A 110,721-nucleotide genomic window follows, 5' to 3' on the forward strand; every position below is an offset into this window, starting at 1 on the left:
GCGGCGAAGACGTCGCCGCCGACCGGCGCCTGCGCCGAGGTCTTTTCGATCGTTGCCGAGGCCTTCTTCGAGAAGGTGCTGTACTGCGCGTCCATCACCTTGGTGACTTCCTGCTGCAGCTGCGTGACGAGGTCGTAGACGCTGCGCGAATAGTCCATCAGCTTCTGCACGTTCGGTTGCGACAGCGTGGCGTTGATCTTCGCCAGCTCCTGCGCATCCTTGGCGGCGAGAATCTGCTGCGTGTTGGCGACGCTGGCGTTGAAGAATTCGCGGCTGGCGGCCATGTTCAGCGCGGCCAGCTTTTCCATGCCCTCGAAGGCGGTACGCATCAGCGCCATCATCACTTCGGCGTTGGCTTTCTGGGCGGTGGCGAGTTGGTCGAGATTGTTTGCAGTCATCACTTCCTCCGGTGGGTGGGGTTGCGTCTCAGAATAAACCAATAGATCACTATAGGTTATTTGCCCAGCATAGCCCAAGCGCAGAACTCAAAAAAGCCGGACAAAAAAAACCCCCGAACGCGTCGGGGGTCTTTGCTGGCGAAGCGGCCGATCAGGCGGCTTTCTTCTTGCCGGCGGCGGCGGTGGCGCCGACCGCCTTGACCGTGGCGTTGGTCGCGGCGGCGACGTTCGCTTCGGCGATCTCGGCGACCTGCTTGGCGGCCTTGTTCATGCTGTCGAAGGCCGAGTTGGCGGCGGCGATCGCCGACTTGACGGCGGCGACGGCGACGTCCGAACCGGCCGGGGCCGACTTGGCAGCCTTGTCCAGCAGGCCGGCGACGGTCTTCTGGAACTCGGTGAATTGCGATTCCAGAACCTTGGCGAATTCTTCCTGGGTCTGGGCCGAGATTTCGTAGACGCTGCGCGAGTAGGCAACGGCCTTCTCGACGTTCGGCTGGGCCAGCGTGGCCTGCACCGAGATCACTTCCTGCACGTCCTTGGCGCCGAGCAGGGCCTTGGTGTTGGACACGCCGTCTTCGAGCACCGAGCGGGCGGTGTTCAGGTTCAGGGCGGCGACGCGCTCGGCGGAAGCCAGGGCGGTGTTGGCCAGGGTCAGCAGGGATTCAACGGCGGCCTTGTTGGCGGCGGCAAACTGTTCCGGGGTGGCGAACATGGTAACTCTCCTATCGATCGGTTGATTGTGTGCTGCGCGTCGGCATGGCCTTGTTGCGCTGCAGCATGACTCGAATTATAGGGAGCGACGCCTGCTTGTCAAGCCTTTTTTGTGCGCCGCACCAAAAATATTTTTGTTTTATTAAACATGGTGTTACCGGTATCGTCCGGCGCCCTTCGCCGGGTCGGGATGTGGCGCCGCATGAGCGGCGGGCCGATCGGTGCGGCGGCCGGCGCGCGCGGGCGGGCGGCGGGGGCCGCCGCCAGGGCTCATTCCTTCGTCGGGAGGCTGCCCGAGGGGCGCAGCGTCAGCGGCTCCGCCTTGGCGGCTTCGCCTTCGTTCTTGCCCTTGGGCTGGATGATCGCGCGCACGCGGCCGCCTTCCACCTTCGCCGGCGTCTTGCCGTCGGCGGCGACGCCGGAGGTCACCAGATACTGCTCGGTGAGCGCGTTGTAGGAGATGTAGTTGCCCTTCACTTCGTCGCCGCCGCTCTTCACCCAGGCGCGGATGAAGAATTCGGTCTTCTCGTTGCGCGCGTCGTGTTCGATGCGCTCGCCTTCGCCCTCGACGTAGTCGTCGCGGCCTTCGCGCTTCTGGCGGAAGCGGGCGACGCCGCCGGGGCCGCCGCTGGCGACGCCCTTCTGGAAGCCGTCGGCGTCCTGGGTGACGACGATCCGGTCGGCGCGGATCGTCAGCGTGCCCTGGGTGAGCACGACGTTGCCCTCGAAGATCTGCACCTTCTTCACCTCGTCGACGCTGATGCGGTTGGCCTCCAGGTTGATCGGCTTCTCGCGGTCCGCCTTCTCGGCCAGCGCCGGCGTCGCCGCCGTCAGGGAAATCACGGCGAGGGAGATCAGGGTGTGCTTCATGGCTTCGCTTTCGCCTTTCTGCTTTCAAACTGGCCGGTAGCCTGCGATTCGAGGATGTAGGTCTGGGTCTTGTTGTCGAGATGCATGCCGACGCCCTTGAGCCACGAGGCGCCCTGCGTGAACGTCACCGGGCTCGCCGTGTACGCCGTTTCCTCCTCGGTCTGCACGGTCAGGTCCGGCATGGTGCCGAACAGCGCGGCGCGCGTCGGCGTCGGGTCGCGCTTGACGCGCACGTCGTCGTTGAGCTGCACCGTTTCGCCGTCGGCGCTGACGTGGGCGCGCTGCGCGCTGAGGTACATCGTCGGCTTCTTCGGGTTGAGGTAGGTCAGGTGCGGCAGCGCGATCTCGGTCGCGTCGTCGTCGGGGAAGTGCCGGGCCTCGGTCGCCTTCAGGATGTACTGGAGTTCGCCGTCGCGGGTCAGCTTGCGGATTTCCATGCCGCTGATGATGTAGTCCGGATCGTGACGGTCCTTGCCGTCGTTGCGCTCGTCCGGGAAGGCGGTGGCACGGACCAGCCAGAAGGTCAGTCCGGCGAGCACCGTGAGCACGGCGAGCGGGAAGGCGGCGCTGGACCAGGTCTTCATTGCGGCAGCCAGGGCGCGATCACGTCGTCCAGCCGGCCCTGCGCGGCGAGGATGAAGTCGCAGGCCTCGCGCACGGCGCCGCGGCCGCCTTCCTTGCGGGTGACCAGCGTCGCGCGCCGCTGCACCGCCTCGTGGGCATTGGCCGGCGCGACGGAGAAGCCGCACAGGCCCATCACCGCGAGGTCCATCACGTCGTCGCCCATGAAGCCGGCCTGGTCGGCGGTAAGGCCGAGCTCGGCAAGGATGCCGCGCAGGCAGTCGGCCTTGTCGTGCACGCCCTGGTGCAGCCGGTCGAGGCCGAGGTTGCGCGCGCGCACCTCGACGCAGGCGGCGCGGCGGCCGGTGATCACGGCGACCGCGATGCCGGCCTTCTCGAGCATCTTCAGGCCGGCCCCGTCGAGCGCGTTGAAGGCCTTCAGCTCGCTGCCGCTGTCGGTGTAGTAGATGCTGCCGTCGGTCATCACGCCGTCGACGTCGAAGGCCATCAGGCGCAGCTTGCGGGCGCGGGCGGTGGCGTCCATCAGATGACCTTGGCCCGGAACAGGTCGTGCATGTTCAGCGCGCCGAGCAGCCGGCCGTCGCCGTCGGTGACCGGCAGCTGGTTGATGCGGAACTGCTCCATCATCTCGACGGCCTCGACCGCCAGCTTGTCGGGGCCGATGCTGCGCGGATTCCTCGTCATCACGTCGGCGACCTTCAGTGCGCGCAGGTCGAGGTCCTTCTCGAAGGCGCGGCGCAGGTCGCCGTCGGTGAAAATGCCGACGACCCGCCGTTCCGCGTCGACGACCGCGGTCATGCCGATGCCGCCCTTCGAGATTTCGAGGATTGCCGCGGCGACGCCGGCGTCCGGCGTTACCGCCGGCGCCGACTCGCGCATGACGTCGCGGACGTGGGTGAGCAGCCGGCGGCCGAGCGCGCCGCCGGGATGCGAGCGGGCGAAGTCCTCGGCGCCGAAGCCGCGGGCGTCGAGCAGGGCGACGGCGAGCGCGTCGCCGAGCGCCAGCGCGGCCGTTGTGCTGGCGGTCGGCGCCAGGTTCAGCGGACAGGCCTCCTCGGCGACGGCGGCGTCGAGGTGGGCATCGGCCTCGCGGGCGAGCGAGGACTGGGAGTTGCCGGTCATCGCGATCAGTTTGCCGCCGAGGCGCTTGAAGATCGGCACGATGGCCATCAGTTCCTCGCTCTCGCCGGAATTGGAGAGGGCGATCAGCACGTCGTCGCGGGTGATCATGCCGAGGTCGCCGTGGCTGGCCTCGGCGGGGTGCACGAAGTAGGCCGGGGTGCCGGTGCTGGCAAAGGTCGCCGCGATCTTGCGCGCGATGTGGCCGGACTTGCCCATGCCGCTGACGATGACGCGGCCGTGGCAGTTGAGGATCAGCGCCAGCGCGGCGAGGAAGCCGCCGTCGATGCGGTCGCCGAGCGCGGCGACGGCCTCGGCCTCGATGCGCAGCACGCGACGGGCGAGGTCGAGCGCTTTCGGCGAGGGCTGGATTTGGTTCATGGATTCGATGCGGTTATGATTCGGGAAAGTATAGCAGATCGGCCGGAATCCCCCGGTTTCAGGCCGCTCGCACGAGATTCCCCACCCCTGAGAGAGCCGCCCGCGACCGATGAATACCCTGCAGCTGTCCCTCCTGTTGCTCGGTGCGTCCGTCCTCGCGGTGATCCTGTTCCGGCGTGCCAACCTGCCGCCGGTGCTCGGCTACCTGCTGGTCGGCACCGCCATCGGCCCGCACGCGCTGAACCTGATGGCCAATGCCAGTGGCGCTGCGCACCTCGCCGAGTTCGGCGTCGTCTTCCTGATGTTCTCGATCGGGCTGGAGTTCTCGCTGACCAAGCTGCATGCGATGCGGCGCATCGTCTTCGGCCTCGGTCTGCTGCAGGTGACGGTGACGCTGCTGCTGACGGCGCTGATCTGTCTTTTCTTCGGCATCGGCTGGCAGGGCGGCGTCGCGCTCGGCGGCGTGCTGGCGATGTCGTCGACGGCGGTGCTGACCAAGCTGCTCACCGACCGCATGGAGCTGGACGCCAAGCACGGCCGCGAGGTGATGGGCGTGCTGCTGTTCCAGGATCTCGCGGTGGTGCCGCTGCTGATCCTGATTCCCGCCTTCACCCGCCCGCCGGAACAGATGGCGATGATGCTCGGCGTCGCCGTGCTCAAGGCCGCCGCGGTGCTGGCGCTGGTGCTCTATTTCGGGCAGCGGCTGATGCGCAGGTGGTTCTTCATCGTCGCCCGCGGCAAGTCGGCCGAGCTGTTCATGCTCAACGTGCTGCTGATCACGCTCGGACTGGCCTACCTGACCGAGCTCGCCGGCCTGTCGCTGGCGCTCGGCGCCTTCGTCGCCGGCATGCTGATCTCGGAGACCGAGTACCGCTACCAGGTCGAGGAGGACATCAAGCCGTTCCGCGACGTGCTGATGGGACTGTTCTTCGTCACCATCGGCATGCTGCTCGACGCCCGCCTCGTCTTCGCCAACCTGCCGCTGGTGCTCGGCGTCCTCGTCGCCCTGCTCGTCTGCAAGTTCGCCATCGTCGGCGGGCTGTCGCGCCTGCTCGGCGCCGCGCCCGGGACGGCGATCCGCAGCGGCCTGTGGCTGTGCGCCGGCGGCGAGTTCGGCTTCGTCCTGCTCGCCGAGATCAAGGGCTTCAACCTGGTGCCGGCGCTTGCCGCGCAGGCGGTGCTGGCGGCGCTGGTACTGTCGATGCTGATCGCGCCGATCATCGTCCACTACGCCGACCGCATCGCGCTGCGCTTCGCCGCCAGCGAGTGGCTGCTGCGCTCGATGGAGCTGACCAACATCTTCGCGCAGAGCATGGGCACCGAGCAGCACGCCATCATCTGCGGCTTCGGGCGCAGCGGCCAGACGCTGGCCCGCTTCATGGCGCAGGAAGGCGTCGGCTACATGGCGCTGGACCTCGACCCGGAGCGCGTCCGCGAGGCGGCGGCGGCCGGCGAGAACGTCGTCTTCGGCGACGCCAGCCGGCGCGAAACCCTGCTCGCGGCGGGGGTCAAGCGCGCCAGCGTGCTGGTCATCAGCTTTGCCGATACCCGTGCCGCCGAGCGCATCCTGCATCTGGTGCACGAACTGAAGCCCGACCTGCCGGTGGTCGTGCGCACCTACGACGATGCCGAGATGGAGCGCCTGCGTGCCGCCGGTGCCGCCGAAGTGGTGCCGGAATCGCTGGAGGCCAGCATGATGCTCGCCTCGCATGCGCTGGTGCTGATCGGCGTGCCGATCAACCGCGTGCTGAAGCGCGTGCGCGAGATGCGCGCCGGCCAGTACCAGCTGCTGCGCGGCTTCTTCCACGGCCAGACCGACCGCGACGAGGACGTGCACGACAGCGACGCGGTGCGCCTGCATTCGGTGACGCTGGCGCCCGGCGCGCGCGCGGTCGGGTGCTCGCTCGCCGAGATGGCGCTGGCCGACCTCGACGTCGTCGTCAGCGCGGTCCGCCGGCGCAACATCCGGGCGGTCGAGCCGTCCGACGAACTGCGTTTCCAGGAGGGCGACGTGGTCGTCCTGTTCGGGCGGCCGGACGGCCTGGCAGTGGCCGAGGAGCGGCTGCTGAAAGGCTGACGGCCAGGGGGCTCGCCGCTACGCGACGTCCCGGGTCAGAAGGCGGCGCAGACGGTATAGGGGGCGTCGTCGACGACCGCGCCGCTGCCGGTCAGCGGTAGCGCGGCGAGCATCGTTCCCGCGTAGCCGTGGGCGCCGACGCGGACCGAGCCGGTGGCGGTGTTGCCGTCGTCCATCGTGGTGTCGATCTGCTTGGCGATGCGGCCCGGGATGCCGTCGGAGCAGACGAAGTAGGTGCCGGCCATGCCGGCGATCGGCACGGCGCTCTGCACGCCGATGCGTCCGCCGTCGGCATTGCGCGGCACCGACGCGGCGATCGCCGCGTCCGAGAAGTCGGTGGCGCCCGCCGCCAGGTTCGCCAGGCGGACCTGTTGCCAGAAGGCCAGCGATTCGTCGCTTTTCGCCTCCGAATTGAAGTTTCCGTCGATGCGGCCGTTGCCGAGCGTCGCAGCGGTGGGCACCAGCGTCGCGCCGGCGCCGACGTGCGTCGCCGCCGCCCGGTCGTCGCCGGGCAGGGCCTTGTATTTGTCCTGGTAGCCGTAGATGAACAGCGGGACGGCCTTGAAGTCGCCGACGTGGTTCTTCACCTTTGCGCTGTTCACCAGCTCCTGGCCTTTCAGTACGCCGCCGAGCAGCAGGCCGATGATGACCAGCACGATGGCGATTTCGACGAGCGTGAAGCCCGATGCATCGGTTTTCATTCCGTTCCCCCTTGGCGTGATCGAAACGTCCGGGCGCGCATGCGACCCGTTCCGCATTATGATGCATGGATTTTTTGCGCCTGACACGGGGGCGGGAACGGCGATGCCGGAAGGGCCGGGGGCGTTGCGGCCGACGGCGCCGCGACGGATGGTCGTTCCGGTGCCAGGCCAGGGGCATCGGCGCGCCGGGGCGGCGGCGCGGCCTTGCCGGGCAATCCCGCATGGTGCCTTGCTTGACGGGGGAGGGGGCGGCGCCTAAGATGCGCCGGTTTTTCCAATTTCTCCCGCCGCAGTGAATCTCGAACAACTCTACGCCCTGATCGGCCCGGACATGCAGGCGGTCGATGCCGTGATCCGGCAGCGCCTGCATTCCGACGTGGTGCTCGTGCGCCAGGTCGCGGAATACATCATCCAGAGCGGCGGCAAGCGGCTGCGGCCGGCGTTGGTGCTGCTGTCGGCGGGCGCGGTCGATTATCGCGGCACGCACCACCACGATCTGGCGGCGGTGGTCGAGTTCATCCATACCGCGACGCTGCTGCACGACGACGTCGTCGACGAATCGGCGCTGCGCCGCGGCCGAGACACGGCGAACGCGATGTTCGGCAACGCCGCCAGCGTGCTTGTCGGCGACTTCCTCTATTCGCGCGCCTTCCAGATGATGGTCGCGGTCGACGACATGCGCGTGATGCGCGTGCTCTCGGATGCGACCAACGTCATCGCCGAAGGCGAGGTGCTGCAGCTGATGAACTGCCACGACGCCGACGTCGACCAGGCGCGCTACCTGCAGGTGATCCGCTACAAGACGGCGAAGCTGTTCGAGGCGGCGGCGCAGCTCGGCGCGATCCTCGGCCGGGCCGCGCCGGAAATCGAAGCCGGGCTGGCCGCCTACGGCATGCACCTCGGCACCGCCTTCCAGATCATCGACGACGTGCTCGACTACTCGGGCGCCGAGGCGGAAACCGGCAAGCATCTCGGCGACGACCTCGCCGAAGGCAAGCCGACGCTGCCGCTGATCCACGTCATGCAGCACGGCACGCCGGAACAGGCGGCGCTGGTGCGCAACGCGATCGAGCAGGGCGGGCGCGACGACTTCGCCGCGGTGCTGGCGGCGGTGCGCGCGAGCGGTGCGCTGGAGCAGGCGCGCAAGGCGGCCGAAGGCGAGGCGGCGCTGGCGACGGCAGCAATTTCTTCGCTACCCCCTTCACAGTACAAAGAGTCGCTGCTACAATTATCAGCTTTCGCGGTATCCCGAAGTTTCTGACGCCGCGAAGCCCTCGGTCGGGGTGTAGCTCAGCCTGGTAGAGTACTGCGTTCGGGACGCAGGAGTCGGAGGTTCGAATCCTCTCACCCCGACCAATTCCTTTCTTCCCCCTCGTTCGTCCCGCTTCCTTCCCCGTCGGCAGGGCGCGCTTCTGCTATCCTTGGCGCCCATCTTTCGAGGGCGGGCATGGGCAAGCTGATTCTGTTGTTGATCCTGGCGGCGATCGTCTGGTGGCTGTGGCGCAAACTGCAGGCGCCGGCGCGTGATGCGCCGCCGCAGGCCTCCCGCCCCGCCGAGTCGATGGTCAGCTGCGCCCACTGCGGCGTCAACCAGCCGCGTAGCGAATGCGTCGAGAGCGGCGGCCGTCTCTATTGCTGCGAGGCGCACCGCCGCGCGGCGGAAGCCGGTCACGGAGAGCGCTAGCGCATGACGACGCGCTTCGCGGCCGAGGATTCGGCGCTCTGGGATACGCACTGGAAGTCGCTCCGCTACTTCAACCTGTACCGCTTCGTCCTTGCCGCGCTGCTGTTCGTCGCCGCCGCCGGCACGCCGCTGCAGGGGGCCGTCTTCGTCGCCGCCGTCTCCAAGTGGCACGTCGCGCTGACCGGCGGCTACCTGCTGCTGACCCTGCTGTCGGTGATGTCGCTGCACCGCGTCCGCCGCCACTTCAACATCCAGCTGACGGCGCAGGTGCTGCTCGACGTCTTCGTGCTGACCGCGCTGATGTACGCCGGCGGCGGCCTGCGCAGCGGCTTCGGCTGGCTGCTGCTGGTATCGCTGGCCGGTGCCGGCCTGGTCGGGCAGGGGCGGCTGGTGCTCTTCTTCGCCGCCGTCGCGACGCTCGCGGTTCTCGTCTCCGAATTCTTCCTGGCACTGCGCAACGAGTTCGATTCGGTCGGCTTCTTCCAGGCCGGCCTGCTTTCGCTCGGCTTTTTCGCGACGGCGATTTCCGGCCGGCTGCTGGCGCGGCGCGTGCTCGCCAACGAGGAACTGGCCAGGCAGCGCGGGGTGGCGCTGCGCAACCAGATGCTGGTCAGCCAGCGCGTGATCGAGGAGATGCAGGACGGCATCCTGGTCGTCAGCCAGGATGCGCTGGTGCGCCAGCACAACCCGCGCGCCGAGGCGCTGCTCGGCGTGAGCGATGGCTCGGCGAGCGCCCTGGCGATGTATTCGCCGGCGCTCGCCGACAGCTTCCGCGCCTGGCAGGCCGGCGCGACCGCGGAGCCGGAGCCGTTCCGCGTCGCGCCGAGCGGACTGACCTTGCGCGCCCGTTTCGTCCCCACCGAAAGCAGCGAGCACGACGTGCTCGTCTTCCTCGAGGACATGGGGCGCGTCCAGCAGCGCGCGCAGCAGCTCAAGCTCGCCGCCCTCGGCCGCCTGACGGCGAACATCGCGCACGAGATCCGCAATCCGCTGTCGGCGATCAGCCATGCCGGCGAGCTGCTGCTCGAGGAGCTGCGCGGCAGTGCGCAGGAGCGCCTGCTGACCATCGTGCGCGACAATACGCAGCGTCTCGACCGCATCGTGCGCGACGTGCTCGAGCTGGGGCGGCGCGACCGGGCGCATCCGGAGGCGATCGATCTCGCCCAGCTGCTGCCGCTGTTCCGCGAGGAGTTCGCGGTCAAGGAGCAGATCGACCCGGAGGTGGTCTCCCTCGATCTGGGGGCCGGCGGCGTGGTCTGCTTCGACCGCTCGCACCTGCACCAGGTGCTGTGGAACCTGATGGGCAACGCCCTGCGCCACTCGCGGCGACAGGCCGGCAGCCTGACGCTGCGTCTCCGCCGGGGGCGCGGCGTGGCCGGCGTCGAGCTGCACGTCGTCGACGACGGCGCGGGCGTTCCGGACGAGCTGCGCGAGCATGTGTTCGAGCCTTTCTTCACCACGCATTCGCGCGGAACCGGGCTCGGCTTGTATATTGCACGCGAACTGTGCGAAGCCAACGGTGCCCGGCTGGAGCTGCTGGACAATTCGCCGGGGGCGCATTTCCGGATCACGGGGGGAGGGTGCAGTGAGTGTCAATAGGAACGAACGGCGCGTGCGCGGGGATCTGTCGCGGGTACTGGTGGTCGACGACGAGGCCGACATCCGCGAACTGCTCGACCTGACGCTGTCGCGCATGGGGCTGGCGGCCGACTGCGCGGGCTCGGTCGCCGAGGCGCGCCAGTGCCTGGAACGCGAACGCTACCAGCTGTGCCTGACCGACATGCGCCTGCCGGACGGCGAGGGGCTGGAGGTCGTGCGGCTGGTCGCCGAGCGCTCGCCGGAGACGCCGGTGGCCGTGATCACCGCCTTCGGCAGCACCGAGAATGCCGTGGCCGCACTCAAGGCCGGCGCCTTCGACTATCTGGCGAAACCGGTCGCACTCGACCAGCTGCGCACGCTGGTGAAATCGGCGCTCAATCTGCCGGCGGCCGCCGCCGGCAAGGCGGAGCAGCAGCTGATCGGGGAGTCCGCGGCGATCGCGCAGGTGCGCGAGCTGATCGACAAGCTGGCGCGCAGCCAGGCGCCGGTCTACATCTCCGGCGAGTCGGGCAGCGGCAAGGAACTTGCCGCGCGCCTGATCCATTCCCGCAGCACGCGGGCGCAGGGCGCCTTCGTGCCGGTGAACTGCGGCGCAATTCCCGAGACCCTGGTCGAGAGCGAGTTCTTCGGCTACCGCAAGGGCGCCTTCACCGGCGCCGATGCCGACCGCGAGGGCTTCTTCCAGGCGGCCGACGGCGGTACGCTGTTCCTCGACGAGGTGGCCGACCTGCCGCTGGCGATGCAGGTGAAGCTGTTGCGCGCGATCCAGGAGAAGCGGGTGCGCAAGGTCGGCAGCACGGTCGAGGAGCCGGTCGACGTGCGCCTCATTTCCGCGACGCACCGCAACCTGCGCGAATGCGTCGAGGCCGGTGTCTTCCGCCAGGATCTCTACTACCGGCTCAACGTCATCGAGCTGCGCATGCCGCCGCTGCGCGAGCGCCAGGAAGACATTCCCGAGCTGGTGCAGGCGATCCTCGCGCGTATCGCCGGTGCCGGCGTCTCGGTCAGCGAGGGGGCGCTGCAGGCGCTGTGCGGCTACGTCTTCCCGGGCAACGTGCGCGAACTGGAGAACATCCTCGAGCGCGCGACCGCACTCTCGGCGGGGAGCGAGATCGACGTCGTCGACCTGCAGCTGGCACCGGAAGAGGGTGAGGGCGTGCCGGCGTCGCGCGTCGGCGAGACCCTCGACGACACGCTCAACCGGGTCGAGCGGGCGGCGATTCTCGACGCACTGGCGAAGACCGGCGGCAACCGCACCGCGGCGGCGCGGCTGCTCGGCGTCACCTTCCGCTCGCTGCGCTATCGCATCGAGCGCCTCGGCATCGACGAATGAGATGAGCCACGGACGGATCGATGGCGTGGGCTGGCTGACGTCCGCCCGGCGCGAACCGTCGCCGAACTTCGACGCGCGGCCGGCGGCGGAAAAGCCGACGCTGCTGGTGGTGCACGCGATCAGCCTGCCGCCGGGCGAGTTCGGCAGCGACGACATCCTCGATCTTTTCGCCAACCGCCTCGACGCGTCGCGTCATCCCTACTTCGCCGGTATCCGCGATCTGCGCGTCTCGGCACATTTCCTGATCCGCCGCGACGGCGAACTGATCCAGTTCGTTTCCTGCGACGACCGAGCCTGGCATGCGGGCGTCTCCTGCTGGCGCGGCCGCGAGCGTTGCAACGACTTCTCCATCGGCGTCGAACTGGAAGGCTGCGACGAGCTGCCGTTCGAGTCGGCGCAGTACGAGCGCCTGTGCGAGCTCGTCGCGATCCTCGGCCGCGCCTATCCGCTGCGGGACATCGCCGGGCACAGCGAGATCGCGCCCGGCCGCAAGACCGACCCGGGGCCGTGTTTCGATTGGTCCCGCCTGTCCGCGCTGCCGCTTTCCCGCGCACGCTGATTCATCGCGCACGCACTTCGTGTTTTCCTTTCCCGCTGTGATGCCGTATGCGAATGACGCGCGACTGCAACAGTTTTGCTCGGGGTTGACTTTCGATCAAAAAATTTCTTGCATAGAAAATAATCAACTACTAGAATTAGTTCAAATTTGCAAGGGCGGCACAATATCTAGTATGTCCCGCCGAAAAGGCCGCCAGAAGCGGGTTTCGAGGGTGTCGATAGCGAAAGTCGACGGCCTCACGGACATAGAAGGCGATGAGACTGAAGCGACAGCCAGCGCGTAAACGATCACCGGGTCTGCCGACGCAACGTCGGGCTGCTGCCTTCTCTTCCCCGCTTTTCCGCTCCTCTGCTCCCTCCGCTACTTCCCACTTTCTCCGCTTGTGTTCCGCCCGGTTCGCGCGCGCTTCGCGCTGCAGCGACGGCTTCGGCACGAGCGGCGCTTCCCGATATGCGGCCGTTGCCGCTGCAGGATTCGATCGCCCCGCGTCGCGGGCGACGGTCGGATGGTCCGGGCTATCGCAGACGGATCGCTTTTTGCGTTTTGATCAAAACGTAATCAACTTTCCCTCGAATCGATAGAAGGAGGTAACCATGGCAACAAGCGCGAAGAAGCCCGCCGCGAAACCGGCGGCGAAGAAGGCGGCCCCGAAGGCTGCCGCCAAGCCCGCTGTGAAGAAGGCTGCCGCCAAGCCGGCAGTGAAGAAGGCGGCTCCGAAGGCCGCCGCCAAGCCCGCTGCGAAGAAGGCTGCCGCCAAGCCGGCAGTGAAGAAGGCCGCTCCGAAGGCTGCCGCCAAGCCCGCTGCGAAGAAGGCTGCCGCCAAGCCGGTCGCGAAGAAGGCTGCTGCGAAGCCGGCTGCGAAGAAGGCCGCTGCGCCGAAGAAGGCTGCTGCGAAGCCGGTCGCGAAGAAGGCCGCTGCGCCGAAGAAGGCCGCCGCCAAGCCGGTCGCGAAGAAGGCTGCAGCGCCGAAGAAGGCCGCTGCCAAGCCGGCTGCAAAGAAGGCTGCAGCGCCGAAGAAGGCTGCTGCGAAGCCGGCTGCGAAGAAGGCCGCTGCGCCGAAGAAGGCTGCTGCCAAGCCGGCTGCGAAGAAGGCCGCTGCGCCGAAGAAGGCTGCTGCGAAGCCGGCTGCGAAGAAGGCCGCTGCGCCGAAGAAGGCTGCTGCCAAGCCGGCTGCGAAGAAGGCCGCTGCGCCGAAGAAGGCTGCCGCCAAGCCGGCTGCGAAGAAGGCTGCTGCGCCGAAGGCTGCCGCCAAGCCGGCCGCGAAGAAGGCCGCTGCGCCGAAGGCTGCCGCCAAGCCGGCTGCGAAGAAGGCTGCTGCACCGAAGGCTGCCGCCAAGCCGGCGGCGCCTGCCGCGCCGGCGCCGGCACCTGCCGCCGCTGCTGCACCGGCCCCCGCGCCGACTCCGTCGACGGCTGCAACCCCGGGTCTGAAAACCGCGCTCAACCCGACCGCGGCCTGGCCGTTCCCGACCGGTTCGCGTCCGAAGTAATCGTCGGTAGATGTGGTGCGGGGCGAGTGTCAGCTTGCCCCGCCCGCTCTTTTCAGTGGCGCAACGTCAGTTGCGCCGCCTTCCTTTCCGCGCCTCTTTTTTTTTTGCGTCGTGCGCCGGCTAGCCGCCGGTCAGCCGCTCGATGCGCCGTACCGCTTCCTCGAGCCGGGCGACCTCGGTCGTGTAGGCGAAACGCAGGTGGCGCGCCGGTGCGCTGCTGCCGAAATCCAGTCCTGGCGTCGCCGCGACGCCGGCCTCTTCGAGCAGCCGGTAGGCCAGGCGTTCGCTGTCGTCGCTGAGCGCGCTGCAGTCGGCGTAGATGTAGAAGGCGCCCTGCGGCCGCGCGGGCAGCCGGAAGCCGATGCGCTCCAGCGCCGGGGCGAGGAAGTCGCGGCGGCGCTTGAATTCGGCGCGGCGCGCTTCGAGGATGGCGATCGTCGGCGGCGAGAAGGCGGCCAGCGCGGCGTGTTGCGCTGGCGTTGACGGCGAGATGAAGAGGTTCTGCGCGAGCTTCTCGACGTCGCGGACGTAGGCCTCGGGGACGACCAGCCAGCCGAGGCGCCAGCCGGTCATCTGGAAATACTTGGAGAAGCTCTGCACGACGAAGATGTCGTCGCCGGCCGCCAGCGCCGTCGGGGCATCGCCCTCGTAGGTGAGGCCGTGGTAGATCTCGTCGATGATCAGTTGCCCGCCGCGGGCCCGTACCGCCGTTGCGAGTGCGGCGATCTCGGCGGCGTCGAGCATCGTTCCGGTGGGGTTGGCCGGCGACGCGAAGAGCGCGCCGCGCGTGGCGGCATTCCAGAAGCGGTCGAGGTGCGCGACCGTCGGCTGGAAGTTGCTGCCGGCATCGACCGGGATGCCGACCGGGACGCCTTCGAAGGCGCGCACGAAGTGGCGGTTGCACGGATAGCCGGGGTCGGTCAGCAGCCATTCGCTGCCGGGTTCGACCAGGCAGGCGAGCGCCAGCGTCAGCGCGCCGGAGGCGCCGGCGGTGACGGCGATGCGTGAGGCCGGCACGGCGACGCCGTAACGTTCCGCGTAGAAGCGCGAAATCGCCTCGCGCAGTTCGGGCAGTCCCAGCGCCGGCGTGTAGAACATGCGGCCGCCGGCGATCGCGCGCTGGGCGGCGTCGACGATCGGCTGCGGTGTCGGGAAGTCGGGCTCGCCGACCTCCATGTGGATGATGTCGCGTCCGGCGGCCTCCAGCGCCTTGGCGCGGGTGAGCAGTTCCATGACGTGGAAGGGGGCGATCTCGGCGACGCGTGAGGCTGCTTGCATGGTCGGTTCCGTCGGCTGTGGATGCAAAAGCAAAGGCCGCCCGCGGGCGGCCTTTGCAGTGTAGCGAAATCGCTTACGCGGCGTCGCGGAAGATGTTCATCTCGAACAGCTCGCGCTTCAGCGTCAGTTGCTTCGGCAGCTTCTCGCCGAGCTTGTCGAACCACTCCTTGTGGCCGGCCAGTTCCGACTTCCAGGCGTCGGCGTCGATCTTGGTCAGCGCCTCGAACTCGGCCTTGGTGATTTCCAGACCGGTCCAGTCGATGTCCTCGAAGCGCGGCATCCAGCCGAGCGCGGTTTCCTTGGCGGCGACGCGGCCGCGGACGCGGTCGACGATCCACTTCAGCACGCGCATGTTTTCGCCGAAGCCCGGCCACATGAATTCGCCCTTGTCGTTCAGGCGGAACCAGTTCACGCAGAAGATGCCCGGCGCCTGGTCGACGGTGTGGCCCATCTTCAGCCAGTGGTTGAAGTAGTCGCCCATGTGGTAGCCGCAGAACGGCAGCATGGCGAACGGGTCGCGGCGGACGACGCCCTGCGCGCCGAAGGCGGCAGCGGTCGTTTCCGAGCCGAGGGTAGCGGCCATGTAGACGCCGAAGTTCCAGTTGAACGCCTGGTAGGCCAGCGGCACGGTGGTGGCGCGGCGGCCGCCGAAGATGAAGGCCGAGATCGGCACGCCCTGCGGGTCTTCCCACTTGGCGTCGACCGACGGGCACTGCTCGGCCGGGGCGGTGAAGCGCGAGTTCGGGTGTGCCGCCTTGCGCCCGGTTTCCTTGGCGATCTCCGGCGTCCAGTCCTTGCCCTGCCAGTCGATGCAGTGTGCCGGCGCTTCCTTGGACATGCCTTCCCACCAGACGTCGCCGTCGTCGGTCAGGGCGACGTTGGTGAAGATGATGTTTTCCTTCAGCGTCGCCATCGCGTTGAAGTTGGTCTTCTCGCTGGTGCCCGGGGCGACGCCGAAGAAGCCGGCTTCCGGGTTGATGGCGTAGAACTTGGTCGAGCCGTCAGCCTGCTTCTGCGGCTTGATCCAGGCGATGTCGTCGCCGACCGTGGTGATCTTCCAGCCGTCGAAGGTCTTCGGCGGGATCAGCATGGCGAAGTTGGTCTTGCCGCAGGCCGACGGGAAGGCGGCGGCGACGTAGGTCTTCTCCCCCTGCGGCGATTCGACGCCGAGGATCAGCATGTGCTCGGCCAGCCAGCCTTCGTCGCGGGCCATGTTGGAGGCGATGCGCAGCGCGAAGCACTTCTTGCCGAGCAGCGCGTTGCCGCCGTAGCCCGAGCCGTAGGACCAGATCTCGCGCGTTTCCGGGTAGTGCACGATGTACTTGGTGTCCGGGTTGCACGGCCAGCGCGAGTCCTTCTCGTTGGGGCCGAGCGGAGCGCCGATCGAGTGCACGCACGGCACGTAGTCGCCGCTGGCGCCGAGCACGTCGAACACCTTGGCGCCCATGCGGGTCATCGTGCGCATGTTCACGACGACGTACGGGCTGTCGGTGATCTCGATGCCGATGTGGGCGATCGGCGAACCGAGCGGGCCCATCGAGAACGGCACGACGTACATCGTGCGGCCGTGCATGCAGCCCTTGAACAGGCCGTTCAGCGTGTCGCGCATCTTGGCCGGGTCTTCCCAGTTGTTGGTCGGGCCGGCGTCGTCCTTGTTCTTCGAGCAGATGTAGGTGCGGTCTTCGACGCGGGCCACGTCCGACGGGTCGGACCAGGCGAGGTAGGAGTTCGGGCGCTTTTCCTGGTTGAGCTTGATCAGCATGCCGGCCTCGACCATCTCGGCGCACAGGCGGTCGTATTCTTCCTGCGAGCCATCGGCCCAGTAGATACGGTCCGGCTGGGTCAGCGCGGCGATCTCGGCGACCCATTTCTTCAGGCCTTCGTGCTTGACGTAGGCGGGGGCGTTCAGCGGTACGGTTTGGCTCATGGCGGTGCTCTCAAAGGAAGAACTTGAAAACGGGAACTACCGTGGCGCGGCGCGCGCTAGGTTGGCCGGCATCCGGACGGATGTCGGTGCGGAGGGCGTCGGTCGCGGCAGGCAAGGGGGTTGCCCGGCGCTTGTCGGGTGAAACAATCATGCTCGGCGTTTTGGTCGGCGCGGCGAGTTCATCGAGCGACAGGAATCCATAATTATGCCACGCCAGATGCCTCCGGGCAAATTGCCGATCCGTCGGGAAGCCTTGATCCATCAGGGTTTGTGTGTTCCCGGCATTGGTTCGGTAATCAGACAAATTCTCATTTGTTGTGGAAATCCCCAATTGGAAACGGGCAAAAAATGTGCTCTATAATTATGAATTATTAAAGCAGTCCCCGCCCCCCACCCGCACAGAGAAGGAATTCCCGGCCATGACCAACGACCAGTCGAAAGATCAGCTGCGCACCGCCGCGCTCTACTACCACCGCCAGCCGAAGCCGGGGAAGATCGCGGTGACGCCGACCAAGCAGCTGACCAACCAGTACGACCTGTCGATGGCCTACTCGCCCGGCGTCGCCGCCGCCTGCGAGGAGATCGTCGCCGATCCGGCGGAAGCCAGCACGCTGACCTCGCGCGCCAACCTGGTCGGCGTCATCACCAACGGCACTGCGGTGCTGGGCCTCGGCCCGATCGGCCCGCTCGCCGCGAAGCCGGTGATGGAAGGCAAGGGCGTGCTGTTCAAGAAGTTCGCCAACATCGACGTCTTCGACCTGGAGATCGACGAGCGCAACCCGGACAAGCTGATCGACATGATCGCCGCGCTGGAGCCGACCTTCGGCGGCATCAACCTCGAGGACATCAAGGCGCCGGAATGCTTCTACATCGAAAAGAAGCTGCGCGAGCGGATGAAGATCCCGGTCTTCCACGACGACCAGCACGGCACCGCGATCGTCGTCGGCGCCGCGATCCTCAACGGCCTGACCTACCTCGGCAAGGACCTGAAGGAGGTGAAACTCGTCACCTCCGGCGCCGGCGCCGCCGCGCTGGCCTGCCTCGACCTGCTGGTGATGCTCGGCGTGCCGGTCGAGAACATCTGGGTCACCGACATCAAGGGCGTCGTCTATGAGGGGCGCGTCGAGGAGATGGACGAGATCAAGGCGCGCTACGCGAAGAAGACCGACGCGCGCACGCTCGGCGAGGTGATCGACGGCGCCGACGTCTTCCTCGGGCTCTCCGCCGGCGGCGTGCTGAAGAAGGAAATGGTCGCGAAGATGGCGAAGAAGCCGCTGATCCTCGCGCTCGCCAACCCGAACCCGGAGATCATGCCCGAGGACGTCAAGGCGGTGCGCGACGACGCGATCATCTGCACCGGCCGCTCGGACTACCCGAACCAGGTGAACAACGTGCTCTGCTTCCCGTTCATCTTCCGCGGCGCGCTCGATGTCGGTGCGACGACCATCACGGAAGAGATGAAGCTCGCCGCGGTCAAGGCGATCGCCGAACTCGCGCGCGCCGAGCAGTCGGAGATCGTCGCCTCGGCCTACGGCGAGCAGGTCACCGGCTTCGGCCCCGAATACCTGATCCCGAAACCCTTCGACCCGCGCCTGATCGTCAAGATCGCACCGGCGGTGGCCCAGGCCGGCATGGATTCCGGCGTCGCGACGCGGCCGATCAAGGACTTCGGCGCCTATCTGCAGAGCCTCAACGAGTTCGTCTACCACTCCGGCCTGATCATGAAGCCGGTGTTCTCGCAGGCCAAGCGCAACCCGAAGCGCGTCGTCTTCGCCGAGGGCGAGGACGAGCGCGTGCTGCGCGCGATCCAGGTGGCGACCGACGAAGGCATCTGCCGGCCGATCGTCATCGGCCGCGAGGCGGAGATCCAGCGCAAGATCGACGCTGCCGGCCTGCGCATCCGCCCGGGCGTCGATTTCGAAATCGTCTACCACGAGCACTGCGCGTTCTTCGAGACCCATTTCGACCTCTACTGGCAGGAATACCACCGCCTGATGGAGCGCCAGGGCGTGTCGGTCGACTACGCCAAGCGCGAGATCCGCCGCCGCGCGACCCTGTTCGGCGCGTTGATGGTCCGCCTCGGCCACGCCGACGGCCTGATCTGCGGCACCTTCGGCCGCCACGACCTGCACCGCGAGTACGTGCAGAGCGTCATCGGCACCGCCCCCGGCGTCAGGAACTACTCGACGATGAACCTGCTGATGCTGCCCGGCCGCACCGTCTTCGTCGCCGACACCTACGTGAACTACGACCCCTCGGCCGAGCAGCTTGCCGACATGACGCTGGAGGCGGCCGACGAAATTCGCCGCTTCGGCATCGTGCCCAAGGTCGCGCTGCTGTCGCACTCGTCGTTCGGCACCGAGAACACGCCGACCTCGCTGAAGATGCGCGCGGTGCTGCGCCTCCTCAACGAGCGCGCGCCGGAGCTCGAGGTCGAGGGCGAGATGCACGGCGACGCCGCGCTCGACGAGCAGATCCGCCTGCACACCTTCCCCAACTCGCGCCTCAAGGGGCAGGCCAACCTGCTGGTGATGCCGACGCTGGACGCCGCCAACATCTCGTTCAACCTGTTGAAGGTCGCCGCCGGCGACAACCTGACGGTCGGCCCGATCCTGCTCGGCACCGCCCGCCCGGTGCATATCCTGACGCCGACCGCGACCGTCCGCCGCATCGTCAACATGACGGCGCTGACCGTCGTCGACGCCGGCGAACAGTAAGCCGCGGACCGTGCCGCGCCGGCCGGCGCGGCGCGATTGCCGCGGCGCAGCGTGGCGCCGCGCCGCGGCCGGGCTATGATGCGCGACATCCGACCTTCGCCCGCCGCCGCATGACCGCCGACAACTCCCGCACTGCGCTCGTCCTGCCCGGCGGCGGCGCCCGCGCCGCCTACCAGGCCGGCGTGCTGGCGGCAATCCGCGACCTGCTGCCCGACGCCACGGTCAATCCCTTCCCGATCCTCTGCGGCACCTCGGCCGGCGCCATCAACGCCGCGACGCTGGCCTGCAATGCCGGCAATTTCCGCGCCGCGGTCGAGGTCCTCAACGACGTCTGGCGCAACATGCGCGCGAGCGACGTCTACCGTGCCGACGCCCTCGGGGTGGCCACCTCCGGCGCCCGCTGGCTGTCGTCGCTGGCGCTCGGCTGGTTCATCCGCAGGAGCCCGCGTTCGCTGCTCGACAACGAGCCGCTGCGGCAGATGCTGCTGCGCCGCCTCGACTTCGCCAACATCGACCGCAACCTCGCCGACGGCGCGCTACGCGCCGTCTCGGTCACCGCCTCCGGCTATACCAGCGGCCACAGCGTCACCTTTTTCCAGGCGCATGCCGAGGTCGACACGTGGACGCGGACGCACCGCTTCGGCTGTCGCGACCGGCTGGGCGTCGAGCATCTGATGGCCTCGTCGGCGATCCCTTTCGTCTTTCCGGCGGTCAAGCTCAACCGCGAATGGTTCGGCGACGGCTCGATGCGCCAGCTGGCGCCGATCTCGCCGGCGATCCACCTCGGTGCCGAGAAAGTGCTGGTGATCGGCGCCGGCCGTATCAACGAGCAGATCGAGCGCCGCCGCGGCGAGACCTATCCCAGTCTCGCCCAGGTCGCCGGCCACGCGCTGTCGTCGATCTTCCTCGACGGCCTCTCCGTCGACATCGAGCGCATGCAGCGCATCAACCGCACGCTGTCGGTGATCCCCGACGAGGTCAAGGCGCGCGCCGGGATCGCGCTGCGCCCGATCGAGACGTTGGTCATCGCCCCGTCGCAACGCCTTGATTTCCTCGCCGCGCGGCATGCCCGCGCCCTGCCGCGCGCGGTGCGCGTGCTGCTGCGCGGGATGGGGGCGATGAACCGCGCCGGCGGCGCGCTGACCAGCTACCTGCTGTTCGAGCAGCCCTACACGCGGGCGCTGATCGAGCTCGGCTACCGCGATACCGAGGCGCTCGCCGACGAGGTCCGGGCCTTCCTCGGAATTTCATGACATTTCGAGAATTTATGCGCTATACGCTTATTTCTATTGTGATATCGGGATTAGTGTCTAAACTGCTAAAATATTCAATCAACACCAACCAATACCAATATCGGAGGACCGTCGGATGCGTGCCCTGCTTCTTTCCACGCTGAGCTTGGGATTGTTGCTTGCCGTCGGGGCGCAGGCGGCCGAGGTCACCCAGGCGGGCGGGAAGAAGAAGGTCAAGGCATCCTACCGCAGCGCCGCTGCGGCACCGGCGAAGAAAGTGGCGACCCCGGCCGCCAAGGCGACGCGCAAGGTCGCCGCCAGTCCGGCCGAACAATGGCATGCCACCCGGCAGCTGGCGGTCGCCTCCGGCGCCGCGCTGGTCGTCGAGCAGGGGGGCGGCGAGCCGATCTACCAGAAGAATTCCGACGCGGTGGTGCCGATCGCCTCGATCACCAAGCTGATGACGGCGATGGTGGTGCTCGATGCGGTGCCCTCGCTACGCGAGACGATCCACGTTTCCGACGACGACGTCGATTACCTGAAGGGCAGCCGCTCGCGCCTCCACGTCGGCGCCGAGCTGACGCGCGAGGATGCGCTGCTGGTGTCGCTGATGTCGTCCGAGAACCGCGCCACGCACGCGCTCGCCCGCCACTATCCGGGCGGCATGCCGGCCTTCATCGCGGCGATGAACCGCAAGGCGGCCGACCTCGGCATGTACCACACCCGCTTCGAGGACCCGACCGGGCTTTCCAGCAGCAACGTGTCGACTGCGCAGGACCTCGCCCGCATGGTCGCTGCGGCGCACCGCTATCCGCTGATCCGCGAGCTGTCCACCACCGCCGACGCGAAGATCACGGTCAGCGGCCGCCTGATGGAGTACCGCAACACCAACCAGCTGGTGAAGAGCCCGTCCTGGGACATCGGCCTGTCCAAGACCGGCTTCATCCAGGAAGCCGGCAAGTGCCTGGTGATGCAGGCGCGGGTTGCCGACAAGCCGGTGGTGATCGTGCTGCTCGACTCGGCCGGCAAGCTCACCCGCATCGGCGACGCCAACCGCATCAAGCGCTGGATGGAATCGATCCAGGCCTCGGCAGCGAAGGGCGGCCGCGCCTGAGTAATGCGCTTCGCGCATTGCGAAGAAGTACCCTTGGGGTGCGCCTGAGCGACGCGCCCCGCGCGTCGCGAAGAAGTGCCCTCGGGGTTCGCTTGATCCGACGGTCTTGCCGGACGCAAAAAAAAGCCGCGACGAGTCGCGGCTTTTTCGTCGGCGTCGCCGTTCAGCGGGCGGCCGGCTTGACGTAGCCGATCGCCTGCGAGATCGCGTCGGCGGTTTCCTTGACCATCGCCACCCATTCCGCCTTGTGCCGGTCGACCGGCGCCGACACCGACAGGCCGGCGACCATCCGTCCCTCGTCGTCGTGGATCGGCGCGGCGACGCACTTGAGGCCGATCTCCGCCTCCTCGTTGTCGAAGGCCACGGCGTGCCGGCGAATCTTGTCGAGCTCCTTCTCCAGCGCCGGCAGCGAGGTCAGCGAGGCCGGCGTCTTGCCCGGCAGGCCGGTGCGCCTGGCGTAGGCCTTGACCTTTTCCGGCCCGTCCTCGGCGAGGAACAGTTTGCCGACCGAGGTCAGGTGCAGCGGGGCACGGCCGCCGACCAGATAGACCACGCGCACCAGCGAGCGGCCGCTCGAGGTGCGCTCGATATAGACGATCTCGTCCTCGTGCCGGATGCCGAGGTTGATCGCCTCGCCGATCCGCTCGTGCAGCGTCTGCATGAACGGGCCGGCGACGTCGCGGATGTTCAGCCGTGACTTGACCAAGTTGCCGAGTTCGAGCAGGCGGATGCCGAGGCGGTAAGTGCCCGCTTCGTGCCGTTCGACCAGGCGCGAACCAGTCATCGCGGCGAGGATGCGGTGGGCGGTCGAGGGATGCAGGCCGGTGGCCTGCGCCAGGTGCTTCAGCGCCACCGGATCCGGCGACTGGGCGAGGACGTCGAGCAGCGCCATCATGCGCTCGATGACCTGGATTGAGTTCTTGTTTTCCTGCACTTCTGCCATGAGATTCTCTGCGGTCTTCCTTGTGCCGTTCTGTTGTGCGCGGCGCCGATTCCGGCGCGGCGGGCGGCTATAATCCCGCCATCGTTCCGCCATGCGGTGCGTTTTTTTGCACCGCGGCATCTTACCATTTCACAATGCAAAACTGATGCGCGTCGCCCTCTTCGTCACCTGCCTCGTCGACCTGATGCGCCCGAGCGTCGGCTTTGCCGCGCTGCGCCTGCTCGAAGCCGCCGGCTGCGAGGTTGCCGTGCCGGAGACGCAGACCTGCTGCGGCCAGCCGGCGTTCAGCGCGGGTGAGCGCGGGGCGGCGGCCGCGCTGGCGAGGAAGACGATCGCCGAGTTCGAGGGCTTCGACTACGTCGTCGCGCCGTCCGGCTCCTGCGCCGACCACATCCGCCACCGCTATCCCGAGCTTCTCGCCGACGATCCGGCCTGGTGCGCGCGCGCAGAGACGCTGGCCGCGCGCACCTGGGAGCTGACCCAGTTCCTCGCCGACGTGCTCGCGGTCGACACCGTAGCCGGCAAATACGACGGCAGCGTGACCTATCACGATTCCTGCAGCGGCCTGCGCGGTCTCGGCATCAAGGCGCAGCCGCGCCGGCTGCTCGGCCGGGTGGCCGGGCTGACGCTGAAGGAGATGCCCGAGGCAGAAGCCTGCTGCGGTTTCGGTGGCGCCTTCTCCGTCAAGTTCGGCGACATCTCGGCGGCGATCGCCGCGAAGAAATGCGCCAACGTGCAGGCGGTGCAGGCCGGTGCCGTGGTCGGCGGCGACCTCGGCTGCCTGATGAACATCGAGGGCACGCTGCGCCGCCAGGGCGACGAGGCGACGCGCGTGCTGCATGTCGCCGAAGTGCTGGCCGGCAGCAACGGGAAAGTCGCCTGATGCGCTCGCAGGCGATGTTCTTCCAGCGCCGGGCCGGTGCGGCGCTGGCCGACCCGCAGCTGCAGAAGAAATTCGCCGGCCTGAAAGGCAAGTTCGTCGATTCGCGCGCGCGCGCCGTCGCCGCCTACGAGTCGGATTTCGACGAATTGCGCGACGCCGGCCGCGACATCCGCGACCGCGTCGTCGCCAACCTCGACGTCTGGCTCGAGCTGTTCGAGGAGAAGGCGACGCAGCGCGGCGCCAGCGTGCTGTGGGCGAAGGACGGCCGCGAGATCTGCGCGCACGTGCTCGCCATCGCGCAGCGGCACGGCGTGAACAAGGCGATCAAGTCGAAGTCGATGCTGTCCGAGGAAGCGCAGCTGAACGCCGCGCTGTCGGCGGCCGGCGTGCAGCCGGTGGAGACCGACCTCGGCGAGTACATCCTGCAGATCGCCGGCAACGAGCCGCCGTCGCACATCATCGCGCCGGCCGCGCACAAGGACCTTGCGGAAGTCGCCGACCTCTTCGCCGCCACCCACCATACGCCGCGGAAGACCGAGATCCCGGCGCTGACGCGCGAGGCGCGGGAAGTGCTGCGCGAACACTTCCTCTCGGCCGGGATGGGCATCTCCGGCGGCAACTTCCTGATCGCCGAGACCGGCTCGGTGGCGCTCGTCACCAACGAGGGCAACGGCCGCATGGTGACGACGCTGCCGAAGGTGCACGTCGTCGTCACCGGCATCGAGAAGATCGTGCCGACGCTCGAGGACTTCGCGACGCTGATGCGCCTGCTGCCGCGCTCGGCGACCGGCCAGGAAATCTCGAACTACGTCTCCCTGTGCACCGGCACCAAGGGACCGGCGGATGCCGACGGCCCCGAGCACACCTACTTCGTGCTCGTCGACAACGGCCGCGCCGGCCTGCTCGGCTCCGACTTCCAGGAGATGCTGCGCTGCATCCGCTGCGGCGCCTGCATGAACCACTGCCCGGTGTACCAGAGCGTCGGTGGCCACGCCTACGGCTGGGTCTATCCGGGGCCGATGGGCGCGGTGCTGACCTCGCTGTACACCGGGCTGGAAAACGCGCTCGACCTGCCGCAGGCGTCGACGCTGTGCAACCAGTGCGGCGTCGTCTGCCCGGTGCGCATTCCGCTCGCCGAGCTGCAGCGCAAGCTGCGCGAGCAGCAGAGCGAACGCGGCCTGCGCCCGTGGTCCGAGCGCGCGGCGCTCGCCGCCTGGGCCTGGGTCGCGCGGCGGCCGGCGCTCTACGCGCTGGCGGCGAAGCTCGGCGTACGCTATCTGAACTGGCTCGCCGGCGGCGAGGATCGCATCCGCGTCCTCGGCCTGGCGCCGGGCTGGTCCACCGGCCGCGACTTCCCGGCGCCGCAGGGAAGAACGTTCAGGGAACTCTATCAATCCAGACAGGAAAGCAAAGCATGAAATTCGACGACGGCATTCCCGCCATTCCGCTGTGGATCGACGGCCACGCCTGGTTCGGCGTGTTCGAGGACTTCATCGACATCCGCGAGGCCGACGGCCAGGTCCACTTCCGCGTGCCGAAATGCGGCACCGACGAAGTGGCGAACGCGCTGGCGTCCGCCTGCGACCTGCAGCCGACCTGGGGCGAGGCGCTCGAGCTGCGCGCGCAGCGCGTCGCCGAGCTGGCGGCGCTGCTCGACCAGTTCGGCGGCGATTTCGCCCGGCTGATCGCGCGCGAAACCGGCAAGACGCCGGAGGCGGCGCGCGACGAGGTCGCCGCCGCCGCCGCGCAGCTGCGCGGCGCGGCCTGCGTGGCGGGCGGCGGCAGCGTGCAGGCGGTGTTCGCCGATGCCGCCGCGCCGCTGGCCTCGGCCGCGGCCGGGCTGGCTGCCGCCTGGGCGGCCGGTGACGCGGCGGTGGTGCTGTCCGACGCGCGCGCGCCGTCGGTGCTGTTCGCGCTCGCCGAGCTGTCGGCGCGCGCCGAATTCCCCGGCGGCGCCTTCTGCCTGGTGCACGGCGACGCCGCGACGCGGCAGGCGTTGCAGCAGGCGCTGGGGGGCTGAGCCATGGAGCGCATCGTCTACCTCGAGCGCGAGTCGATCATTGCCGACGTGCGCCGGCCGGCCTGCGCGCACGACTGGGTCGAATACGCGAAGACGCCGCAGGCCGAGGTCGAGGCACGGCTGGCCGGGGCGACGATCGCGATCGTGAACAAGGTGCTGGTCGATGCCGGCATGATCGCCCGCCTGCCGGCGCTGAAGATGGTTGCGGTCGCCGCCACCGGCACCAACAACGTCGACCTCGACGCCTGCCGCGCGCGCGGCATCGTCGTCTCCAACATCCGCGGCTATGCCGTGCATACCGTTCCCGAGCACGCCATCGCGCTGATGCTGGCGCTGTCGCGCAACCTCGTCGCCTACCGCGAATCGGTGCAGGCCGGCCGCTGGCAGGCGAGCGACCAGTTCTGCTTCTTCGACCATCCGATCCGCGACCTCGCCGGCGCGACGCTCGCTCTCGTCGGCAGCGGCACCCTCGGCGACGGCGTCGCGCGGCTGGCCGAAGCCTTCGGCATGCGCGTGCTGCAGGCCGAGCGCAAGGGCGCCGCTGCCTGCCGTGCCGGCTACGTACCCTTCGCCGAGGCGCTGGCGGTGGCCGACGTGGTCTCGCTGCACTGCCCGCTGACGCCCGAGACGCAGGGGCTGATCGGCGAAGCCGAGCTGCGCGCGATGAAGCCGTCGGCGCTGCTGATCAACACCGCGCGCGGCGGCCTGGTCGACGAGGCGGCGCTGGCGCGTGCGCTCAGGGAGGGCTGGATCGCCGGCGCCGGCTTCGACGTGCTCTCCAAGGAGCCGCCGGCGGACGGCAACCCTCTGCTCACCCCCGACTTGCTGGCGCTGCCGAACTTCCTGCTCACCCCGCACGTCGCCTGGGCCAGCCGGCCGGCGATGCAGGCGCTGGCCGACCAGTTGATAGCCAACATCGAAGCCTTCGCCCGCGGCGAGCCGCAGAACCGGGTGGCTTGAGCCGGGCATGCCGAAGAAGCCGCGCCACACCGCTGCCTCCGGTCCGCGCCTGCGCGTGCTGCTCGGCGCGTCCATCGCCATCGGCCCGGGCAAGGCCGAGCTGCTCGAAGCGATCGGCCGCAGCGGCTCGATCTCGGCGGCGGCGCGCGAGATGGGCATGTCCTACCGGCGCGCGTGGCTGCTGGTCGAGGCGGTCAATGCCGCCTTCGCCGAGCCGGTGGTGGCGACGGCGACCGGCGGCAGCGGCGGCGGCGGCGCGCAACTGACCGCGTTCGGCGCCGAGGTCGTCGCGCGTTACCGGCGGATGGAAAATCTGGCCGAGCGGGCGGTGGCGGAGGAATTCGCCGAATTCCGCAAGCTGCTGGCGCCCTCAGTCGACTAGCGCGACGCTCTTCACCTGGGCAAAGACCGTTTGCCCGACCTGAATTCCCAGCTGATCCAGCGATTTTCGCGTCAGCCGCGCGAGCAGCGCGCTGCCGCCGGCGTCGAGTCGCGCCAGCGCGCGTCCCGGCGGCTGTGCGTCGAGGCCGACGACGGTGGCGGCGAGCGTGTTGAGGATGCTCGAATCGTGTTGCGCCGACAGCGCCAGGCTGACGTCGCGCGCCTGGATGCGCACGCGCACCGCGGCGCCGAGCGGACGCGGCGGGCTCGGCGCCCACAGCGACTGCCCGGCGCTGCCGGAAAAATCGAGGCGGGCCAGCGCGTAGTCGGCGTCGTAGGCGCCGACCGTCGCCGCGATCACGACGAAGGCTTCCTCGCCGTGCGACAGCGGCAGGTCGAGGCGTGGCAGCAGTTCGCCGAGCGCCCCGGCGGCGCGCACGCGGCCGCCTTCCAGCAGCACCAGATAGTCGGCCAGCCGCGCCACCTCCGGCAGCGAATGGCTGACGTAGAGCACCGGGATCTCCAGTTCGTCGTGCAGCTTCTCCAGCCAGGGCAGGAACTCCGCCTTGCGCCGCTCGTCGAGCGCGGCCAGCGGTTCGTCCATCAGCAGCAGGCGCGGTTGCGCGAGCAGCGCGCGGGCGATCGCGACGCGCTGCCGCTCGCCGCCGGACAGGCCGTCCGGGCGGCGGTCGAGCAGCGGTGCGAGGCCGAGCAGGCCGACCACCGGCGCAGCGTCCGGCGGCGTCGCGTCGCCGGTGCGGCGGCGGCCGAAGACGAGGTTGTCGCGCACCGTGAGGTGCGGGAACAGCGCCGCGTCCTGGAAGACGTAGCCGAGCGGGCGCCGGTGCGGCGGCACGAAGACGCCGCCGGCGCTGTCCTGCCAGACCTCGCCGGCGACTTGCAGGCGGCCCTGCGCGTGCCGCTCGAGGCCGGCGACGGCGCGCAGCAGCGTCGTCTTGCCCGAGCCGGAGGCGCCGAAGATCGCGCTGACGCCGCGCGCCGGCAGATGCAGGTCGACGTCGAGCGCGAAGTCCGGGCGGGCGAGCTGCAGGCGGAGGTCGATCACGCCTGCCTCCGCGTCGCCGGGTTCAGCGTGTACAGCGCGAGCAGCACGACGAACGAGAAGAGCAGCATGCCGCCGGCCAGCCAGTGCGCCTGCGCGTACTCCAGCGCCTCGACGTGGTCGTAGATCTGCACCGAGACGACGCGCGTCTTCTCCGGGATGTTGCCGCCGATCATCAGCACCACGCCGAACTCGCCGACGGTGTGCGCGAAGCCGAGCACGGCGGCGGTCAGGAAACCGGGCCGGGCGAGCGGCACGGCGACGTGGAAGAAGGCGTCGAGCGGCGCCGCGCGCAGCGTCGCCGCCGCTTCCAGCAGTCGCTCCGGGATCGCCGCGAAGGCGTTCTGCAGGGGCTGCACGACGAAGGGCAGCGAATAGAGGCAGGAGGCGACGACCAGGCCGGCGAAGGTGAACGGCAGCGTGCCCAGCCCGGCCGCCTGCGTCAGTTGGCCGAGCGGGCCGGCCGGGCCGAGGGCGACGAGCAGGTAGAAGCCGAGCACGGTCGGCGGCAGCACCAGCGGCAGCGCGACGACGGCGCCGACGGCGCCCTTCCAGCGCGAGCCGGTGCGTGCCAGCCACCACGCCAGCGGCGTGCCGGCGAGCAGCAGCACGACGGTGGTCAGCGTCGCCAGCTTCAGCGTCAGCCAGATCGCGGCGAGGTCGGCGCTCGATAGGGGCATCGCGATGCTCAGGGCCGGTCGTAGCCGAAGCCGCGGATCGTCGTCTGCGCGGCTTCGCCCTTCAGCCAGTCGAGGAAGGCCTTCGCCGCCGCGTTGTCGCGGCCGCGCGCGAGCAGCGCCGCGTCCTGGCGGATCGGCTGGTGCAGGTGCGCCGGCACGATCCAGCCCGAGCCGTCGGTGATGCGGCCGTCCTTTGCCACCTGCGCCAGCGCGACGAAGCCCAGCTCGGCGTTGCCGGAGGCGGCGAACTGGTGCGTCTGCGCGATGTTTTCGCCGAGCACGAAGCGCGGGCGCAGCGCGTCGGCGAGGCCGAGCGCGGCCAGCGTCTCCATCGCCGCCTGGCCGTAGGGGGCGAGCTTCGGGTTGGCGACGGCGAGATGGCGGAAGTCGCCGCACTTCAGCACCGCGCCGTCGCCGTCGACGACGCCGGGCTTCGCGCTCCACAGCACGAGGCGGCCGACGGCGTAGGTGAAGCGCGTTCCAGCCTGCACGTGGCCGGCCTGCTCCAGTCGCGCCGGCGTCTCGTCGTCGGCCGACAGCAGCACGTCGAAGGGCGCGCCGTTGACGATCTGCGCGTGGAACTTGCCGGTCGAGCCGGTGACCAGCGTCGCCCGGTGGCCGGTAGCGCGCGCGAAGGCCTCGGCGATCCGCTTCGCCGGCGCGGCGAAGTTGGCGGCGACGGCGACCTGGACCTCGCCGGCGGACGCGGCGAACGCGGCGGCCAGGCCGAGCAGGGCGGCGACGAGGGTGGAAAGCTGCGGGCGGCGCATGCGGTTTTCCCCTGAGGCGGGTGCGTTATGTCCGAACGGATATTTCGTTTGTCGGCATTGTGCCCGCATCGCCGGCGGCTGTCTATCCGGCCGGATATAGCGCCGGGCGCCGCCCCTGTCCCGGCGGCCGTGCCGCGCGCTATCATCGCGGCCTGCCCGAAGAGGACACCCCGAATGAGTTCCCGCGAAGACATCCTGGCGCGCGTGCGCGCCAAGCTCGGCGCGGCCGCCGGCGACGCCGCGCGCCGCGCCGCCGCCCGCGCCGTGCTCGCTGCGCCGGCGGCCGGCCCGCGGCCGGCGCTCGCCGGCGACCTCGTCGCGCGCTTCCGCGCCAAGTCGGAGGCGATGGCCTCGACCGTGGACGTGGTGGCGACGACGGCCGAGGTACCGGCGGCGGTCGCCCGCTACCTCGCCGGGCGCGGCCTGGCGCCGCGCGCCGTCTGCTGGCCGGAACTCGCCGCGCTCGACTGGGCCGCCGCCGGCCTCGCGGTCGAGGCGCGCGCGGCGGGCGGCGACGACGCCACCGGCATCACCGGCTGCTTCTGCGCGATCGCCGAGACCGGCACGCTGCTGCTCGTCTCCGGCCCGCAGACCGCGGCGACGACCAGCCTGCTGCCGGAGACGCACATCGCCGTGGTGCCGGTGTCGCGCATCGTGCCGGCGATGGAGGAGGGCTTCGCGCGACTGCGCGCCGAATACGGCGAGGATCTGCCGCGCGCCGTCAACTTCGTCTCCGGCCCGTCGCGCACCGGCGACATCGAGCAGACCATCGTCCTCGGCGCGCACGGGCCGTACCGCGTGCATCTGCTGCTGGTCGGGCGCGGCTGAGCGCCCCCGATCCGGCCCGCGACGATGGCGAAAAAGACACCGGTTCCGCGCACGGAGGCGCTCAACGGCGCGATGGAGGCGCTGTTCTTCGCTTTCCGCGCGCTGGTCGCGCGGCCGGACGCGCTGCTCGCCGAGCAGGGCCTGTCGCGCGTGCACCACCGCATTCTCTTCTTCGTGCGCAAGACGCCCAACGGCAGCATCGGCGACCTGCTGGCGACGCTCGGCGTCAGCAAGCAGGCGCTCAACCGGCCGCTGCGCGAGCTGGTCGAACTCGGCTACGTGCGCGCCGAGGCCGATCCCGGCAACCGCCGCATCCGCCGCCTCAACCTCACCGACGCCGGACTGGCCTTCGAAGAGCTGCTGTCCGGCGAGCAGCGCCGGCGCTTCGCCGAGGTCTTCCGCGTCGCCGGGCCGGCGGCCGAGGCCGGCTGGCGCGAGGTGATGGCGCGACTGGCCGATCCCCGCTTCGACTGATTCCCCGCCGCCGGCACCCCTTGCCGGTCGCCACAAAGGTCAATGCTGTTGACCTTTGTGGCGGAGCGCCGTAGTCTCGTTTCCGATCGGCCCGCGCCGCCCGCCACCTGTTCCGGAGACCGCACGATGACCCCGCCCCGCCGCCACGATGATTTCGCCGCGCCGCCCCCGCCCGCCGCCGAAACCCCGTGCTACCCGTTCGCCGCCCGTGCGCGCGACCTGAAGCGCAGCGAAATCCGCGAATTCCTGCGCCACGCCGGCCGGCCGGGGATGATCTCGCTGGCCGGCGGGCTGCCGGCGGCCGAACTGTTCGACCGTGACGGGCTGGCGGCGGCGACCGCGATGGTGCTGCGCGAGCGTCCGGCGGCGGCGCTGCAGTACGGCATGACCGAGGGCCAGCCGCGCCTGCGCGAGGCGCTGAGCGCACTGCTGCGCGAACGCGGCATCGCCGCCGCGGACGACGGGCTGCTGGTCACCACCGGCTCGCAGCAGGCGATCGACCTGCTGGCGCGCATCTTCATCGAACCGGGCGACACGGTGGTGGTCGAGCGGCCGTGCTACCTGGCCGCGGTGCAGGCCTTCGCGCTCGCCGGCGCACGCCTGCTGACGCTGCCGACGGACGCCGACGGCGCCTGCGTCGACCGGCTCGACGACTGCCTCGGCGGGCCGCCGCCGAAGTTTGTCTACCTGGTGTCGACCTTCGCCAACCCGACCGGCGCCACGCTTGCCCACGAGCGGCGGCTGGCGCTGCTGCGCTGGGCGGTGCGGCACCGCGTCTTCGTCGTCGAGGACGATCCCTACGGCGAGCTGCGCTTTGCCGGCAGCGCCGTGCCGCCGCTGCTGGCGCTCGCCGCCGAGGTTCCCGGTGCCGCCGACTGGTGCGGCTACCTGTCGTCGCTGTCGAAGACCGTCGCCCCCGGCCTGCGCGTCGGCTGGATGCAGCTGCCGCCGGCGGTCGCCGAGCAGGCCGGGCGCGTCAAGCAGACGCTCGACCTGCACACCTCCAGCCTGGCGCAGGAGGTCGCTGCCGCCTACCTGGCGAGCGGGCGCCTGCCGGCGGCGCTGGTGCGCGCCCGCGCCCGCTACCGCGACCAGGCCGAGGCGCTCGCCGCCGCGTTGCGCTGCCGCTTCGGCGAGCGCCTGCAGTTCGCGATGCCGGAAGGCGGCATGTTCCTCTGGGCCCGCTTCGCCGATGGCACCGACACCTCGGCGCTGCTGCCGGCGGCGCTGGCGCAGTCGGTGCTGTACGTCCCCGGCGCCGCCTTCTACGCCGACGCGCCGGAACGGGCGACGCTGCGCCTGAGCTATGCCGGCACGCCGCCGGAACTGGCCGACGAGGCGGCGGCACGGCTGGCGCGGGCGCTCGCCGCCGGCTGAGCCGCCGCCCTGCGCCTCCCCGGCGCGCGCCGAAGGTTTGACAGATCTGTGACATTCGTCATATGCATTTGGTGATAGTTTTGCGGGAGTGGAAATAGCAGCGGGACTTGCCGGGGGGCGGTTCATGGAGAAGGGGACGATGCCGCGGCAGGCCGCGGTGCAGACGATCGCGCCGGCCGGCGAGGCGAGCCTGTGCCAGGCGCTGATCCGCGACATGCCGGCGATGGTGCATTCGATCGACGCCGGCGGTGTCATCGTCGACGTCAGCCAGAAGTGGCTGGAGATCCTCGGCTATTCGCGCAGTGAGGTGATCGGCCGCAAGTCGGTCGAATTCCTGACCGAGGAATCGCGCGCCTACGCGGTCGAGAACGTGCTGCCCGAATTCTTCCGCAGCGGGCGCTGCGTCGACGTGCCCTACCAGGTGGTTGCCAAGGACGGGCGCATCCTCGACGTGCTGCTCTCGGCGACCTGCGTCCGCGGCGCCGACGGCCAGGTGTTGCGCAGCATCGCGATGATGCAGGACGTCACTGCGCGCAAGCGCGCCGAACGCCGGCTCGACGCCGCCAAGGCCTATGCCGAAAACCTGCTGCATACCGCCAACGTACTGGTCGTCGAGCTCGACCCGCAGGGCCGGGTCTGCCGGCTCAACCGCGCGCTCGAGCAGCTGCTCGACTGCGCCGCAGCCGACCTCGCCGGCGCCGACTGGTTCCGCACGGTATCTCCGCCCGAGCAGTATGCGGGCATCCGCGATCGCCTGGCGCGGATGCTGCGTACCGGCGACGGCGACCGCTTCGAGAGTCACCTCGTCACGCCGGCCGGCGGCGAGCGCCAGGTGGTCTGGCGCAGCAGCCCGGCGATCGAGGGCGAGCGCGTCGTCGGCACGCTCTGCGTCGGCGTCGACGTCACCGAGCAGCGCCGTGCCGAGGCCCGCCTGGCGGTCAGCGAACAGGCGCTGCGCGAGGCGCAGAGCGTCGCCCAGATCGGCAGCTGGGTGCGCGACTACCGCAGCGGCGAACTGCACTGGTCGGACGAGATGTTCCGCATCCTCGGTTTCGAGCCGACGCAGGCCCGGCCGTCGATGGGCGCCTTTCTCGCCGCGGTCCATCCGGACGACCGCGGCGAGGTCGAGCAGGCCCACCGCCAGGCGCTCGCCAACCACCGCCCGTGCGACCTCCGCCACCGCCTGCTGCTGCCCGACGGCACGCTGAAATACGTGCACCAGCGCGCCGAAGTCTGCTTCGCCGGCGGCGGTCGGCCGGAGCGCGTGGTCGGCGTCCTTCAGGACGTGACCATGACGGTCCTGCAGGAGCTGGCGCTGCAGCAGAGCGAAGAACTGTTCCGCACCGTCGCCGACTACACCTACGACTGGGAATACTGGCAGGGCCGGCAGCGCGAGATGCTCTACATCAGCCCCTCGTGCGAGCGCGTCACCGGCTATTCGCAGATCGAATTCGTCCGCGACCCGGACCTGATCCGCCGCATCGTCCATCCCGACGACCGGGCGCGCTTCGATGCGCACCTGTGCGAGTTCGAGTGCGCGCACGACCTGCAGATCGAATTCCGCATCGTCACCAAGCGCGGCGAGGAACGCTGGATCTCGCACGGCTGCCGGCCGGTCGTCGCCAAGGACGGCCGGCGCAACGGCCGGCGGGTCAACAACCGCGACATCACCGAGTTGAAGGCGGCCGAGCTGCGGGCGCACCAGCTCGCCTACTACGACGCGCTCACCGGGCTGCCCAACCGCCGCCTGCTGACCGACCGGCTGGGCCAGGCGATCCCCCTTGCCGTCCGCCAGCAGCGACCGCTGGCGCTGATGTTCATCGACCTCGACCGCTTCAAGCAGGTGAATGACGTCCATGGCCACGACGTCGGCGACGCGCTGCTGGTCGAGGTCGGTCGCCGCTTCGCCGACTGCCTGCGCACCAGCGACACCGTGGCGCGTACCGGCGGCGACGAGTTCATCGTCCTGCTGCCGGAAATCGCCGACCCCGAACACGCGGCGGCGGTCGCCGGCAAGCTGCTGGCGGCGCTGCGCTCGCCGGTGACCTGCGGCGACGCGAGCTTCGCGGTGTCGGCGTCGATCGGCGTCGCCCTGCTCGCCGCCGGCAGCCGCGACGACAGCTCGGGGCTGATGAAGAAGGCCGACAGCGCGATGTATGCCGCCAAGCAGGCGGGACGGGGCTGCTACCGGATAGACGGCGGATAGTGGTGCGCGCCGCCCCGGACGGCGCGCGGCGGCGGCATATAATCAGCGGCGAACCCTGACCGAGACGCCGCCATGCCGATGACAAGAGCCGCCCCGCCGACGCCGGACCGGACGGGCTTTCCCTCCTTCGCCGAGATCAGCCGCCACTTCGCGCCCGGCTGGTTCGCCGCGGTGATGGGCAGCGGCGTGCTGGCGCTGACCACCCATTCGCTGTCCGGCCGCTGGTCGTGGCTGTCGCCGCTGGCGCTCGGCCTGCACTGGTTCAACGTCGTCCTCTTCGCGCTGCTCGCGGTGCCCTGGCTGCACCGCTGGCTGCGCTTCCGCGACGCGGCGCTGGCGACGCTGAAGCATCCGGTGCAGGCCAGCTTCTACCCGACCTTCGCCATCGCCATGCTGGTCCTCGCCGCGCAGTGGCTGGCGATCGACGGCCGGCTGGCACCGGCGCTCGCCTTCTGGTGGGGCGGCACGGCGCTGGTCTTCCTGTTCAGCTTCGCCGTGCTCTTCCACATGTTCCGCGGCGAGCACGTCGGCCTCGAGCACGTGACGCCGGCGAAGTTCATCCCGGCGGTCGGCCTGGTCGTCATCCCGGTCGCCGGCGGGCCGCTGCTGGAGACGCAGACCGGTGCCGCGCGCGAGCTGGCGCTGCTGGTGAACGTGCTCGGGCTCGGCGCCGGCACGCTGATGTACGTCGGCCTGCTCGGGCTGACGCTGCAGCGCAAGATCCTGGCCAAGCCGGCGGTCGGCCTGCTGGCGCCGACGGCGTGGATCCACCTGGCCCCGCTCGGGGTGATTCCGGTCAGCCTGCTCAACGTGCTCGACCAGCTGCCGTTCGCCGTGCCGCACGAACCCTTCCTGTTCCTGTCGCTGCTGCTGTGGGGCTTCGGTGTCTGGTGGCTGGTGATGGCCGGGCTGCTGACGCTGGCCGCGCGCCGTGCCGGGCAGCTGCCGTTCGCGCTGTCGTGGTGGGGCTTCATCTTCCCGCTCGGCGCCTTCGTCGCCGCCTCGCTGCGGCTGGCGCCGCTGACCGGGATCGCCGGCATCGGCGCCGTCGGCCTCGGCTGCTGGCTGCTGCTGGTCGCGCTGTGGGCGCTGACGCTGGTGCGCACGCTCGCCGGCGTCGCCTCGGGCAGCATCTTCCAGCCGCATACCTAGGAGTTCGTCGATGCGCGTGGTGATACAACGGGTCAGCGAGGCCCGGGTGACGGTCGACGGCGCGGTCAGCGGCCGCATCGGGCCGGGCCTGCTGGTGCTCGCCGGCTTCTCGGAGAACGAAAGCGAGGCCGGCCTCGACTGGATGGCGAAGAAGATCGTCGCGCTGCGCGTCTTCGCCGACGCGGCCGGCGTGATGAACCTCGACGTCCGCCAGGCCGGCGGCCGCATCCTCGCCGTCTCGCAGTTCACGCTCTATGCTTCGACGAGGAAGGGCAACCGCCCGTCGTGGAGCCGCGCCGCGCGTGGCGAGATTTCGCAGCCGCTGTTCGAGCGCTTCGTGCAGAAACTGGCGACGGCGCTCGGGCAGCCGGTGCCGACCGGCGTCTTCGGCGCCGACATGCAGGTGGCGCTGGTGAACGACGGGCCGGTCACCGTCTGCATCGACTCGGAGGACCCCGAATGAGTCGCGACGACGCGCCGCTGCCGCCGCCGGCGCGCGACTGGCACGCGCTGTCCGCCGACGAGGCGGCGGCGCATCTCGACACGCATCCGGTGCGCGGGCTGGACGAGGCCGACGCCGCCGAACGCCTGGCGCGCCACGGCGAGAACCGGCTGCCGCTGCCGCCGGGCAAGAGCGCGCTGCTGCGCTTCGTCGCGCAGCTGACGCAACCGCTGGTGCTGGTGCTGATCGTCGCCGGCGCGGTGACGACCGCGCTCGGCGAGTACGTCGACGCCGGCGTCATCCTCGGCGTCGTGCTGGTCAACGCGGTCATCGGTTTCGTCCAGGAAGGCAAGGCGGAAGCCGCGCTGGCGGCGCTGGCGCGGGCGATGGCGGCGGAGGCCGTGGTCGTCCGCGGCGGCCGCAAGCAGCGTCTCGGCGCGCACGCGCTGGTCCCCGGCGACGTCGTTTTGCTCGCCGCCGGCGACCGCGTGCCGGCCGACCTGCGGCTGGTCGAGGCGCGCGGGCTGCAGGCGATGGAGGCGTCGCTGACCGGCGAATCGGCGGCGGTCAGGAAGCTGCCCGAGCCGCTGCCGGCCGACACGCTGCTTGCCGACCGCACGAACATGGCCTACGCCGGCACGATGGTGGTCAGCGGCCAGGGCGTCGGGCTGGTCGCCGCCACCGGCGGCGCCACCGAGACCGGCCGCATCTCGCGCCTGATCGCCGAGGCGCCCGACCTGCAGACGCCGCTGACGAAGAAGATGGCGGCCTTCTCCAACTGGCTGCTGCTCGCCATCGGCGGCCTCGCGCTGCTCACCTTCGGCGTCGGCTTGCTGCGCGGGGAGCGCGCCTTCGACATGTTCATGGCCGCGGTCGCCCTCTCCGTCGGCGCGATTCCCGAGGGGCTGCCGGCGGCGGTGACGATCACGCTGGCGATCGGCGTTTCGCGCATGGCACGGCGGCGCGCGATCATCCGCAAGCTGCCGGCGGTCGAGGCGCTCGGCAGCACGACGGTGATCTGCTCCGACAAGACCGGTACGCTGACCGAGAACCAGATGACGGTGCGCGAGGTCTGGGCCGGCGGAGACCGGCACGAGGTCAGCGGCAGCGGCTATGCGCCCGAGGGGAAGATCGGCGATGACGACTACCCGCCGGCGATCGACGGCGCGCTGCGCGAGCTGCTGGTCGCCGGCGTGCTGTGCAACGACGCCGGCCTGTTCAGGAAGGACGGGCGCTGGGAGATCGCCGGCGATCCCACCGAGGGCGCGCTGCTGGTGCTGGCGAAGAAGGGCGGGCTGGACGAGGCGACGCTGCAGGCGGTGTTCCCGCGCCTCGACGTGCTGCCTTTCGATTCGGTGCTGCAGTACATGGCCACCGCGCACGAGGTCGAGGGCGTGCGCCTCGCCTATGTCAAGGGCGCGATCGAGCGCCTGTTGCCGCGCTGCGGCGACATGCTCGATGCCGCCGGCGACCCGGCGCTGCTCGACGTCGCCGCGATCGAGCGGCACGCGCAGGCGATGGCCGGCCGCGGCTACCGCGTGCTGGCGCTGGCACGCGCCGCCTGCGGCGACGGGGCGCTGTGCGAGGACGCGCTGGCGGCGCAGCCGCTGACCTTCCTCGGCCTGGTCGGCATGATCGATCCGCCGCGGCCGCGCGCGATCGGCGCGGTCAAGGCCTGCCACGGCGCCGGCATCGCGGTGAAGATGATCACCGGCGACCACGCGCTGACGGCGCTGGCGATCGCCCGCCAGCTCGGCATCGACCCCGGCGCCGGCGGCGCGCTCACCGGCCGCGAGCTGGCGGTGCTGGACGACGCGGCGCTGGCGCGGGCGGCGGTCGCCTGCAACGTCTTCGCCCGCGTCGAACCCGAGCAGAAGCTGCGCCTGGTGCGCGCGCTGCAACAGCGCGGCGAGGTGGTGGCGATGACCGGCGACGGCGTGAACGACGCGCCGGCGCTGAAGTCCGCCGACATCGGCGTCGCCATGGGGCTGTCCGGCACCGACGTCGCGCGCGAGGCGGCGGCGATGGTGCTCACCGACGACAACTTCGCCAGCATCGAGGCGGCGGTCGAGGAGGGGCGCGGCGTCTACGACAACCTGGTGAAGTTCATCACGTGGACGCTGCCGACCAACTTCGGCGAGGGGCTGGTGATCGTCGCCGCGATCCTCGCCGGCGCGACGCTGCCGATCACGCCGCTGCAGATCCTGTGGATCAACATGACCACCGCCGTGCTGCTCGGCCTGATGCTGGCCTTCGAGCCGGTCGAGCGCGGCCTGATGCAGCGGCCGCCGCGGCCGCCGCAGGCGCCGGTGCTCGACCGCGCGCTGATCGCGCGCATCGTGCTCGTCAGCGTGCTGATGCTGGCCGGGGCCTACGGCCTGTTCCTGGTCGAGCTGGCGCAGGGCGCGACGCTGGCCGAGGCGCGCACCGTCGCGGTGAACGTCTTCGTGGTCGTCGAGACCTTCTACCTGTTCAACTGCCGCTCGCTGACGCGCTCCTTCGTCGCCGTCGGCCTGTTCTCGAACCCCTGGGTGTGGGTCGGCGCCGGCATCATGATCGGGCTGCAGCTGCTGCTCACCTACCTGCCGTTGATGAACCGGCTGTTCGGCACGGCGCCGATCGGCCTCGCCGAATGGGCCGTGATCGCCGCCGTCGGCTGGCTGGCCTCGCTGGTGGTCGGCGCCGAGAAGCGCTTCCGCCTGTTCGCGCCGGCCGGCAGGGCGGGCGGCCGATGATAAGATTGCCCTCCCTGCCATTCGTCGACCGTTCGAGGATTCCGATGCGTCCGCTGCTGCTCGCCCTGTCCGCCGCCCTTTCCCTCGTTGCCGTGCCTGCGCTCGCCGCCAACCCGGTGCAGGCGGTCACCGAGTCCGGCAGCGGCGTCGCGCAACGCCTGGTCGAGCTGTCGACGAAGGACGAGGTGGCGGCGACCGATCCGCGCGTCGCGCAGGCGCAGGCGCAGCTGAAGAAGGCGGCGAAGGCCACCGGCGAGAGCGAGCAGGCGGTCGCCGCCGCCTGCACCCGCGCCGCGCGCTTCATCTTCGACGCCACCAAGTCGCCGGCGACGCCGCTCGACGTGCTCGATGCGCTCGCCGCGAAGGGCGCCGGCCGGCCGATGAACGATTCGGTCGGTGCCTACGTCGCGGCACGGCGGAATGCTGCCGGCAAGACGCACGCCGAAGCGATGGCGGCGATGAAGTAGTCGCCCGCCGCAAGAGAACGCAAGAACAACCCGTGGCCGCCCGCCGGCGGTCGCCCCGAGGGGGTCCCATGCATCCGCTCCGCGCCGTCAGCCGCCCGGAAATCCTGCTGCTCGCCTGCCTCGTCAGCCTGCCCTCGGCCTTGGCCGCCGGTTCCGGCGTCGTCGGCGAGAACCTGCTGTGGCTGGCGATCATCCTGATGGCGGCGCGTCTGTTCGCGCCGCTGGCGCAGCGCATCGGTTTTCCCGCCGTGCTCGGCGAGCTGCTGCTCGGCGTCGTCCTCGGCAACCTCGGCCTGCTCGGCGTCCACTACTTCGACCGGGTCGCCGCCGATCCCATCGTCGCCTTCCTCGCCGAGTTGGGCGTCATCGTGCTGCTGCTGCAGATCGGGCTGGAGACGCGGCTCGACGACCTGATCAAGGTCGGCCTGCGCGCCTCGCTGGTCGGCGTCGTCGGCATCGCGCTGCCCTTCCTGCTCGGCGCCTACGTGGTCGGGCCGCTGCTGCTGCCGGGCCTGTCCGCCAACACCTACCTGTTCCTCGGCGCGACGCTGTCGGCGACCTCGGTCGGCATCACCGGCCGCGTCTTCCGCGACCTCGGCCGGCTGGCCATGCCGGAGGCGCGGATCGTGCTCGGCGCGGCGGTGATCGACGACGTGCTCGGCCTGGTCATCCTCGCCGTCGTCTCCAGCCTGGTGCAGGCCGGCAGCGTCAGCCTCGCCCAGGTCGGCGGCATCGTCGTCGAGGCGGTGGCCTTCCTCGCCGGCTCGATCGTCGTCGGCCGCCTGCTCGCCAGGCGCTTCGCCGCCCGCCTGGCGCGGCTGGACCCCGGCCATTCGATGCTCTTCGCGCTGGTGCTGGCCAGCGGCCTGTTCCTCGCCTGGCTGGCGCACGCCATCGGGCTGGCGCCGATCATCGGCGCCTTCGCCGCCGGCCTGCTGTTCGAGCCGCTCTGGCTGCAGGACTTCGCGACACCGAAGGTGGTCGGCGAGATCGAGTCGGTGCTGCCGGCGCAGGACAAGCCCGGCGTCGCCGAGCGCATCCGCGGCATCCTGCACAAGCACGCGCAGCACCAGCACGAGCACATGGTCGAGCCGCTCGGCTATTTCTTCGTACCGGTCTTCTTCGTGCTCACCGGCATGCAGGTCGATCTGCAGACGCTGGCCGACCCGCAGCTCCTGCTCGTCGCCCTCGGCGTCACCGCCGCCGCGGTCGCCGGCAAGCTGGTCGCCGGCTTCGCCGCCGGCCGCGGCCACAACCCGTGGGTGGTCGGCTGGGGCATGGTGCCGCGCGGCGAGGTCGGCCTGATCTTCGCCGCCGTCGGCCGGCAGCTCGGCGTCGTCGACGAGGCGATGTTCTCGGTGATCGTGATCATGGTCATCCTCACCACGCTGCTCACCCCGCCTCTCCTTACCGTGCTTCTGCGCCGCCAGGACAATCAAAAAAATGACCGATAAGTTTCGCCGCAGCGTGCTGATGCTGGCCGTCGTCGCCGGCGCCTACGTGCTCTCCTTCTTCCACCGCTTCGCGCCGGCCGGCATCGCGCAGGACCTCGCCGTCGCCTTCCAGACCACCGCCGCCTCGCTCGGCGTGCTGGCGGCGACCTACTTCTACGTCTACACGGTGATGCAGGTGCCGACCGGCATCCTCGTCGACACCCTCGGGCCGCGCCGCATCCTGCTCATCGGCGCCGTCGTCGCCTGCGCCGGCAGCCTGCTCTTCGGTATGGCGCCGTCGCTCGACGTCGCGCTGGTCGGGCGCACGCTGGTCGGGCTGGGCGTCTCGGTGACCTTCATCGCGATGCTGAAGATCATCGCCGTGTGGTTCGACGAGAAGCACTTCGCGACGCTGACCGGCATCTGCATGCTGGTCGGCAACCTCGGCTCGGTGCTCGCCGGCGTGCCGCTGTCGCTGACCGCGCAGGCGGTCGGCTGGCGCAGCGTGTTCGTCGCCGCCGGCGTGCTCTCGCTGGCGCTCGGCGTCGCCTGCTGGATCTGGGTGCGCGACCGCAAGGACGGCGCGAGCGAGGCGCACCGGCCGAAGTTCGACCGCACGGTGATCCTCGGCGGCCTCGCGCAGGTGCTGAAGAACCGCGCCACCTGGCCGGCGACGCTGACCAACACCGGCGTCGCCGGCGCCTTCTTCGCCTTCGCCGGGCTGTGGGCGACGCCCTATCTGGTGCAGGTGCACGGCTATTCGCGCGACGTCGCCGCCAGCCACCTGTCGCTGTGGTTCGGCGGCTTCGCCGTCGGCTGCCTGGCGCTCGGCACGCTCTCCGACCGCATCAAGCGCCGCAAGCCGGTGCTGGTGGCGACCACCAACGTCTTCGCGCTGCTCTGGCTGGTCTGGCTGTCCGGCGCGACGATGCCGGTCGGGCTGTCGATGGCGCTGTTCGCGCTGATGGGGCTGGCCACCGCCGGCTTCAGCCTGACCTGGGCCTGCGCCAAGGAGGTGAACCCCCCGCTGCTGTCCGGCATGTCGACCTCGGTCGCCAACATGGGCGGCTTCCTCGCCGGCGCGCTGCTGCAGCCGCTGTTCGGCTGGGTGATGGACCTCGGCTGGCAGGGCGGCATGCTCGGCGGCGCGCGCTTCTACGGCATCGAGGCCTGGCGCGGCGGCCTCGCGGTGATCGCCGCCAGCGCCTGCCTCGGCGCCGCGGCGGCGTGGTGGGTGCAGGAGACCCGCTGCCGCAACGTCTGGCGCGGGGACGGTCACGGCGGCTGACGGTGGCGGGGGGCGCCGCATCCGCGGTACCCTTGGCGCATTCATCGGCATGACAAGGACCTGAGGTGGAACGAGGGGCGGACGGGGATTCGGCGCGGTCCGCGCCGGCGACGGGACGGCCGCGGCGCGACTGGCTGCTGCCGGGGGTCGCCGCCGCCTTCCTGATCGCCGCGCTGTTCTCCACCGGCGTCGTCGTGGTCGTCCAGGAAGTCCGCCGCCACGAGGCCGAGGGCCGCGCCTGGCAGCTGGCAAGCGCGGTCGCGCACGACTTCGCCGAGCGCCTCGACCGTTCGCTGTCGGCCTCCTACGCGCTGGCGACGCTGGTCCGCCAGGGGCAGGGCCGGATCGAGAATTTCGATGCGCTGGCGACCGAGATGATCCGCGTCTACGGCGGCATCTCCGCGCTGCAGCTGGCGCCCGGCGGCACCATCACGCAGGTCTCGCCGCTCGCCGGCAACGAGGCGGCGCTCGGCTTCTCGCCGCTCAACGACCCGAAGCAGGGGCCGGAGACACGGCGCGTGATCGCCGAGCGCAGGCTCGGCCTGACCGGCCCGTTCGAGCTGCGCCAGGGCGGCGTCGGCGTCGTCGGCCGGCATCCGATCTTCCTCCCCGACGAGCAGGGGCGCGAGCAGTTCTGGGGGCTGACGCAGGTGCTGATCCGCATCCCCGACCTGCTCGCGGCGACGCGCGTCAACGCGCTGGTCGAAGGCGGCTACGCCTACGAGCTGTGGCGCTTCCGTCCCGACGACGGCAGCCGTCACGTCTTCGCCAGCAGCGGCGGCAACCTCGCCGGGCGGCCGGTCGAGGTGCAGATCCCGGTGCCGAACGGGCACTGGACGCTGAGCATCGCGCCGGTGCGCGGCTGGCTGGCGCCGCTCGACATCGCCGTCGGCGGCGTCTCGGTGATCGTCTTCAGCCTGCTCGTGGCCTTTGCCGTCTACCTGCTGCTGCGCCAGCCTCACCTGCTGCGCCGCGAGGTCGAGCGGCAGACCGAGGCGCTGCGCGCGAGCGAGGCGCAGTACCGCGCGCTGTTCGACAACAACCCGCTGCCGATGGTGGTCTACGAGCCGCGCCGGCAGTTCATCCTCGACGCCAACCGCGCCTTTCTCGCCGGCTACGGCTTCGCGGCCGAGACGCTGCGCGCGATGCGCCTGCCCGACCTCTATCCGGAGGAGGAGCGCAGCCGGCTCGCCGACTACTTCGCCGAGCTCTCGCCGGGGCTGCAGCGCTGCGGCGAGTGGCACCTGCGCGGCAAGGACGGGCGCGTCGTCGACGCCGAGGTGACCGTACTCGACGTCGTCTACGAGGGGCGGCGGGCGCGGCTGATGCTGGCCGAGGACATCACCGAACGGAAGCGTGCCGAGGCGGCGTTGCGCCTGCAGAACTCGTGGCTGAAATCGGTGCTGACGCATTTCCCCGGCGGCGTCTCGGTGGTCGACAAGAATCTGCGCCTGGTCGAATGGAACGAGGAATTCCGCCGTCTGCTCGACTTCCCGCGCGAGATGTTCACCGCCGAACCGTGCACCATCGAGGACTTCGTGCGCTACAACGCGCTGCGCGGCGAATACGGCGACGTCGACCCCGACGCCTACGTGGCGGCGGCGATGGAGCGCGTGCGCCAGAACGTGCCGCACCACTTCGAGCGCACGCGGCCGGACGGCACCGTGCTCGAGGTGCGCGGCACGCCGCTGCCGGACGGCGGCTTCGTCACCTCCTACACCGACATCACCGAAAGGAAGCGCGCCGAGGCGCGGCTGCTCGCCGCCAACCAGCGCTATGAGGAGCTCAACGCCGAACTCGAGGCGCGTGTCGCCGAACGCACGCAGCGCCTCGCCGCCGAGGTCGAGGAGCGGCGGCTGGCGGAGGCGGCGGTGCGGCAGTCGGCGGAATGGCTGCGCGAGATCATCGACACGATGGCCTCCGGCATCCTGCTGTGGGACCACGCGCAGCGGCTGGCGGCGTGGAACGAGGCGTTCAAGCGGCTCTACCCCCACTCGACCGACCTGCTGCGGGTCGGGGTTCACCGCGACGAGCTGCGCCGCGGCATGGAGGAACGCGGCGACGTGCTGCGCAGCGACGACGCCGGCAGCGACTGGGAGCGCATCGGCGAGTGGGAGCGTGTGCTGCCCGACGGCCGCATCGTCCGCATCGAGCGGCTGGCGACCTCCGAGGGCGGCCGCCTGGTGCTGCAGACCGACATCACCGACCTGCGCCGGACCAAGGAAGTCCTCGCCCGCAACGAGCGCATGGCCTCGCTCGGCAACCTCGTCGCCGGCATCGCGCACGAGATCAACACGCCGATCGGCAACGCGCTGATGGTCGCTTCGGCGATGGGGCACCGCATCGCCGAGTTCGACGCGGCGCTGGCCTCCGGGCCGCTGCGCCGCTCGGTGCTGGATGCCTTCGTCAACAGCGTGCGCGAATCGGACGACCTGCTCGAGCGCAACCTGCTGCGCGCCGCCAACCTGATCCAGAACTTCAAGCAGGTGGCGGTCGACCAGACCAGCGACCGGCGCCGCGAGTTCGACCTGGCGACGGTGCTCGAGGAGGTGCGGATGACGCTGCTGCCGCGCCTCAAGCACAGCCCCTACCGGCTCGACCTCGAGTCCGAGGTCGGCCTGCGCCTCGACAGCTATCCCGGCGCCCTCGGCCAGATCGTCACCAACCTGGTCGAGAACGCGCTGCTGCACGCCTTCGACGGGCGCGAAGCGGGCCTCATCCGCGTGCGTGCCCGGGCGCTGCCCGACGCGCGCGTCGAGATCGTCTTCGCCGACGACGGCAACGGCATCCCGGCCGAACTGCTGCCGCGCGTTTTCGATCCCTTCTTCACCACCCGCCTCGGCAAAGGGGGCAGCGGCCTCGGCCTGTCGATCGTCCTCAACCTGGTGCGCGATCTGCTCGGCGGCGACATCGTCGTCGCCAGCATGCTCGGCGAGGGTACCCGCTTTACCATCACGCTGCCGCAGAAGGCGCCGCTGCAGGCCGATGCCGCCGCCTGAGGCGGCGGTTGCGCATTCATCTCAACGTGATGTATTGTTGACCCGAATCCGGCGTCCGGGTCCTTCATCTCCGGGCGCCGGCATTTCCTCTCCACCGTCACCCAACCCCCCCGGGTGGTGGCTGGTTTATGCCCGCGGGCGCTTCGGCGTGCCGCGGGTTTTCTTTTTCGGCCGGCCCGGTGCCGGTGTTTGCCGGTAAAATCGCGGGTTGTCGCGCGCCTTCGCAGACAAAACAAGAGACGGAGTTTTTCCCGATGACCGACAAGCAGCTGCCGCCGCTCGAGAAGCAGGATTTCGAGCTTCTCGCCGATTTCCGCTACCAGATCCGCAAGTTCCTCCGCTTCTCCGAGAACGTCACGCGCAAGGCCGGCATCACGCCGCTGCAGTACCTGATGCTGCTCAACATCAAGGGCTACCCCGGCCGCGAGTGGGCGACCATCGGCGAACTCGCCGAGCGCCTGCAGGCGCAGCACCACGGCGTCGTTGCGCTGGTCTCGCGCTGCGAGAAGCAGGGCTTCGTCGAGCGCCGCCGCTCGACCGAGGACCGCCGCCGGATCGAGGTGCGCCTGCTGCCGAAAGGCGAGGAATACGTCGCCCGGCTGGCCGGCGAGCACCGCAAGCAGCTGATCGCGCTGAACGGCCGCTTCAGCGTGCCGACCGCGACCTCGTTCTCCCACCACTGAGCGGCGCCGCCGCCGGAGCGCAGCGATGAAGATCGGATTCCTCGGGCTCGGCATCATGGGCCGGCCGATGGCGTTGAACCTGCTGCAGGGCGGGCACGAGCTGGTCGTCTGGGCGCGCCGCGCCGAATCGATGGCGCCGCTGGCCGCGGCCGGCGCGCAGACCGGCAGCAGCCCGGCCGACGTCGCCGGCCGCGTCGAGGTCGTCATCTCGATGGTCGCCGACGCGCCCGACGTCGCTGCGGTGATGCTCGGCGAGCGCGGCGTCGCTGCCGGCGCCCGGCCCGGGCTGGTGGCGGTCGACATGAGCACGATCGCGCCGGCGGCGGCGAAGGACATCGCCGCGCGGCTGCGCGACCAGGGCATCGCCTTCGTCGACGCGCCGGTCTCCGGCGGCGAGGTCGGCGCCATCGCCGGCACCTTGTCGATCATGGCCGGCGGCCGTGCCGAGGCCTTCGCCAAGGCGAAGCCGGCCTTCGACTGCATGGGCCGGAACGTCGTGCACGTCGGCGACTGCGGCGCCGGGCAGGTGGCCAAGGCCTGCAACCAGATCGTCACCGGCATGGGCGTGATGGCGGTGGCCGAGGCGCTGTGCTTCGCGCAGAAGGCCGGTGCCGATCCGGCGAGGGTGCGCGAGGCGCTGCTGGGCGGCTTCGCCTACTCGAAGATCCTGGAAAACCACGGCCAGCGCATGCTCGATCGCAATTTCCTGCCGGGCTTCAAGAGCTGGATGCACCAGAAGGACCTGAACATCGTCATGCAGAGCGCGCACGAGCTCGGGCTGATGCTGCCCGGCGCCGCGGCGACCGCGCAGATGTTCAACGCGATGGTCGGCTCCGGCCTCGGCGAGGAGGATTCGATCGCCGTGCTGAAGCTGCTCGAGAAGCTCTCCGGCCAGTCATGAAGCTCGGCTTCGTCGGCCTCGGCACGATGGGCCGCCCGATGGCGACGCGCCTCTTGCGCGCCGGCCACGAGCTCGCGGTGTGGGCGCGCCGCCCGGAAGCGGCGGCGCCGCTGGTCGCCGCCGGCGCCACGCCGTGCGCGTCGGCGGCCGAGGTCGCCCGCCGCTCCGAGATCGTCTTCACCATCGTCACCTACGGCCGCGACGTCGAGGCCGTCGTCTTCGGCGACGACGGGCTGGCGGCGGGCTTCGCGCCGGATTCCATCCTCGTCGACATGAGCACGATCGCGCCGGGCCTCGCGCGCGATATCGCGTCGCGGCTCGCCGCGCAGGGCGTGCACATGCTCGACGCGCCGGTCTCCGGCGGCGGCGTCGGTGCCGCGGCCGGCACGCTGGCGATCATGGCCGGCGGCGAGGCGGCAGTGCTCGAGCGCGTGCGCCCGCTGTTCGCGGTGCTCGGCAAGACCCTCGTGCACGTCGGCGGCAACGGCGCCGGGCAGGTCGCCAAGGCCTGCAACCAGATGGTCATGGTCGCCGCGATCGAGGCCGCCGCCGAGGCGATGCGGCTCGCCGCCGCCGCCGGCGTCGACCCGGAGAAGGTGCGCCAGGCGCTCGCCGGCGGCTCCGCCGGCAGCCGCGTGCTGGAGGTGTTCGGCGCGCGGATGACGCAGCGCGACTTCGCCGCCGGCGTCGAGGCGCGGCTGCACCACAAGGATTTCGGCATCGTGCTGCAGGAGGCGCACGCCATGGGCGTGCCGCTGCCGGTGACGGCGGCCGTCGGCCAGCAGTTGAATGCGCTGATGGCGCAGGGCTGGGGCGGCTGCGACACCGCCTCGCTGCTGCGCGTGCTCGAACGCAGCGGCGACTGATCGCGCGTCGTGCCGGCAATGCCCACGGCATTTGCGGCGCTGGTATGATCTTCCGCGCGCGACTGTTGTCTGACTGACCAAGGCCCCCGCAGAGGGGCGTACCTTCCGAAGGAGGACGCGATGAACCGGATGCTGGCGGTCCCGGAGTTGTTGGCCATCTTCGACCACGCCCCGGTCGGCATCGTGCTCGTCCGCGACGGGCATCTCCAGCATTGCAACCGCCGCTTCTGCGACCTGCTCGGCTACGCCGCCGACGAAGTCTTCGGCCAGCCGGCCCGCGTGCTCTACGCCAGCGAGGAGGAGTACCTCCGCCTGCGCCGCTGGGCCCGCCGCGCGCTGCTCGCCGGCGACGCCTTCGACGTCGAGGTGCCGCTGCGCCGCTGCGACGGGCGCCTGATCTACTGCCGCCTCTACGCCGCGGCGATCCACCGCGAGGCGCCGCGCGAAGGCACCATCTGGATCGTCGAGGACCTCGAGGAGCAGACCCGGATCAAGGACGAGCTGTGGGACACCCAGCGCGACCTCGAGGCCACCTTCGCCGCCGCCCAGGTCGGCATCATGCTGCTGCGCGACCGGCGCATCGTGCGCAACAACCCGCGCATGGAGGAGATGTTCGGCTACCCGGCGGGCGAGATGGTCGGCTGCTCGTCGCGCATCCTCTACATCTCCGATGGCGAGTTCGAGGCGGCCGGCAACATCTACGCGATCATCGCCGCCGGCGGCACGCACCGCCGCGAGCAGTGGCTGCGGCGCAAGGATGGCAGCACCTTCTGGGCGCAGGTCAGCGGCCGCTTCGTCGACATGCACCAGCCGGACCTCGGCTCGGTGTGGATCGTCGAGGACATGACCGAAAGGAAGCGCCAGGACGAGCGCCTGCAGGCCGCGCTCGCCGAGCAGCGGATGATCTTCGACAACGCCGCCTTCGGCATCACCTACGTCAGCGGCGAGCAGATGCAACGCTGCAACCACCGCTTCGCCGGCATGCTCGGCTACACCCCGGAGGAACTGGCCGGTCGCCTGGTGCAGGAGATCTTTCCCGATGACGCGGCCTACCGCGACTACGCGGCGGGCGCCGAGAACGAACTGCGCCGGCACGGCGCCTTCGTCGGCGAGACGCAGGTGCGCAGGAAGGACGGCAGCCTGTTCTGGATGCGTGGCACGGCGCAGCGCGTGTCATGGGAGCAGGGCGGCGGCGCGATCTGGATCTGCGAGGACATCACCGAGCGCCGCCAGGCGCAGGAGGCGCTGCTGCGCGCGCACGAGGAGCTCGAGGTGCGCGTCGCCGAGCGTACCGCCGAGCTGGAGACCGCCAACGTCCAGCTGCAGTCGGAGATCTTCGAGCGCATGCAGGCCGAGGAGCGCGTCTGGCACATCGCCCACCACGACGCGCTGACCGGGCTGCCCAACCGCAGCCTGCTGCAGGACCGCCTCGGCCAGGCGCTGGCCGGCGCCGAGCGCGCCGGCAACCTGGTGGCGGTGCTCTTCCTCGACCTCGACCGCTTCAAGGCGGTGAACGATACCCTCGGCCACGACGTCGGCGACGCGCTGCTGAAGGTCGTCGCCGCGCGGCTCGCCGGCGCCGTGCGCGACGTCGACACCGTCTGCCGGCTCGGCGGCGACGAGTTCGTCGTCGTCCTCGGCGCGGTCGGCGGCACCGACGATGCGGTGATGGTCGCCGAGCGCATCGTCGACGAACTGGCGCAGCCGGCCGAGGTGATGGGGCACGCGCTGCGCGTGTCGACCTCGATCGGCATCAGCCTGTTCCCCGAGGATGGCCGCGACGCGCAGACGCTGATGAAGAACGCCGACACCGCGATGTACACCGCGAAGAACCGCGGCCGCAACAACTTCCAGTTCTTCTCGCCGGCGATGAACGACCTCGCCAGCCGCTTCTTCCGGCTCGAGCAGCGGCTGCGCCGCGCCGTCGAGCGCAACGAGTTCGTGCTCCACTTCCAGCCGCAGGTCGATGTCGCCCAGCGCCGCGTCTGCGGCGTCGAGGCGCTGGTGCGCTGGCAGGATCCGGAGGCCGGGCTGGTACCGCCGGCCGAATTCATCCCGGTCGCCGAGGAGACCGGCCTCATCCTCGAACTCGGCGAATGGGTGCTGCGCGGCGCCTGCCGGCAGATCCGCGCCTGGCACGACGCCGGCTGGCCGCAGGTGCCGGTGGCGGTGAACCTGTCGCCGCGCCAGTTCCAGCAGAGCGATCTGGTCGAGCGCGTGCGCGCGATCCTCGCCGAGACCGGCGTGCCGCCGGCGATGCTCGAGCTGGAGATCACCGAATCGAGCCTGATGCACAGCGTCGAGGAAGCGCTGGCGCAGGTGCAGGCGCTCGCCGACATGGGCGTGCGCCTGGCCATCGACGACTTCGGCACCGGCTACTCCAGTCTCGCCTACCTCAAGCGCTTCCCGGTCAGTCGGCTGAAGATAGACCGCTCCTTCGTGCGCGACCTGTGCGACGACCGCGACGACGCGGCGATCGTCGCCTCGATCATCGGGCTGGCCCGGAGCCTGGCGCTCGAGGTCGTTGCCGAAGGCGTCGAAACCGCGCCGCAGCTCGCCGCGCTGCGCGACGAAGGCTGCCGGCACTGTCAGGGCTACCTGTTCTCGAAGCCGAGGCCGGCGGAGGAGGTGGCGGCGATTTTTGCGGCGGGGGCGGTGTGAATCGGCTGGTTGGGTGGGGCTGCAAACGGCCAGAAGTGGCCGGTCTGACTCTCTGCGCAATTGCGGTCGTTGGGTTCTGCCTTCTGCGAAACAACTTCAGTCGCTGAAGCCGCGCAGGCCGCTCACTTCTACGTTGGCCCTTGATGAAAGAAATGGCCTCAACAATGACGGAAAAAGCGGCATATCCTGCGTTCGGCCGAGTCGTCGTGATCGTGGGCGTGGTTCTTGCGCTCTTAACTGGCTGTGTCGTGCCGCTCATGGAGCCCCAGGGGCGATACTACAAGGGGTCACCGCGGACCCCTGTGGGGGCATATATGTCTGCTGTAACCGTTGGCGGGTTAAGGCAGGATGCAGTCATTTATTCCGTGAGCTTTACACCGCTTGACCGCTCCCCGGAATTCGTTCTCGTTCTTCGCGGTGGCCGTAAGGTTCGCAGCACTGATATTTCTCCGGGACTGCTGCGACAACACGCCAAGTTCACTCGTACGATACAAAGCGGCCCATTTTCCGGTAGTGATGTTTATAGCGATGGATTGATAACGTTCACAGTTCTGCCGGAGGGAGCGATTTACCTGACGGTAGGAGCTAACCCGTACTGTGACCCGGTAGACCCCATGGTTTTTGAGACTGTCGATGGTCGCAAGACCTATGGTTTTCCGATGCTATACGGTGACTTTCTCGAGTTATTTGGGCCACCCGATGAAACTTCCTCTGTCTTTATGTTTACGCGAGCGCCGTGCGCATTGGAACACCGACGAAGCCGGTGATGTGGAAACAGTGGCAGGAAAATAGGGCTGGGTCCATGTGATCCGGCCCTGCTTACCGAGGCATTGGAGAAGCGCGGCTCATGAAGGCGTATAACTTCAGGTGGAATGGGCGGACAAAAGTGGTTCGCCGTTCACCACAACGTTGAACGACCGCATTCTCAGGTCGGCAACTTCTGCTTTGGGGCGGAAGTCGTTCCCTCCCGAAGCGAGTGGGTCGGCTTTTGCCGATCCACTCGCACTAATAGTTCATCCCAAGCTAGCTCAACGCTCCCGCCCATGCCGCCGTCCGCGGTCGTCGTCGTCCCACTGCCGGTGGCGATGGTCGCGGTCGTGGCGGTCGTAGTAGTGGTGGTGCCGCTCGCGGTACCTCGGCACATAGACGCGGTCGTACCAGTCGCCGCGCACGAAATAGACGCGCTCGCCGCAGGCGCCGTACTTGTGGCAGTGCTTGCCCCAGTTCCTGGCGTGTCCCGGCGGCACGTGCATGTAGATCGGCGGGCGGTAGTAGGGAACGTGCTCGATCACGATCGGTTGCGGGTACATCAGGTACGGCCGCGGGTAGCCGCCGATGTCGATCTGCCCGTAGAAGCCGGGCTGGCCGATGCCGATCGAGATGCCGACGTCGGAGGCGCGGGCGGGGGCGCTCAGCACGGTGGCGAGCGCGGCGAGGGTGATCAGGATGCGTTTCATGGTGCATGACTCCTTTCGCAGGTCATGCCCTGAAAACGCGGCAGCGGCGCCGGCTGCCGACAGGCAGTTGTTACAAAACGTAACGCGGGTTCAGGCGTCCTGCTGGCCGTAGCCGGCGAACTTCTCGAGCACGGTGCGCATCTCGTTGGCGCCGAGCAGCACCGGTTCGCCCATCTGGCAGGCGCGCCAGTACTGCTCGCAGAGCGCCTCCAGCTCGACGCCGAGGTCGAGCGCGTGCTTCAGGTCGCGGCCGAAGAGCAGCATGCCGTGGTTGGCGAGCAGGCAGGCCGAGCGGCCGTCGAGTGCAGCGAGTGCGGCGTCCGAGAGCTCCTGCGTGCCGAAGGTGGCGTAGCCGGCGCAGCGGATGGTGTCGCCGCCGAAGCGGACGATCATGTAGTGGAAGGGCGGGATCTCGCGCCTGAGGCAGGCGAGGCTGGTGGCGAACGGCGAGTGCGCGTGCAGCACGGCGCCGGCCTCCGGCCGTGCGGTGTAGAGGTCGCGGTGGAAGCGCCACTCGGAGGAGGGTTTGCGGCGGCCTTCGAAGCTGCCGTCGAGGCGCATGAAGACGATGTCGGACGGCGTCAGCGTCTCGTAGTCCATGCCGGTCGGCGTGATCAGGAAGCCGTGCTCGCCGTTCTTGTCGACGCGCACCGAGAGGTTGCCGGCGGTGCCCTTGTTCAGCCCGACCGCGGCCATGCGGCGGGCGGTGGCGATCAGTTCGGCGCGCAGCTCAGCCATGCCGCTCCTCCGGGTAGAGCGTGGCGAGCGCGTGCGCGGCGGCGCTGCCGCGCTCGGTGATGACGGCGGCAACGAAGCGCGCCGGCGTCACGTCGAAGGCCGGGTTGGCCACCGCTTCGTCCTTCGCCAGCTGGCGCACCGCCGCCGGCCGGCCGTCGCTGCCGGTGCCGTTCACGACGCGCAGTTCGTCGCCCTCGCGTTCCTCGATCGGGATCGCGTCGCCGGCGGCGCAGCCGAAGTCCAGCGTCGAGCGCGGCGCGGCGACGTAGAACGGCACGCCGGCTTCCTTCGCGGCGAGCGCCTTGAGATAGGTGCCGACCTTGTTGGCGACGTCGCCGTTGGCGGCGATGCGGTCGGCGCCGACGATCACCGCGTCGACCTCGCCGCGCGCCAGCAGCAGGCCGGCGGCGTTGTCGGCGATCAGCGTGTGTGGTACGCCGTGCTGCTGCAGCTCCCATGCGGTCAACAGGCCCTGGTTGCGCGGCCGCGTCTCGGAAACCCAGACGCGCACGTCGATGCCGGCGTCGAAGGCGGCGTAGACCGGGGACAGCGCGGTGCCGTGGTCGACGGTGGCCAGCCAGCCGGCGTTGCAGTGGGTCATCACGTCCAGCCGGCCGCGCTTTTCCGCGAGCGGTCGCAGCAGCGCCAGCCCGTGCTCGCCGATCGCGCGGTTCTGCGCGACGTCCTCGTCGGCGATCGCCTCGGCCTCGCGCCAGGCGGCCGCGCCGCGCTCGATCGCCGGCAGCGGCGCGAGGTGCGCCTGCATGCGCTGGAGCGCCCAGTGCAGGTTGACCGCGGTCGGCCGCGTGCCGCCGAGGGTGGCGACGGCGTTGGCCAGCGCCGCGTCGCTGGCGTCGCGCAACAGCGCCAGCGCGACACCGTAGGCGGCGGTGGCGCCGATCAGCGGCGCGCCGCGCACCTGCATGCTGCGGATCGCGTGCGCCGCGTCTTCCAGCGAGGCCAGCCGCAGCACGCGGTAGGCGTGCGGCAGCGCGGTCTGGTCGATGATGTCGACGGCGGCGTGGTCGGCGACGCGCCAGATGCTGCGGGTGGGGACGTTATTGACTTTCATGCCTGCCATTTTACAGTGGCGGCTTCACCTTTCCGCGCAGGTTTTCCATGCTCTCGCCCGTCGCCGTCGATTCCAAGCTGCCCTGGGTCGGCACCACGATCTTCACCGTGATGTCCAAGCTCGCCGCCGACTGCGGCGCGATCAACCTGTCGCAGGGCTTCCCCGACTTCCAGGCCGAGCCGGCGCTGTTCGACGCGGTGCACCGGGCGATGCTCTCCGGCCGCAACCAGTATGCGCCGATGGCCGGCATGCCCGAGCTGCGCCAGGGCATCGCCGACAAGGTGGCGGCGCTGTACGGCACGCGCTACGACGTCGATGCCGAGATCACCGTCACCGCCGGCGCGACGCAGGCGATCTACACGGCGATCGCCGCCTTCGTCCGCCCCGGCGACGAGGTGATCGTCTTCGAGCCGGTGTACGACAGCTACGTGCCGGCGATCGAGACCGTCGGCGGCCGCGCCGTCTATTCGCGGCTGACCTTCCCCGACTACCGGCCGGACTGGAACCACGTGAAATCGCTGATCGGCCCGCGCACGCGGATGATCATCGTGAACACGCCGAACAACCCGAGCTGCAGCCTGTTTGCCGCCGAGGACATGGCGGTGCTCGCCGAACTGACGCGCGACACCGACATCGTCGTCCTCGGCGACGAGGTGTACGAGCACATCTGCTACGAGGGTGCGCACCAGAGCCTGTGCCGGCACCCGGAGCTGGCCGCGCGCAGCCTCGTCGTTTCCTCGTTCGGCAAGACCTACCACATCACCGGCTGGAAGATCGGCTACGTGGTCGGCCCGCAGCCGCTGATGACGGAATTCCGCAAGGTGCACCAGTTCAACGTGTTCACCGTGAACACGCCGGGGCAGCTCGGCATCGCCGAGTACCTGCAGGATGCCTCGCGCCACCTCGGGCTGGTCGACTTCTACCGGCAGAAGCGCGACTTCTTCCGTGAGCAGCTGCAGGGCTCCCGCTTCGAGCTGCTGCCCTGCCGCGGCACCTACTTCCAGCTGGCGCGCTACGGCGCGATCTCGGACAAGCCCGACCGCGAATTCGCCGAATGGATGACGCGCGCAGTCGGCGTCGCGGTGATCCCGGTCTCGGCCTTCTACCACGACGGCCACGACGACCGCGTCGTGCGCTTCTGCTTTGCCAAGAAGGAGGAGACGCTGGCCGCGGCCGGCGAGCGGCTGCGGCGGGTGTAGCGCTTCGCCGGCGCGGCGGGCGGTGAGACAATGACGGCCGTCTATCCCGGAAGCCGTTCGCGATGTCGCCGAAATATCTTCTGTCCCTGCTGCTCGTCGCGCTGCTGGCCGCGCCGGCCGGCGCCGAGCCGATGCCCCTGTCGGTCAGCGTGCCCGGCCCCGGTGCCACCGCCTACCTGCCGGTCGAGCTGATCCCGAAGATCGGCGCCGACAAGGCGGAAGGCGCCGAGCTGCAGATCAGCTTCGCGCCCAGCGGCGGCGGCGCGCTCGCCGACCTCACCGGCAACAACGCCGACTTCGCGGTGGTTGGCATGCCGGCGGCGATGTCGCTGCACCTGAAGGACCCGCGCATCGTCGTGCTGGCCGCGGTGAACGACCTGCCGCTGTACGTGCTGATGGTGCGCGAGGGGCTGCGCGGGCAGGTGCGCGAGCCGGCCGACCTGAAGGGGCGCGTGATCGGCCTGCACAGCGACTCGGCGACGACCAAGAACACCTCGCAGCAGGTGCTCGAACTGATCTTCCGCCGCGCCGGCGTGCCGCCCGGCAGCTACCGCAAGATCAGTGTCGGCCGGCGCTGGGAGTCGGAGTCGATGATGCTGAAGAGCGGCGCCGCCGACGCGGTGATCGCCGACGAGCCGCACGCGACGCGGATGGTCGAGGAGAAAGTGGCCTTCCCGCTGCTGCATCTGGGCGATCCGCAGACGATGCGCCTCTACGCCGGCACCGGCTTCCTGCGCGGCGTGCTGGTCGCGCGCCAGGATCGCATCGCGCGCGACCCCGAGCGCCACGAGAAGATGGTGCGCATCCTGCAGCGCGCGCTGCAGTGGATCGCGACGCACTCGCCCGAGGAGGTCGCCGACCTGGCCGGCGTCACCGACGCCGACGAGCGCCGGCGGCTGGTCCGCGTGCTGCGCCAGTACCCGCGCCAGTACAGCACCGACGGCAAGTTCTCGGCGCGCCAGCTGGCGGCGACCGAGATCTTCTTCATCGACTCGCAGCGCGGCAACTCGGCCGCCGAGCATTTCCGCGTCGAGTCGATGGTGGTCGACCGCTGGGTAGGCAGGAAGGAATAGGCCGCCGATGCCGCAGCGCCGACTCGCCCGCCAGCTGATCCTCGTCCTCGTCCTGTGCGGCGTGCTGACCGCGCTGGTCAGCGTCTGGCTGCTGCATTCCGCCAACGCGAAATATTTCGCGACGCGCCGCGCCAGCACCGAGACGCACTTCGTCGGCGTCATCTCCGGGCTGGAGCAGCAGTGGGGGCGCGAGGCCTTCAGCGTGAAGACGCGCATCGAGTCGCTGCGCTATCTCGAAAGCCGTCCGCGCCAGCTGGAGGCGCTGGCGGTCCACCTGACCAGCCTCGGGCGCAGCCTGGAGTTCCCGCTGCTGCGCATCGAGGACGCGCACGGCGGCGTGCTGGCCAGGTTCGAGTACCTCCGCCGCGAGCCGCCGAAGGTGCATTTCCGCGCCGGCCAGGAGTCGGCCTGGGTGTTCGACGACAAGGGCGGGCACCTCTACCTCGCGCTGCGCGTGCCGATCTGGCTCGGCGCCGAGAGCGGCTACCTGGTGCTGTTCAAGCCGATCGACCACGCCCAGCTCAGCGGCTACGACTATCCCGAGACGCGCCTCAGCCTGTGGTGGCAGGGGCGGCCGGTGGCGTCGTCGGAGGGGCGCGACGGTCTTGCCGCGGCGCTCGCGGCAAGCCGGCGCGGCGACGATCCGGCGCTGATCCGGCTGCCCTGGGGCGGTGCCGATCCGATCGAATTCCCGGTGCTGATGGTCGAGTTGACCTCGCCGTCGCTGCTCGGCGCGGAGGCGCTGGTGCTGCCGCTGATCGTCGGCTTCGTGCCGCTCGCCGTCGCGCTCTTCCTCGTCTTCCGCGGACGCGGCGTCGCCGGCCGCAGCGGGGCGGGCTCCGGCGAGCGCTGACGCTGGCTAGAGGCCGGTGCTCAGTTCGGCCAGCTGCCGGCGGGCGGCGGCGAATTCCGCGCGCAGCGCTTCCAGCAGCGGGCCTGCGCCCTCGGTGGTGCCGTCGCGACCGAGCCGCTCCAGCGCCATGCAGACGTCGCGCATGCGCAGCGCACCGAGGTTCTCGATGCTGGAGAGGTAGCGGTGCGCGGCGTGGTCGAGCTGCATCGCGTCACCCTTGCGGATCGCCTCGGCGATCGTGTCCAGATGCTGCGGGGAATCGTGGCAGAACATCTCGATGATGCCGCCGACCAGGTGCGGGTTGCTGTCGTCCTGCAGCTCCATCAGGTGCGCGATGCGCTTGCGGTCGATCACCGGCGGCGCGGCCGCGGCGGGGGCTTCGTCGGCGACGGCGGGCGTCGCCGCCGGGTGCGCGGCGCGGCGCAGCACGGCGCGGATGTCGGCGAGCTCGACCGGTTTCGAGACGTAGTCGTCCATGCCGGCGGCGAGGCACTTCTCGCGGTCGCCGGGCATCGCGTTGGCGGTCATCGCGATCACCCGCGGTGCCGCCGCTTCGGCGAAGCGCATCTTCAGCCGCCGCGTCGCCTCGAGGCCGTCCATCTCCGGCATGTGCACGTCCATCAGCACGACGTCGTAGTTCTGCCGCTCGAGCGCGTCGAGCACTTCGAGGCCGCTGGCGACGAGGTCGGCGCGGTAGCCGAGGTGCGCCAGCATCTGCTGCACGACCTTCTGGTTCACGGTGTTGTCCTCGGCGACCAGGATCGTCAGCGGCAAGGTGTCGGCCAGCCGCGGCAGGCCGCGCGGCGCTGGCGGCTGGTCTGCCGGCGCCGCGATGCGCATCGCATGGAGGAGCGCATCGAGCAGCGCCGAGGGCTTGATCGGTTTGTTCAGGTAGGCGGCGAACATGGCCTCGTCGAGCGCCGTCTCGCGCGGCCGGCCGGCCACCGAGGTCAGCATCACCAGCGGCAGCGCCTGCGCGTCGCGGTGCTTGCGGATTTCCCGTGCCAGCGACAGGCCGTCCATCTCCGGCATGCTCATGTCGAGGATGCCGACGTCGAAGGCGTGGCCGTGGCGGACGAAGTCGAGCGCCTCGATGCCGGAGGCCGCCGCCGACGGCAGCATGCCCCAGACCAGCGCCTGCTTGACCAGGATGCGGCGGTTGGTGGCGTTGTCGTCGACGATCAGCACGCGGCGGCCGGCGAGCGACGACGAGTGCTCCTGCAGGAAGTGGTTGGCGAGCTGCGATCCGGCCGCCTCGGCGACGATCGTGAAGCTGAAGGTCGAGCCGGCGCCGACCTCGCTGTCGACCCACATGCGGCCGCCCATGATCTCGGCCAGGCGCTTGCTGATCGCCAGTCCGAGTCCGGTGCCGCCGTATTTGCGCGTCGTCGAGGCGTCGACCTGCGTAAACGACTGGAACAGCAGCGGCAGCTTCTCGTCGGCGATGCCGATGCCGGTGTCGCGTACCGCGAAGCAGATCTCGTGGCGCCCGTCGTCGAGTTCGCTGCCGGCGACGGTGACGACGACCTCGCCGCGGTGCGTGAACTTGATCGCGTTGGACAACAGGTTGACCAGGATCTGGCGCAGCCGCGTGGCGTCGCTGACCAGCGACGCGGGCACGCTGTCGTCGATGAAGTAGGCGAGGTTGATGTTCTTCTCGCCGGCCTCGGCGCTGATCAGGTCGAGCGATTCCTCGAGGCAGCGGCGCAGGTCGACCGGCTGCCGCTCGACGTCGAGCTTGCCGATCTCGATCTTCGAGTAGTCGAGGATGTCGTTGATGATCGTCAGCAGCGTCTCGCTGCTGGCGCGCACGGTCTCGGTGTAGTCGCGCTGCTCGTCGTTGATCGGCGTGTTGAGCAACAGGCTGGTCATGCCGATCACCGCATTGAGCGGGGTGCGGATCTCGTGGCTCATGTTGGCGAGGAACATGCTCTTCGCCTGCATCGCCGCCTCGGCCGCCTCCTTCGCCGCCTCCAGCTCGCGCTCGCGGGCGACGCGGGCGCTGATGTCGCGCAGGATCACCGTGTAGATCGAGTCCGCTTCCGTGCCCAGCTTGGAGATCGAGGCCTCCGCCGGGAATTCGCTGCCGTCCTTGCGCACGGCGAAAATCGGGCGCCGCTGCGACATCCTCCGGGCCACCTCGCCGGAGCGGTGGAAGCCCTCGACCAGCTGCGCGTGCTCGGCGCGGTAGCGCGGCGGCAGGAAGAGGTCGATCTCGCGGCCGAGCACTTCCCCTTCGCACCAGCCGAAGATGCGCTCGGCGCCGTGGTTGAAGAGAATGGTGCGGAAACCGCGGTCGAAGCAGATGATCGCGTCGTCGGCGATGCTGACGATGCCGCGCAGCTGCTCGGCGGTGAGCGGGACAGAGTCCGCGTTGGTAGGCACAGGTGTTTGCTCCCGATCGTTCTTGCGGCCCTGTCGGTTGCCGCCCCTTGAACGATAAGAAACATAACTTTCGTCATAGTTCCCGAAATGTCGGGAATGTCACGATCCTGTCACGAATTGCCGGTGCCCGCCGCGAAGCGGGCGGCACCCCCGGGGCTGCCGCGAGGTGCCGGCGATGCTCAGAAGCCGCCGCTCTTCGTCGCCCAGACGAGCAGGATCAGCGCGAGGACGAGCGCCGCGAGGTACAGCCTCCACGGCGTTTTCCGGTCGGCGTAGGGGTCGGCGAGCGCGCGCTCGGCGCCTTCCGGCAGCTTTGCCAGCTGCGTCAGCGAGGTGCCGAAGCTGAGGTTGATCTTCGCCCGCGCATTCACCGCCCAGCCGTTGGCGTCGAGCAGCGGGCCGAGGTTGCGGTTGCGGAGCTTGAACCAGGCCATCGCCATCGCCGGCCCGGAGACGACCAGCGTCAGGCCGCCGATCGCCAGCGGCATCTGCCACCAGCGCAGGCCGAGAAAGCCGGTGACGACGGCGGCGACGGCGGTGCCGATGGCGCCCAGCGCGAGGCCGATCGCGGCGAAGATGCCGGCGAACTTGGCGGCGTCGAACGGCGCCGGCGCCGCTGCCGGCGCGGCCTTCGCCGCTTCCGCCTGCTTCTGCGCGCTGGCGACGCTGCCGGCGACGAGGTCGTCGGCGGACTTGGCCTTGGCCGCGGTCAGTTTCTGCACCTGCTCGGCGAGCAGCCGGGCGAGCTTCTTGTACGGCGACCAGAAGGCTTGGCGGATGCTGATCGGGTGCTCGGCGATGCGCGTGATGGTGGCATCCCAGTCCTTGCCCTCGCGGTCGTAGAAGACGCCGTTGCGGCCGACCATCAGCTGGTCGGCGTCGCCGGCGGTGAAGGCGGCGGCGATCGACTTCTTCTCGGCGCCGCGCGTGCATTCGCAGTAGGCGAGGTAGATTCCGGAAAGGCCGGCGAGCGCGACGTGCCTGGCGGCGTCGAGCACCGGCACGACGAGGTCGCAGCTGCGGCCGTCGAGGTACAGCGTGCCGGCCTGGAACACCGCCTTGCCCTGGCGCGTGTAGAAGTCGCGGAAGGCGACGAAGTTGTTGCACAGGCGGCCGAGGTCGCGTGCATAGCAGACCAGGCGGTCGACGGCGGCGATCGCGTCGGCCTCGCCCTCGAGCGCGCGGTCGCGGGCGATCAGTTCCTCCAGCGCGGCGCGCGGGGCGAGCGCGGCGATGGCGCCGATGCGCTCCTCGCCGAGCGGCTCCAGGCGCGTCGCCGGGCGCGCCGCCTGCCATTCGGCGTAGGCCGCGAAGCGGCCGCACAGTGCGCACCAGTCGTCCTCGGCGAGCGCGTCGCGGGCGCCGATGAGCGGCGCCACCGCGGCATCGCGCAGCGCGGCGACCGCCTCGCGCCAGGCCGGGTTGAGACCGTCGGCGAGCGGCAGCGGGCGGCCGGCCTCGATGCGCGCCAGCGGCAGCGAGGCGAGGCCGGCGCTCTCCGGATTCAGCGTCTGCAGCGCGAGCGTGCGGAAGTCCTCGTCGCTGCCGTTCATCGCGCTGCCGGCGCGCGCATCGAATTCGGCCAGCCGGCAGCGCGCGAAGTAGTCGTCGACCTTCTCGCGCAGCGCGGCGATCGCCGTCCACGCGGCGCCGGAGGCGGCGCCCAGCGGCAGCACCTCGGGCCGGCTGGCGGGCACCGCCTGCCAGGCGGCGAAGGTGTCGAGGTCGGAAAAGAAGGCGTCGACCTCCTCCTGGCCGATGCCGGCCTGGCCGCTGCGGTCGGGGCGGCTGCCGCAGCAGGCGATGAGGTCGGCGATCACCGCCTGCAGCGCGGCGTGGTCGGTCGAGCCGGCGGTGATGATGCCGTCGCCGTTGAAGCGCGTCGCGGCGAAGATGCGCGCGCTGTCGGCGGTGTCCTCGGCGCTGATCGCGTCGCCGTCCTTGCCGAGGTTCTTCAGGATCTCGCGGGCGGAGGCGAGCAGCAGGCGCCCGTCCTCGCTGCCGTCGTCGATCGCGGCGAGCGGCAGCGGGTGGCTGCCGCTGGCGAGCAGGTCGGCGTCGCGCAGCAGCCCGCCGGCCCACTGGCAGGCGGCGATCAGGTCGCTGGCGCGGACGTGGCCGTCGCCGTCGGCGTCGAGCAGCGCCAGCGTGTGCGCGTCGAACTCGAGCCCGGCGACCGGGCAGGAGAGCGCGACCCACAGCTTCTGGTCGAGCTGGTCGAGGTGCAGCAGATCGGCGCCGCGGTCGAGGCGGACCTGGTCGAAGCCGCCGGCGCGGAAGAAGCGCCACTGATGGCCGGGGGTGGTCATGCGTTCTGTCTCCGGAAAAAAGGCCGCCTCGCGGCGGCCCGTTGGGGGTGTCGGGCGCGTTCGCCGCGCCCCTTATTGTGCCTTCTCGCAGCCGAGCGCCTTGGCGCCGAAGAAGTAGCTGGTGCCCTGCGGGCAGGCGAGCTCCTTCTCCGGCTTGGCGGCGCCCTTCTTCTTCGGCGTGCAGGTGAAGCTGCCGTCCTTCGCCGCCTTGCCCTTCAGCGTCCAGTCGGCCGGGCACGGCGACGCGGCGGCGCCGGCGGCGGCCTTGCCCGGGGCGGCCGCGGCGGCCTCGACGGTGAGCATGTACTTCACCTTGCCGAGGCAGCCGAGGTAGGTCTCGGCGCGCTTGCCGTCGGCCTTGATCTCGTAGGTGCCGGGCTTCTGGTAGGTGTGCTGCAGCGTGATCGGGAAGTTCTTGTGGTTGCCGCCGACCTTCTGCGGCGGGTTGCGGTTGCCGTCGCCCCAGTTCAGGTCGAGGCCGCACATGCCACCTTCGGCGTCGCTGGCCTCGACGGTGATCGTCACCGGTTCGCCGGCTTTCGCCGGCGACGGCGTGGCGGTGATCCTGTCGATGGTCGGGTTGGCGGCGAAGGCGGGCAGGGCGGCGGCGAACAGCGAAGCGGCGACGAAGCGTTTCATGGCGAGTCTCCTTGGAAGGGATGCTGCTGTGCTGGCGGGGGCGGCGGGATTCCCATTCCGTCCGAGTATAGCCGCCTCAACCCTCGGCGAAAACCGCCTGCCACAGCGCGCGCACCGCCTCGATCCGGCGCTGCACCGCGGCGCGCTCGATGCGCGCCTTGCCGCTGCCGTTGAGGCGCGCCGCATGCTGCATGCGGCGGTACTCGCGGTAGGCGTTGCGTACCGGTTCGGCGAGTTCGGCCGGGATCAGCCCGAGGCCGGCGGCGATGCCGAGCAGCGCGATGTTGCCGAGGTTCTGCGTCAGCTCGGGGTGGGCGTGCGCGTGCGCGAGGATCAGGTACTGGACGATGAACTCGACGTCGATGATGCCGCCCGGGTCCTGCTTCAGGTCGAAGAAATCCTCGCTGTTCGAGGCGTGTGCGTCGAGCATGCGCCGGCGCATCGCCAGCACCTCCTCGCGCAGCTTGGCCGGGTCGCGTTGCAGCGTCAGGATCTCCTCGCGGATCGCCTCGAAGCGGGCGCCGACCGCGGCGTCGCCGGCGACGAAGCGGGCGCGGGTGAGCGCCTGATGCTCCCAGACCCAGGCCTGCTTCAGCTGGTAGTCGCGGAAGGCGTCGACGCTGATGGCGATCAGCCCGGCGTCGCCGTTCGGGCGCAGCCGCAGGTCGGTCTCGAACAGCATGCCGGCCGAGGTCTGCGACGACAGCCAGGTGTTCACGCGCTGCGCCAGCCGCGCGTAGTTCTCCTGTGCGTCGGGATGGTCGTCGTCGTAGAGGAAGACCATGTCGAGGTCGGAGGCGTAGCCGAGCTCCTTGCCGCCGAGCTTGCCGTAGCCGATCACCGCGAACTTCGGCGTTTCGCAGTGGCGCTGGCGGATCTTCGGCCAGGTCAGCTGCAGCGTCTTCTGCACGATGATGTCGGCGAGCTCGGAGAGGTGGTCGGAGATGCGCTCCAGCGTCTGCAGGCCGGCGAGGTCCTGCGCCAGCACGCGGAAGACCTGCGCGTGGTGCGCCTCGCGCAGGATGTCCATCTCGCGCTCGGCGTCGCCGGCGTGCTCGGCGAGCTGGTTGTCGAGGATCTCGCGGAAGGCCGGCCAGTCGGTGGCGACGTCGTAGAGGCGCGGGTCGAGCACCTCGTCGAGCAGCACCGGGTGCTTGTTCAGGTATTCGGCGGCCCAGCTGGCGCTGCCGACCAACTCGGCGACCTTGGCCAGCGCCTGCGGGTACTGCTGCAGCAGCGCGAGGTAGGCGCCGCGGCGGCTGATCGTCTCGAGGAAGGCGAGCGCGCGGGCGAAGGTCAGGTCGGGCTTCGGCGTCGCCGCCGCGGCCTGGATCAGGCGCGGGCCGACGGCGTCGATGCGCTCGCGGTTCGACGCCGGCAGCTGCTGGTAGCGCGCGGTGCCGCGGAAGCGCTCGAGCGCGTCGAGGATCGCCTGCGGGTCGGCGAAGCCGAGTTCGCCGAGCTGTTCGCCGCAGTCCTCGGCGCCGCACTGGCCGAGCCACAGGCCGGCGAGCGGATGGGTGCCGGCCTCGGGGTCGGAGAAGACCTGCTCGAAGTGGCGGGCGACGTGTGCGCGGTGGCCGTCGAGCGTGGCCAGCAGCGCCGGCCAGTCGGCGAAGCCCAGGCTCGCCGCGATCTGCGCGCGCGCGTCGGCGGCCGTGGGCAGCATGTGCGTCTGCGCGTCGTCGACGTACTGCAGGCGGTGCTCCAGCCGGCGCAGGAAGTCGTAGGCGGCAGCGAGCTCGGCGCGCGCCTCCTCCGGCAGCAAGCGGCGCTCGGCGAGCAGCTTCAGCACCTGCAGCGTCGGCCGCAGTTGCAGCGCCGAGTCGCGGCCGCCGCGGATCAGCTGGAAGACCTGGGCGATGAACTCGATCTCGCGGATGCCGCCGGGGCCGAGCTTGATGTGGTCGGCCATGTCCTTCCTGGCTACCTCGCGGCGGATCTGCGCGTGCAGGTCGCGCATCGCGTTGATGGCGCCGAAGTCGAGGTACTTGCGGAAGACGAAGGGCCGCGCGACCTTCTCCAGCGCGGTCTTCCAGCCGGGCTGCAGGTTGTCGCCGTCGTTCATCACGCGCGCCTTGATCCACGCGTAGCGCTCCCATTCGCGGCCCTGCGTGATGAAGTAGTTCTCCAGCGAGTCGAGCGAGCAGACCAGCGGGCCGGAGTCGCCGTTCGGGCGCAGGCGCATGTCGACGCGGAACACCTGGCCGTCGGCGGTGATCTCGCCGAGCGCGGCGATCAGCCGCTTGCCGAGCCGCGTGAAGAAGTCGTAGTTGTCGATCCGGCCACGGCCGCCGGCGTCGCCGGCGGTCTGCCCCTCCTCCGGGTAGACGAAGATGTAGTCGACGTCGGAGGAAACGTTCAGCTCGCGGCCGCCGAGCTTGCCCATGCCGACCACCAGCAGCCGCTGCGGCCGGCCGTCGGCGTCGAGCGGTTCGCCGTACTGCGCGGCGAACTGGCGGTGCAGGTGGTCGAGCGCGAAGTTGGTGGTGACGTCGGCGAGCGCGGTCATCGTCTCGACGACTTCGGCGAGCGGCGCCTCGCCGGCGAGGTCGCGCACGATCAACGCCGCCATCGTGCGCTGGCGCAGGCCGCGCAGCAGGGCCTTCAGCGCCGTCTCGTCGGCGGCGTCGCCGGCGGCGAGGAAAGCCTGCATCGCCGCGGCGGAGAGCGGCGCGCCGGCGTTCGCCGCCAGCCAGTCGGCGACCGCCGGCCGGGCGGCGAGCAGCTGGCGCAGGAAGCGGCTGTGGGTCAGGGCGGGCTGCCAGGCGGCGGGGAGCGGGACGGAGTCGGGTTCGGGGGCGCTGGCGCTCATCGCGGGTCTCTTTTCCGGTCGGCGGCGCTGCCGGGAGGACGGCGGCATGCGCCGGGGCGTCATCTAGCCGGCGGCGCAAAGCCGGTACAATTGGGGCTGGACAAAATACAGCGCCATTCTAGTGACCCTTTTCAGCATTTGGCAAAGCCGCGGCGGACGATGAGCGCGCACGAGCACGATCACGTCGATCCGCGCGCGCTGGTGCGCGAGCTGCGTCCGACGCTCTACCACCGCCTGCATGCGCTGCTGCCCTTCGTCGCCCACCCGCTGGCCCGCCGCTGCTGGCGCGCGCTCGGCTGGACGCTGCTCGCCGCCTACTTCGCCTTTGCCGGACTGGTGCTGACGCTGCGCTACTCGGTGCTGCCGAACATCGAGCATTACCGCGGCGACCTCGAGCAGCTGGCGAGCCGGGCGCTCGACCTGCCGGTGCGCATCGACGGCATCGAGGCCGGCTGGGCCGGGCTGAAGCCCGACCTGACGCTGTCCGGGGTGACCGTGTCCGACGCCGCCGGCCGCCCGGCGCTGACCTTCTCGCGCGTCGAGGCGATCCTCGACTGGTCGTCGCTGTGGCGCCTGCAGCTGCGGCTGGCGCTGCTGGCGATCGACGAGCCGGTGCTGCACATCCGCCGCGACGCGACCGGCGCGCTGTCGGTCGCCGGCCTGCCGGTGAGCGAGGGCGAGTCCGAATTCCCGGCCTGGGTGCTGGCGCAGAAGCGTATCCGCATCAACGGCGCGACGCTGGTCTGGGAGGACGCGCTGCGCGGCGCGCCGCCGCTGATCCTGGAGGACGTGAACCTGGCCCTCGACAACCGCGGCCGCCACCACCGCTTCGGGCTGACCGCGCTGCCGCCGCCGGAGCTGGCGGCGCGCATCGACCTGCGCGGCAACCTCGACGGCGACGACCTGGGCGCGCTCGACGAATGGGCCGGCCAGCTCTATACCGAGCTCGCCTACGTCGACCTCGCCGGCTGGCGGCGCTGGGTGGACTACCCGGTGGCATTGCCGCAGGGGCGCGGCGGGCTGCGCGCCTGGCTGTCGATCGGCGAGGGCCGGCTGCTCGACCTGACCGCCGACCTCGCGCTGCGCGACGTGCGCCTGCGCCTGGCGCGGCCGCTGCCGGAGATGCACCTCGACGCGCTCTCCGGCCGTCTCGGTGGCCGCCTGCGCCAGGGCGGCTTCGCCGCCTTCGGCAAGGGGCTGACGCTGGCGCTCGAGGACGGCACGCAGCTGCCGCCGACCGACTTCAGCGCCGACTGGCAGGCGGCGGCGGAGGGCGGCGGCCAGGGCAGCGCGACCGCCAGCCGCCTCGACCTGCCGCTGCTGGTGCGCCTGTCCGCCTATCTGCCGCTCGACGCCGGCAGCCGCAAGCTGCTCGCCGACTATGCGCCGAGCGGTTCCATTTCCGACCTGCGCCTGTCCTTCGCCGGCGGCGCCGAGCGCCTGCAGCGCTACGCGCTGCGCGCCAACTTCGCCGACCTCGGCCTGCGCGCGCAGGGCTACTTCCCGGGCTTCTTCGGCATTTCCGGCAGCCTCGACGCGAGCGAGCGCGGTGGCAGCGTCAGCATCCGCGCGCAGAAGTCGGGCCTCGACCTGCCGAGCGTCTTTCCCGAACCGCGGCTGGCCTTCGATACGCTCAGCGCCGGCGTGCGCTGGAAGGTCGACGGCGAGACGATCGACGTCGACCTCGACCAGGTCGAGTTCGCCGGCGACCATGCCGCCGGCTCGGCCGGCGGCCGCTACCGCTACCATGGCACCGGCGCCGGCGAGATCGACCTCGTCGCGACGCTGTCGCGGGCGCGCGGCGACGCGGTCTGGCGCTACATGCCGCACGTCGTCGACGTCGAGGCGCGCGACTGGCTGCGCCGCGGCATCACCGCCGGCAGCGCCAGCGACGCGAAGCTGACGCTGAAGGGCGACCTCGACCGCTTCCCCTTCGTCGACGGTTCCGGCACCTTCCTCGTCACCGCCAAGGCGCACGACGTGACGATCGACTACGCGCCGGGCTGGCCGAAGCTCGAGCACGTCGACGGCGACCTGCGCTTCGCCGGCGCCGGCATGCGCGTCGACGCGAAGCGCGGCGCGCTGTTCGGCACCCGCATCGCCGCCACCGTCGCCGAGATTCCCGACTTCGACGCCGCGCATCCGCAGCTGCGCGTGCGCGGCCGCGTCGAGGGGCCGACCGCCGACTTCCTGCGCTTCATCGAGGCGAGTCCGGTCGGCGAGACGCTCGACCACGCCACCTCGGACATGCGCGCGCAGGGCCAGGGCCGGCTCGACCTGGCGCTCGACATCCCCTTGTCGAACGCCGAGGAGACGCGGGTGAAGGGCGACTTCCGCTTCATCGACAACCAGGTCACGGTCGAGCCGCTCTTGCCGCCGCTGACCAACGTGAACGGCAACCTGCAGTTCACCGACGGCTCGATCAGCGTGCGCAACATCGACGGCCTGTTCCTCGGCGGCCCGGTCAAGGTGCGCGCCGAGACCACCCGCGACGGCCGCGTCGACGTCGTCGCCAGCGGCAGCCTGTCGGCGATGCAGGCCCGTCGCCAGTACGACCTGCCGCTGTTCGACAGCCTTTCCGGCGGCGCCGACTGGCGCGCCGACATCCGGGTCAAGAAGAGCAGCGCCGAGATCGTCGTCGAGTCGACCCTGGAGGGGCTGTCGTCGGCGTTGCCGGCGCCGTTCAACAAGACCGCCGGCGACGCGCTGCCGCTGCGCTTCGAGAAGGGCCTCGTCGTCGGCGTCCGGCGCGACGAGCCGCTCGACCGCATCCAGCTGAGCCTCGGCCGGGTGGCGCGCGGCGAGCTGCTGCGCCGGCGCGGCAACGACGGTAGCTGGCTGCCGCTGCGCGGCGCGCTGGCGGTCGGGGCGCCGCTGGTCCTGCCGGACAAGGGGCTCGCCGTCGTCGTCGCCGTGCCGCAGGTCGATGCCGATTTCTGGCGCGCCGCGCTCAGCCCGGCCGGCAACGGCAACGGTAACGGGAAGAACGGCACCGGCCAGGGGCCGGCGGCCTACCTGCCGGATCGCGTCGAGTTGCGCAGCGAACAGCTCGACGCCTTCGGCCGCCAGTTCCATGACGTCCGCCTGGTCGCCACCAGCGCCGCCGGGCGCATCTGGCAGGCCAGCGTCGCGTCGCGCGAGGCCAGCGGCGAGGTGCAGTTCGACACCTTCGGGCGCGGCGCGCTGCGCGCGCGGCTGAAGACCTTCGCCGCCGAGGCGCCGCCGCCGGGCGAGCTGCCCGAACGGCCGGCGACGACGCTGGAGGACCTGCCGGCGCTCGACGTGATCGCCGACAGCTTCTCGGTCGGCGGCAAGAAGCTCGGCCGGCTCGAACTGCAGGCGCGCAACGAGGCAACGAACTGGCGCATCGAAAAGCTGTCCATCAGTAACCCCGACGGCCGCCTTGACGGCAACGCGGTGTGGCGGATGCAGTCGCCGCAGCGTTTCGATCTCGATTTCAAGCTGGTGTCGGAAGACGCCGGCGGGCTGCTCGAACGCCTCGGCTACGCCGATACGCTCAAGCGCGGCTCGGCGACGCTGGCCGGCAAGCTGAGCTGGGCCGGGGTGCCGATCCGCATCGACTATCCGACGCTGGCCGGCGAGATGCGCGTCGAGGCCGCGCGCGGGCAGTTCGCGAAGATCGATCCCGGCGCCGCCGGCAAGCTGCTCGGGCTGATCAGCCTGCAGTCGCTGCCGCGGCGGATCTCGCTCGATTTCCGCGACGTCTTCTCGGAAGGCTTTGCCTTCGACTCGATCGCCGGCCGGATGGAGGTGAAGGGCGGCGTGATGCGTACCGACCGCCTGCAGATCGACGGCCCGGCGGCGCGCGTGCTGATGCGCGGCGAGGTCGATCTGCAGCACGAGACGCAGAAGCTGGTGGTGAACGTGCAGCCGGAGCTGGGCGGCACCGCGGCGCTCGGCGTCGCGCTGGTCAACCCGGTCGCCGGCGCGGCGGCCTTGCTGGCGCACAAGGTATTGCAGAACCCGTTGAACCAGATTTTCTCGTTCGATTATTCGGTGACCGGGAAATGGGACGACCCGAAGGTGGAGAAGCTGTCGACGCAGCGGCTGGAGCCGCAGACCGCGGGCGACGGGCAATGAGGCGAGGATGGGCAAGGTGACAGGAAACGCAGGAGAGAAAACGGTGCGCGTGGCGGCGGTGCAGATGGTGTCGACGCCGCGCGTCGCCGACAACCTGGCGGCAGCGGGCCGGCTGGTCGCCGATGCCGTTGCGCAGGGCGCGACGCTGGTGGCGCTGCCCGAGTACTTCCCGATCATGGGCATGGGCGACGGCGACAAGGTCGCCGCGCGCGAGGACGACGGCCGCGGCCCGATCCAGGACTGGCTGGCGACGACCGCCGAGCGCCACGGCATCTGGCTGGTCGGCGGCTCGATCCCGCTCGTCGCGAGCGATCCGGCGAAGGTGATGAACGCCTGCGTCGCCTACGGCCCGGACGGCCGGCGCGTCGCGCGCTACGACAAGATCCACCTGTTCGGCTTCGAGCAGGGGGCCGAGCGCTACAACGAGAGCGCGACGATCGAGGCCGGCCGCACACCGGTCGCCTTCGACACCCCGTTCGGCCGCGTCGGCCTGTCGATCTGCTACGACCTGCGCTTCCCCGAGCTCTACCGCCAGCTCGGCGAGCCGGACCTGATCGTCGTGCCGGCCGCCTTCACCGAGACCACCGGCCGCGCGCACTGGGAAATCCTGCTGCGCGCGCGCGCCATCGAGAACCAGTGCTACGTGCTGGCGATCGGCCAGGGCGGGCGCCACGAGAACGGCCGCGAGACGCACGGCAACAGCATGCTGGTCGACCCGTGGGGGACCATCGTCGACCGCAAGCTGAAAGGGCCGGGCGTCGTCATCGGCGAGCTCGACCGCGGCCTCATCGCCGAAACGCGCGCCAGCCTGCCGGCGCTGCGCCATCGCATCTTCAAGTAACCGGACCGATCATGACCGCCACGCTCCTCTCCGCTGCCGAATCCCCGCTCCGCCACGCCGAACAGCTGCTGCTCGCGCCGTACGGATTGGGCAACCGCGACCTTTCCGCCGTCTTCGGCACGATCTTCCGCCATGGCGTCGACTACGCCGACCTCTACTTCCAGTACAGCCGCTCCGAGGCGTGGAGCCTGGAGGAGGGCATCGTCAAGTCGGGCAGCTTCTCGATCGACGAGGGCGTCGGCGTGCGCGCCTGCGCCGGCGAGAAGACCGCCTTCGCCTACTCCGACGACATCAGCGCGACCGCGCTCGACGATGCGGCGAAGGCGGTGCGCGCGATCGCCAACGCCGGCCAGTCGCGGCTGGTGCCGGTACTGCTGCGCCGCGGCGGCCACGTCCTCTACCGCGGCGACGACCCGCTCGCGTCGCTGCCGGCGGAAGCCAAGGTGGCGCTGCTGGAGCGCCTGGAAACCTTCGCCCGCGCGCTCGACCCGCGCGTGCAGCAGGTCATGGCGCACCTCGCCGGCGAGTATGAGGTGATCCTCGTCGCCGGCAGCGACGGCCGGCTGGCCGCCGACACGCGGCCGCTGGTGCGCGTGTCGATCACCGTCATCGTCGAGCAGAACGGCAAGCGCGAGCAGGGCTCGGCCGGCGGCGGCGGCCGCTTCGACTACGGCTACTTCGACGACGAGGTGCTGCAGCGCTACGCCAAGGAGGCGGTGCACCAGGCGGTGACCAACCTCGACGCGCGGCCGGCACCGGCCGGCACGATGACCGTCGTGCTCGGTTCCGGCTGGCCCGGCATCCTGTTGCACGAGGCGGTCGGCCACGGGCTCGAGGGCGACTTCAACCGCAAGGGCAGCTCGGCCTTCTCCGGCCGCATCGGCACGCGCGTCGCGGCGAAGGGCGTCACCGTCGTCGACGACGGCACCATCCCCGACCGCCGCGGCTCGCTGAACATCGACGACGAGGGCAACCCGACGCAACGCACGGTGCTGATCGAGGACGGCATCCTCAAGGGCTACATGCAGGACAGCCTGAATGCCCGGCTGATGGGCGTTCAGCCGACCGGCAACGGCCGCCGCGAATCCTTCGCGCACCTGCCGCTGCCGCGCATGACCAACACCACGATGCTCGCCGGCCAGCACGCGCCGGAAGAGATCATCCGCTCGGTGAAGAAGGGCATCTACGCCGCCAACTTCGGCGGCGGCCAGGTCGACATCACCAGCGGCAAGTTCGTCTTCTCGATGAGCGAGGCCTACCTGATCGAGGACGGCAAGCTCGGCCCGGCGGTGAAAGGGGCGACGCTGATCGGCAACGGCCCGGATGCGCTGACGCGGGTGAAGATGATCGGCAACGACATGCGCCTCGACCCCGGCGTCGGCACCTGCGGCAAGGAAGGGCAGAGCGTGCCGGTCGGCGTCGGCCAGCCGACGTTGCGCATCGACGGGCTGACCGTCGGCGGCACGCACTAGGCGGCGAATACACCCTTGTGGCATGGGGGTATTTGACCTAGGTCATGGTTGGAAATAGTCGTGCCCCATAGACTCGATGACTTAAAATCCCAAGCAATTGGAATAACAAGCCTGTCGAGGAGGAGTCCATGAAGTTTTCCATCGGTCGCATCGTCCGTGCCGCTGCCGTCGGCAGCCTGCTGCTGGCAGGCCTCGCCCAGGCGCAGATCACGGACATCAACGCCGCGATCAACAAGGCCGGCCGCGAGCGGATGCTCTCGCAGCGCATGGCCAAGGCCTACTTCCAGCTCGGCCAGGGCGTCGACGTCGACCGCTCGAAGAAGGTCCTCGACGGCTCGATTTCCTACTTCGACCGCCAGCTGGTCGAGCTCAAGAATTTCGCGCCGACCCCGGAAATCAAGGACACCTACCAGAAGCTGGAAACCGCCTGGATCGCCTACAAGGATTCGCTGGTCGGCGCGCCGCCGAGCCCGTCCGGCGGCAGGAAGGTGCTCGAACTGTCCGAGCAGGTGCTGGCGCTGGCGCACCAGGGCACGGTGCAGCTGGAGAAGCATGCGGGCTCGAACGCCGGCCGGCTGGTGAACGTGTCCGGTCGCCAGCGCATGCTGTCGCAGCGCATGGCCAAGTTCTACCAGGCGATCGCCTGGGGCGTCGGCGACGCCAATAGCACCGCCGAGCTGGACAAGGCGCGCAAGGATTTCACCGCCGCGCACAAGGAGCTGGCCGCCGCGCCGGCGAATACCGCGCAGATCAAGGACGGCCTCGACCTGGTCAACCAGCAGTGGTTCTTCTTCGAGAACGCGCTCAACCAGCGGGCCGGCGGCGACAAGAAGCTGCTCACCGCGGTCGCCACCACCAGCGAACGCATCCTCGAGGAAATGGAGGTCGTCGTTGGCCTCTACGAGCGCCTGCCGTCGCGCTGACCTTCGCCTTGCCGCAGGGTGCCGCCACGGCGCCCTGCGCTGCTCCATATTCCTGTCGCTCGCGTTGTGCCTGGCGGCCTGCGCTTCGCCCGCCCTCGTTCCTCCCCGTATCGACCGTCTTCCCGCCGAAGCCCCGGCGGTTTCGCCATCGCCTTCCTCGCCGGCGGATGCGCCGCTGACGACCGGGGAGATCGTTCGGATGGCACGCGCCGGCGCCACGCCGGCCGAGGTCGTCACCCGCTGGCGTGCCGACGGCGCCCGCCTGAAGCTCGATGCCGCCGACCTGCTCGACTTGCATCGGCGCGGCGTGTCCGTGGCTGTCCTCGACGCCCTGCTCGCCGCCCGCGAGGCGGCGTTGCGCACCGACGCCGATTCCCGCCTGGCCGGACTGCAGGCGCGTCACGAGGCGGAGATCGCCGCCGAGCGGGCGCGTCTGCCGACTTGTCCGGCGCCGGGCTGGGCGCCGTACCGGATCCATCCCTACGGCGGCTGGGGGCGCCCCGGCGGCTGGGGCGGCGGCGTCTATTGGGGCTGGTAGCAGCCCGTTCAGAACAGGCCGAGCTGCCGCTCGTCGGTCTTGCGCGCCGGCGCCGCGAAGCGGCTGCAGTCGAGCTCCGGCAGGCCGGGGAAACCGAGGCGGCGCCGGTGCAGCGCGAAGCGCTGCGCGAGCAGGTCGGCGAAGTGGCCGAGGCCGTGCATGCGGTGCGTGAAGCGCGGGTCGTTGGCCTGGCCGCCGCGCATGTCGTAGAGGATGGCCATCACGCGCGCCGCCTTTTCCGGCGCATGCCAGGCCAGCCAGCGCTCGAACAGGTCGTGCAGCTCGTGCGGCAGGCGCAGCAGGCTGTAGCTGGCGCCGACGGCGCCCGCTTCGCGCGCGGCGGCGAGGATGCGTTCGAGCTCGTGGTCGGTGAGGCCGGGAATCACCGGCGACACCATCACCGTCACCGGCACGCCGGCCTCGGCCAGCGTCCGGATCGCCGCCAGCCGCGCCTGCGGTGCTGCGGCGCGCGGCTCGAGCCGGCGGGCGAGTTCGCCGTCGAGCGTGGTCAGCGAGATCGCCGCGTGCACCAGCTGCTCCTTCGCCATCGCGGCGAGCAGGTCGAGGTCGCGTTCGACCAGTGCCGACTTGGTGATCAGCAGCGCCGGGTGCTTCAGCTCGAGCAGCACCTGCAGCACCGCGCGCGTGATGCGCAGCCGGCGCTCGACCGGCTGCCAGGCGTCGGTGTTGGTGCCGATGGCGAGCGGCCGGCAGGCGTAGCCGGGCTTTGCCAGCTCGCGGCGCAGGAGCTTCGCCGCCTCCGGCTTGTGGTAGAGCTTCGTTTCGAAGTCGAGCCCGGGCGAGTGGCCGAGGAAGGCGTGGCTCGGCCGCGCGTAGCAGTAGACGCAGCCGTGCTCGCAGCCGCGGTAGGGGTTGAGCGAGCGGTCGAAGGGCAGGTCCGGCGAGTCGTTGCGGCTGAGGATGGTCTTCGCGCTGTCGACGAAGACTTCGGTCGCCGGCGCCGCGTCCGGCGCGCGCTGCCAGCCGTCGTCCACCGCGTCGCGCGTCCACGCGGCGAAGCGCGGGTCGGGGTTGGCCGGGGCGCCGCGCCCCTTGGGCGGCGCGGGGGCGGCGGACTCGGCCGGCGGGAACAGTCCCGGGGCGGAATTGATCGGGGAACGCATCGCGAATTTCGCGCACAAATGCCGGAAGCGCTCATTCTACGCCTCTCCGCAAGCCGCCGCGGTTCCGTCGGGGGCGGGGTTTCGAGTAGAATCGAGGGCTTTCCGGGCGGTCGGGCCTGTCATTTCCGGCGCCCCCATTCTTTCAGGGTTTTCTGTCATGACGCCGCAAACGAAGCCGAATACGGACGATGTCCGCATCAAGGAAATCAAGGAACTGGTGCCGCCGGCGCACGTGTTCCGCGAGTACCCGGTGTCGAACCGCGCCGCGCAGACGACCTACAACGCCCGCCAGGCGATCCACCGCGTGCTGCACGGCGCCGACGACCGGCTGCTGGTGGTGGTCGGCCCGTGCTCGATCCACGACTTCGACGCGGCGATGGAGTATGCCGGCCGCCTGCAGAAGGAGATGGAACGCCTCGCCGACGACCTGATCGTCGTCATGCGCGTCTACTTCGAGAAGCCGCGTACCACCGTCGGCTGGAAGGGGCTGATCAACGACCCGCGGCTGGACGGCTCGTTCCGCATCAACGAGGGCGTGCGCCTGGCGCGCAAGCTGCTGCTGGAGATCAACGAGCTCGGCCTGCCCTGCGCCACCGAGTTCCTCGACACGATCACGCCGCAATACACCGCCGACCTGATCGCCTGGGGCGCGATCGGCGCGCGCACCACCGAGTCGCAGGTGCACCGCGAGCTGGCCTCCGGCCTGTCGTGCCCGGTCGGCTTCAAGAATGGCACCGACGGCAACGTGCGCATCGCGGTCGACGCGATCCGCGCCGCCAGCGCGCCGCACCATTTCCTGTCGGTGACCAAGGGCGGCCATTCGGCGATCGTGTCCACCACCGGCAACGAGGACTGCCACGTCATCCTGCGCGGCGGCAAGGCGCCGAACTACGACGCGGCGAGCGTCGACCAGTGCTGCGCCGACATCGCCGCCGCCGGCCTCGCGGCGCGGGTGATGATCGACTTCTCGCACGCCAACAGCAGCAAGAAGTTCGAGCGCCAGATCGACGTCGCCCGGGACGTCGCCGGCCAGATCGGCGGCGGCGACGAGCGCATCATCGGCGTCATGGTCGAGTCGCACCTGGTCGAGGGGCGCCAGGACCTGTCGCCGGACAAGCCGCTGGAATACGGCAAGAGCATCACCGACGCCTGCATCGGCTGGGACGACACCGTCGGCGTGCTGGAAACGCTGGCGCAGGGCGTGCGCCAGCGCCGCCTGGTCGAGGCCACCTCCTGATCCGATGAGGCTGCCGGCCTCGCGCACCGGCCGCTGGCTGGCGGGCACGCTCGCCGCGCTTTTCCTTTTCCGCCTGTGGTTCGCCGCGGCGCTGCCGCTGACCGGCGACGAAGCCTACTTCGTCGCCTGGGGCGGCCGGCCGGCCGGCGGCTACTACGACCACCCGCCGATGATCGGCTGGTGGCTGGCCGGCCTGCTGCCCTTCGGCCGCGCCGAATGGTGGCTGCGCCTGCCGGCGCTGCTGCTGCCCTTCGTGCTGGCCTGGGGCGCCTGGTCGCTGCTGCGGGCGCAGGGCGAGGAGCGCGCCCGGCTGGCGGCGCTGCTCGTGCTGCTGCAGCCGGCCGACGTGTGGAACGTGCTGGTCACCACCGATACGCCGGTGGTCCTCTTCTCGCTGCTGTCTGTCCTCGCCTACCTGCGCGGCATGCGCCGCGCGTCGCTCGCCTGGCACGCGGCGGCCGGCCTGCTGCTCGGGCTGGCCTTCCTCGGCAAATATTTCGCGGCGCTGCTCGGCGTCGCCTTCGCCGCGCACCTGCTGTTCGCCCGCCGCGATCCCGGTCGCTTCGCGCTGCTCGCTGCGCTGACCGCCTGCGCGCTGCTCGGGCCGGCCTGGAATCTGTGGTGGAACAGCGAGCACTGCTGGTCGAACCTCGTCTTCAACTTCTTCAACCGCAACGGCAAGGCCGGTTTCGCCTGGGAGAACCCGCTCGCCTTCGTTGCCTCGCTCGCCTATCTGGCGACGCCGTGGCTGCTGTGGGCGCTGTGGCGCGGCCGGCGCGAGCTCGCCGCGGCGATCGCCGGCGACGCGACGGCGCGCGCGCTGGCGTGGCTGGCGGCGGTGCCGCTGCTGTGCTTCTTCGCGCTGTCGTTCACCAAGGCGGTCGGCCTGCACTGGCTGCTCGCCTTCATGCCGCTGCTCGCCGCGCTCGCCGCGGCAGCGCTGCCGGTCGAGCGCCTGTGGTCGCTGTGCCGCTGGTCGGCGGCCTTCGCCGCGCTGCATATGCTGGCGGCCGTCGTCTTCCTGGCGCTGCCGCTGTCGGTTTGGAAAGGCAGCAGCCTGCACGCCGGCGCCGTGCTCACCTGGAACGGCCCGGAACTCGCGCGGCAGCTGCGCGAGCCGCTGGCGCGCTGCGGCGAGGGCTGCACTGCAGCGATGGAGAGCTATTCGTCGGCGGCGACGCTGGCCTACGCGCTGAACCGGCCGGTGGTGGTGTTCGGTGACGGCTCCTTCCACGGCCGCCAGGACGATTTCGATACCGACTTCCGTGCGCTCGACGGCCGCGGCTTCCTGATCCTGCGCAAGGAGACGGTGCGCGCGGAAAGCTATGCGCCGTACTTCGCGCACATCGACGTATCCTCGTTCGCGATCGACGGCGTCGACTTCCACCTCGTGCACGGGCAGGGCTTCCGCTACGCCGTGTATCATGACCGCGTGCTGAACCGCGTGCGCGAGCGCTTCTACCGGATTCCGGACTGGCTGCCGCTGCGCGGCTGCGCGTTTACCGACCGCTACTTTCCCGGAGACGGCAAGTGAAGGCCTGGATCAAGCTGTTGCGTCCGCACCAGTGGCTGAAGAGCGCCTTCGTCTTCGTCGGCCTGCTCTTCGGCCATGCCTGGAACGACGCGCAACTGGTCGGGCAGGTGCTGCTCGCCGCCGCCGCCTTTTCGCTGGCGGCCTCGGCGGTCTACGTCGGCAACGACCTGGTCGACCGCGAGCGCGACCGCCAGCACCCGAAGAAGCGCCAGCGGCCGCTCGCCGCCGGCACGATCACCGCCGGCGCCGCCTTCGCCGTCGGCATGGCCTGCCTCGCCGCCGCCGGCCTCCTCGCCTGGCTGGCGTCGCCCGCCGTGTTGGCGATCGTCGTCGCCTACCTGCTGCTCAACGTCGGCTACACGCTGGGCCTGAAGCATGTCGTGCTGCTCGACGTCTTCCTCATCGCCGCCGGCTTCATGCTGCGCATCCTCGCCGGCACGCTCGGCGTCGGCATCGCGCCGTCGCACTGGCTGCTGCTGTGCGGCCTGATGCTGACGCTGTTCCTCGGCTTCGCCAAGCGGCATGCCGAGCTGAAGGCGCTCGACGGGCACGCCGCCGGCCACCGGCAGGTGCTCGACGAATACGACCCGGCGCTGCTCGACAAGCTGATCGGCATCTGCGCGACGGCGACCATCGTCAGCTACAGCCTGTACACCGTCAGTCCGGAAACGCTGGCGCTGCACGGTACCGTCGGCCTGATGGCGACGGTGCCGTTCGTCGTCTACGGGATGTTCCGCTACCTCTACCGGCTGCACCGCCACGCCGGCGGCGGCGACGCCGCCGTCGACCTGATGACCGACCGCCACCTGCTGGCGGCGGCGCTCGGCTGGCTGGCGGCGGTGATCGTCATTCTCGGCTGAGACTCAGGCGCCCTCCAGAAGGACTTGTTCGCGAAGGCTTTTGCCTTCGCTCAGGCGTTCTTGCGCTGCACCCAGAGGACGTCGCCGCGGCCGGCGGCGACGTTGAGGTAGCGGCCGAGGATGAACAGCAGGTCGGAGAGGCGGTTCAGGTAGCGGCGGATGTTGTCGGCGACCGGCTCGTTCGCGGCCAGCGCGACGACGCTGCGCTCGGCGCGGCGGGCGACGGTGCGCGCGAGGTGCGCCAGCGCCGCCGGGCGGGTGCCGCCGGGGAGGATGAATTCCTTCAGTCGCGGCAGGTTCTCGTTGAAGTCCTCGACCTGCTGCTCGAGGCGCAGCACCTGCGCCTCGCTGACCAGCGTCATGCCCGGGCAGCACAGTTCGCCGCCGAGGTCGAAGAGGTCGTTCTGGATGCCGAGCAGCGCCTCGCGCACGTCGTCCGGCAGCGCCTCGGCGAGCAGCACGCCGAGCGTCGAGTTCAGCTCGTCGACCTCGCCGAGCGCGTCGATGCGCGGGCTGTCCTTGCCGATGCGGCTGCCGTCGCCGAGGCCGGTGGTGCCGGCGTCGCCGGTGCGGGTGACGATTTTGGAGAGACGGTTGCCCATTTTTCGTTTCCTGTCAGAATGCGGGTGGGCTGCCGGAACAAGATCAGGAGCAGGCCGGCAGAGTCGAAGCAGCGAATTATATCGGAGGGATTCGCGATGCCCCGTTTTTGCGCCAACCTCGGCTTCCTGTTCACGGAAGTCCCTTTCCTCGACCGTTTCGAGCGTGCCGCCCGCGCCGGCTTCACCGGCGTCGAGTACATGTCGCCGTACGACTACCCGGCCGCCGAACTGGCCCGGCGACTGCGCGACAACGGGCTGCAGCAGGTGCTCTTCAATCTGCCGTCCGGCGACTGGGCGACGGGCGAGCGCGGGTTGGCGGCCTTGCCCGGTCGTGAGGCCGAGTTCCGCGACGGCGTCGAGCGGGCCATCGACTATGCCTGCGAACTCGGCTGCACGCAGGTGAACGCGCTCGCCGGCGTTCCGCGGCCGGGGCTGCGCCCGCAGGAAATCCGCCTGACCCTGCTCGGCAACCTGCGCCACGCCGCGTCGCGCCTGGCGGAGGCCGGCATCCGCCTGCTCGTCGAGCCGATCAACAGCCGCATCGACATGCCGGGTTTCTGCATCGACACGCCGAAGAAGGCGCTGTCGCTGATCGAGTCGGTCGCCGAACCGAACCTGTGGCTGCAGTACGACGTCTATCACGCGCAGATCATGGAGGGGAATCTGGCGCGGACGCTCGAGGCCAACCTCGAGCGCATCGCGCACATCCAGGTCGCCGACGTGCCGGGGCGGCACGAGCCGGGCAGCGGCGAGATCAACTACCCCTACCTGTTCGCGCTGCTCGACCGCCTCGGCTACGCCGGCTGGGTCGGCTGCGAGTACCGGCCGCAGGCCGGCAGCGAGGCCGGCCTGGGCTGGCTGAAGGGCGTGGCGCCGGCGCCGGCGATGCCGCGCGCGGAGGCGCTGGCTGCCGGCTGAGCGGCTACCAGAACTTCCACCACCATTTCTTCTTCTTCATCGTCGCATCCACTTCCTGGCTCCAGCTCGCGTACTGCTGCAGTCCGGCCTTCTGGAAGTGGCTGCCGAAGCGCTTGTCGCTGTCGTTGATGTGCTGCGTCAGCCAGGTCTTCAGGAAGTGCAGCAGCTCGAAGGTGATCGTCGCGTTCTCCTTGTCGAGCTTGTCCTGCAGCGTGACCACCTGGGCGATCAGTTCCTCGTGCTGCGCCTTGTGGATCTCGAAGCCGGGGTAGTGGGTCAGGCGCATCAGGCTTTCCTCGAGCAGGAAATGCGTGCGCGTATACTCGGCGAGGCGGTCGAGGATCTCGCGCGAGGTCGCCTTGCCGCGGTGCCCGCGGATCGCTTCGTGCAGCTGGTTGAGCAGGTCGACGAGGACGCGGTGCTGCTCGTCGATCTCCTGGATGTTGATGCTGAACTCGTCCGACCAGTGGAAAAGGTCTGTCGTGGCCATGCTGGAACGCTCCCTGTCTGCTATTGCTGTTATGCTCGGCAGGTTACGATCTTGCGCAAAGTCGATTTTGATGTGGATCAAGAGTTGCTGACCACCGGCTGCCGCTGCCGTGCACCTTGCTGTTTGCAGTAAATGCTGCAGTAAATGCACTTGATACTTCACCGCAGCTTCACATCGGGGAATCGTCGGCGTATGATTTCCATATATTGTCTGACAACCTGATGTATATGCCACTCGAGACCCTCAGCCGCATTCACCGACCGCCGCGCCTCAGCGAGGAAGTGTCGGCGGAACTCGAAGCCCGCATCCAGCGCGGCGACTATGCCCCCGGTGCGCAGTTGCCGACCGAGAAGGTGCTCGCGGAAACCTTCGGCGTCAGCCGTGCGGTGGTCCGCGAGGCGATCGCGCGGCTCAAGGCCGACGGCCTGATCGAGACCCGCCAGGGCTCGGGCGCCTTCGTCGCGGCGAACCCGAAGAGTCTCAATTTCCGCCTCGCCCCGGGCGGCGAGGAAGGCCTGCTGCACATCTTCGAGCTGCGCACGCTGATCGAAGCCACCGTCGCCGAGCTGGCTGCCCGCCGGCGCAACGACGACGACCTCGCCGCGATGCGCGATGCGCTGCGCCGCATGGACGAGGCGCTCACCAGCGAAATCGACGGCTCCGAGGCCGACGACGATTTCCACCTGGCGATCGCCGCCGCCACGCACAATCAGTACGTGTTGCGCCTGGCCGAGTTCCTCGGCCGCCAGTTCTCCGAATCGCGGCGCGTGGCCTGGGTCGACCATCCGCGCGGCATGGAGTCGCCGCGCGAGGCGCAGCGCGAGCACTACGTGCTGCTCGACGCGATCGCCGCCGGCAACCCCGTCGCCGCGCGCAACGCGGCGCACGTCCATCTGCGCGGGGCCGCCGAGCGCGTCGGCATCGCGCTGCCGGCCGACCTCGGCGGCAACGCCGCCGGCAAGTAACCCGCAAGCCCCCGCAACCCTACCCGGGAGTCCGCTCATGGCCTTTGCCAACGACGTCCGCTTTACCGTGGACAAGCGCGCCATCGTCGCCCGCCTGCAGGCGGTGCTGCCTGCAGACGCGCTGCTCGTCGACGAGGAGGATCTGCGCCCCTACGAGTGCGACGGCCTCACCGCCTACCGCGCGCTGCCGCTGGTGGTGGTGCTGCCGCAGACCGAGGCACAGGTGCAGGCAGTGCTGCGCGCCTGCCACGAGCTGAAGGTGCCGGTGGTGCCGCGCGGCGCCGCGACCGGCCTCTCCGGCGGCGCGATGCCGCACGAGGACGGCGTCGTGCTGTCGCTGGCGCGCTTCAAGAAGATCCTGCGCATCGACCCGCTCTCGCGCACGGCGCTGGTGCAGCCGGGCGTGCGCAACCTCGCGGTGTCGGAGGCGGCGGCGCCGTACGGCCTCTACTACGCGCCCGACCCGTCGTCGCAGATCGCGTGCACGATCGGCGGCAACGTCGCCGAAAACTCGGGCGGCGTGCACTGCCTGAAGTACGGGCTGACCGTGCACAACGTGCTCAAGGTGCGCGGCTTCACGATCGAGGGCGAGGCCGTCGAGTTCGGCGCCGACGCGCTCGACGCGCCCGGCCTCGACCTGCTGGCGCTGATCAACGGTTCCGAGGGCCTGCTCGCGGTGACCACCGAAGTGACCGTCAAGCTGACGCCGAAGCCGGAGCTGGCGCAGGTCGTGCTGGCCTACTTCGACGACGTGCAGAAGGCCGGCAACGCGGTCGCCGACGTGATCGCCGCCGGCATCATCCCGGGCGGGCTGGAGATGATGGACAAGGCGGCGACGCATGCCGTCGAGCCCTACGTCAAGGCCGGCTACGACCTCGACGCCGAGGCCGTGCTGCTGTGCGAATCGGACGGCACGCCGGCCGAGGTCGCCGAGGAGATCGAACGCATGAAGGCGGTGCTCGAAAAGAGCGGCGCCACCTCGCTCGTCGTCTCGCAGAGCGAGGCCGAGCGGCTGCGCTTCTGGGCCGGCCGCAAGGCGGCCTTCCCGGCGGTCGGCCGCATCACGCCCGACTACCTGTGCATGGACGGCACCATTCCGCGGAAGCGCCTGGCCGAGATGCTGGAGGCGATCGGCGACCTGTCGGTGAAGTACGGGCTGCGCTGCGCCAACGTCTTCCACGCCGGCGACGGCAACCTGCACCCGCTGATCATGTACGACGCCAACCAGCCGGGCGAGATCGAGCGCGCCACCGCCTTCGGCGCCGAGATTCTCGAGCTGTCGGTCGCCCTCGGCGGCACCATCACCGGCGAGCACGGCGTCGGCGTCGAGAAGATCGACGTCATGGCGGCGCAGTTCACGCCGGCCGAGATCTCCGCCTTCCACCGGCTGAAGGCCGCCTTCGACGAGAGGGGCCTGCTCAACCCGGGCAAGGGCATCCCGACGCTGGCCCGCTGCCGCGAATACACCCTGACGCGCGCCCAGACGCATGCTGCGGCCGCAACGACCCCGCCGAGGTTCTGATGGATACCGTGCTCAAGGAATGGATCGGACGCGTGCACGACGCCGTCGAGACGCAGCAGCCGCTGCGCATCCGCGGCGGCGGCAGCAAGGATTTCTACGGCGGCACGCCGGCCGGCGAGGTGCTCGACACCGCCGCCTACCGCGGCATCGTCGTCTACGAACCGACCGAGCTGGTAGTCGTCGCCCGCGCCGGCACGCCGCTCGCCGAGCTGGAAGCGGCGCTCGCCGAGAAGGGGCAGTGCCTGCCCTTCGAGCCGCCGCACTTCGGCGCCGCGACCGTCGGCGGCATGGTCGCCGCCGGTCTTTCCGGCCCGCGCCGCGCGGCGGTCGGTGCCGTGCGCGACTACGTACTCGGCGTCAAGCTGATCGACGGCAAGGGCGAACTGCTCTCCTTCGGCGGCCAGGTGATGAAGAACGTCGCCGGCTACGACGTGCCGCGCCTGATCGCCGGCAGCCTCGGCACCCTCGGCCTGATCGCCGAGGTGGCGCTGAAGGTGCTGCCGCTGCCGGTCGCCGAGCGCAGCCTGCGCTTTGCGCTGGACGAGGCCGAGGCGCTCCGCAAGCTCAACGAATGGGGCGGCCAGCCGCTGCCGATCGCCGCCTCGGCCTGGCACGACGGCGTGTTGACGCTGCGCCTCGCCGGCGCGCATGCCGCCGTCGACGCCGCGCAGGCGATGCTCGGCGGCGAGGTCGTCGCCGACGCGGCGGCGTTCTGGGCGAGCCTGCGCGAGCAGACGCACGCCTTCTTCGCCGGCGGCGAGCCGCTGTGGCGCCTGTCGGTGGCCTCGGTGGCGCAGCCGCTCGGCATCCCCGGCCCGACGCTGATCGAATGGGGCGGCGCGCAACGCTGGCTGCGCGGCGACCAGGGCGCCGAACAGCTGCGCTCGGCGGCCGCCAGCGCCGGCGGCCATGCCGCGCTGTTCCGCGGCGGCGATGCGATCAAGGCCTCCGCCGGCGTCTTCCAGCCGCTGTCGCCGGCGCTCTTGAAGATCCACCGCAACCTGAAGCAGGCCTTCGATCCGCACGGCGTCTTCAACCGCGGCCGCCTGTACCCCGATTTCTAAGAAGCCCACGACCATGCAAACGAATCTGATCGATTCCTTCAAGGACACGCCGGAAGGCCGCGAGGCCGATGCCATCCTGCGCACCTGCGTGCATTGCGGCTTCTGCACCGCCACCTGCCCGACCTACCAGCTGCTCGGCGACGAACTGGACGGGCCGCGCGGCCGCATCTACCTGATCAAGCAGATGCTCGAGGGCCAGCCGGTCACCGAAAAGACGCAGCTGCACCTCGACCGCTGCCTGACCTGCCGTTCGTGCGAGACGACCTGCCCGTCCGGGGTCAAGTACCACCGCCTGCTCGACATCGGGCGCGCCTTCCTCAACCGCCGCGTCGACCGGTCGCTCGGCCAGAAGCTGGTGCGCGGCGTGCTCAAGGAGGCGCTGCCGCGGCCGTGGATCTTCCGCCCAGCGGTCGCCGCCGGCCAGCTGCTGCGCCCGCTGCTGCCGCAGGCGCTGGCCGACAAGGTGCCGGCCGCCGCCGCCGGCCAGTCGCGCGGCTGGCCCGCTTCGAACCATCCGCGCCGCATGCTGGCGCTTGCCGGCTGCGTGCAGCCGGGGCTGGCGCCGAACACCAACGCCGCCACCGCGCGCCTGCTCGACAGGCTCGGCATCACGCTGTTCGAGGCCCCGGAGGCGGGCTGCTGCGGTGCGCTGCGCTTCCACCTCGATGCGCAGGAGGCGGCGCTCGCCGACATGCGCCGCAACATCGACGCCTGGTGGCCGCACGTCGAGCAGGGCGTCGAGGCGATCGTCATGACCGCCTCCGGCTGCGGTGCGCACGTCAAGGAATACGGGCTGCTGCTGGCGCAGGATCCGGCCTACGCCGAGAAGGCAGCGCGCATCTCGGCGCTGACCAGGGATGTCTCGGAGATCGTCGTCGCCGAGGCGGCGCGGCTGAAGCCGCTGCTCGCGGCGAAGGCGCAGGCGCCGTTGAAGCTCGCCTTCCATTCGCCATGCACGCTGCAGCACGGGCAGAAGATCAAGGGCGTGGTCGAGGAGCTGCTCGCCGCTGCCGGCTGCGAGCTGACGCCGGTGGCTGATTCCCACCTCTGCTGCGGCTCCGCCGGCACCTACTCGATCCTGCAGCCGGCGCTGTCGAAGCAGCTGCGCGACAACAAGCTGGCTGCGCTGTCGGCCGGCGCCCCGAAGCTGATCGTTACTGCTAACATTGGCTGCCAGACCCATCTGCAGAGCGGCAGCGCAACGCCCGTCCGGCACTGGGTGGAGATCATCGAAGAACGCATCTAGGGGATACGATGGCCATCGACCAGGCCTTGCTCGCGACGCTTTCCGATGACGAGAGCAAGAGCGTCAGGCGCCTCGTCGAAAAGGGCATCAAGCTGCCGCCGCAGCCGCACGTGCTGGAGGAGCTGCGGCACCTGCTGAGCCGCGGCGTCACCGACCTGCGCGTCATCGCGCGCAGCATCAGCCAGGATGCCGGCATCGTCGCCGCGCTGTTCCGCGTCGTGCAGAGCGCCGCCTACCGGCGCATGCAGCCGTTCGCGTCGGTCGAGGAGATCCTGCAGGCGATCGGCACCCGCCAGACCTTCAATATCGTGCAGGCGGTGACGCTCGCCACCGCCATCGGCGCCAGGCACAACGCCAAGGCCTTCGAGGCCTTCTGGGCGCGTTCGCGCGCGGTCGGCCAGATCGCGATGCTGATCGCCGAGGATCGCGTCTCGGTGTGCAATGTCTTTCCCGACCAGGCCTACCTCGCCGGCATCTTCCACGACTGCGGCGTGCCGGTGCTGATGCAGCGCTTCTCCACCTACTGCAAGGCGATGCACGCCGACGAGCAGGGCGCCTGGCTCGACCTCGCCGAGGAGGACCGGCGTTTCAACGCCGACCACTGCGTCGTCGGCTACCTGGTCGGCAAGCACTGGAAGCTGCCGGACTTCATCTGCGACGCGATCCGCTTCCATCATCACATGGGCAGCCTCGGCAACCATGCGGCGCGGACCATGGTCGCCATCCTGCAGCTGGCGATCCAGCTCTACTACCAGGACATGCACATCGACAACCCGGAGTGGGCAGGCGCGCGCGAGGCGGTCGCCGAGGAGCTGGGCCTGCATGCCGATGCGCTGCCCGAATTCATGGACGAGATACTCGACCGCTACCACAGCGAGGAGCACTGACCCCATGGTGATGCATCTCGACGCCGGCGCCGGCGGCTATGCCGGCATCCGCGACAGCTTCCGCTGGGAAGTTCCCGCCCGCTACAACATCGGCGTCGACATCTGCGGCCGCTGGGCCGCCGACCGCACGCGCTTCGCGCTCTATTACGAGGACGACGCCGGCCACACCTCGGCGTGGACCTTCTGGGACATCCAGCGCGCGGCGAACCGCCTCTCCAACGTGCTCGGCGCGCTCGGCACGCTGGCCGGCGACCGCGTCGCGATCATGATGCCGCAGCGCCCGCACACCGGCATCGCGCACGTCGCGACCTACCAGATGGGGGCGGTGGCGCTGCCGCTGTCGCATCTGTTCGGGCCGGATGCGCTCGAATACCGGCTGGCCGACGCTGGCGCGCACGTCGCCATCGTCGACGAGACGACGCTGCCGAAGCTGCTGGAGATCCGCGACCGGTTGCCCGAGCTGAAGCACCTGATCGGCGTCGACATCGACCCGGCGCTGGCCGCGGCGCACGGCGTCCGGGACTGGAACGCGGTGCTCGAACACGCCTCGCCGCGCTACGCGCCGGTCGACACCGCCGCCGACGACCCGGCGATGATCATCTACACCAGCGGCACCACCGGCAACCCGAAGGGCGCGCTGATGGCGCACCGCACGCTGATCGGCAACCTCTCCGGCTTCGTCTGTTCGCACGATTTCTTCCCGCAGCCGGGCGACCTGTTCTGGTCGCCGGCCGACTGGGCGTGGACCGGCGGCCTGTTCGACGTGCTGCTGCCGGTGTGGCGCTTCGGCCAGCCGCTCTTGGCCTACAAGGGGCGCTTCGACGCCGAGAAGGCGTTCTATCTGCTCGAGAAGTACGGCGTCAGGAACACCTTCCTCTTCCCCACCGCGCTGAAGATGATGATGAAGGCGGTGCCCGAGCCGAAGGCGCGCTACGACCTCGACCTGCGCACGATCATGAGCGCCGGCGAGCCGGTCGGCGAGGCGGTCTTCCACTGGGCGCGGGACAAGCTCGGCGTCACCATCAACGAGATGTTCGGCCAGACCGAGATGAACTACGTCGTCGGCAACTGCGCCGCCGCCTGGGCCGCGCGGCCGGGAGCGATGGGCCGCGCCTATCCCGGGCACCGCGTCGGCATCGTCGACGAACTCGGCAACGAGCTGCCGCCGGGCGAGACCGGCGAGGTCGCCGTGCACCGCGTCTGCAACGGCCAGCCCGACCCGGTGATCCTGCTCGAATACTGGAAGAAGCCGGAAGCGACCGCCGACAAGTCCATCGGCGACGGCTGGGGGCGCACCGGCGATCTGGCGCGCCTCGACGAGGACGGCTACTTCTGGTACCAGGGCCGCGCCGACGACGTGTTCAAGAGCGGCGGCTACCGCATCGGTCCGTCCGAGATCGAGAACTGCCTGCTGAAGCACGCGGCGGTCGCCAACGCGGCGGTGATCGGCGTACCGGACGAGACGCGCGGCACCGTCGTCAAGGCCTTCGTCGTGCTGCAGCCGGGCGTCGCCGGCGGCGCGGCGCTGGTCGAGGAACTGCAGGCGCACGTGCGGAAGACGCTGGCGCCGTACGAGACGCCGAAGCTGGTCGAGTTCGTCGAGGCGCTGCCGATGACGACGACCGGCAAGATCCAGCGGCGCGTGCTGCGCCAGCGCGAAAACGAGAAAACGGGGGAACCATCATGAACATCAGCGATAACACCGACCGCCCGGGCGCCGACCGGCGGACGAACGCCAGGTTGCGCGGCCTGTTCGACACCGCGTACACGATGATCGAGCCGTTCTTCGATCCCGACCAGGGCTGGGCCGGGCATTCGCTCGAGCACCTCGCCTTCCGCGTGCTGCGCGAGAATTTCCCCGACCTCTCCGGCGAGGAAGTGCACACCATCGTCGTCGCCGCGCACCGCGTCTATATCGAGCACAACCCGGGGCGCAGCGCGCATCTGCGCCGCCCGGAAGAAATCCGGCCGCCCGCCCCTTGAACGGCGGTGGTATGCTTCCCGCCGTGGAGGAGGGGGAATGCCGCTAACTATAGACGCCTGCGTCGCCCAACACATCGGCGACCGCAAGGAACAACAGGACCGGGCCGGAATCTTTCCGCACCCGAAGAAGAAGGGCGTGGCGCTGGCCGTCGTCGCCGATGGCATGGGCGGGCACGCCGGCGGCGCGGTGGCCGCTGAGCAGGTGCTGTACACCGCGCGCAGCAACCTCGAACACTACGCGGTCGACGAGGAGTCGCCGCGCGCGATGCTGGAGGCGAGCTTCCTCGAGGCGCATACGCTGATCAAGACGATGCGCATGGTGAACGAGAAGGACCCGCACAGCACGGCGGTGATGCTGCTGCTGCAGCCGGGCAGGGTGAGCTGGGCGCACTGCGGCGACAGCCGCCTCTACCGCTTCCGCGGCGACCAGCCGGTCTTCCGCAGCACCGACCATTCCTACGTCGAGCATCTCGTCGCCCAGGGCAAGATCTCGCCGGAGCAGGCGCTGGGACATCCCAACCGCAACGTCCTGCTCACCTCGCTCGGCGGCAGCGAAGCGCCCAAGGTCGATTTCGGCGAAGCCAACGGCCTGCAGGGCGGCGACAGCTTCCTGCTGTGCTCGGACGGTCTCTGGGCCTACTTCAGCGATGCCGAGCTGGCCGGCGTCGTCGCCGCGCATACCGCGCGCGAGGCGGCCGGGCTGCTGCTCGAACGGGCGCGCAGCCGCGCCAACGGCGAGGGCGACAACATCTCGGTCGCCATCCTGAAGCTGATCGAGGCGCCGGCGAAGAAAACCTGAGCGCATATCTCTTCGGCAATAAGCGAGGCATAGATACTTCTCATCCTCGTTTGGATGTAAGAACGTATGATGAACGCCTATTGCCAGGCTCGGCACGGGGTAATTTATGACTGTTTGGGCAGAACCTAAATTCGACAAAGAGGCTATCAACTCTGCTGGCAAGATGCTCGTGCGGTCTGCCCGTGAAAACTGGGCGAACTGGGGGATAGACGATTGGGAAGAATATTCGAACGCCATTGATGTTATTAATAATTGGCGCGGTTCGCATGGATATCCACTCAATACGTTCCAGGTGAATCTTCGCAATACCTGTCGACGGTTTGAGCAGGACGCGCTCATCGCGCAGCGAATTAAGCGGCTTTCCTCTATTCGCCACAAGCTTGATCGATTCCCATCAATGAAGTTGTCCCAGATGCAAGACCTGGGTGGGTGCCGGGCGATCTTGAGTAACGTTACAAATGTCTTCAGGGTTTTCGACTACTACCAAAACGAAAGTTCTGCTAAACACATACAAGCGTCTGTTGACGACTACATTAGCGCCCCTAAGTCATCCGGGTATAGGGGAATCCATTTGGTATATCGCTACTTCTCAGATAAGAAGAAAGCGATGTACAACGGACTAAAAATTGAAATGCAATTACGGTCCAGGTACCAGCATGCTTGGGCAACCGCCGTTGAGACCGCCGGTATGTTTTCTGGCCAAGCGCTAAAGTCAAGCTTAGGAAGCGAGGACTGGAAGCGGTTTTTTTCGCTGATCGGCTCGGCAATCGCGCTGCGCGAGCGTGCACCGCTAGTACCTGACACACCGGCTAGGTCTTCCGAACTATTTTCAGAGCTGCGGCACTATGCTGACAAACTCAAGGTGCAGGACCGTCTTCGCGAATACGGTAAAGCACTTCGCTACCTTACGGATGCACAGGATGGTGCTCACTACTATCTGTTACAGCTTGACCCGAAGAATGGCACGCTGCTTGTAACCGGATTTAAACAGAATCAGGTTGAATTAGCAGAGAAGACATACGCCCAAGCGGAACAGCTTGCGAAGGACAAAGCGGAAACGGATGCAGTTCTGGTGTCTGTTGAATCTGTTACCGCATTGAGTCGTGCGTATCCCAACTACTTTGCGGATACGCGCCTGTTCTTAGTGCTGCTTGAACAAGCTCTGTCTGGTCGTTCGCGCTCGATTCGGTTGCCCAGCCTAAAGCTAGAGCAACTACCACTTCCACTAACGGAATAGGTTGCGCTTGTTTGGTTTTAATGACGTTTGGCTTGCAAGAGGCCCTGCAAGTCGTTTAGTCGGAATGTGCAAAATAGAGTGCTTCTACGACAAGAAAACGGCGCCCGCCCCGGGTGCCGTTTTGCTTGGCGTTGGAGTTCAGGCGCGCTTGCCGAGGCCGCCGAGCAGCGCGGCGACCGGCCGTTTCGGCTTGTGCGGGTCGGGCTTGGCGTGCGGCTTGTCGTCCTGCGGCACTTCGCCGCGCGGCTCCAGCTCCTTCTCCACGTAGGGCGCGCTGAAGTCGAAGCCGTCCGGCGCCACGTTGCGCTTCGCATGGCGCGGCGCGCGCGGTTCGCGGGCTTCGCGCGGTTCGCGGCGCGGTGCCGCCACCGGCGCCACGACCGGCGCACCCGCCTCCGGCCGGCGATGGTGCTTCTTCCTGCCGGTCGGCGGGTACTCGTAGTCGTACTCCGGCGCGAAGCCGGGGATCACCACCTGCTCGACCTGCAGCTTGATCAGCTTCTCGATGTCGACCAGGTACTGCACCTCGTCGGCCGAGACCAGCGACACCGCGGTGCCCTTCCTGCCGGCGCGGCCGGTGCGGCCGATGCGGTGCACGTAGTCCTCGGGCGTGTGCGGCAGCTCGAAGTTGATCACGTGCGGCAGTTCGTCGATGTCGAGGCCGCGCGCGGCGACGTCGGTGGCGACGAGCACCTTGACCGTGCCGTCCTTGAACGCTTCCAGCGCCTTCAGCCGCTCCGATTGCGACTTGTCGCCGTGGATCGCATCGGCGGCGATGCCCGACTTCGCCAGCTCGCGCGCGAGCTTGCCGGTCTCCTGCTTGGTGCGCGTGAACACCAGCACCTGGTCGTATTCGTCCGACTTCAGGAGCTTGGTCAGCAGCGCCCGCTTGGCCTCGGCCGACACCGGGTGCACGCGGTGGGTGATCGTCTCGGAGACGGTGTTGCGCTTCGCCACTTCGACCAGTTCCGGCGACTTCAGCATCGTGTCGGCGAGCTTCTTGATCTCGTTCGAGAAGGTCGCCGAGAAGAGCAGGCTCTGCCGCGTCTCCTTCGGCAGCAGGTTGATGATGCGCGTGACGTCGGGGATGAAGCCCATGTCGAGCATGCGGTCGGCTTCGTCGAGCACCAGCGCCTGCACGCTCTGGAAGTTCAGGCACTTCTGCTCGACCAGGTCGAGCAGCCGGCCCGGGGTGGCGACGAGGAACTCGACGCCCTTCCGGATCGCCTCGATCTGCGGCTTGATGTCGACGCCGCCATAGACGCACAGCGTGCGGAACGCGGTGTATTTGGCGTAGGACTGCAGGTTCTCGTGCACCTGGATCGCCAGTTCGCGCGTCGGCGCCAGGATCAGCGCGCGCACCGGGTGGCGCGCCGGCGACGGGCTCGGGCTGGCCAGCGGCAGCAGGCGCTGCAAGAGCGGCAGCGTGAACGCGGCGGTCTTGCCGGTACCGGTCTGGGCGCCGCCCATGATGTCCTTGCCGGCCATCACCAACGGAATGGCCTTCTGCTGGATCGGCGTCGGCTCGGTGTAACCCTGGTCGGCGATGGCGCGGAGGATTTCGGGCGCAAGGCCGAGCTCGTCAAAGCGCATCGGCGGCACCCTCAAACGAATTTGTAATCAATGGCATAGGGCGGCGATTATACACCCATCGGGAAAAGCCGCCGGTTTCAATCGTCGTCGTGGATGCGGATGCCGCTGCCGCCCGCCCGTTTCGCCGCGTGCATCGCCGCTTCCGCCTTGCGCAAGAGGCTCGGCGTGTCGCGGCCGTGGTCGGGGTAGAGGGCGAGGCCGAGCGTGGCGGCGAGCACGCAGCTGCGGCCGCCGGTTTCGAGCGGCTCGGCGATCAGCCGCTGCACGTCGCCGGCGATGCCGCGGGCGGCGTCGGTGCCATCGATTTCCTCGAGGACCAGCGCGAACGCGTCGTCGTCCAGGCGGCCGACGGTGTCGGTCGCCCGCAGGCGGATGCTGAGGCGCTGGCCGAGCGCGGCGAGCAGTGCGTCGCCGGCGTCGCGGCCGAGTTCGTCGTTGAACCGGCGGCGGCCGTCGAGCTCGACGACGCAGACGGCGACGCGGCTGCCGCGGCGGTCGGCGCGGTAGATCGCCTGCGACAGGCGGTCGCTGACCATCGCCCGGTTCGGCAGCCCGGTCAGCGGGTCGTGCTGGGCCATGTGCTCGAGGCGGGAGAGGGCGTCGTCGCGGGCGGCGACAGCTTCCTGCAGGCGGCGGTTCTGCCGCCACAGGGCGACGCCGAGGCCGGCCGCCAGCGCCGCGAGAAGGCCGCCGAGCAACAGCGGCGGCGAGCCCGCCGCGGTAGCGTCGCCGGCGCGCGCGGCGGCGGTGCCGGCGGCAAGCGTCAGTGCGGTCGGCCAGTGCGTTGCGAGTGGGCGCAGGGTAGGCATGCTGCCGGCTCCTCGATGCCGGAATGACGGGAAAATTGTAGCCGAGCCGCGCCGGGAGCGGTCGCCGAATTGCGTAGAATGGCCGCGACAGGAGGACAGCATGGACTATATCGATCTCGGCAATTCCGGCCTGCGGGTGTCCCGCATCTGCCTCGGCACGATGACCTTCGGCGTACAGAACAGCGAGGCCGAGGGCCACGCGCAGCTCGACCGGGCGCTCGCCGCCGGCATCAACTTCGTCGACACCGCCGAGATGTACGCGGTGCCGCCCTCTCCCGAGAGCTACGGCAAGACCGAGCTGATCGTCGGCAGCTGGCTGAAGCGGCAGCCGCGCGACCGGGTGGTGCTGGCGACCAAGGCGACCGGGCCGGGACGCGCGCTGTCATGGATCCGCGGCGGGCCGTCCGGCTTCGACGCGGCCAACCTGCGTGCGGCGCTGGAGGGCTCGCTGAAGCGACTGCAGACCGACTACGTCGACCTTTACCAGCTGCACTGGCCGGCGCGCAACCAGCCGATGTTCGGCCAGTGGCAGTTCGACCCGGCCAAGGAGCGTGAAGCGACGCCGATCGGCGAGACGCTGCAGGCGCTCGCGGCGCTGGTCAAGGAAGGCAAGATCCGCCGCGTCGGCGTCTCCAACGAGCACCCCTGGGGCGTCATGCAGCTTGTCCGCCTGGCCGAGGCGCACGGCCTGCCGCGCATCGTCTCGATCCAGAATGCCTACAACCTGCTCAACCGCGTCTACGACAGCGGCCTCGCCGAGGTCTGCCATCGCGAGAACGTCGGCCTGCTCGCCTATTCGCCGCTCGCCTTCGGCTTCCTCAGCGGCAAGTACCTCGACGACCCGCGGGCGAAGGGGCGGGTGAACGACTTCGCGGGCTTCGCGCAGCGCTATTCGAAGCCCAACGTGGCGCCGGCGGTCGCCGCCTACGCGGCGCTGGCGCGCGAACACGGCCTGTCGCCGGCGCAGCTGGCGCTGGCCTGGTGCTATCGCCGCTGGTGCGTGGCGAGCACGATCATCGGCGCGACGACGATGGCGCAGCTGGAGGAGAACCTCGGCGCCTGGGCGCTCGACCTGTCGCCGGAACTGCTGGCGGCGGTGGATGCGATCCACCTGCGCTACACCAACCCGGCACCGTGAACGCGGAAGAGGGCGGGCGCCCTCTTCGTTTCCTCTCCTACTTCTCGGCCTTCTTCTCCGCCGGCTTGGCGTTTGCCGCCGGCTCCTCCGCCGCCTTGCGTCGCGTTCCCGGCGGCGCCGGCGGCGGCAGCTGCGGCTCGACCGACTCGATCTTGTTGGTGCGCATGTAGGTGTCCATCTCCTGCCAGCCGGCGAAGATCGGCGCCTTCGGCAGCCAGTGGTAGATCGCGTAGCAGTCCTCGATGGCGCGGCCGGAGTGGCGGCAGGCGCCGCCGACCGCCTTGCCTTCGGCCTCGACCCGGGCGGCCTTGGCGTTGAGATCCTCGATCCCCATCTGCTGCTGGACGATGTCGCAGCCGGCGAAGGTCAGCAGGAACGGCAGGGTGAGGAGCAGGGGGCGCGTCATGGTCTTCTCAGTTGGCGAAGGCGGCGATGCCCGTCTGGGCGCGGCCGAGGATCAGGGCATGCACGTCGTGCGTGCCCTCGTAGGTGTTCACCACTTCCAGGTTGAGCATGTGGCGGACGACGCCGAACTCGTCGGAGATGCCGTTGCCGCCGTGCATGTCGCGCGCCAGGCGGGCGATGTCGAGCGCCTTGCCGCAGTTGTTGCGCTTCAGCAGCGAGGTCATCTCGGGGGCATCCTTGCCTTCGTCCTTCAGCCGGCCCAGGCGCAGCGCGCCCTGCAGGCCGAGCGCGATCTCCGTCTGCATGTCGGCAAGCTTCTTCTGGATCAGCTGGTTGGCGGCGAGCGGGCGGCCGAACTGCTTGCGGTCGAGCGTATATTGGCGCGCCGCGTGCCAGCAGAACTCGGCGGCGCCCATGGCGCCCCAGGCGATGCCGTAGCGCGCCGAGTTGAGGCACATGAACGGGCCCTTCAGGCCCGAATATTTACCCATGGTGCCGGGCAGCAGGTTGTCGTCGGGGACGAACACCTCGTCCATCACGATCTCGCCGGTGATCGACGCGCGCAGTCCCATCTTGCCGTGGATCGCCGGAGTGGACAGCCCCTGCATGCCCTTTTCGAGCAGGAAGCCGCGGATGTCGCCGGCCTCGTCCTTGGCCCAGACGACCATCACGTCGGCGATCGGCGAATTGGTGATCCACATCTTGCTGCCGGACAGCGACCAGCCGCCGGCGACCTGCTTCGCCCGCGACGCCATCGAGCCGGGGTCAGAGCCGTGGTCCGGCTCGGTCAGGCCGAAGCATCCGATCTTCTCGCCCTTCGCCATCGCCGGCAGCCAGCGCTGCTTCTGCGCTTCCGAGCCGAAGGCGGCGATCGGGTACATGGCGAGCGAGGACTGCACGCTCATCATCGAGCGGTAGCCCGAATCGACGCGCTCGATCTCGCGTGCGACGAGGCCGTAGACGACGTACGAGGCGCCGGGGCAGCCGTAGCCGGAAATGGTGCTGCCGAGCAGGCCGAGCTCGCCCATCTCGCGGAAGATCGAAGGGTCGGTCCGCTCGTGGCGGAAGGCCTCCAGCACGCGCGGCGCCAGCTTCGCCTGCGCCCAGGCACGCGCGGCGTCGCGCACCATGCGCTCCTCGTCGCTCAGTTGATCTTCCAGCAGCAGCGGGTCTTCCCAGTTGAATCGGCTCATCGTCGGTGCCTGCAGGCGAGAAAGGCGATGCCGCATTCTAACCGCAATCACGCCGGCATTCGCTGCCGGGGCCTGCTGCCGGGGTGGCCGATGGTGCATAATTGACCGTCCGCGAAAGTTTCCCCGCCGAGGTTTCCGATGCTGCAACGCCATCTCCCCGCCGCCCTTGCCGGTGCCTGCCTCGTTCTCGCCCAGGCCGCCTCGGCGCAGGCGCTGACCGAGGTCGATTTCTACCATCAGCTGGACAGCGGGCGCGCCGCGAAGCTGGCGCAGCTGGTCGAGCAGTTCAACGGCCAGAGCAAGGACTACCGCATCCGCCTGGTGCAGCAGTCGAGCGACGGCGCGCCGGCGGTACTCAACCTGGCGACGCCGGAGAACGTGCTCGACTTCGCCGCCAACAAGGCCAATTTCCGGCCGCTGCACAAGGTGATGGCCGAGGCCAGGGAGAAGTTCGACGGCAAGCAGTTCGCGCCCGAGCTGCGCGTGCGCGTCGCCGACGCCAAGGGCAACCTGGTCGCGCTGCCGCTGGCGATGTCGACGCCGGTGCTGTACTACAACAAGACCGCGTTCAGGAAGGCCGGCCTCGACCCGAACGTGCCGCCGAAGACCTGGTGGGAAGTGCAGAACGCCGCCGGCAAGCTGTTCGACGCCGGCCTGCGTTGCCCCTACACCAGTTCCTGGCCGGCCTGGGTGCATATCGACAACACGACGGCGCTGAACGGTGGCGACATCTCCGGGCCGAAGGGCACGCTGGCCTTCAACGGCCTGGTCCAGGTCAAGCACATCGCGTTGCTGGCGAGCTGGCACAAGAGCTTCTACTTCAAGTATTTCGGCCGCCGCGACGAAGCCGACCGCCATTTCGCCGCCGGCGAGTGCGGCATGCTGACCTCCAGTTCGTCGGTCGCCGCGACGCTGCGCGAATCGCCGGCGTTCGAGGTCGGCGTCGCGCCGCTGCCCTACTACGACGACGTCTACGGCGCGCCGCAGCACGCGCTCGCCGATGGCGCCTCGCTGTGGATCGGCGAGGGCAAGAAGCCGGCCGAGTACAAGGCGGCGGCGAAGTTCGTCGCCTACCTGGTGACGCCGGAGATGCAGGTCGAGGTGACGAAGATGGGCGGCTACCTGCCGATGACGCCGGTGGCGCGCGCGATCGCCAACAGCAAGCTGCTCGGCGACGACCTCGCCGGCCTCAAGGTGGCCTACGCCCAGCTGAAGCAGGAAGGGGCGACGCATCCGCTGCGCGTGTCGCAGATCGAGCCGGTGCGCATCATCGTCGAGGAGGAGCTGGAGGCGGTCTGGGCCGGCCGGAAGCCGGCCAAGGAAGCGCTCGACACCGCCGTGCTGCGCGGCAACGCGGTGCTGCCGACGGCGCTGAACATGACCAACGGCGGCGGCTGCTGCCTGCCGCCGGAGGCGAAGCCGCGCCGGCGCTGAGGCCGGACGGGCGCGTGCCGCAGGCGATGACTCCGGCCGCGCCGCCGCTGCCCCGCGTCTTCGCGCACCGCTGCGGCGGTGCGCTGGCGCCGGAAAACACGCTGGCCGGGCTGCGCGCTGCCGCGGCGCGCGGCTTCACGGCAGTCGAGTTCGACGTGATGCTGTCGGCCGACGGCACGCCGGTGCTGATCCACGACGAAACGCTGGAGCGCACCACCAACGGCCGCGGCCGCGTCTGCGAGACGCCCGACGCCGTGCTCTTCGCGCTCGACGCCGGCGGCGGCGAGCGCATCCCGACGCTGGCCGAGGCGGCCGCGCTGTGCGCCGAGCTCGGCCTCTTCGCCAACATCGAGATCAAGCCGGCGGCCGGGTACGAGCTCGCCACCGGCGAGACGGTGGCGAGCTTCGTCGCCGATCACTGGCGCGGCGTGCCGCCGCTGCTCTCCTCCTTCTCGCGGCAGGCGCTCGCCGCCGCCCGCCGCGTCGCGCCGCAGCTCCGCTACGGCCTGCTGTTCGAGGCGGTGCCGAGGAACTGGCGGCGGCAGATGGACGAGGTCGGCGCGACGACGCTGCATTGCGCCGCCGATTGCGTCCGTGACACGACGATCGCCGCGGCCGCCGTCGCCGGCGTGCCGGTGCTGTGCTACACGGTGAACGACCCGCAGGCGGCGCAGCGCCTGTTCGCGCGCGGCGTTTCCGGGCTCTTCACCGACCGCCTCGATCCCCGCGACCCCCTCGCCGCCGTCGCCTGAAACAACTGCTTACGAAGTGTTACCGCTGCGCGCTGGGATTCGGCGGGCGGCGACGATACGCTGGCACCAGCCTGACGACAGGCGAGACCAAACCACCAGGAGATCGACCATGAAGACCCTCAAGACCCTCGTCGCCGCCGTTGCCCTGACCGTGCCGCTGTTCGCCGCCGCGCAGACCGCCTCGACGCCGCGCATCGATGCCCGCCAGGACCGCCAGGAGGCGCGCATCGACCGCGGCGTGCAGTCCGGCGCGCTGACCGAGAAGGAGGCGGCGAAGCTCGACCGCGGCCAGACGCACGTGCAGAACCTGGAGAACAGGGCGGTGTCCGACGGCGCCGTGACGACCAGGGAGCGGGCGCGCATCGAGCATGCGCAGGACGTGCAGAGCCAGCGCATCTACCGCGAGAAGCACGACCGCCAGCACGACTTCAACCACGACGGCCGCCAGGACCGCCCGCGCCAGGCCTTGCGCCAGGAGCATCGCAACGCCGGCCAGCACCGCGGCCCGAACCGCTGAGCGCGCGGGCCGGCGTCCGCCGGCCGCCCGGCAAGGCCCGCCGGCCGCTGGCGACAGCGCGGCGGGCCTTGTTTTTCCGGTAAAATCGCCGCTTTGCTTCTTGCCGCCCGCATTGGGTTAATTTTTGGGCCTCCGCCGATGAAAAGCGCCGAAATCCGCCAGCAGTTCCTCAAGTTCTTCGAATCGAAGGGCCACCAGATCGTGGCCTCCAGCTCGCTCGTGCCGCACGACGACCCGACGCTGCTGTTCACCAACGCCGGCATGAACCAGTTCAAGGACGTCTTCCTCGGCTTCGACAAGCGCCCCTATACCCGCGCGACGACCTCGCAGAAGTGCGTGCGCGCCGGCGGCAAGCACAACGACCTCGAGAACGTCGGCTACACCGCGCGCCACCACACCTTCTTCGAGATGCTCGGCAACTTCTCGTTCGGCGACTACTTCAAGCGCGACGCGATCAAGTACGCCTGGGAGCTGTTGACCGAGGTCTACAAGCTGCCCAAGGAGCGGCTGATGGTCACCGTCTACGCCGAGGACGACGAGGCCTTCGACATCTGGACCAAGGAGATCGGCGTGCCGGTCGACAAGGTCGTGCGCATCGGCGACAACAAGGGCGCGCGCTACGCCTCCGACAACTTCTGGATGATGGGCGACACCGGTCCCTGCGGCCCGTGTACCGAGATTTTCTACGACCACGGCGAGCACATCCCGGGCGGCCCCCCGGGCTCGCCGGACGAGGACGGCGACCGCTTCATCGAGATCTGGAACAACGTGTTCATGCAGTTCAACCGCGACGAGGCCGGCGTCATGCACCCGCTGCCGAAGCCCTCGGTCGACACCGGCATGGGCCTCGAGCGCATCGCCGCCGTGCTGCAGCACGTGCATGCCAACTACGAGATCGACCTGTTCCAGAACCTGATCAAGGCAGCGGTGCGCGAAACGAATTCGAAGGACGCCGACGGCCCGTCGCTGCGCGTGCTCGCCGACCACATCCGCGCCTGCTCGTTCCTGATCGCCGACGGCGTCATCCCGGGCAACGAGGGCCGCGGCTTCGTGCTCCGCCGCATCATTCGCCGCGCCATCCGCCACGGCTGGAAGCTCGGCGTGCGCCAGCCCTTCTTCCACCGGATGGTGCCGGACCTGGTCGCCGAGATGGGCGAGGCCTATCCCGAGCTGAAGGCCGGCGAGGCGCGCATCATGGACATGCTGAAGCTCGAGGAGGAGCGCTTCTTCGCGACCATCGAGCACGGCATGGCCATTCTCGACGGCGAACTGGCCGCGATGGCGGCGTCCGGCAGCACCGTGTTCAACGGCGAGACCGCGTTCAAGCTGCACGACACCTACGGCTTCCCGCTCGACCTCACCGCCGACATCTGCCGCGAGAAGCAGTTCTCGGTCGATGCCGCCGCCTTCGACGCGGCGATGGCGCGGCAGAAGGAGCAGGCGCGCGCCGCCGGCAAGTTCAAGATGGCCGCACAGCTCGACTACGACGGCCCGGCGACGACCTTCCACGGCTACGACATGCTCGAGACCAAGGGCAACGTGCTGGCGCTGTACAAGGACGGCGCCGCGGTGAATGAACTCGTCGAAGGCGAGATGGGCGTCGTCGTCCTCGACGACACGCCGTTCTACGCCGAGTCCGGCGGCCAGGTCGGCGACCGCGGCGTGCTGCAGTCGGTGCACGGCATCTTCGCGGTCGAGGACACGCAGAAGCTGCAGGCCGCCGTCTTCGGCCACCACGGTGTGGTCAAGACCGGCAAGATCACCGTCGGCAACGGCGTCAGCGCCAAGGTCGACATCGCCGCCCGCGCGCGCACCGCGCGCCACCACTCGGCCACGCACCTGATGCACAAGGCGCTGCGCGAGGTGCTCGGCGGCCACGTGCAGCAGAAGGGCTCGCTGGTCGACCCGGACAAGACGCGCTTCGACTTCGCGCACCACCAGCCGATGACCGAGGCCGAGATCCGCAAGGTCGAGGCCATCGTCAATGCCGAGATCCTCGCCAACGCCGCCACCGAGGCGCGCGTGATGAAGATCGACGACGCGCAGAAGTCCGGCGCGATGATGCTCTTCGGCGAGAAGTACGGCGACGAGGTGCGCGTGCTCTCCATCGGCTCGTCGAAGGAACTGTGCGGCGGCACGCACGTCGAGCGCACCGGCGACATCGGCCTGCTGAAGATCGTCGGCGAGAGCGGTGTCGCCGCCGGCGTGCGCCGCGTCGAGGCGGTCTGTGGCGACGTCGCGCTGGCCTGGCTGGCCGCGCAGCAGGATACGCTCGCCGCCGTCACCGGCGCCCTGAAGGCGCAGCCGCAGGAAGTGGTGGCCAAGGTCAACCAGCTCGTCGACCAGGCGAGGGCGCTGGAGAAGGAACTGGCGCGGCTGAAGTCGAAGCTTGCTTCCAGCCAGGGCGACGACCTCGCCGCGCAGGCCGCCGACGTCAAGGGCGTCAAGGTGCTGGCGGCGACGCTGGAAGGCGCCGACGTGCCGACGCTGCGCGAGACGATGGACAAGCTGAAGGACAAGCTGAAGTCGGCGGCGATCGTGCTCGCCGCCGTCGACGGCGACAAGGTCAGCCTGATCGCCGGCGTCACGTCCGACCTGACGGGCAAGGTGAAGGCCGGCGAACTGGTCAATGCCGTCGCCCAGCAGGTCGGCGGCAAGGGCGGCGGCCGCCCGGACATGGCGCAGGCCGGCGGCACCAACCCGGCGGCGCTGCCGGCGGCGCTGGCCTCGGTCAAGGGCTGGGTCGAAGGCCGCGTCTGATGCGCGCCGTCGTCGTCGCCTTCGCGCTGGCGGCCGCTTCCGCCGCCGCCGGGGCCGAGCTCGACCGCACGCCGCTGGCGGCGACGACCGCACAGGGCGATGCGGTGCGCCTCCATCCCAACGGCCGCTGGGAGTTCGTCGACGCCGAGAAGGCGGCGCAGGCGCGCGAACTCGCCGCGCAGTACCCGGAGAACCGGGTTCGCCCGGTCGATGCGCAGGGCGGCGCCTTCGGCATCGGCCGCACGATCATGCCCGGCGACAAGGACTACAACCGGGGTTCGCTCTCCGGCAAGGGCCGCTGACCCTGACGGGCGCGGTCGCCATCACGAAACGGGCAAGGCAATGAACATGGCTGTCGCCGACTGCGCGTCGATCCTCGTTTCCGACGTGCCGCGCATCGATGCGCAGCATCGTCGGCTGTTCGAGCTGGCCGCGACCTTCGCCGACGGCGGCGACCAGATCCGCATGATGAAGTCGCTGGCGATCCTCTGCGACCACGTGAAGACGCATTTCCGCGAGGAAGAGGAGATGATGGCGGCCTGCGGCTTTCCCGGCCTCGACGAGCACCGGCGCCAGCACGGCGAATGCCGGAGGATGCTGGTCGAACTGCTGGCGCGGGCGATGACGATGAGCCTCGACCAGATCGCCGACGAGGTGCAGCGGCTGATCCACGGCTGGATCTACAACCACATCCTGACCGCCGACTGCGCGTATGCGGTCTACCTGAAGGCGATGCCGGATCGCGCGTCGACGGCGCCGGCCGGGTGAACGCCTGCGCCGCCGCGGCGACGACCGTGCACAGCCTTCCCTATTCCGCGCCGCCGGATACCGGCCTCGACGTCGTCCATGCCGACGCCGCGCTGCTCGTGCTGAACAAGCCGGGCGGCCTGCTCTCGGTGCCCGGGCGCGGCCCCGGCAAGGACGACTGCCTGGCCCGCCGCGCGCAGGCCGTCTATCCCGACGCGCTGATCGTGCACCGGCTGGACATGGAGACCTCCGGGCTGATCGTGCTTGCCCGTGGCGCCGAGATGCAGCGCCGGCTGAGCGCCGCCTTCCAGTCGCGGCAGGTGGACAAGGGCTACGTCGCGGTGGTCGACGGTCGGCTCGCCGAGGCCGCCGGCACGATCGACCTGCCGCTGGTCGCCGACTGGCCGAACCGGCCGCGGCAGAAGGTCGACCACGAACTCGGCAAGCCCTCGCTGACGCGCTGGCGCCGCCTCGCCTACGACCCGGCGCAGGACGCGACCCGCGTCGCGCTCGCGCCGGAGACCGGCCGCTCGCACCAGCTGCGCGTGCACCTGCTGGCGCTCGGCCACCCGATCCTCGGCGACGCGCTTTATGCGCCGCCGGCGGCGCAGGCGAAGGCGCCGCGCCTGCTGCTGCATGCCGATACCCTCGCCTTCGCGCATCCGCAGAACGGCGCGCCGCTGGCTTTCGCCTGCCCGGCGCCGTTCTGACCCCGCCGGCCGTTGCGCGCGGGCTTTCGCCTCAAGGCTTGGCCTGCGTCGTCGGCTTGCCTTCTTCGCCGACGAACAACACCAGCAGCTTCACCGGCTTGTCGGTTTTGTTGAACGCCTGGTGCCAGCGTCCGATGCTTTCGAGGAAGGCCTCTCCGGTCTTGTAGCGTCGCACGTCCTTGCCTTCGGTCTGGACTTCGAGTTCGCCCTCCATGACGTAGACGAAGACGGGAACCGGGTGCTGGTGCAGTGCAGTGCGGCCACCGGCCTCCAGCGTGCCGACCACCGATACGATCTCCGGCTTGTCCGACCGCGGATAGGCGATCGCGTCGCCGTCTGCCGTCTTGCCGCCCTTCAGCAGCGGCGCCGTCTTGAAGCCCTTGGGCAGCGCCGCGCTTTCCTCGGCCCAGGCCGCAGCCGGGGTGAGCAGCAGGATGGCGGTTCCGGCCAGTGCGGAAAGCGTTTGCGTACCGATTTGTCGATAGATTTTCTTCATGACTGACTCCTGTTGGGGGATGGATGGGATCGCGCCGTAGCCGCAGGGGCTTGCAATCCTCTCGACGAACTGGGGGGAAGTGCCGGCAGGCGGAGTCGCCGTTCGCCACGCGGCGATTGCGGCGTCCGCTGGCGGTGACGACGTTCTGGTTCTAGGTGCGGCGACCGGCAGAGTCAAGGCGAGGTCGTCGATACCGGAGCGGATCCCGCGCAATCGCCGGGGGGGACGTCGGTCGCCGCTTGCCGCCATGCGGGGTAGAATTTTTCCGTTGCCGACGATGGAAGGACGGAGCATGGCCAAGCGCAGCTTTCCCCTTGCCCGGGTCTATACCCTGCTCGAACCCGGCCCGGTGGTGCTGGTCACCACCGCCGGTCGCGACGGTCCGGACGTGATGGCGATGTCCTGGCACACGATGTTGGAATTCGAGCCGCCGCTGGTCGGCTGCGTGATCAGCAACCGCGACTACAGCTACGGCAGGATCAAGCGCTCGCGCGAATGCGTGCTCAACATCCCGACCGTCGAGCTCGCCGCGCAGGTGGTCGGCTGCGGCAACACGACCGGCGCCGAGGTCGACAAGTTCGCCCGCTTCGGCCTCACCGCGAAGCCGGCGAAGAAAGTCGCGGCGCCGCTGATCGCCGAGTGCTACGCCAGCCTCGAATGCCGCGTCGCCGACACGCGGGCGGTGAACCGCTACGGCTTCTTCGTGCTCGAGGTGGTGCAGGCCTGGGTCGATCCGGCGGTGAAGGCGCCGCAGACGATCCACCATCGCGGCAAGGGCCGCTTCATGGTCGCCGGTGACGAGATCCGGCTGCCGTCGAAGATGAAGTAGGCACCGCGCGTACAGGAGGCACGAGCATCGCCACGAAGGGAAACGGAAAGGCGGGAAGGCCGCCGGCGGACGTCGTACAGAGCTTCCCGCCGGTCGCCGACGCCGGCGCGCGGGTACTGATCCTCGGCAGCATGCCCGGCGTCGCCTCGCTCGTCGCCGGCCGCTACTACGCGCATGCGCGCAACGCCTTCTGGCCGCTGATGGGCGCGCTGCTCGGCTTTGCCGCCGATGCCCCGTACGCGGCGCGCACCGCGGCGCTGCGCGCGGCCGGCGTCGCGCTGTGGGACGTGCTGCATACCTGCGCGCGCGCGGGCAGCCTGGATGCGATGATCGACCGCGACAGCGCGGTGGCGAACGACCTGCCGGCCTTTTTCGCTGCCCACCCGCGGGTGCGCCACGTGTTCTTCAACGGTGCCGCCGCCGAGGACTGCTTCCGCCGCCACGTGCTGCCGCATCTGGCGGCCGGCGGCGCGCTGCGGCTCGCGCGCCTGCCCTCGACCAGCCCGGCCAACGCCGCATTTTCGTTCGAGCAGAAGCTGGCGGTCTGGCGCGCGGCGCTGTCGCCGCTGCTGGCCGACGATGAGAGAATGCCGGCTCGACAGGAGGAACCCCGATGCAACACTTCGCCAGCGACAACTACGCCGGAATCTGCCCGGAAGCGCTCGCCGCGCTGATCGCCGCCAACGCCGGGCACGCGCCGGCCTACGGCGACGACGACTGGACGCGGCGCGTCTCCGACCGCCTGCGCGCGCTGTTCGACACCGACTGCGACGTCTATTTCGCGTTCAACGGCACCGCCGCCAACTCGCTGGCGCTGGCCTCGCTGTGCCAGAGCTACCACAGCGTCGTCTGCCACGAGCTGGCGCACGTCGACACCGACGAATGCGGCGGCCCGGAATTCTTCTCCAACGGCTCCAAGCTGCTGCCGGCCAAGGGCGAGCACGGCAAGCTGACGCCGGAGGCGGTGCGCGAGGTGGTCGCGCGGCGCAGCGACATCCACTACCCGAAGCCGCGCGTGGTGACGCTGACGCAGGCGACCGAGGTCGGCACCGTCTATCGCGTCGACGAGATCGCCGCCATCGCCGACCTCGCGCACGCCAGCGGCCTGCGCGTGCACATGGACGGCGCGCGCTTCGCCAACGCAGTGGCCGCGCTCGGCGTTTCGCCGGCGGAGATCACCTGGCGCGCCGGCGTCGACGTGCTGTGCTTCGGCGGCACCAAGATGGGTCTGCCGGTCGGCGAGGCGGTGGTGTTCTTCGACCGCGCGCTGTCCGAGGACTTCGCCTGGCGCTGCAAGCAGGCCGGGCAGCTGGCGTCGAAGATGCGCTTCCTGTCGGCGCCCTGGCTGGGCATGCTGGAGGACGGCGCCTGGCTGCGCCACGCCGCGCACGCCAACGCGATGGCACGGCGGCTGGCCGACGGGCTGGCGGCGATCCCGGCGGCGCGGCTGCTGTTCCCGGTCGAGGCCAACGGCGTCTTCGCCGAACTGCCGCCGGCGCTGATCGACGGCCTGCGCGCGCGCGGCTGGCGCTTCTATACCTTCATCGGCGCCGGCGGCGCGCGCTTCATGTGCGCCTGGGACACGCAGCCGGACAGCGTCGACGCGCTGCTCGCCGACCTGCGGGAACTGGCGGGGTGAGCGGCGCACGCTTCTGCCGCGCCTGCGGCGCCGCGCTGGAGACGCTGCCGCTCGCCGGCCGCCTGCGCCTGGTGTGCGCCGCCGGCTGCGGCCACGTCGAATGGAACAATCCGCTGCCGGTGGTGGCGGCGCTGGTCGAACGCGACGGGCGTATCGTGCTGGCGCGCAACGCGGCCTGGGCGGAGGGGACGTTCGGCCTGATCAGCGGCTTCCTGGAGGCCGGCGAGTCGCCGGAAGACGCCGTGGCGCGCGAGGTGGCGGAGGAGCTGGGGCTGGTCGCGGAGGCGGTCGCGCTGATCGGCGTCTATCCGTTCGAGCGCCGGAACGAGGTGATCATCGCTTACCACGTCGTCGCCGCCGGCGAGATCGTGCTCAACGAGGAACTGGCCGAAGTCCGCCTGATCGATCCGGAGAAGCTGCGCGCGTGGGATTTCGGCACCGGCCTCGCGGTGCGCGACTGGCTGGCGCGGCAGGCGTCCGCGCGCGGCTGAGGCGATCGCCCGGCGGCCGGCGCTCAGTCGTCGCCGGACTCGCCGTGGATCCAGGCCAGCGCGTCGACCAGGCTGCGGTTCAGCGCGTCGTGCGACAGCGCCGGCAGCTCGCCGAGCAGCGCGTCGCAGCCGTCCCAGTCGGCGGCGTCGAGGCGCTCGACCAGCGCCAGCAGCCGGCCCAGTTCGCCCTCGTGCGCCGCCAGCGCGTGGCGAACGTCGTCGACCACCGGGATCTGCGCCAGGATCTCGTCCATCGGCAGGCCCAGCGCGGCCGGCATCAAGGACATGATGCCGGCGAGGAAGGCTTCGTCGCCGAGCGTGCGCTTGCCCGGCGACAGGCGCCCGGCGAGGATTTCGAGCAGCCGGCCGCGCCCGGCCGCGAGCTGCAGCAGCGGGTTGCGCTCGGGGGCCTCGCCGCCGCCCGACGAGGCCATCAGCAGCAGCTGCAGCCAGCGTAGCAGCTGCTTGCGGCCGAGCACGGCGATCGCGTGGCGCAGCGAATCGACCTTGCGCACGACGCCGATGCCGACGGCGTTGACCAGGCGCAGCAGGTTGACGGTGAGCCCCGGCTCGCGCTTGAAGTTCTCTTCGAGGTCGGTGCTGTCCGCCTCGCGCGCGACCAGGTTGAGCAGGCGGATGATGCCCAGCTGCGAGGCCGACAGCTGGCGGCCGCGGACGATCGTCGGGCGGGTGACGTAGTCGCCCTGGAAGAGCTGGCAGCCGGCCGCGCGGCAGCGCTCCATCTGCTCGCGCGTGCCCACGTTCCCGGCGAGGATCTGCAGCGGCAGCCCGGCCAGCCCACCGGCGAGCTCGGCGAGCCGTTCGGCGTTTTCCTGCGCGTCGATGGCGGCGATGTCGACCAGCGGCAGCAGCGCGTCGCTGCGTTCGTCGGGGCCGGCGTAGCGCGCCAGCGCCAGCGTGTAGCCGCGCTCGCGCAGCGTGCGGCAGCGCGCCAGCAGCGCGGCGTCGGCGGCGCCGGCGAAGTCGAGGGCAAGGACGATGCCGGCGGCCGGCTGCAGTTCGCTGAGGTCGTCGAGGACGAAGCGCTCGTCGGCGTCGATGCGGGCGCGCAGCGGCCCGAGCGCGGTGCCGAGGCCGAGCCCGGCCCAGGCGGCGCCGACGACGCCGGCGGAGGCCGCCGACTGCCCGGGGCCGCGGAAGCGCAGCGCGTAGCCGACCAGCTGCTGCGCGCGGTCGAGGATCGGCTGGCGGCCGATCAGCAGCGGGCGGGGCAGGGGCGGGGTGGCGGTGTCCATCGTCGCGCGGAGTCTCAGTCGTTGCCGGCGTCGCGGCCGATCTCGTTGGCCCAGGCCAGCGCCTGCGCGATCGCGGCATTGAGCCCCGCCGGCGTGATGCCATAGAGCCCCGGCAGCAGCGCCGCGACCGCCGCCGGGTCGCCGCCCTCGCTGGTCTCGGCCAGCGCGAGCAGGCGGCCGAGCGTGCCCGGGCGCTCCGCGCCGGGGGCGGCGGCGAGCGCCTGCGCCATCGCCGGCGGCACCGGCAGCTGGGCGAGGATGTCTTCGATCGCTTGGCCGAGCAGCGCCGGCATCAGCGACATGATGCCGGTCATAAAGGCCTGGTCGGGGAGGTCGGCAGCACGGCCGCGCAGCTTGTCGGCGAGCAGCTCCATCAGCCGCCCGCGCGTCGCGGCGAGCTGCAGCAGCGGCGTCACGCCGCCGCCCTGCGGGTTGGCGAAGAGCAGCAGCTGCAGCCAGCGCTGCAGCTGGCGGCGGCCGAGCATGGTGATCGCGTGGCGCAGCGAGGTGATGCGCGTGCGCACGCCGCAGGCGACCGAGTTGGTCAGCCGCAGCAGGTTCACGGTGAGGCCGGGCTGGCCCTTGAACACCTGCTCCAGTTCGGCGGTCTCGGCGTCTTCCAGCAGCAGCTGCGTCAGCCTGAGCAGCGCCAGCTGGGAGTGGTCGAGCTTGCGGCCGGCGATGATCGTCGGCCGCGCGAAGTAGTAGCCCTGGAATAGCTCGAAGCCCAGCTCGCGGCAGAATTCCATCTGCTCCTTCGAGTCCACCTTCTCGGCCAGCAGCCGGGCGCCGGTCGGTCGGACGCGGTCGACGATCGTGCGCACCTGGTCCGGTGACAGCGGCTGCAGGTCGACCTTGACCACGTCGACCAGCGTCAGCAGCTCGTCGTAGTCGTCGTCGAGCCCGACGACGTCGTCGAGCGCGAGCTGGAAGCCCTTGTCCTTCAACTCGCGGACGCGGGCGACGACGGCCTCGTCGGGGGTGATCGTCTCGAGCAGTTCGAGCATCACCGCGTCCTTCGGCAGCAGCTCGATCATGTCGCTGAACAGGAAGTCGCGGTCGACGTTGATGAAGCCGCGGTAGGGGCCGAGCGCATCGCCGACGGCGAGTTCGGAGAAGGCGTTGGTGACCACCGTCGCCGTCGCCTGCACCGGGTCCTCGACGTTGGCCGCGTTCTGCCGGCCGTTGCGGAACAGCAGCTCGTAGGCGAGCAGCTGCTGGCTGCGGTCGAGGATCGGCTGGCGGCCGAGGAAGAGCTCGCTGCTGCCGGCGTCGGCGGGGTCGGTCATGGTCGTCGTTCCGAGGGGGCGCTGCCCGATTCTAGAACGGAAGCGCCAGCGCCGGGCGGGCGGCCTGCAGCACGCGGCGGAAGTCGTCCTGGATGCGGGCCAGCGCCGCCGGGTTGTCGGCCTCGAAACGCAGCACCACCACCGGTGTCGTGTTCGACGGCCGGGCCAGGCCGAAGCCGTCGGCGTACTCGACGCGCAGGCCGTCGATGGTGATCACCTCCTGCGCATCGGTGAAGCGGGCGCTCGCCTTCAGCTCGTCGAGCAGCGCGAACGGCTCGCCCTCGGCCATCTTGATGTTCAGCTCGGGCGTGCTGGTCGCGTTCGGCAGCGCCTTCAGCACCGCGCTCGGGTCGGCGCTGCGCGCCAGGATCTCGAGCAGGCGGGCGCCGGTGTACAGGCCGTCGTCGAAGCCGAACCAGCGCTCCTTGAAGAAGACGTGGCCGCTCATCTCGCCGGCGAGCGGGGCACCGGTCTCCTTCAGCTTCTTCTTGATCAGAGCGTGGCCGGTCTGCCACATCGTCGGCCGGCCGCCGCGCTCGCGGATGAACGGCGCCAGGAGGCGCGTGCATTTGACGTCGTAGATGATCTCGCCGCCGGGCACGCGGGAGAGCACGTCGGCGGCGAAGAGCATCAGCTGGCGGTCGGGGAAGATGATCTCGCCATCCTTGGTGACGACGCCGAGGCGGTCGCCGTCGCCGTCGAAGGCGAGCCCGATCTCGGCGTCGGTCTCCTGCAGCGCGCGGATCACGTCCTGCAGGTTCTCCGGCTTCGACGGGTCGGGGTGGTGGTTCGGGAAGTTGCCGTCGACCTCGCAGAACAGCTCGACCAGCTCGCAGCCCAGCTGCCTGAACAGCGCCGGCGCGATGCCGCCGGCGACGCCGTTGCCGCAGTCGATGACGATCTTCAGCGGCCGCGCCAGCTTGACGTCGCCGACGATGCGGGCGACGTAGGCGTCGCGTACGTCGGCCGAGCGGATCGTGCCGCTGCCGGTCAGCAGCTCGCCGGCCTCGATGCGCGCCTTCAGCTGCTGGATCGCGTCGAGCGCCAGCGTCTCGCCGGCGATCACCATCTTCAGGCCGTTGTAGTCGGGCGGGTTGTGGCTGCCGGTGACCGAGACGCAGCTGTGGCAGCCCAGTTCGTAGGCGGCGAAGTAGGTCAGCGGCGTCGGCACGCAGCCGACGTCGATCGCGTCGACGCCGGCGCTGACGATGCCCTGCATCAGCGCGCCGGCGAGCTCCGGGCCGGACAGCCGTCCGTCGCGGCCGACGGCGATCGCGCTCTGGCCGCGCTCGCGGGCGAGCGAGCCGAGCGCCTGGCCGACGGCGCGGCAGATCTCGGGGGTGAGCGATTTGCCGACGATGCCGCGGATGTCGTAGGCCTTGAAGATTTCGGGCGGGAGCGTGATGTGGGTCTGGGTCATGTCAGTTTCCATGATCGAAGAAATGGAGGAGGCGTTGCGGCATCCAGTCGAGCCGGCCCGGCAGGCTGCCGGCGACGAAGCCGACGTGGCCGCCTTCGTGCGCGAGGTCGAGCGTCACCTGCGGCGACGCCTCGTCGGCGTGCGGCAGCGCATGCGCCGGCAGGAAGGGATCGTTCTTCGCGGCGAGCAGCAGCGTCGGCAGCCGGATGCTGCGCAGGAAGGGTTTCGCCGAGGCGCGCCGCCAGTAGTCGTCGGCGCCGGCGAAGCCGTGCAGCGGCGCGGTGACGGCGTCGTCGAACTCGTACAGGTTGCGCGCGTGCCGCATGCGCTGCTCGTCGAAGAGGCCGGGGTAGTGCCTGAGCTTCTCGGCGGCATTGTGCTTCAGCGTCTGCAGGAAATGGCGGGTGTACAGGCGGTTGAAGCCGCGGCCCAGCTGGTGGCCGCAGGCGGCGAGGTCGAGCGGGGCGCACACCGCCGCCGCCGCGCGCAGCAGGTCGCCGGCGCGGAATTCGCGCTCGCCCAGCCACTTCAGGAGCGCGTTGCCGCCGAGCGAGACGCCGACCGCGAACAGCGGCCGGTACGGATGCTGCTGGTGCAGGCGGTGCAGCACCCAGTCCACCTCGTCCGAATCGCCGGAGTGGTAGGCCCGCGGCAGCCGGTTGATTTCGCCCGAGCAGCCGCGGAAGTGCGAGACGACGCCGGTCCAGCCGCGCGCCTGCAGCGCCTGCATCAAGGCGGTGGCGTAATGGCTGCGCGAGCTGCCCTCGAGGCCGTGGAAGAGAACGACGACCGGCTGCCCGGCGGCGCCGTCGATCCAGTCGAGGTCGATGAAGTCGCCGTCCGGCGTCTCCCAGCGCTCGCGCCGGTAGGCCGGCGGCAGCGGCTTGATCAGCAGCGGGTAGAGCGTCTGCGCGTGGCCGCCGGGCAGCCATTTCGGCGCGCGGTACGCGGGAAAGGCGGGCGCGGCGGCTATGTCGCTCAATGCAGGATCCGCGGCGGCGCGTTGCCTTCCGACGGCGGCTCGCTGGCCGTCGAGGCGTGGTGGGCGAGCAGGCGCCAGCCCTTGGCGCCGCGAATGTAGACGTTGGTGGCGAGCATCGGCCCGTGCGGGGTCGGGTCGTCGCCGAGGTAGAGAGTTTCCAGCACGTTGTGCACGGCCATCAGCGCGCTCGTCCAGCGCACCGTGTGCGAGACGCGCACGTGCAGGCGCGAGCCGCTCTCGAACACCTGCCGCCACGATTCGCGCACCGCCGCGTGGCCAGAGAGGCGCTGGCCGGACGGGTGGATGCAGACGACTTCCTCGTCGTCGGCCCAGGTCGCCATCATCGCCTCCAGGTCGCCGCGTTCGATCGCGTCGTAGAAGGCGGCCTCTGCGTCGTCGGGCGAGGCGAACAGGGTCGGGTGCGGCGGATGCGTGTTGCTCATGGCAGAGACTCCTTCAGCACGCGTTGCGGGTCGAGCTTTTCCAGGCAGTCGAGGTGGCCGAGCGGGCACTCGCGCTGGAAGCAGGGGCTGCAGTCGAGCTGCAGGCTGACCACCTTCGCCGTCGGCGACAGCGGCGGCGTGAAGCCCGGCGACGACGAGCCGTAGAGCGCCGTCAGCGGCCGGCCGAGGGCGGCGGCGACGTGCATCAGCCCGGAATCGTTACAGACGACGAAGTCGGCGAGCGCGATCAGGTCGATCGCCTGGTCGAGCGAGGTCCTGCCGCACAGGTTGTCGGCCGGGCCCTGGGCGGCGATCTCGTCGCCGACCGGCGCGTCCTTCGGCGAGCCGAGCGACCACACGGTGTAGCCGCGCGCGGCGAGCTCGCGCGCCAGCGTCGCGAAGTGCCGCGTCGGCCAGCGCTTGGCCGGGCCGTATTCGGCGCCGGGGCAGAAGACGACCAGCTTCGGCGGGCGGGGAAGGCCGAGCGCGGCGAGCGTGGCGTCCTGCTGGACGGGCGTGGAGGCTAGCCTGGGCAGCGGCAGCGGGCGCGGCAGCGGCGCGCCGACGGCTTCCGCGAGCTGCGCGAAGCGTTCGGCCATCTGCGGCAGCGCGACCTTGTCCAGCGTGTGGCGGACGTTGATCAGGCCGACCCGCGATTCGCCGGTGAAGCCGATGCGCTGCGGGATGCCGGCCAGGAACGGGATCAGCGCCGACTTCAGCGAGTTGGGTAGCACGTAGACGCGGTCGAACTTCTGCGCCGCCAGTTCGCGCGCCAGCCGCCAGCGCGCCGGGAGCGACAGCTGGCCGTGGCCGAAGGGGCTGTCGACGACGCCGGCGATCTCCGGCATGCGCCGCAGTACCGGCGCCACCCAGCGCGGCGCCAGCGCGTGCAGTTCGAGGCCGGGATCGCGCTCGTGCAGGCGCACGAACAGCGGGTGCGCCATCACGGTG

The 110,721-nt window shown here is 70.0% G+C and carries 98 protein-coding genes and 1 tRNA gene (2 of these 99 running past the window's edge); 64 read left to right on the forward strand and 35 right to left on the reverse strand.

The genetic code is table 11. The features are described from left to right. From IWH25_RS07655 to IWH25_RS07680, 6 genes are all read right to left on the reverse strand, one after another. Positions 1–398: the 5' portion of a phasin family protein gene (locus IWH25_RS07655; RefSeq protein ID WP_203388722.1), read on the reverse strand. Its footprint begins 154 nt before the window's first position; 398 of the gene's 552 nt are visible here — the first part of the coding sequence; it begins with the start codon at positions 396–398; its stop codon lies off the left edge, out of view. A 151-nt stretch (positions 399–549) separates the two neighbouring features. Then, complete coding sequence (locus IWH25_RS07660; RefSeq protein WP_203388723.1) at positions 550–1,110, reverse strand: phasin family protein; 561 nt, start codon at positions 1,108–1,110, stop codon at positions 550–552. Between the two features lie 269 nt (positions 1,111–1,379). Continuing rightward, entirely contained in the window at positions 1,380–1,979 is a 600-nt protein-coding gene (gene lptA, locus IWH25_RS07665; RefSeq protein WP_203388724.1) for a lipopolysaccharide transport periplasmic protein LptA, read from the reverse strand. Continuing rightward, complete coding sequence (gene lptC / locus IWH25_RS07670; RefSeq protein WP_203388725.1) at positions 1,976–2,563, reverse strand: LPS export ABC transporter periplasmic protein LptC; 588 nt, start codon at positions 2,561–2,563, stop codon at positions 1,976–1,978. Before lptC ends, lptA begins: the two co-directional genes overlap by 4 nt. Further along, positions 2,560–3,084: a KdsC family phosphatase gene (locus tag IWH25_RS07675; RefSeq protein WP_203388726.1), complete on the reverse strand. Its 525-nt coding sequence runs from the start codon at positions 3,082–3,084 to the stop codon at positions 2,560–2,562. Before IWH25_RS07675 ends, lptC begins: the two co-directional genes overlap by 4 nt. Then, positions 3,084–4,061 carry a KpsF/GutQ family sugar-phosphate isomerase gene (locus IWH25_RS07680; RefSeq protein ID WP_203388727.1) on the reverse strand — a complete coding sequence of 326 codons (978 nt, stop codon included), beginning with the start codon at positions 4,059–4,061 and terminating at the stop codon, positions 3,084–3,086. The genes IWH25_RS07675 and IWH25_RS07680 overlap by 1 nt, the downstream gene beginning before the upstream one ends. A gap of 109 nt (positions 4,062–4,170) precedes the next feature. Between IWH25_RS07680 and IWH25_RS07685 the strand changes: the two genes are divergently transcribed. Then, complete coding sequence (locus tag IWH25_RS07685) at positions 4,171–6,138, forward strand: monovalent cation:proton antiporter family protein (protein ID WP_203388728.1); 1,968 nt, start codon at positions 4,171–4,173, stop codon at positions 6,136–6,138. A 35-nt stretch (positions 6,139–6,173) separates the two neighbouring features. On the opposite strand, the gene IWH25_RS07690 is transcribed toward IWH25_RS07685, so the two are convergent. Continuing rightward, the gene (locus tag IWH25_RS07690) at positions 6,174–6,839 is read right to left on the reverse strand and encodes a prepilin-type N-terminal cleavage/methylation domain-containing protein (protein WP_203388729.1); all 666 of its coding nucleotides are present in this window, start codon (positions 6,837–6,839) and stop codon (positions 6,174–6,176) included. A gap of 331 nt (positions 6,840–7,170) precedes the next feature. Here IWH25_RS07690 and ispB point away from each other — a divergent pair, with 331 nt between their 5' ends. From ispB to IWH25_RS07725, 7 genes are all read left to right on the forward strand, one after another. After that, the gene (ispB, locus tag IWH25_RS07695) at positions 7,171–8,100 is read left to right on the forward strand and encodes an octaprenyl diphosphate synthase (protein WP_338022740.1); all 930 of its coding nucleotides are present in this window, start codon (positions 7,171–7,173) and stop codon (positions 8,098–8,100) included. Between the two features lie 18 nt (positions 8,101–8,118). Continuing rightward, a tRNA-Pro gene (locus IWH25_RS07700) sits at positions 8,119–8,195 on the forward strand. A 91-nt stretch (positions 8,196–8,286) separates the two neighbouring features. Continuing rightward, positions 8,287–8,523 carry a PP0621 family protein gene (locus tag IWH25_RS07705; RefSeq protein ID WP_203388731.1) on the forward strand — a complete coding sequence of 79 codons (237 nt, stop codon included), beginning with the start codon at positions 8,287–8,289 and terminating at the stop codon, positions 8,521–8,523. 3 nt (positions 8,524–8,526) lie between these two features. After that, complete coding sequence (locus IWH25_RS07710) at positions 8,527–10,122, forward strand: two-component system sensor histidine kinase NtrB (RefSeq protein ID WP_203388732.1); 1,596 nt, start codon at positions 8,527–8,529, stop codon at positions 10,120–10,122. Further along, on the forward strand, positions 10,109–11,455 hold the full coding sequence (locus IWH25_RS07715; RefSeq protein WP_203388733.1) for a sigma-54-dependent transcriptional regulator: 1,347 nt from the start codon (positions 10,109–10,111) through the stop codon (positions 11,453–11,455). Before IWH25_RS07710 ends, IWH25_RS07715 begins: the two co-directional genes overlap by 14 nt. Before the next feature lies 1 nt (position 11,456). Continuing rightward, positions 11,457–12,014: a 1,6-anhydro-N-acetylmuramyl-L-alanine amidase AmpD gene (gene ampD / locus IWH25_RS07720; RefSeq protein WP_203388734.1), complete on the forward strand. Its 558-nt coding sequence runs from the start codon at positions 11,457–11,459 to the stop codon at positions 12,012–12,014. A gap of 593 nt (positions 12,015–12,607) precedes the next feature. Further along, on the forward strand, positions 12,608–13,504 hold the full coding sequence (locus IWH25_RS07725; protein ID WP_203388735.1) for a histone H1-like repetitive region-containing protein: 897 nt from the start codon (positions 12,608–12,610) through the stop codon (positions 13,502–13,504). A 120-nt stretch (positions 13,505–13,624) separates the two neighbouring features. Here the strand turns inward: IWH25_RS07725 and IWH25_RS07730 are convergent, their stop codons facing one another. The 3 genes from IWH25_RS07730 to IWH25_RS07740 all read right to left on the reverse strand — a co-directional run bounded on the left by IWH25_RS07730 (position 13,625) and on the right by IWH25_RS07740 (position 16,971). After that, a complete protein-coding gene (locus IWH25_RS07730; RefSeq protein ID WP_203388736.1) occupies positions 13,625–14,782 on the reverse strand; it encodes a pyridoxal phosphate-dependent aminotransferase in 1,158 nt (385 codons plus the stop codon). Between the two features lie 73 nt (positions 14,783–14,855). After that, the gene (locus IWH25_RS07735) at positions 14,856–16,709 is read right to left on the reverse strand and encodes a phosphoenolpyruvate carboxykinase (GTP) (protein WP_203388737.1); all 1,854 of its coding nucleotides are present in this window, start codon (positions 16,707–16,709) and stop codon (positions 14,856–14,858) included. A gap of 10 nt (positions 16,710–16,719) precedes the next feature. Beyond that, a complete protein-coding gene (locus IWH25_RS07740; protein ID WP_203388738.1) occupies positions 16,720–16,971 on the reverse strand; it encodes a hypothetical protein in 252 nt (83 codons plus the stop codon). A 157-nt stretch (positions 16,972–17,128) separates the two neighbouring features. Between IWH25_RS07740 and IWH25_RS07745 the strand changes: the two genes are divergently transcribed. The 3 genes from IWH25_RS07745 to pbpG all read left to right on the forward strand — a co-directional run bounded on the left by IWH25_RS07745 (position 17,129) and on the right by pbpG (position 21,772). Continuing rightward, on the forward strand, positions 17,129–19,426 hold the full coding sequence (locus IWH25_RS07745) for an NADP-dependent malic enzyme (RefSeq protein WP_203388739.1): 2,298 nt from the start codon (positions 17,129–17,131) through the stop codon (positions 19,424–19,426). Positions 19,427–19,536: 110 nt separating this feature from the next. Then, a complete protein-coding gene (locus IWH25_RS07750; RefSeq protein WP_203388740.1) occupies positions 19,537–20,679 on the forward strand; it encodes a patatin-like phospholipase family protein in 1,143 nt (380 codons plus the stop codon). A 115-nt stretch (positions 20,680–20,794) separates the two neighbouring features. Continuing rightward, positions 20,795–21,772 (forward strand): D-alanyl-D-alanine endopeptidase, encoded by a 978-nt coding sequence (gene pbpG / locus IWH25_RS07755; protein WP_203388741.1) that lies wholly within the window; start codon positions 20,795–20,797, stop codon positions 21,770–21,772. A 163-nt stretch (positions 21,773–21,935) separates the two neighbouring features. Here the strand turns inward: pbpG and IWH25_RS07760 are convergent, their stop codons facing one another. Continuing rightward, entirely contained in the window at positions 21,936–22,715 is a 780-nt protein-coding gene (locus tag IWH25_RS07760; protein WP_238999032.1) for an IclR family transcriptional regulator, read from the reverse strand. A 145-nt stretch (positions 22,716–22,860) separates the two neighbouring features. Between IWH25_RS07760 and IWH25_RS07765 the strand changes: the two genes are divergently transcribed. Genes IWH25_RS07765 through IWH25_RS07785 form a run of 5 tightly spaced genes read left to right on the forward strand, consistent with a single transcriptional unit; the run spans position 22,861 to position 26,960 of the window. Further along, on the forward strand, positions 22,861–23,598 hold the full coding sequence (locus IWH25_RS07765; protein ID WP_203388742.1) for a (Fe-S)-binding protein: 738 nt from the start codon (positions 22,861–22,863) through the stop codon (positions 23,596–23,598). Continuing rightward, positions 23,598–25,016, forward strand: a complete 1,419-nt coding sequence (locus IWH25_RS07770) for a LutB/LldF family L-lactate oxidation iron-sulfur protein (RefSeq protein ID WP_203388743.1) — start codon at positions 23,598–23,600, stop codon at positions 25,014–25,016. Before IWH25_RS07765 ends, IWH25_RS07770 begins: the two co-directional genes overlap by 1 nt. Continuing rightward, positions 25,013–25,618 carry an aldehyde dehydrogenase family protein gene (locus IWH25_RS07775; protein WP_203388744.1) on the forward strand — a complete coding sequence of 202 codons (606 nt, stop codon included), beginning with the start codon at positions 25,013–25,015 and terminating at the stop codon, positions 25,616–25,618. The genes IWH25_RS07770 and IWH25_RS07775 overlap by 4 nt, the downstream gene beginning before the upstream one ends. Positions 25,619–25,621: 3 nt before the next feature. After that, positions 25,622–26,578 carry a D-2-hydroxyacid dehydrogenase gene (locus IWH25_RS07780; protein ID WP_203388745.1) on the forward strand — a complete coding sequence of 319 codons (957 nt, stop codon included), beginning with the start codon at positions 25,622–25,624 and terminating at the stop codon, positions 26,576–26,578. A gap of 7 nt (positions 26,579–26,585) precedes the next feature. Continuing rightward, positions 26,586–26,960 carry a winged helix-turn-helix domain-containing protein gene (locus IWH25_RS07785; protein ID WP_203388746.1) on the forward strand — a complete coding sequence of 125 codons (375 nt, stop codon included), beginning with the start codon at positions 26,586–26,588 and terminating at the stop codon, positions 26,958–26,960. Here IWH25_RS07785 and modC read toward each other — a convergent pair. From modC to modA, 3 genes are read right to left on the reverse strand one after another with little or no spacing between them, the layout of a single operon-like run. Beyond that, complete coding sequence (modC, locus tag IWH25_RS07790; RefSeq protein ID WP_203388747.1) at positions 26,949–28,025, reverse strand: molybdenum ABC transporter ATP-binding protein; 1,077 nt, start codon at positions 28,023–28,025, stop codon at positions 26,949–26,951. The genes IWH25_RS07785 and modC overlap by 12 nt on opposite strands. Continuing rightward, a complete protein-coding gene (gene modB, locus IWH25_RS07795) occupies positions 28,022–28,702 on the reverse strand; it encodes a molybdate ABC transporter permease subunit (RefSeq protein WP_203388748.1) in 681 nt (226 codons plus the stop codon). The genes modC and modB overlap by 4 nt, the downstream gene beginning before the upstream one ends. 8 nt (positions 28,703–28,710) lie before the next feature. Then, positions 28,711–29,472, reverse strand: a complete 762-nt coding sequence (modA, locus tag IWH25_RS07800) for a molybdate ABC transporter substrate-binding protein (RefSeq protein WP_203388749.1) — start codon at positions 29,470–29,472, stop codon at positions 28,711–28,713. A gap of 174 nt (positions 29,473–29,646) precedes the next feature. Between modA and IWH25_RS07805 the strand changes: the two genes are divergently transcribed. The 15 genes from IWH25_RS07805 (at position 29,647) to IWH25_RS07875 (ending at position 49,984) form a co-directional block, all read left to right on the forward strand. After that, positions 29,647–30,300, forward strand: a complete 654-nt coding sequence (locus tag IWH25_RS07805; protein ID WP_203388750.1) for a LutC/YkgG family protein — start codon at positions 29,647–29,649, stop codon at positions 30,298–30,300. Positions 30,301–30,324: 24 nt separating this feature from the next. Beyond that, positions 30,325–30,774: a MarR family winged helix-turn-helix transcriptional regulator gene (locus IWH25_RS07810; RefSeq protein WP_203388751.1), complete on the forward strand. Its 450-nt coding sequence runs from the start codon at positions 30,325–30,327 to the stop codon at positions 30,772–30,774. A 126-nt stretch (positions 30,775–30,900) separates the two neighbouring features. After that, positions 30,901–32,151: an aminotransferase-like domain-containing protein gene (locus IWH25_RS07815; RefSeq protein ID WP_203388752.1), complete on the forward strand. Its 1,251-nt coding sequence runs from the start codon at positions 30,901–30,903 to the stop codon at positions 32,149–32,151. 139 nt (positions 32,152–32,290) lie between these two features. After that, positions 32,291–34,357 (forward strand): sensor domain-containing protein, encoded by a 2,067-nt coding sequence (locus IWH25_RS07820; RefSeq protein WP_203388753.1) that lies wholly within the window; start codon positions 32,291–32,293, stop codon positions 34,355–34,357. A 72-nt stretch (positions 34,358–34,429) separates the two neighbouring features. Further along, positions 34,430–35,509, forward strand: a complete 1,080-nt coding sequence (locus tag IWH25_RS07825) for a TDT family transporter (RefSeq protein ID WP_238999033.1) — start codon at positions 34,430–34,432, stop codon at positions 35,507–35,509. A gap of 10 nt (positions 35,510–35,519) precedes the next feature. Further along, positions 35,520–35,972 (forward strand): D-aminoacyl-tRNA deacylase, encoded by a 453-nt coding sequence (gene dtd, locus IWH25_RS07830; RefSeq protein WP_203388754.1) that lies wholly within the window; start codon positions 35,520–35,522, stop codon positions 35,970–35,972. Continuing rightward, positions 35,969–38,686, forward strand: coding sequence for a cation-translocating P-type ATPase (locus IWH25_RS07835; RefSeq protein WP_203388755.1), 2,718 nt, complete (start codon positions 35,969–35,971; stop codon positions 38,684–38,686). The genes dtd and IWH25_RS07835 overlap by 4 nt, the downstream gene beginning before the upstream one ends. Positions 38,687–38,730: 44 nt before the next feature. Next, the gene (locus IWH25_RS07840; protein WP_203388756.1) at positions 38,731–39,153 is read left to right on the forward strand and encodes a hypothetical protein; all 423 of its coding nucleotides are present in this window, start codon (positions 38,731–38,733) and stop codon (positions 39,151–39,153) included. A gap of 68 nt (positions 39,154–39,221) precedes the next feature. Then, positions 39,222–40,607, forward strand: a complete 1,386-nt coding sequence (locus tag IWH25_RS07845; protein WP_203388757.1) for a cation:proton antiporter — start codon at positions 39,222–39,224, stop codon at positions 40,605–40,607. Further along, positions 40,597–41,874 (forward strand): MFS transporter, encoded by a 1,278-nt coding sequence (locus tag IWH25_RS07850; RefSeq protein ID WP_203388758.1) that lies wholly within the window; start codon positions 40,597–40,599, stop codon positions 41,872–41,874. Before IWH25_RS07845 ends, IWH25_RS07850 begins: the two co-directional genes overlap by 11 nt. A 65-nt stretch (positions 41,875–41,939) precedes the next feature. After that, positions 41,940–44,873: a PAS-domain containing protein gene (locus IWH25_RS07855; RefSeq protein WP_203388759.1), complete on the forward strand. Its 2,934-nt coding sequence runs from the start codon at positions 41,940–41,942 to the stop codon at positions 44,871–44,873. 254 nt (positions 44,874–45,127) lie between these two features. Continuing rightward, the gene (locus tag IWH25_RS07860) at positions 45,128–45,556 is read left to right on the forward strand and encodes a MarR family winged helix-turn-helix transcriptional regulator (protein WP_203388760.1); all 429 of its coding nucleotides are present in this window, start codon (positions 45,128–45,130) and stop codon (positions 45,554–45,556) included. A gap of 25 nt (positions 45,557–45,581) precedes the next feature. Next, positions 45,582–46,457: an NAD(P)-dependent oxidoreductase gene (locus IWH25_RS07865; protein WP_203388761.1), complete on the forward strand. Its 876-nt coding sequence runs from the start codon at positions 45,582–45,584 to the stop codon at positions 46,455–46,457. Next, entirely contained in the window at positions 46,454–47,323 is an 870-nt protein-coding gene (locus tag IWH25_RS07870) for an NAD(P)-dependent oxidoreductase (RefSeq protein WP_203388762.1), read from the forward strand. Before IWH25_RS07865 ends, IWH25_RS07870 begins: the two co-directional genes overlap by 4 nt. A gap of 120 nt (positions 47,324–47,443) precedes the next feature. Further along, positions 47,444–49,984 carry a sensor domain-containing protein gene (locus tag IWH25_RS07875; RefSeq protein ID WP_203388763.1) on the forward strand — a complete coding sequence of 847 codons (2,541 nt, stop codon included), beginning with the start codon at positions 47,444–47,446 and terminating at the stop codon, positions 49,982–49,984. A 1,028-nt stretch (positions 49,985–51,012) separates the two neighbouring features. Here the strand turns inward: IWH25_RS07875 and IWH25_RS07880 are convergent. From IWH25_RS07880 to mtnA, 3 genes are all read right to left on the reverse strand, one after another. Next, positions 51,013–51,441, reverse strand: coding sequence for a hypothetical protein (locus IWH25_RS07880; protein WP_203388764.1), 429 nt, complete (start codon positions 51,439–51,441; stop codon positions 51,013–51,015). A 90-nt stretch (positions 51,442–51,531) separates the two neighbouring features. Then, on the reverse strand, positions 51,532–52,179 hold the full coding sequence (locus tag IWH25_RS07885) for a class II aldolase/adducin family protein (protein ID WP_203388765.1): 648 nt from the start codon (positions 52,177–52,179) through the stop codon (positions 51,532–51,534). Continuing rightward, complete coding sequence (gene mtnA / locus IWH25_RS07890) at positions 52,172–53,251, reverse strand: S-methyl-5-thioribose-1-phosphate isomerase (protein ID WP_203388766.1); 1,080 nt, start codon at positions 53,249–53,251, stop codon at positions 52,172–52,174. The genes IWH25_RS07885 and mtnA overlap by 8 nt, the downstream gene beginning before the upstream one ends. A 47-nt stretch (positions 53,252–53,298) precedes the next feature. On the opposite strand from mtnA, the gene IWH25_RS07895 reads away from it, so the two are divergent. The 3 genes from IWH25_RS07895 to IWH25_RS07905 all read left to right on the forward strand — a co-directional run bounded on the left by IWH25_RS07895 (position 53,299) and on the right by IWH25_RS07905 (position 56,376). Further along, on the forward strand, positions 53,299–54,450 hold the full coding sequence (locus tag IWH25_RS07895) for a pyridoxal phosphate-dependent aminotransferase (protein ID WP_203388767.1): 1,152 nt from the start codon (positions 53,299–53,301) through the stop codon (positions 54,448–54,450). A gap of 62 nt (positions 54,451–54,512) precedes the next feature. Next, positions 54,513–55,523, forward strand: a complete 1,011-nt coding sequence (locus IWH25_RS07900; RefSeq protein ID WP_203388768.1) for an ABC transporter substrate-binding protein — start codon at positions 54,513–54,515, stop codon at positions 55,521–55,523. A 7-nt stretch (positions 55,524–55,530) separates the two neighbouring features. Next, positions 55,531–56,376 (forward strand): hypothetical protein, encoded by an 846-nt coding sequence (locus IWH25_RS07905; RefSeq protein ID WP_203388769.1) that lies wholly within the window; start codon positions 55,531–55,533, stop codon positions 56,374–56,376. 6 nt (positions 56,377–56,382) lie between these two features. On the opposite strand, the gene IWH25_RS07910 is transcribed toward IWH25_RS07905, so the two are convergent. The 4 genes from IWH25_RS07910 to glnE form a co-directional block, all read right to left on the reverse strand. Next, positions 56,383–58,761: a response regulator gene (locus tag IWH25_RS07910; protein ID WP_203388770.1), complete on the reverse strand. Its 2,379-nt coding sequence runs from the start codon at positions 58,759–58,761 to the stop codon at positions 56,383–56,385. 179 nt (positions 58,762–58,940) lie between these two features. Then, a complete protein-coding gene (locus IWH25_RS07915) occupies positions 58,941–61,070 on the reverse strand; it encodes a hypothetical protein (protein WP_203388771.1) in 2,130 nt (709 codons plus the stop codon). A gap of 72 nt (positions 61,071–61,142) precedes the next feature. After that, positions 61,143–61,709 (reverse strand): hypothetical protein, encoded by a 567-nt coding sequence (locus tag IWH25_RS07920; protein ID WP_203388772.1) that lies wholly within the window; start codon positions 61,707–61,709, stop codon positions 61,143–61,145. 76 nt (positions 61,710–61,785) lie between these two features. Beyond that, positions 61,786–64,524: a bifunctional [glutamate--ammonia ligase]-adenylyl-L-tyrosine phosphorylase/[glutamate--ammonia-ligase] adenylyltransferase gene (gene glnE / locus IWH25_RS07925; protein WP_203388773.1), complete on the reverse strand. Its 2,739-nt coding sequence runs from the start codon at positions 64,522–64,524 to the stop codon at positions 61,786–61,788. A gap of 159 nt (positions 64,525–64,683) precedes the next feature. Here glnE and IWH25_RS07930 point away from each other — a divergent pair, with 159 nt between their 5' ends. The 5 genes from IWH25_RS07930 to IWH25_RS07950 all read left to right on the forward strand — a co-directional run bounded on the left by IWH25_RS07930 (position 64,684) and on the right by IWH25_RS07950 (position 72,399). Further along, positions 64,684–68,625 carry a YhdP family protein gene (locus IWH25_RS07930; protein ID WP_203388774.1) on the forward strand — a complete coding sequence of 1,314 codons (3,942 nt, stop codon included), beginning with the start codon at positions 64,684–64,686 and terminating at the stop codon, positions 68,623–68,625. Positions 68,626–68,632: 7 nt separating this feature from the next. Then, positions 68,633–69,466 (forward strand): carbon-nitrogen hydrolase family protein, encoded by an 834-nt coding sequence (locus tag IWH25_RS07935; protein WP_203388775.1) that lies wholly within the window; start codon positions 68,633–68,635, stop codon positions 69,464–69,466. Between the two features lie 11 nt (positions 69,467–69,477). Continuing rightward, complete coding sequence (gene tldD, locus IWH25_RS07940; RefSeq protein ID WP_203388776.1) at positions 69,478–70,938, forward strand: metalloprotease TldD; 1,461 nt, start codon at positions 69,478–69,480, stop codon at positions 70,936–70,938. Between the two features lie 128 nt (positions 70,939–71,066). Further along, positions 71,067–71,861, forward strand: a complete 795-nt coding sequence (locus IWH25_RS07945; RefSeq protein WP_203388777.1) for a type IV pili methyl-accepting chemotaxis transducer N-terminal domain-containing protein — start codon at positions 71,067–71,069, stop codon at positions 71,859–71,861. Positions 71,862–72,060: 199 nt separating this feature from the next. Beyond that, complete coding sequence (locus IWH25_RS07950) at positions 72,061–72,399, forward strand: hypothetical protein (protein WP_203388778.1); 339 nt, start codon at positions 72,061–72,063, stop codon at positions 72,397–72,399. Positions 72,400–72,407: 8 nt separating this feature from the next. Here the strand turns inward: IWH25_RS07950 and IWH25_RS07955 are convergent, their stop codons facing one another. After that, positions 72,408–73,523, reverse strand: coding sequence for a PA0069 family radical SAM protein (locus tag IWH25_RS07955; RefSeq protein ID WP_203388779.1), 1,116 nt, complete (start codon positions 73,521–73,523; stop codon positions 72,408–72,410). A gap of 157 nt (positions 73,524–73,680) precedes the next feature. On the opposite strand from IWH25_RS07955, the gene aroG reads away from it, so the two are divergent. The 3 genes from aroG to IWH25_RS07970 are packed head-to-tail and all read left to right on the forward strand — an operon-like array spanning position 73,681 to position 77,154. Further along, a complete protein-coding gene (gene aroG / locus IWH25_RS07960; protein WP_203388780.1) occupies positions 73,681–74,760 on the forward strand; it encodes a 3-deoxy-7-phosphoheptulonate synthase AroG in 1,080 nt (359 codons plus the stop codon). A 4-nt stretch (positions 74,761–74,764) separates the two neighbouring features. Continuing rightward, the gene (locus IWH25_RS07965) at positions 74,765–76,294 is read left to right on the forward strand and encodes an ArnT family glycosyltransferase (protein ID WP_203388781.1); all 1,530 of its coding nucleotides are present in this window, start codon (positions 74,765–74,767) and stop codon (positions 76,292–76,294) included. Further along, entirely contained in the window at positions 76,291–77,154 is an 864-nt protein-coding gene (locus tag IWH25_RS07970) for a decaprenyl-phosphate phosphoribosyltransferase (protein ID WP_238999034.1), read from the forward strand. Before IWH25_RS07965 ends, IWH25_RS07970 begins: the two co-directional genes overlap by 4 nt. Before the next feature lie 50 nt (positions 77,155–77,204). On the opposite strand, the gene IWH25_RS07975 is transcribed toward IWH25_RS07970, so the two are convergent. Further along, entirely contained in the window at positions 77,205–77,756 is a 552-nt protein-coding gene (locus IWH25_RS07975) for a cob(I)yrinic acid a,c-diamide adenosyltransferase (RefSeq protein WP_203388782.1), read from the reverse strand. Positions 77,757–77,852: 96 nt separating this feature from the next. On the opposite strand from IWH25_RS07975, the gene otnI reads away from it, so the two are divergent. Then, the gene (gene otnI, locus IWH25_RS07980; protein WP_203388783.1) at positions 77,853–78,674 is read left to right on the forward strand and encodes a 2-oxo-tetronate isomerase; all 822 of its coding nucleotides are present in this window, start codon (positions 77,853–77,855) and stop codon (positions 78,672–78,674) included. A 4-nt stretch (positions 78,675–78,678) separates the two neighbouring features. Here otnI and IWH25_RS07985 read toward each other — a convergent pair whose 3' ends face one another. Continuing rightward, a complete protein-coding gene (locus IWH25_RS07985; RefSeq protein ID WP_203388784.1) occupies positions 78,679–79,164 on the reverse strand; it encodes a bacteriohemerythrin in 486 nt (161 codons plus the stop codon). 221 nt (positions 79,165–79,385) lie between these two features. Between IWH25_RS07985 and IWH25_RS07990 the strand changes: the two genes are divergently transcribed. From IWH25_RS07990 to IWH25_RS08030, 9 genes are all read left to right on the forward strand, one after another. Beyond that, a complete protein-coding gene (locus tag IWH25_RS07990) occupies positions 79,386–80,129 on the forward strand; it encodes a FadR/GntR family transcriptional regulator (RefSeq protein WP_238999035.1) in 744 nt (247 codons plus the stop codon). A gap of 37 nt (positions 80,130–80,166) precedes the next feature. After that, positions 80,167–81,651: an FAD-linked oxidase C-terminal domain-containing protein gene (locus IWH25_RS07995; protein ID WP_203388785.1), complete on the forward strand. Its 1,485-nt coding sequence runs from the start codon at positions 80,167–80,169 to the stop codon at positions 81,649–81,651. Beyond that, the gene (gene glcE / locus IWH25_RS08000) at positions 81,651–82,715 is read left to right on the forward strand and encodes a glycolate oxidase subunit GlcE (protein WP_203388786.1); all 1,065 of its coding nucleotides are present in this window, start codon (positions 81,651–81,653) and stop codon (positions 82,713–82,715) included. Before IWH25_RS07995 ends, glcE begins: the two co-directional genes overlap by 1 nt. A gap of 13 nt (positions 82,716–82,728) precedes the next feature. After that, positions 82,729–83,961 carry a glycolate oxidase subunit GlcF gene (gene glcF, locus IWH25_RS08005; protein ID WP_203388787.1) on the forward strand — a complete coding sequence of 411 codons (1,233 nt, stop codon included), beginning with the start codon at positions 82,729–82,731 and terminating at the stop codon, positions 83,959–83,961. Positions 83,962–83,969: 8 nt separating this feature from the next. Next, on the forward strand, positions 83,970–84,848 hold the full coding sequence (locus IWH25_RS08010) for an HDOD domain-containing protein (RefSeq protein WP_203388788.1): 879 nt from the start codon (positions 83,970–83,972) through the stop codon (positions 84,846–84,848). 4 nt (positions 84,849–84,852) lie between these two features. Then, complete coding sequence (locus IWH25_RS08015) at positions 84,853–86,535, forward strand: acetate--CoA ligase (protein WP_203388789.1); 1,683 nt, start codon at positions 84,853–84,855, stop codon at positions 86,533–86,535. Further along, a complete protein-coding gene (locus IWH25_RS08020) occupies positions 86,532–86,831 on the forward strand; it encodes a hypothetical protein (RefSeq protein WP_203388790.1) in 300 nt (99 codons plus the stop codon). The genes IWH25_RS08015 and IWH25_RS08020 overlap by 4 nt, the downstream gene beginning before the upstream one ends. A gap of 37 nt (positions 86,832–86,868) precedes the next feature. Next, complete coding sequence (locus IWH25_RS08025) at positions 86,869–87,630, forward strand: PP2C family protein-serine/threonine phosphatase (RefSeq protein WP_203388791.1); 762 nt, start codon at positions 86,869–86,871, stop codon at positions 87,628–87,630. A gap of 106 nt (positions 87,631–87,736) precedes the next feature. Then, on the forward strand, positions 87,737–88,867 hold the full coding sequence (locus tag IWH25_RS08030) for a RelA/SpoT domain-containing protein (protein WP_203388792.1): 1,131 nt from the start codon (positions 87,737–87,739) through the stop codon (positions 88,865–88,867). A gap of 138 nt (positions 88,868–89,005) precedes the next feature. Here the strand turns inward: IWH25_RS08030 and IWH25_RS08035 are convergent, their stop codons facing one another. Both IWH25_RS08035 and IWH25_RS08040 read right to left on the reverse strand, forming a co-directional pair. Then, positions 89,006–90,460 carry a DEAD/DEAH box helicase gene (locus IWH25_RS08035; RefSeq protein ID WP_203388793.1) on the reverse strand — a complete coding sequence of 485 codons (1,455 nt, stop codon included), beginning with the start codon at positions 90,458–90,460 and terminating at the stop codon, positions 89,006–89,008. A gap of 77 nt (positions 90,461–90,537) precedes the next feature. Beyond that, positions 90,538–91,269: a GGDEF domain-containing protein gene (locus IWH25_RS08040; RefSeq protein WP_203388794.1), complete on the reverse strand. Its 732-nt coding sequence runs from the start codon at positions 91,267–91,269 to the stop codon at positions 90,538–90,540. A 100-nt stretch (positions 91,270–91,369) separates the two neighbouring features. Here IWH25_RS08040 and IWH25_RS08045 point away from each other — a divergent pair, with 100 nt between their 5' ends. Then, positions 91,370–92,407, forward strand: a complete 1,038-nt coding sequence (locus IWH25_RS08045; protein WP_203388795.1) for an aldo/keto reductase — start codon at positions 91,370–91,372, stop codon at positions 92,405–92,407. A 37-nt stretch (positions 92,408–92,444) separates the two neighbouring features. Here the strand turns inward: IWH25_RS08045 and IWH25_RS08050 are convergent, their stop codons facing one another. Further along, entirely contained in the window at positions 92,445–92,813 is a 369-nt protein-coding gene (locus IWH25_RS08050; RefSeq protein ID WP_203388796.1) for a hypothetical protein, read from the reverse strand. A gap of 7 nt (positions 92,814–92,820) precedes the next feature. Further along, positions 92,821–94,005 carry an acyl-CoA dehydrogenase gene (locus tag IWH25_RS08055; RefSeq protein WP_203388797.1) on the reverse strand — a complete coding sequence of 395 codons (1,185 nt, stop codon included), beginning with the start codon at positions 94,003–94,005 and terminating at the stop codon, positions 92,821–92,823. A gap of 138 nt (positions 94,006–94,143) precedes the next feature. Here IWH25_RS08055 and IWH25_RS08060 point away from each other — a divergent pair, with 138 nt between their 5' ends. From IWH25_RS08060 to IWH25_RS08090, 7 genes are all read left to right on the forward strand, one after another. After that, the gene (locus IWH25_RS08060) at positions 94,144–95,439 is read left to right on the forward strand and encodes an extracellular solute-binding protein (protein WP_203388798.1); all 1,296 of its coding nucleotides are present in this window, start codon (positions 94,144–94,146) and stop codon (positions 95,437–95,439) included. Between the two features lie 14 nt (positions 95,440–95,453). Then, a complete protein-coding gene (ugpQ, locus tag IWH25_RS08065) occupies positions 95,454–96,191 on the forward strand; it encodes a glycerophosphodiester phosphodiesterase (RefSeq protein ID WP_238999036.1) in 738 nt (245 codons plus the stop codon). 109 nt (positions 96,192–96,300) lie between these two features. After that, positions 96,301–96,708, forward strand: coding sequence for a hypothetical protein (locus IWH25_RS08070; RefSeq protein WP_203388799.1), 408 nt, complete (start codon positions 96,301–96,303; stop codon positions 96,706–96,708). A 138-nt stretch (positions 96,709–96,846) separates the two neighbouring features. Continuing rightward, the gene (gene alaS / locus IWH25_RS08075; protein ID WP_203388800.1) at positions 96,847–99,468 is read left to right on the forward strand and encodes an alanine--tRNA ligase; all 2,622 of its coding nucleotides are present in this window, start codon (positions 96,847–96,849) and stop codon (positions 99,466–99,468) included. After that, positions 99,468–99,770, forward strand: a complete 303-nt coding sequence (locus IWH25_RS08080; RefSeq protein ID WP_203388801.1) for a hypothetical protein — start codon at positions 99,468–99,470, stop codon at positions 99,768–99,770. The genes alaS and IWH25_RS08080 overlap by 1 nt, the downstream gene beginning before the upstream one ends. Positions 99,771–99,816: 46 nt before the next feature. After that, a complete protein-coding gene (locus IWH25_RS08085; protein ID WP_203388802.1) occupies positions 99,817–100,236 on the forward strand; it encodes a bacteriohemerythrin in 420 nt (139 codons plus the stop codon). Between the two features lie 26 nt (positions 100,237–100,262). Then, positions 100,263–100,925: an RluA family pseudouridine synthase gene (locus IWH25_RS08090; protein ID WP_203389189.1), complete on the forward strand. Its 663-nt coding sequence runs from the start codon at positions 100,263–100,265 to the stop codon at positions 100,923–100,925. 31 nt (positions 100,926–100,956) lie between these two features. On the opposite strand, the gene IWH25_RS08095 is transcribed toward IWH25_RS08090, so the two are convergent. Beyond that, positions 100,957–101,715, reverse strand: a complete 759-nt coding sequence (locus IWH25_RS08095; protein ID WP_238999071.1) for a cupin domain-containing protein — start codon at positions 101,713–101,715, stop codon at positions 100,957–100,959. On the opposite strand from IWH25_RS08095, the gene IWH25_RS08100 reads away from it, so the two are divergent. From IWH25_RS08100 to IWH25_RS08115, 4 genes are all read left to right on the forward strand, one after another. Then, the gene (locus IWH25_RS08100; protein WP_203388804.1) at positions 101,714–102,250 is read left to right on the forward strand and encodes a flavin reductase family protein; all 537 of its coding nucleotides are present in this window, start codon (positions 101,714–101,716) and stop codon (positions 102,248–102,250) included. The two genes, IWH25_RS08095 and IWH25_RS08100, sit on opposite strands and share 2 nt — an antisense overlap. Positions 102,251–102,381: 131 nt before the next feature. Then, positions 102,382–102,924: a DNA-deoxyinosine glycosylase gene (locus IWH25_RS08105; protein ID WP_238999037.1), complete on the forward strand. Its 543-nt coding sequence runs from the start codon at positions 102,382–102,384 to the stop codon at positions 102,922–102,924. Then, on the forward strand, positions 102,864–103,889 hold the full coding sequence (locus IWH25_RS08110; RefSeq protein WP_203388805.1) for a threonine aldolase family protein: 1,026 nt from the start codon (positions 102,864–102,866) through the stop codon (positions 103,887–103,889). Before IWH25_RS08105 ends, IWH25_RS08110 begins: the two co-directional genes overlap by 61 nt. Continuing rightward, the gene (locus IWH25_RS08115) at positions 103,886–104,380 is read left to right on the forward strand and encodes an NUDIX domain-containing protein (RefSeq protein ID WP_203388806.1); all 495 of its coding nucleotides are present in this window, start codon (positions 103,886–103,888) and stop codon (positions 104,378–104,380) included. The genes IWH25_RS08110 and IWH25_RS08115 overlap by 4 nt, the downstream gene beginning before the upstream one ends. 23 nt (positions 104,381–104,403) lie before the next feature. Here the strand turns inward: IWH25_RS08115 and IWH25_RS08120 are convergent, their stop codons facing one another. The 6 genes in view from IWH25_RS08120 to waaF are tightly spaced (at most 31 nt apart) and all read right to left on the reverse strand, a layout consistent with a single transcriptional unit that may run on beyond the window. Next, complete coding sequence (locus tag IWH25_RS08120) at positions 104,404–105,636, reverse strand: EAL and HDOD domain-containing protein (protein ID WP_203388807.1); 1,233 nt, start codon at positions 105,634–105,636, stop codon at positions 104,404–104,406. Positions 105,637–105,650: 14 nt separating this feature from the next. Beyond that, positions 105,651–106,925, reverse strand: a complete 1,275-nt coding sequence (locus IWH25_RS08125) for an EAL and HDOD domain-containing protein (protein ID WP_203388808.1) — start codon at positions 106,923–106,925, stop codon at positions 105,651–105,653. A 31-nt stretch (positions 106,926–106,956) separates the two neighbouring features. After that, positions 106,957–108,345, reverse strand: a complete 1,389-nt coding sequence (locus IWH25_RS08130; RefSeq protein ID WP_203388809.1) for a phosphomannomutase/phosphoglucomutase — start codon at positions 108,343–108,345, stop codon at positions 106,957–106,959. A gap of 1 nt (position 108,346) precedes the next feature. Beyond that, positions 108,347–109,327 carry a hydrolase gene (locus tag IWH25_RS08135; RefSeq protein ID WP_238999038.1) on the reverse strand — a complete coding sequence of 327 codons (981 nt, stop codon included), beginning with the start codon at positions 109,325–109,327 and terminating at the stop codon, positions 108,347–108,349. Further along, positions 109,324–109,770 (reverse strand): YybH family protein, encoded by a 447-nt coding sequence (locus IWH25_RS08140; protein WP_203388810.1) that lies wholly within the window; start codon positions 109,768–109,770, stop codon positions 109,324–109,326. The genes IWH25_RS08135 and IWH25_RS08140 overlap by 4 nt, the downstream gene beginning before the upstream one ends. Then, positions 109,767–110,721 carry the 3' portion of a lipopolysaccharide heptosyltransferase II gene (waaF, locus tag IWH25_RS08145; RefSeq protein WP_203388811.1) on the reverse strand. 38 nt of this gene lie beyond the right edge of the window, so 955 of the gene's 993 nt are visible here — the last part of the coding sequence; its start codon lies off the right edge, out of view — the gene reads right to left on this strand; the stop codon is at positions 109,767–109,769. The genes IWH25_RS08140 and waaF overlap by 4 nt, the downstream gene beginning before the upstream one ends.

The organism is Azospira restricta (genome assembly GCF_016858125.1).
Classification (GTDB): Bacteria; Pseudomonadota; Gammaproteobacteria; order Burkholderiales; family Rhodocyclaceae; genus Proximibacter; species Proximibacter restrictus.

What these genes read in the sequence shown, in the direction of transcription:
- IWH25_RS07705 (WP_203388731.1), top strand. Translation starts at nt 8,287, where the DNA reads ATGGGCAAGCTGATTCTGTTGTTGATCCTGGCGGCGATCGTCTGGTGG.
- lptC (WP_203388725.1), bottom strand. Translation starts at nt 2,563, where the DNA reads ATGAAGACCTGGTCCAGCGCCGCCTTCCCGCTCGCCGTGCTCACGGTG.
- IWH25_RS07835 (WP_203388755.1), top strand. Translation starts at nt 35,969, where the DNA reads ATGAGTCGCGACGACGCGCCGCTGCCGCCGCCGGCGCGCGACTGGCAC.
- IWH25_RS07775 (WP_203388744.1), top strand. Translation starts at nt 25,013, where the DNA reads ATGAAATTCGACGACGGCATTCCCGCCATTCCGCTGTGGATCGACGGC.
- IWH25_RS07860 (WP_203388760.1), top strand. Translation starts at nt 45,128, where the DNA reads ATGACCGACAAGCAGCTGCCGCCGCTCGAGAAGCAGGATTTCGAGCTT.
- IWH25_RS07865 (WP_203388761.1), top strand. Translation starts at nt 45,582, where the DNA reads ATGAAGATCGGATTCCTCGGGCTCGGCATCATGGGCCGGCCGATGGCG.
- IWH25_RS07920 (WP_203388772.1), bottom strand. Translation starts at nt 61,709, where the DNA reads ATGAAACGCTTCGTCGCCGCTTCGCTGTTCGCCGCCGCCCTGCCCGCC.
- IWH25_RS07845 (WP_203388757.1), top strand. Translation starts at nt 39,222, where the DNA reads ATGCATCCGCTCCGCGCCGTCAGCCGCCCGGAAATCCTGCTGCTCGCC.
- IWH25_RS07840 (WP_203388756.1), top strand. Translation starts at nt 38,731, where the DNA reads ATGCGTCCGCTGCTGCTCGCCCTGTCCGCCGCCCTTTCCCTCGTTGCC.
- IWH25_RS07675 (WP_203388726.1), bottom strand. Translation starts at nt 3,084, where the DNA reads ATGGACGCCACCGCCCGCGCCCGCAAGCTGCGCCTGATGGCCTTCGAC.
- tldD (WP_203388776.1), top strand. Translation starts at nt 69,478, where the DNA reads ATGACCGCCACGCTCCTCTCCGCTGCCGAATCCCCGCTCCGCCACGCC.
- IWH25_RS07685 (WP_203388728.1), top strand. Translation starts at nt 4,171, where the DNA reads ATGAATACCCTGCAGCTGTCCCTCCTGTTGCTCGGTGCGTCCGTCCTC.
- IWH25_RS07870 (WP_203388762.1), top strand. Translation starts at nt 46,454, where the DNA reads ATGAAGCTCGGCTTCGTCGGCCTCGGCACGATGGGCCGCCCGATGGCG.
- IWH25_RS07745 (WP_203388739.1), top strand. Translation starts at nt 17,129, where the DNA reads ATGACCAACGACCAGTCGAAAGATCAGCTGCGCACCGCCGCGCTCTAC.
- dtd (WP_203388754.1), top strand. Translation starts at nt 35,520, where the DNA reads ATGCGCGTGGTGATACAACGGGTCAGCGAGGCCCGGGTGACGGTCGAC.
- IWH25_RS07780 (WP_203388745.1), top strand. Translation starts at nt 25,622, where the DNA reads ATGGAGCGCATCGTCTACCTCGAGCGCGAGTCGATCATTGCCGACGTG.
- modB (WP_203388748.1), bottom strand. Translation starts at nt 28,702, where the DNA reads ATGCCCCTATCGAGCGCCGACCTCGCCGCGATCTGGCTGACGCTGAAG.
- IWH25_RS07880 (WP_203388764.1), bottom strand. Translation starts at nt 51,441, where the DNA reads ATGAAACGCATCCTGATCACCCTCGCCGCGCTCGCCACCGTGCTGAGC.
- IWH25_RS08025 (WP_203388791.1), top strand. Translation starts at nt 86,869, where the DNA reads ATGCCGCTAACTATAGACGCCTGCGTCGCCCAACACATCGGCGACCGC.
- IWH25_RS07735 (WP_203388737.1), bottom strand. Translation starts at nt 16,709, where the DNA reads ATGAGCCAAACCGTACCGCTGAACGCCCCCGCCTACGTCAAGCACGAA.
- IWH25_RS07975 (WP_203388782.1), bottom strand. Translation starts at nt 77,756, where the DNA reads ATGGGCAACCGTCTCTCCAAAATCGTCACCCGCACCGGCGACGCCGGC.
- IWH25_RS08060 (WP_203388798.1), top strand. Translation starts at nt 94,144, where the DNA reads ATGCTGCAACGCCATCTCCCCGCCGCCCTTGCCGGTGCCTGCCTCGTT.
- IWH25_RS08110 (WP_203388805.1), top strand. Translation starts at nt 102,864, where the DNA reads ATGCAACACTTCGCCAGCGACAACTACGCCGGAATCTGCCCGGAAGCG.
- IWH25_RS08095 (WP_238999071.1), bottom strand. Translation starts at nt 101,715, where the DNA reads ATGCTCCGTCCTTCCATCGTCGGCAACGGAAAAATTCTACCCCGCATG.
- otnI (WP_203388783.1), top strand. Translation starts at nt 77,853, where the DNA reads ATGCCCCGTTTTTGCGCCAACCTCGGCTTCCTGTTCACGGAAGTCCCT.
- IWH25_RS07785 (WP_203388746.1), top strand. Translation starts at nt 26,586, where the DNA reads ATGCCGAAGAAGCCGCGCCACACCGCTGCCTCCGGTCCGCGCCTGCGC.
- IWH25_RS08040 (WP_203388794.1), bottom strand. Translation starts at nt 91,269, where the DNA reads ATGCCTACCCTGCGCCCACTCGCAACGCACTGGCCGACCGCACTGACG.
- IWH25_RS08020 (WP_203388790.1), top strand. Translation starts at nt 86,532, where the DNA reads ATGAACATCAGCGATAACACCGACCGCCCGGGCGCCGACCGGCGGACG.
- IWH25_RS07955 (WP_203388779.1), bottom strand. Translation starts at nt 73,523, where the DNA reads ATGCGTTCCCCGATCAATTCCGCCCCGGGACTGTTCCCGCCGGCCGAG.
- IWH25_RS07725 (WP_203388735.1), top strand. Translation starts at nt 12,608, where the DNA reads ATGGCAACAAGCGCGAAGAAGCCCGCCGCGAAACCGGCGGCGAAGAAG.
- IWH25_RS07765 (WP_203388742.1), top strand. Translation starts at nt 22,861, where the DNA reads ATGCGCGTCGCCCTCTTCGTCACCTGCCTCGTCGACCTGATGCGCCCG.
- IWH25_RS07690 (WP_203388729.1), bottom strand. Translation starts at nt 6,839, where the DNA reads ATGAAAACCGATGCATCGGGCTTCACGCTCGTCGAAATCGCCATCGTG.
- lptA (WP_203388724.1), bottom strand. Translation starts at nt 1,979, where the DNA reads ATGAAGCACACCCTGATCTCCCTCGCCGTGATTTCCCTGACGGCGGCG.
- IWH25_RS08140 (WP_203388810.1), bottom strand. Translation starts at nt 109,770, where the DNA reads ATGAGCAACACGCATCCGCCGCACCCGACCCTGTTCGCCTCGCCCGAC.
- IWH25_RS07875 (WP_203388763.1), top strand. Translation starts at nt 47,444, where the DNA reads ATGAACCGGATGCTGGCGGTCCCGGAGTTGTTGGCCATCTTCGACCAC.
- IWH25_RS07985 (WP_203388784.1), bottom strand. Translation starts at nt 79,164, where the DNA reads ATGGCCACGACAGACCTTTTCCACTGGTCGGACGAGTTCAGCATCAAC.
- IWH25_RS07810 (WP_203388751.1), top strand. Translation starts at nt 30,325, where the DNA reads ATGGCGAAAAAGACACCGGTTCCGCGCACGGAGGCGCTCAACGGCGCG.
- IWH25_RS07820 (WP_203388753.1), top strand. Translation starts at nt 32,291, where the DNA reads ATGCCGCGGCAGGCCGCGGTGCAGACGATCGCGCCGGCCGGCGAGGCG.
- alaS (WP_203388800.1), top strand. Translation starts at nt 96,847, where the DNA reads ATGAAAAGCGCCGAAATCCGCCAGCAGTTCCTCAAGTTCTTCGAATCG.
- IWH25_RS08130 (WP_203388809.1), bottom strand. Translation starts at nt 108,345, where the DNA reads ATGACCCAGACCCACATCACGCTCCCGCCCGAAATCTTCAAGGCCTAC.
- IWH25_RS07900 (WP_203388768.1), top strand. Translation starts at nt 54,513, where the DNA reads ATGTCGCCGAAATATCTTCTGTCCCTGCTGCTCGTCGCGCTGCTGGCC.
- IWH25_RS07730 (WP_203388736.1), bottom strand. Translation starts at nt 14,782, where the DNA reads ATGCAAGCAGCCTCACGCGTCGCCGAGATCGCCCCCTTCCACGTCATG.
- IWH25_RS07740 (WP_203388738.1), bottom strand. Translation starts at nt 16,971, where the DNA reads ATGGATCAAGGCTTCCCGACGGATCGGCAATTTGCCCGGAGGCATCTG.
- IWH25_RS07895 (WP_203388767.1), top strand. Translation starts at nt 53,299, where the DNA reads ATGCTCTCGCCCGTCGCCGTCGATTCCAAGCTGCCCTGGGTCGGCACC.
- IWH25_RS07805 (WP_203388750.1), top strand. Translation starts at nt 29,647, where the DNA reads ATGAGTTCCCGCGAAGACATCCTGGCGCGCGTGCGCGCCAAGCTCGGC.
- IWH25_RS07945 (WP_203388777.1), top strand. Translation starts at nt 71,067, where the DNA reads ATGAAGTTTTCCATCGGTCGCATCGTCCGTGCCGCTGCCGTCGGCAGC.
- IWH25_RS07885 (WP_203388765.1), bottom strand. Translation starts at nt 52,179, where the DNA reads ATGGCTGAGCTGCGCGCCGAACTGATCGCCACCGCCCGCCGCATGGCC.
- IWH25_RS07965 (WP_203388781.1), top strand. Translation starts at nt 74,765, where the DNA reads ATGAGGCTGCCGGCCTCGCGCACCGGCCGCTGGCTGGCGGGCACGCTC.
- glcF (WP_203388787.1), top strand. Translation starts at nt 82,729, where the DNA reads ATGCAAACGAATCTGATCGATTCCTTCAAGGACACGCCGGAAGGCCGC.
- IWH25_RS08050 (WP_203388796.1), bottom strand. Translation starts at nt 92,813, where the DNA reads ATGACGCGCCCCCTGCTCCTCACCCTGCCGTTCCTGCTGACCTTCGCC.
- IWH25_RS07815 (WP_203388752.1), top strand. Translation starts at nt 30,901, where the DNA reads ATGACCCCGCCCCGCCGCCACGATGATTTCGCCGCGCCGCCCCCGCCC.
- IWH25_RS07850 (WP_203388758.1), top strand. Translation starts at nt 40,597, where the DNA reads ATGACCGATAAGTTTCGCCGCAGCGTGCTGATGCTGGCCGTCGTCGCC.
- IWH25_RS07950 (WP_203388778.1), top strand. Translation starts at nt 72,061, where the DNA reads ATGGCACGCGCCGGCGCCACGCCGGCCGAGGTCGTCACCCGCTGGCGT.
- IWH25_RS07770 (WP_203388743.1), top strand. Translation starts at nt 23,598, where the DNA reads ATGCGCTCGCAGGCGATGTTCTTCCAGCGCCGGGCCGGTGCGGCGCTG.
- IWH25_RS08045 (WP_203388795.1), top strand. Translation starts at nt 91,370, where the DNA reads ATGGACTATATCGATCTCGGCAATTCCGGCCTGCGGGTGTCCCGCATC.
- IWH25_RS08015 (WP_203388789.1), top strand. Translation starts at nt 84,853, where the DNA reads ATGGTGATGCATCTCGACGCCGGCGCCGGCGGCTATGCCGGCATCCGC.
- IWH25_RS07760 (WP_238999032.1), bottom strand. Translation starts at nt 22,715, where the DNA reads ATGGCAGAAGTGCAGGAAAACAAGAACTCAATCCAGGTCATCGAGCGC.
- ampD (WP_203388734.1), top strand. Translation starts at nt 11,457, where the DNA reads ATGAGCCACGGACGGATCGATGGCGTGGGCTGGCTGACGTCCGCCCGG.
- IWH25_RS08055 (WP_203388797.1), bottom strand. Translation starts at nt 94,005, where the DNA reads ATGAGCCGATTCAACTGGGAAGACCCGCTGCTGCTGGAAGATCAACTG.
- IWH25_RS07935 (WP_203388775.1), top strand. Translation starts at nt 68,633, where the DNA reads ATGGGCAAGGTGACAGGAAACGCAGGAGAGAAAACGGTGCGCGTGGCG.
- mtnA (WP_203388766.1), bottom strand. Translation starts at nt 53,251, where the DNA reads ATGAAAGTCAATAACGTCCCCACCCGCAGCATCTGGCGCGTCGCCGAC.
- IWH25_RS07825 (WP_238999033.1), top strand. Translation starts at nt 34,430, where the DNA reads ATGCCGATGACAAGAGCCGCCCCGCCGACGCCGGACCGGACGGGCTTT.
- glcE (WP_203388786.1), top strand. Translation starts at nt 81,651, where the DNA reads ATGGATACCGTGCTCAAGGAATGGATCGGACGCGTGCACGACGCCGTC.
- IWH25_RS08010 (WP_203388788.1), top strand. Translation starts at nt 83,970, where the DNA reads ATGGCCATCGACCAGGCCTTGCTCGCGACGCTTTCCGATGACGAGAGC.
- IWH25_RS08100 (WP_203388804.1), top strand. Translation starts at nt 101,714, where the DNA reads ATGGCCAAGCGCAGCTTTCCCCTTGCCCGGGTCTATACCCTGCTCGAA.
- IWH25_RS07915 (WP_203388771.1), bottom strand. Translation starts at nt 61,070, where the DNA reads ATGACCACCCCCGGCCATCAGTGGCGCTTCTTCCGCGCCGGCGGCTTC.
- IWH25_RS08030 (WP_203388792.1), top strand. Translation starts at nt 87,737, where the DNA reads ATGACTGTTTGGGCAGAACCTAAATTCGACAAAGAGGCTATCAACTCT.
- ispB (WP_338022740.1), top strand. Translation starts at nt 7,171, where the DNA reads ATGCAGGCGGTCGATGCCGTGATCCGGCAGCGCCTGCATTCCGACGTG.
- IWH25_RS08070 (WP_203388799.1), top strand. Translation starts at nt 96,301, where the DNA reads ATGAAGACCCTCAAGACCCTCGTCGCCGCCGTTGCCCTGACCGTGCCG.
- IWH25_RS07660 (WP_203388723.1), bottom strand. Translation starts at nt 1,110, where the DNA reads ATGTTCGCCACCCCGGAACAGTTTGCCGCCGCCAACAAGGCCGCCGTT.
- glnE (WP_203388773.1), bottom strand. Translation starts at nt 64,524, where the DNA reads ATGAGCGCCAGCGCCCCCGAACCCGACTCCGTCCCGCTCCCCGCCGCC.
- IWH25_RS08080 (WP_203388801.1), top strand. Translation starts at nt 99,468, where the DNA reads ATGCGCGCCGTCGTCGTCGCCTTCGCGCTGGCGGCCGCTTCCGCCGCC.
- pbpG (WP_203388741.1), top strand. Translation starts at nt 20,795, where the DNA reads ATGCGTGCCCTGCTTCTTTCCACGCTGAGCTTGGGATTGTTGCTTGCC.
- IWH25_RS08120 (WP_203388807.1), bottom strand. Translation starts at nt 105,636, where the DNA reads ATGGACACCGCCACCCCGCCCCTGCCCCGCCCGCTGCTGATCGGCCGC.
- IWH25_RS07905 (WP_203388769.1), top strand. Translation starts at nt 55,531, where the DNA reads ATGCCGCAGCGCCGACTCGCCCGCCAGCTGATCCTCGTCCTCGTCCTG.
- modA (WP_203388749.1), bottom strand. Translation starts at nt 29,472, where the DNA reads ATGCGCCGCCCGCAGCTTTCCACCCTCGTCGCCGCCCTGCTCGGCCTG.
- IWH25_RS07750 (WP_203388740.1), top strand. Translation starts at nt 19,537, where the DNA reads ATGACCGCCGACAACTCCCGCACTGCGCTCGTCCTGCCCGGCGGCGGC.
- IWH25_RS08125 (WP_203388808.1), bottom strand. Translation starts at nt 106,925, where the DNA reads ATGACCGACCCCGCCGACGCCGGCAGCAGCGAGCTCTTCCTCGGCCGC.
- IWH25_RS08085 (WP_203388802.1), top strand. Translation starts at nt 99,817, where the DNA reads ATGGCTGTCGCCGACTGCGCGTCGATCCTCGTTTCCGACGTGCCGCGC.
- IWH25_RS08035 (WP_203388793.1), bottom strand. Translation starts at nt 90,460, where the DNA reads ATGCGCTTTGACGAGCTCGGCCTTGCGCCCGAAATCCTCCGCGCCATC.
- IWH25_RS07680 (WP_203388727.1), bottom strand. Translation starts at nt 4,061, where the DNA reads ATGAACCAAATCCAGCCCTCGCCGAAAGCGCTCGACCTCGCCCGTCGC.
- aroG (WP_203388780.1), top strand. Translation starts at nt 73,681, where the DNA reads ATGACGCCGCAAACGAAGCCGAATACGGACGATGTCCGCATCAAGGAA.
- IWH25_RS07995 (WP_203388785.1), top strand. Translation starts at nt 80,167, where the DNA reads ATGGCCTTTGCCAACGACGTCCGCTTTACCGTGGACAAGCGCGCCATC.
- IWH25_RS08105 (WP_238999037.1), top strand. Translation starts at nt 102,382, where the DNA reads ATGCCCGGCGTCGCCTCGCTCGTCGCCGGCCGCTACTACGCGCATGCG.
- IWH25_RS07710 (WP_203388732.1), top strand. Translation starts at nt 8,527, where the DNA reads ATGACGACGCGCTTCGCGGCCGAGGATTCGGCGCTCTGGGATACGCAC.
- IWH25_RS07990 (WP_238999035.1), top strand. Translation starts at nt 79,386, where the DNA reads ATGTATATGCCACTCGAGACCCTCAGCCGCATTCACCGACCGCCGCGC.
- IWH25_RS07930 (WP_203388774.1), top strand. Translation starts at nt 64,684, where the DNA reads ATGAGCGCGCACGAGCACGATCACGTCGATCCGCGCGCGCTGGTGCGC.